Raw genomic sequence first — 115,343 nt, forward strand, 5'->3', positions numbered from 1 at the left:
TATCGTTGTCTATGAATCAACAGTCTACCCTGGAACAACAGAAGAGATTTGCATTCCGATTCTGGAAAAATTATCGGGTCTTGAATATGGTGTCGATTTCAAAGTTGGATACTCTCCTGAGCGCATCAATCCGGGTGACAAAGTAAATACATTAACAAAAATAACAAAAATTGTTTCCGGTTCTGACGAGGAAGCACTTAAAGAAATATCTGAATTATATGCTTCCATTATCGAAGCTGGCGTATATGAGGCAGAATCCATTAAAGTTGCTGAAGCTGCAAAGGTTATCGAGAATTCACAAAGAGATATCAATATTGCGTTCATGAACGAGCTCTCCATGGTTTTTAATAAAATGGAGATTGATACAAGAGCAGTTCTTGAAGCGGCGGGAACAAAATGGAACTTCCTAAATTTCACACCTGGATTGGTGGGCGGACACTGTATCGGAGTTGACCCTTACTATTTCACTTATAAAGCAGAGCAACTTGGCTACCATTCTCAGATCATTCTCTCAGGGAGAAAAATTAATGACGATATGGGCAAATATATTGGCGGCAATATCATTAAGAAAATGATAAAAGCCAAGCAGGAAATTGATGGAGCACGCGTAGCAGTATTGGGCCTTACTTTCAAAGAGAATGTCAGCGACGTACGCAATACAAAAGTAATCGATATCGTAGAAGAATTACAAGAATACGGTGTCGAAGTCATTGTTCATGACCCTCTTGCCGATAAAGAAGAAGTTTCAGACGTGTTCAACATTCAATTAGCTGAGAAAGAAGAGTTAAGGGATCTTGATGCAATCGTCCTAGCTGTTCCACATAAAGTATTCAAAGAGGACTACACGATTGAAATGCTGGATGAAATGTACAAAAATGAAACAAAAGTATTAATCGATATAAAAAGCATTCTCAATAAAAAAGAATATGAATCAAAAGGTTATAAATATTGGAGTTTATAATGTTCCAGCCCCCTTGTTTTGGGGGCTTTTTTTATAGTTTATTACTCTATTTCTGATTCCGATTATCACTAATCATGATATAATTAAAGTAAGGAACCCCAACTAAAAGGAGGTGAAACCAAGCATCCTGCATAGTTATGGTAACGCATTCATAAATTGTTCTGTAAGGAGTGATTTTTAATGAAAAAGAAAATGATCACTTTAGCAATCGTAACATTCCTTGCTGGGGCGACAGTCACGTATGCTGCTGCCAACTATTATGCACAGTTACTTGCAGAACAACAGGAGCAAATGACACAGGAAGTGGAAGAGATTTATGAAGTGCGCCAAGCCGAAATGGGGGAACAGATTCGCCATGATATGGTGATGGTTGTAGAGACAGAAAGACAAAGAATCATGGAAGAGGCTACAAATTATCTTCATGAAAAATTGAACCAGCAACAACAAGATCGTATGAATGAGCATACTGCTGAGATTCGGGCTGAGGCCGATCGCATCCTAAAGGAGTTAAAGATTGAAATTGATCAATTATTTGAAGAATAGCTATACAAGGAAAAACCCTTAATCGTTGTGCAACAAGGAGAAAGTGTCCGTGGAGCTTTTACGGGGATTAAGGGTTATTTCATGTGCGATTTCATACGATCCTCACATACTTCTCTTCACTTCTAAATCTTCCTCTTAAAGCTAACATTGCTAGAGCTGGAAAAAGCATATACATCCATATTGATTTCCTCACCTACATTCCCACCTCCTGCCAATTAGGCACTGTTTCCGGATAAAAAATAGCCTGGTATTTTTCCAATTCGTCCGTTCCTACTAAAATTTTTGGGAACTTTTGCATTTGTTTCATCTGATCAATTGTGTTTACTGGCCACACCGCAATGGGTATACCCTCTTTTTCAAACGTGTTTACGTATTCTTTATTCAATTTACGGTAGTGCTTTACGACATAAAATGATATGTTCAGTGGTTTTAGGAGTTCATATTCATGGGGAAGCAGTTCATTTGCTAATGGGCCAATCTGCAATTTTTTGGAGATAACTCTGAGCCTTGCGAGGGAGTGATGATTAAATGAGACAAGATAAGCCTGATCCAGTACTTCTAACTGGTTTAGGATTTCAAACACCTTTAATTCCAGACCGTGATAAAATCCAGTCTGTTTTAATTCAATAAAGACTTTTATCCGATTCTTGGTCAAGCGCAATACTTCCTCAAGTGTCGGGATTTTTTCGTCATGATTAATGGTATAGTTTTGCAATTCCTTTACTGTATAGTTTTTGATTTCCCCATACCCATCTGTCATACGGTCGATGGTATGATCGTGCATGACTACTGGAACACCATCTTTACTTAAATGAACATCAAGTTTTGTATGTGTGAATCCTAAATCAATTGCTGCCTGAAAAGAAGATAATGTGTTTTCCGGAAATTTAAGTGAATAACCTTGATGGGCTATACCTCGAATTGTCATTAAATCATCCCTTCTCGTTTTTAGGAAGTGTCAATCGATATCTAGTCCGCTATACATACATTATAGTTGAATTTTGTAAATAATACGTTAATTTAGCTTATCGATTGTGTAAATTATTAATAGGTCCAGTCTAATTGACTGGACCTTTATTGGATATGCCATTCTATTTTATCGGCTTGTGCTTACTTTTTCCTTGATTATCATGCTTGTTTTTACTTTGGTTCCAATCTGGAGATCCTTTTATTTTCCCATTGAATTCATAGACGGCAACCGTACCTGAAACTTCATGTGCTGCTGCAAGCAGGGCGTTTCCTGTAGGGCTCTGCTCTGCCGGGATAAACTGCAGACCTTCTGGAGATACATCCCCACTGACATCCTCACTGAAATCACGGCTTGAGATTAGTTTCGTGAATTCCGGGTTTAAAGGGTCAGATAGATCGTAGACCATGATTCCGCTAAAACGTTCGAGGGCAATGAAAGCATACGTTGTTCCATCAATTACTCCGCTTACGACCGTTTCTGGCTCAGGACCTTTCGCATCACTGCGGCCATCGTATTTTAGTTCATCATTATTTGTATTAAAATGTTCTGGCATGGCTTCAGCTATAATACTTTCAAAGTCGCTGCCGCTGTCATAAAGGATTTCCATCGTTTCTGCATCAAAAATGGAGAAGCTGCGGGCTCCATAGGTGTGCAGGGATTCATAGATTCCATCTTCATTTTTGCCTTCTTCAAGGGTAATTTTCGTTTTCCCTAATTCATCAAGCAGCCCAGCAGCAACAGCTTGATCCAGTTCTTCCTGTGTATATCCTTCATAATGATCGGCATTCAGCTGGATTTTATTCTTAATATCTTTGATGCTCGCTTCTTCTGAATAGCCATCGTAATCACGTGCATCTCCTTCGTTCGGTGTCAGGATATATGTTTTTCCTTCATGTGTAAATGTATCAATTGCGTCCGGCATATAGAATCCGAGCAGTGGTTGCTTTTCTATTTTCGTTTCGCCGTTGTCTTTTGCATCTATTTCATTTCCCGGTATGGAATGGTCTTTCATTCCAAGTCCTTTAACGTGGAGAATTTTTTCATTTTCAAGGTCAACGGTTGCGATTGCATTATTTTCCTGTAATGCAACATAGGCTGTTTGACTGTCTTCTGAAACTGCAACATATTCCGGTTCCAGCTGCTGTAAGGTTGTTCCTTTTGAACTGATCCTTACTTTCTCGTCCAGTTCAACCCCTTCAAATGTAAGGTTATTGCCTGTGAACTCAGCTGGATCACCTGTCACATCAATAATCGAAATCGAACCTTCAGGATCAACGGAATAATCTTCACTTGGTTCCCCTTCATTGGCGACGACCGCTTTCGTACCGTCCGGTGTAAAGGTAACCATATCCGGCAATGAGCCAACTTGCACATGATTAAGATACTCCCCAGCTTTTGTAGTGAATACAATGAAGCCTGGATCTGTCTTCGGATCACTTACTGCTGAAATTGCTAGCAGATCTTCCGTTGGATGAGATGCAATACTCGTAATATCATCTATTTCTTCTATTCCAAAATCTTTAAGTAGAATGCGTTTCTCAGATTCGACTTGTGAATAGTTTCCCGATTTCAGTTTATGAAACGAAATAATATCGAACCCAGCTGCAGCACCGTTTGTTACAAATGCACGCTTTAGTTTGGAATCATAAGCCAGTATTTCCGTGCCACCTTCGCCCAGACCGCTATTATATTGTGCTGCTTGTGAAACGGTCAGTTCTTTATCACCATATTCGAATAAAGGCGGTTGTTCTGCAAAAACATTGAAAGGTATTGCACTGGTTAATAGAACGGCGGCTGTAGCACCTGTTACGAATTTATTTTTAAATGTCATTATGTTGTGCCTCCCATTTTCTCTTTCATTTGTCATATTACAGGAGGGATGTTAATTGGTTGTTGGATTTGTGTGGTTTTTTGGTTAAGATTGGGTGGATGTTTTGAGAGCTTAGACATGGAGCGCTCAGTGGTTTGGGTGAGCGCCTAGTTCAGATATTGGAGCACTCAGCGAACCGGGCCAAGCGCTTAATGTCAGTTTCGGAGCATTTACACATCACGGCCAAAAGCCAAGCCATCTCCACCAAGTGAAAGCAACGAGTATTGTAATAATCGTACTTGCAATGGTTGAATATAATCCCGGTAATAAGAAGTCTCGCTGACTAATTTTACCACTACTATAGACAACTACATTTGACATTGTTTCTACGATAAGGATATAACCAAGCAGAATAGTCACTGATGCCGCAAAGCTTATAACTACTGGGTCAAGCCCCGCTTGTTGCGATAGGCTGATTAGTACGGGCATGATAGTCACCACTGCAGTTGAAACATTGGTTACTCCTAAGTGGTAGATTTGGGAAACAATGACGGCAAGTGGAATTGCTAGCCAAGGGTTAGAAAAGACTTCTAACACAAAATCAGGTGTCACAAGAACCTCTAGGAGATCGATTGCACCTGACTCAATCAGTGCAAATCCTAATGATAGGGTAGCACCAATTAGCAGCACCATATCAAAATTCACATCAATCATTTTTTTCCATTGCACAAATCCTATGCCAGGCATTGTCATTAAAATAACTGCTAATAATGCTCCGAATGTAGGATGATATCCATGGAAGGGCTCTGTAACCCATATCAAAATCGTAAATCCGAGAATTCCTAAACATTTTTTATCTTCTATCGTATATGGTCCTATCTTTTGTAGATTTTCATTCATTTCCTCTTGAAGTATATTAAATGAAAACTTCTCTGGAGGGAAAGATTTCCACAAAATAAAAGGAACAACTAGCATGAGCAATAACCATATTGGCAACGCATAGATAAACCACTCTACATAGGAAAGGGTTGTCCCCAAATATAAACGGAGAATCTCTACCGTCAATATATTTCCAATTGCGGCTGTTAAGATAGCAACTCCACTGACATTCCCTGCGAACGCTGTGCCGACGAGCAGCAACTTACTGAAATTGGTTTCTTTTTTTGCGCCGACTGCATCCAGTGTTGAAGAAACAAGTGGCATCATCAGTGATGTTCTTACGGCAGTAGATGGGATAATAAAAGCTTGTAATTGCATCAATGAAAATAACGAGATAAAGATTCCTTTGGCAGACTTTCCCCATTTTGATAGTAAACGGTAGGTGAGGCGATCCATTAAATTAGTCTGATTGACGCCCGTTGCTATCATCATTCCTGCAATTATAAGCAGTACTGCTGGTGATGCAAATCCGCTAAGCGCTACTTCCATTTCCACAGATTGCAATAAGATCAATAATACGAGTACAAGCAGTGAAGTCATGCCAATCGGTATTGGCACGAATGCCCATAAAATAAGACCATACATCATAATTCCAATCGTCGTTCTCGCTCCCCAACTCACTTGTTCCGGTAAAAAATAGATAATGGAAACTAGCAGAATTGTGGCGAAAGTCATTATAACCATTCGATTTGAAATTAACATCTTTAGCTTTTTCGTTTTGTACATTTTTCATAACCTTCTTCAGCAAAATGATATATACGCATACAAATTGAAATACAGCACAATCAAATTATGCTGTATTCCTAAGTTACATCGAACTGACTTCTTGCTGTGTCACATTTTGAGGTGGATCTGATTTTTTTAAAAACTTTTGGATAACCATTGCAATGACAATTACTGTAATTCCAGCAATATCTGATATTAAACCTGATACCATAAAGAATAGGGCTCCTATTAGGAGAATGGTACGCACATAGATTGGTGCTTTTCTCCCAAAAAACCAGCCTTGTACAGATGCCGCCAGCAGATATATACCTACAATAGCTGTAACTACTGCAAGGGCAATAGCGCCTGCGGAATCGCTTAACAAGAGTAATTCCGGGCTATAGAAGAACATAAATGGAACAATAAACGCTGCAATTCCAATTTGGAATGCCGTTACACTGGTTTTCATCGGATTGGTTCCCGTTATGCCCGCCGCTGCAAATGCCGCCAATGCAACTGGTGGCGTTATTGCTGAGATTACGGCATAGTAGAACACAAACATATGTGCCAGTATGGGTTCCATCCCCATGCTAATTAACCCAGGGGCAACAACAGATGCTGCTACAGCATATGCGGCAGTTGTAGGCATTCCCATCCCCAGAATAATAGATAATGCCATAGCAAACAACAATGCTAAAAACATATTATTATCTGCAATGGAAAGCAGCATCGAGCTGAATCGTTGACCGACACCTGTAAGTGCAATGACGCCTACGATAAAGCCAGCACATGCAACAATTGCGATTAGCTGCAATGCATTTTTCATCCCCAGTTCCAATGCTTCCAGGATATTTTTAAAGCTCATACGCGTTTCTTTACTGAATAAGCTGATTACAAAACATGCAATAATACCGATAGTACCAGCATAGATTACACTAAACCCGCTTACCAGTAGTCCGATAAGCAATATAATTGGTATAAACAGGTATAGCTTTTTCAGGATATATTTCAGCTCTGGCAGCTGCTCCCGTTTCAATCCTTTTAATCCATCTTTAATTGCTTTAAAATCAATCATAAAATAGATGGAAATAAAATATAGTAACGCGGGAATTGTTGCAGCTAAAATGATTTCTGAATATGGCATTCCAGTAATTTCAGCCATTAGAAAGGCACCCGCGCCCATGATTGGAGGTAATAACTGACCTCCAGCAGACGCTGTTGCTTCCGTAGCTGCAGCAAAGCGCGGATTATAGCCCGTCTTTTTCATCAGTGGGATAGTTAAAGAACCGGTCGCCACAACATTTCCTGCTGACGTACCATTGATCATTCCCATAAGTCCAGATGAGAAGACCGCTACTTTTGCCGGCCCACCACGCATTCCTCCTGCCACCCGAAAGGCTACATTCATAAAGTATTGACCTACCCCTGACATTTGCAGAAAGGCACCAAAGATAATGAATAGAATAATATATTTAGATGATACATCCGTCGTTACTCCAAACACACCATCCAACCCGTAGATATACGTTACAAATCGTTCAAAAGAATATCCATTATGGTTCATAAACCCTGGCAGCCAAGGCCCTAAAAACACATAAGCAGAGAAGATGAACGCCAAAATCGGGAGAATCCAGCCGCTTGTTCTTCTAGTAATCTCCAATACTAGTAATAAGCCTAGGGTTGCTACAATAACGTCCATTGTTGTCGGTGCTACACCAAAGCGGAAAACCAATTGATTTAGATTTGCATAAATATAATAACCGACAAAAATCGCCGTGAGAATAAAAATCCAATCCAGAATAGACACTTTATTTGATTCTGTTTTCCACCCTTTATAAAGCAATAATGCCAATACCGTTCCAAAGAGTAAGTGGGTACTTCTAAATATCCATGGATCAATCGGATTTAAATTTAAAATATACAAATGATACAATGCCCCGACAACCGCAATGGTCATAAAGGTATAACGCATCCAGCCTGATAGATTTCTTGTGTTGGGTGATGCTTCCAGTGCATCCTCATTCACTGTCGTATCGATTTTCCCATCTCTATTTACTTTTGGTTCTTTAAGTTCTTCTGCCCTATTATTGTCAGCCACTCTTTTGGAGTTACTTGTTTTGTTCGACATGTTTTATCCTCCCGAATGAAATTAAATCTAAAGTTGAATAGATTCCCTTGATGAAGAATCTATTCAACTTTGGAACATCCCCCTTCTATCTAACAGCGTTTACTCGCCTGCTTCCGCTTCGTACTCTTCAGGGTATAATTCTTCAGGAATATCAATTCCTATTTCCTCGTAGTAACGGATTGCCCCTGGGTGTAATGGGAACTGGGTATTTTTCAAAATTGCTTCTGGATCTTTCGCTTCTTCAGCAGATGCATGTGTGTTAATCATTTGATCAATATTTTCGTGGTACATTTTTACAAAGTCATATACAAAATCAATATTTGCTTCTTTTTGGACCACGCCAAAGTTAAATTGCGCAATTGTTTCGATATCACCTTCTTGCTGTTGGTACGTTCCATCAGGGATTACAAATTCCTGAAAATATGGAAGCTCTTCGATTACCTTTTTGCGATTTTCTCCATCAATTCCATATATATTAATATCTTTTTGGGTTTCAACTTCAACTACTGCAGATATTGGGATACCTGCTGAGAATCCGATATGTTCTAATTGGCCATCAAGCATTTGCGAAACCATGTCACTTGCTCCTGCTTGCACCTGGTCTCTTGTTTCAATCCCTAATGTTTTATAGATTAAAGGGTTATATGTTCCAGGAGTTCCACCAGCAGGTCCTACACCAACACGTTCTCCTGCATGTTCTTCGATGCTTGTAACACCTGTCGATGCCAATGACCACCAGTTAAAAGGTGTGTTGTACATCGGGAAAATTACTCGGATGTCTTTATATTCCTTTTCTGCCCAGTCTCCTGATGCGTTATATCCTTCGTAAAGCGGACCTTCCGTCACCATTCCAAGTTGAATATCACCTTGGTCAAGTAATTGGATATTGTGGACAGGTCCTCCTGTTACTTCGACATTTGATGTGATATCCAAATGCTCTTCCAGCATGTTCGCGAAGCCGCCACCCCAAATATAATAGGTTCCACCTTGTGAAGCTGTCCCGATTGTTACTGTGCTTGGATATTCATCTTCTTGGAAATCTCCTGCTTCAGCTTCTGAACTTCCATCTTCTCCGCCACATGCCGCAAGTAAACCTAGTAAAAGTGCTGTCATTATAAGAAACCTGTATTTTTTCATTTCTTTTCCTCCTTCAATTTTATTGAATATTCCCTTATTTAAACGCTTTCATTAATAGGAGCGTGGCATTTTCAGCACATGCTCTCCGATGTAGGATAAGATTAAATTGTTGTTTACAGGGGCAACTTGATACATGCGGGTTTCCCGGAATTTACGTTCAATATCGTACTGATCGACAAATCCGTTTCCACCATACGTATTTATACAAACATTACCCGCTTCCCAACTTGCTTCACTTGAGAGAAGTTTTGCTGTATTGGCTTCTTCCCCACAGTTTTCACCTGTATCAAACTTTTTCGCAGCTTCATAACGGAGGAGATCTGCTGCTTTTACTTTTGTATAGGCTTGTGCAATCGGAAATTGTACCCCTTGATTTTGACCAATTTTCCGATTAAAAACTTCTCGGGTGCTTGCATACTCAACCGCACGATCGATAAAGAAATAACCATCTCCGATGGTTTCAGCTGCAAGAAGAATCCGTTCTGCATTCATTCCATCCAATACATATTTAAAGCCTTTTCCTTCTTCCCCAATAACGCTGTCTTCAGGAATTTCCATATCTTTGTACCAAATCTTGTTTGTGGCATAGTTAAACATCGTACGAACTGGTTCTACAACCAATGAATCCGGTTGATTTTTGCGAATCTCACGTAAATCTACGAGGAATAATGTAATTCCTTGGGATTTTTTCTCGACTTCTTCAAAAGGTGTCGTACGTGCAAGCAACAATAATAAATCGGATTGTTGAATTCGGCTGGTCCAGTTTTTATGACCATTTACAACATAGACACCCTCTGTCTTTTCTGCAAATGTGCTGATTGCTGTTGTATTGGATCCGGCATCAGGCTCTGTTATGGAAAATGCCTGCAATCGAATATCTCCGCTCGCAATGCCAGGTAAGTATTTTTGCTTTTGTTCCTCACTTCCGTGCCGTAGAAGTGACCCCATCGTATACATCTGTGCATGGCATGCTGCTGCGTGTCCTCCAGAACGGTGAATTTCTTCTAAGATGATTGTTGCTTCTGTTAGCCCGTAGCCTTTTCCACCATATTCTTCAGGAATGAGTACAGATAAATAACCAGCTTCGGTTAATGCGTTTACAAATTCATGGGGGTATTCCCGGCCTGGATCGAGTCGTCTCCAATATTCATTACCAAATGAATTACATAACGCTCGAACTTCTTGTCTCAACTCTTCTCTTTCTGCCTCACTTAACGTAATTGGCCCCTTTACAGGTTGCAGTTTATTCATGATACCTCTCCCTATCTTTATATGATTTTTATAACCCCTTTATTAAGTTTGCTTGAACTTTGCTTGTGATTCCTTATACCAATCTCCCCCTTTATGATCATTCACCACAATACAAGGGAAATCTTCTATTTCTATTTTACGTATTGCCTCTGTTCCAAGATCTTCATAAGCAATGAGCTCAGACGATTTTATCTTTTGGGAAAGAAGCGCTCCTGATCCACCAATCGCAGCGAAATATACGGCGTTATTTTGAGCAATCGAGTCAATGACCTCCTGGCTTCGATACCCTTTTCCAATCATTCCTTTTAAGCCTTCTTGCAGGAGTCTTGGTGTATATTTATCCATCCGACTGCTTGTAGTCGGACCCGCAGATCCAATAACCGCGCCTGGCTTTGCTGGCGTTGGACCGACGTAATATATGGTTTGGTTCGTTAAATCAACTGGGAGTGCTTCTCCTTTTTCCAGCTGCTCAACCATCCGCTTATGCGCCGCATCCCTTGCCGTAAAAATCGTTCCGGTTAAAAATACTTGATCGCCTGCATGTAATTCTAGTTCCACCCCTTCTTCAAAAGGGACACGTATATTATGTTGAGCCATGATAGACCTCCTTACAACCTTACATGCTTATGACGGCTTGCATGACAGTTCAAATTAACTGCCACAGGTAGGGCTGCAATATGACATGGGGCTGTTTCAATCTTGATATCCAACGCTGTCGTGCTTCCACCCATTCCTTGTGGCCCGATTCCTAATTTATTAACCTTCGTAATCATTTCTTCTTCCAATGCCGCTATATCAGGCTTTTCATGCCTTTCACCAACTGGACGAAAGAGAGATTTTTTCGCTAAGTATGCACAGGACTCAAAATTTCCTCCAATACCCACCCCAACAACAAGTGGTGGACATGCATTTGGTCCTGCTTCCCTCACCGTATTTAATATGAACTCCTTAACCCCTTCTAAACCATCACTTGGAGTGAGCATTTTTAGTGCACTCATATTCTCCGCGCCACCGCCTTTAGCGGACATTTGTATTTCTAACTCATCACCTTCCACTAATTCGATATGAATCACGGATGGTGTGTTATCGCCTGTATTTTTTCGATGGATTGGGTCATCAACAATTGAATACCTTAAATAACCTTCTTCGTATCCAGATCTGACCCCTTCGTTAATTGCATCATGAAGGGAGCCGCCAGTGATATGACAATCCTGACCGAGTTTGACGATAAATACCGATACACCTGTATCCTGGCACATTGGCACCCGATTTGTGGTAGCGATATTTGCATTCTCAATTAACTGATTCAAAATACTTTTTCCAGCTTCAGATGTTTCTGTTTTCACAGAATTCTCAAATGCCTGGATTACATCTTGACCAAGGTCATAGTTTGCTTCCTGGCAAATCCTAGCCACTTCCCCGACAATCGTTTCGTAGGTTATTTGTTTCATGTCACCATCCTCATTTACCTTGAATTTTCCTTTTCAAGCACTTTTTCAAGTAATGTATTTTTTTCTTTTGGTGCATGATCTTTTTTATAAATCATGAATGTACGTTTAAACGTTATGACTACATCACCTTTTTGGTTATAGCCTGAAGTCTTTACTTTTACAATTCCCACATTTGGTCGTGATTTTGACTCCCGTTTTTCCAATACCTCTGAATAGGAGTAAATGGTGTCACCTTCAAATACTGGATTTGGCAATCGAACTTCATCCCATCCAAGATTTGCCATTGCATTTTGTGATAGATCCGACACAGACTGCCCCGTAACAAGCGCAATTGTAAACGTTGAATCTACTAATGGCTGCCCGAATTCGGTTTGTTCTGAGTAGTAACTGTCAAAATGTATTGGATTGGTATTTTGTGTTAGTAGTGTCATATAAATATTATCTGTCTTTGTAACGGTTCTCCCTAGTGGATGCGAGTATATATCCCCTATCTCAAAATCCTCATAAAAACGGCCTATCCATCCTTCTTTAATATGCATCTTTTTCCTCCTATCTACTTAATGTACTTGTTTCCATGCCTATTTCTTTTAAAATTTCGTTTGTATGCTCTCCAAGTGCTGGCACCGGAGCCATCACATATTCGATCCCTGCCATTGTTACAGGAGGCTTCAGTGCCTGAATTTCACCTGCTGGCGTAGCGATTTTCTCCCATCTGTTTCTTGCTTTTAATTGAGGGTGGTCGAAAAAGTCTTTCATCGTGTTCAAACGTGCATTTGCTATTTTAGAAGATTCTACTCTCTCGATAACTTCATCAGATGTGAGTGAATCGAATTGTGCTTCTATTATCTGTTTTAATTCCTGGCGATTTTCAGAACGCTTGGAATTACTTTCAAAACGAAAATCCACTGCAAGGGATGGATCTTTTAGTACCTTCTCACAAAAGTGTTTCCATTCCCTTTCATTCTGCAGCCCAATGAATACGGTTTTTTCATCTCCACATTTAAATGGTCCATATGGATAAATGGTCGAATGACTTGCCCCTGCACGCTTTGGTTCGTTGCCTCCATATGCCGCGTAATAGGCTGGATAACCCATCCACTCTCCTAAGGCTTCCAGCATGGAAACTTCCATGACAGTTCCTTTACCAGTTTTTGAACGATTCATGATTGCAGTTAATATTCCAGTGTATGTGTACATACCTGCTGCAATATCAGCAATTGAAATTCCAGCTTTTGATGGTGTTTCTTCTGTTCCAGTAATGGATACGAGACCTGCTTCACATTGAACAAGGAGATCATATGCTTTCTTTTGTTCGTATGGTCCGCCTTTTCCATATCCGGAAAGACTACATACAATTAATTTAGGATGTTTTTCAACTAATTCTTCTGGTATAAATCCCATTCTTTCCAATGCTCCTGGTGCCAAGTTTTGTACGAATACATCTGCCTTTTCCAGCAACCGATGCAATGCTGTTTTGCCATCCTCGGATTTCAAATCCAATGCAATCGATTCTTTTGATCTGTTACACCATACAAAGTGACTGGATAACCCGTTGACCGTTGTATCATAATCTCTTGCAAAGTCTCCAGCACCTGGTCGTTCGACTTTAATTACGCGTGCACCTAAGTCCGCAAGCTGCCTTGTTGCAAATGGTACTGCAATGGCTTGCTCTAAAGATACGACTGTTACTCCTTCTAAAGGTAACAAACAATCCCTCCTCCGCTAAATTTAAACGCTTACATTTTCCAGTAATCTCTTGGCTCGTTCTGCCACAGGTACGTCAATCATCTTTCCGTCTACTTGAATGGCCCCAATTCCATTCTGTCGAGATGCCTCATAAGCTTCGACAATTTTTCTTGCTTTGCGCAATTCTGATTCAGTAGGCAAGAATATATTGTTTACAACTTCCAATTGTTTTGGATGAATAATTAATTTCCCTTGAAATCCTAATTCTTTTGCTTCTTTTGTAGCTTGTTGAAGCCCATCCTCATGATGGATATCTGTATACACGGCATCAATTGGCGGTTGAATCCCTGCTGCATTTGAAGTCATTACCAGATTTGAGCGTGCCATCAGAAGTGCATTCCCTTCGTCTTTAGGGATATTCATATCCAACATAAAGTCTTCTGCCCCGAAAGCCAGTGTTTCTATTCGGTCACTTGCCTTCGCAATTTCATATGCATGAAGCAGTCCTTTTCCAGTTTCAATTAGAGGTACTAATGAAATACTTCCTGTCTCCACGTTATTCCTTGCTTCGAACTGTGCTATTAAATATTCCGTAAGTTGAATATTCTCTTTACCGTTCACTTTAGGAATGAATAAACCATCTAACTTTTGCGATACAACCGCTGAGATATCATCTAAGAAGTATGGACTGTTTATTTCGTTTACACGGACAAATTTCCTTGCCTTTGTATCTAATTCATTGATCGCTTTTTTTATTTTAAGACGCGCCCCCTCTTTTTCTTCAGAAGCTACACTGTCTTCTAAATCAAAAATAATGTTATCTGCTGAGAGTGTTGGTGCTTTATCAATATGTTTCGTTTGATTTCCAGGTATGAAAATCCAAGTTCGATTCATTGGGAAACCTCCCTCTTGTGTATGCTTTTAAATATGTCTTGGATATTGTAGATTGGATACAATGATATTTTAATAGATTTCACTTGTTTTGTAAACAAAATATTTAAATTAATTTATTAGTTTTATATTTTCTGAAATGTTTATTTAGATCCAGCCTATGCATGACCCTTATTAATCCTTCTTTTCTTCCTTCATAAACTGGATTAGTTCCTTGCCTGTTCTTTTTATATGATAGGACAGTTCTTCCCTTGCCTTTTTAATATTCTTGTTATTTACTGCTTCAAGAATTTTTTCGTGTTCTATATTTGACTTCTCTATTTGACCTGGAATAATATGGGGCGTATCTTGTGCGAGTCCATGGGAAATCGTCTCCATAAAACCTTTTAATCGAGCACTATCGCAGCCACTATATAACAGGTAATGAAAACGGCGATTCAAATCCACATATGTCTCTTTATCGGTTGTTTCTAACATTTGGTCATGCATTTCCTTTAAGAAGTTTACATCTTCCTCGTTTAAATTGGGAATGCTTTTTTTCAATACGAGTGATTCAATTACAGAACGCAATTCATATATTTCTTCAACGTCCTCAACAGTTATGGACCTTACAACAGCCCCTTTATGAGGTTCTAATGTAACAAGCCCTTCTAATTCAAGTGTTTTTAATGCTTCGCGTACTGGCATTCTGCTGACGCCAATTTGTTCTGCGAGTTCTGTTTGAACAAGTCTTTCACCAGGTTTAAAAACACCTTTAAGAATGGCTTGCCGCAAAATACTGCTCACTGAATTCGGCAGCATTTCCCTATTTCCTAATCGTAAACTCATCTCTTCTGTCATATTAATTACTCCATTCCCGTTTGTCTCTGTCTGTGTTTGTTATGAATGATTACCTGTTGTGATGGCCTCTGTTCTTGCAAATAATTCGTTTAGGTTTGATTGGCTTTCAAGTTCCATAATTTTTCCGGCTAAACTATCGCGATCCATTTCCGACCAAGGTGATGCTAAACGATGAAACTTATCAAGTAAATCTGCTTTTGTTACCGGATTCTCCGGATCGCCTTTTGGAAAATCTGTTTCAACTGCAATGATTTCATCATTTTTTAGACGGATTTCCACTTTCGCTCCCCATTTTTCAGGATATGCCTCTTGAATATCGTCTGCAACTTCCACTTTCACTCGTTTCAATAGATCACGAATTTCCTGACTCCATAAATTATCTTCGTTAAATGCATGAAGTCCACCTTCACCTTTGACAAAAGCAAGTGCTGTACAATATTGCAAACTAAATTTAGCAGCATATTCGGTTTGTGGATTGTCATTGTCAGTTATGTCGATTGCAACTTGGTATGTTTTTACTGCAATCTCTTCAATATCAGAAGTACTTATATCTGCCTTCTTGGAAACTTCAATCATCAAGTCCATCGCATGATGTGTATGTCGACAGGACGCATGTACTTTAAAGGAATTTTCCATAATTTTATACGTAGCACCAAGGCCTTCTGTCACTTTCGATATGTCATATGTTTCACTCATCGCCTCAAAAAAGCCTCTTTTACCTTCCAATATTTTGGTTGCTGCTGTAAAGTCTTTTTCGGCTAATAGAGCACTGATTACACCATTCATTGCTGCTTTACCGGGATGCAATTGTTTTGACATTGCTCCATCTTCAATAAATTCCCATAAACCTGCTGCTTGTGTTCCTGCACTGCCTAATGCATGGACAATTTGTTCTTTATTCAGATTTAATAGTTTGGCTACTGCAGCTGCCGCTCCAAAAGTACCGCAAGTCGCCGTATTATGCCAATAATAGTAGTGTGATGGTGTTACTGCCTCTCCTATTCGGTAGCATACTTCATAACCGACGATGACAGCTGTGATTAACTCTTTTCCGGTTAACTTCTTCCATTCAGATACAGCGAGTGCAGCTGGAATCACAACTGTTGCTGCATGGATAATGGATGCTTTATGAATATCGTCCTGCTCTACCATGTGACTTGAAGCACCATTTAATAAGGCAGCTTGCATAACGGAGGACTTTCCCCCTGTAATTAAAGACGCCTGTGGGGAGCCACCCATCTCATTTACAAGCGCTTCCATTTTTTTAATTGGTTCTTTTGTCGAACCAGCAATTGCTGAACCGAAATAGTCTAGAATGCAAAGCTTTGTGAACTCAACAACTTCTTTGGGTAGATTTTCATACTGGGTCTGATAGATATAATCCGCTAATTTCTCACTAAGGTTCATTGAATCACTCCTTTAATAATATAAATCCAGTATATTGGATTCAATAGCCAATGTCCAGATTTATTAGAAAATTATAAATAACCTTATTTCCTTTTTCTCAATTACGGCTAATTTTCCGTTATTTTAAAATTATTGAATAAGCTATTTTAGAAAACTTGCAAATGACTTCATTGCACTTATCTTGTAAATATAAACAGCCGGCGCTGATATTCAGCACCGGCTGTTTTAGTTTTCATTTGCTTAATTCGTTACTTTTTTCTTTCCTTTTCCTTTCGCTTTCCCCTGAGGTCCCATAACGTTTTCCACAGTCAGATTTCCTGCGTGGTCAATAACTTGTACCGTTACGACCTGACTTGGGTGGATATCTGTCAACTCAAATTCTGTTTCGTTAATCATAGGCTCTTCCGCTACAGGCTCTCCATCAACAGAGACTTGCCATGAAGCAATTCCACTTCCATCTTCTTCCGTTACTCTTAATGAAACCTCTCTTTGTTCACGGTTAATCTCCGCTTCGACTTCCGGTGGGGTTGTATCGACAATTACCGGCAATTCGAATGTTTGAGATTCAGCTCCTTCAAAATCGATTACCGCTTCCACTTGCAAATAATATTGCCCTTCTGGAGCCGGTTGGCCATCGATTGTTCCATCCCATGCCCAGTCGGAGGATAATTTATAATAAGATGCTCTTCCGCCGTCATAATAGTCTTTTCTTAAGAACTGCTCATTTGCAATCGTCTCCACGACATTTCCATTTTCATCAAGAACATTGAAATTAGCTTCCTTCGCATTTCTTAGGAATGACAGAATTAATAGTGCGTCATCCTGGACACCATCCCCATTTGGAGAGATTGCTATTTTTGAAGGGTCATAAGAATCTGTAACTGCGTCATATCCTAAAAATCCATAGCTGCCCCCGCCAAGAGAAGTCCCTACGCCAGTCATGCCATAATACGTATCAGCATCCCACATTGGTGTATCAAAGATTGGTGCCGCGTCCCATGCACCTTTAAAGCCGACATATGGAACAGTTAGTTTTGGATTCGTATCGGTTGGGTCTGTTAATGTTACAAAACCTTCCAGCCAGTATCCATTTGTGAAGTAGCTGTTCAGGTCAGCATTCCAGTCACTGACATCAATCGTAACTTCAAATGATGTCGAGCCATTTGCAGGAACCTCTACTGTACTTACAGATTCACCATTTACTGTTGCAACGTCATCCAGTTCCAACGCTCCAAATAAGTTCGGTGCAGTCACTAGAATACCTGCATTTACCGGAGTATCTGTTTGCGCATTAGCCTGTACGTCATACGTAACTGCTTCGTCCGAGAAGTTCTCAGCAGTTAGCTCAAACGTCACTTGGTTTTCTGTTACCTCTTTTAAGGCAACTTTTGCTTCATTCGTTGCTGATTCTGTAACAACTACTGGCGTAGAAAGTGCTGCATGAATCTGCATCATACCTGCACCTTGTCGGCGAGGGGATACAAGTGCACCATCAAACTCTACTTGATCCGCTGTATTCATTAATAGATTCTTAGTCAGATTTACGCGTTCTGCTCCCTCATAGCCAAATTCTTCATCAACACGTTGCAGGACAAGTGTACCGCCACCGGATGCATGTGGGGCAGCCATTGACGTACCGCTCATCAATCCGTATTTGTTATCATTAAGTGTGGAAAGAATTTGCCCGCCTGGTGCCGTGATTTCTGGTTTGAAATCAAGGTTTGGCGTCAATCCCCAAGATGTGAAGGCACTCATTTTCCCGGCATCTGGGTTGTTAATGGTCGTTTGGTTTCCTGTAAAATTCAGTGTAACTGCTTGTCCATCTTGAACCGCCGCCACAAGCGCGTCCCCATCGCTTTTTAGCATAAATAACTGTGGAATTGTAATGGCAGCACCTGTAGCCATACTTACCATTCCATCGGTGTTGTTGTAGATGATTACTCCTGCTGCGCCAGCATCTTGTGCGTTGAGAGCTTTTTCAGTAAAAGGGATTACGCCACGTTGAATGAGCACGTATTTCCCTTCAACATCTTTTCCATCAAAATCTGCTGGATATCCTAGTCCTGCTTCATCGACCTCAAAAGATTTTTGTTCGACATCATTCGGATGTGTGCTGCTTGCAGAAAGGAATGCAGCCACTTCTGTTTCTCCATCGATGGCATATTCTAATGCGTCCACTTCCATGAATGAATTTTCAAAGGAAGCTACTTGCAGTGATTGATAGGATACCCCTGGTGAACCACTTACCCCGTAATCCGGGTTGGATGCATATGGATAGAAATAACCATCTGCAAACAATGCTGAGTTTCCAGCAGAAATGGACATCAATACGCCGTTATCAACTGCATTGGCTACTGCCACCTGCTCCGGTGATTCAGGATCAACAAAGCCTGATGCCGAACCGAGACTCATATTCAGTACATCTGCACCGAGCTTAATGGCATCATCAATTGCTCGAATGTAAATATCCCCATACGTGTACTGTATTTCCGGGTCATTTCCGAAAACTTTCAAAGCCAAAAGCTGTGCTTCCGGTGCGATACCTAAAATACCGCCATTTGCTTCATCCCCATTTGCTGCAACTGTTCCGCCAACGTGCATGCCATGATAGTTGGCTGCTGCGTGGATTTCACGAATTTCATCATTGTCATCCATGTAGTTGTAGCCGTATGGGACTTTTTCCGTGTAAAACTGTCCTGGCATTTCTTCCTCACTGACGAGTTGATTTACTTCCGCTACAGTCAGTTTGCCAGTTTCATTATCAGTAAGAACCATATCGCGGTGGCTCGGGTCGATACCGGTATCAATGATTCCGACGACCATGCCTTCCCCTTTATAGCCATAATCACGCCAAGCTTGCTGGGCTTGTACCAATTCTTTACTGTAATTCATATTCGGTTCTGCGATTGGGCGATCATATTTATTGACGATATATACGCCTTTAACCTCAGGAATTGATTCGATTTCCTCGATATCACCTTGTTTTACTTCGGCACTAAAAGCGTTCACGACAGCTGTAAATTCTTCTAGGTATTCCGCTTCTATGTGTTTGCCTTTCATCTTATCTTTTACTGCTTTTTGCTGGGCCTTTGCAGCTTTTTCCAACTGCTTCTTCTCTGCTTTATCCAGCTTGTCATATTTAACACCTTTTTGTGTAGCTTTCTTTATTGGTGCTTCTTCATTCATTTCCACGATAATCCGTAATTTCTCATTTGGATCAACGGTTTCCTTAATTTCTTCCGTAACTAGGTTCTCTTTCTTTTGCAATGGTGCGGTTTTGACCATCGCACTCGCAAAAGAGAAATTACTAAAAACTAATAAGACTGCCAATACCAACGTTCCAACTCTTTTCAGCATACTTTTCCCCCTTATTTTTAGTATATTGCTAGATTCCGAATAAAAGTGCTCTACTAGCAGATTCTATGAGACTTAATATTCAGATATATTAATCATATAGAAAAATTATCCAATCAAACAGTGTAATAAGACATAGGAAATAAGTAGGGAATTACGGTGGGAAAGGAGTGCCGGAAAAGCGGTTCTGTCACTCTCCGAATTATGTCGAAAAAAATAAGACTTCCTTGTATTTAGGAAGTCTTATTGGGTAGTTAAGCGGGTAGCAGCTTTTACCGGGGCAGAATGATAGTGGCGGTGACGATTCTAATCCGAATCCAGGTAATAATATGGGAATCTGACGAAAGCACTGTCTGCCGGTCAATTCCCCGCTCGAAGCCAACAATTGTCAGCTCGGATTCAGCAATGGGCATCACAATATCCAAAAATAACGCTTTCCACGCTACCTTGCACCAATTTCCACGTTGAAATCAGGGTTGCTAAGGGCCTCATGATCTATTTTTTTCAGAGAGCCGCATTTTCTTTTTTAGTTTTCTCAGTGTATCGACTACCGGCCGTTTACCGCCCATGACAAGTCCTGCGAGTTCCGTGAAGATGTACAGAAGCAGGAGGACACCGAGCGTAATAATAAGTGAAACGGTCAGATTGGCATTGGAGAATAATATTCCCATCAATCCGAACAGCGCACTGAAAACATAAATGATGATGACTGCTTTCCGGTGGCTATAACCTGCCTTGATCAACTGGTAATGAAGGTGTTTGTTGTCTGCTGCCATGATGCTCTCTTTATTGTATGCCCTGCGGATCATTGCTACGAGTGTGTCAAAAATCGGTACGGCCAATACGATTACCGGTATGATAAAGCTGAAGAATGTAATATTTTTAAACAGCCCGAGCATGGAGATCACTGCAATCATATAGCCAAGGAAATTTGATCCGGTATCGCCCATATAGATTTTTGCAGGGTAAAAATTATGATAGAGAAAACCTAGATTTGACCCTATCAACACTGCACAAAGATATGCAACGAGAATTTGTGTGTCCGAAATTGCCATAATAAAGATACTTGTCATGGCAATTGTTGATACACCTGTCGCCAGGCCATCCAAACCATCAATTAAGTTAATGGCATTGGTAATTCCGACCACCCACAACAACGTGATCAGCGTACTGAAAAATCCCAGCTCGATGACGCCGAATACTGGAATGGTGATTCGTTCAATAATAAGCCCCGAGTAGATGAGCAAGATGGCTGCTATTAATTGTCCCGTTAGTTTGAGATAGGGTTTGATCGTATATCGGTCATCAACCGCACCGGTAATAATGATGACAATCGAACCGATGAGTATGGCAGTTAAATGCTCATGCTGTGGTTGCAGATAGAGCATCCCTAACAGAGCACCAAAAAATATAGCCAATCCACCGAGTCTTGGCGTTTCATTTATATGGATTTTGCGTTTATCTGGTTTATCCATTGCACCAAATTTAACCGCAAACTTTTTCACCGGATAGGTAATCAGCCACGACGAAATTAGCGCAATCAAGAAAGCGATAAATAAATCGACATAGTTAAACATAGAATTCTCCTACTGTTCTTGGATGACAGTCCATGATGTTACTGGAATGAGTACATTTTTTATCGTCCGACTGGAGCACCAGCCTGTAAACGCTCTCGCTTTTTATGCTGTATTTTCCTTAAATTATACCCAAACATCGTTGGTATTAGCAAATTATATTGCGCTTGTGTTTGCGGTTTCTGTCGATAGTTGAAGCATCTCTGAAAAATTTTTGTTCATTTTCCCTCTTGCCAATGACACCCTTTCTGACTTATGCTACGATTAGCTTTGGGATTTTGAATTATCAGACTTGTTGAAAGGAGAATTCGTATGTTTGCCTACTTATTGGCTGTTGCGGCGGTTATTGCAGTTACTGGAATTATTATCGCTTTTAAAATTAACCTAGATAAAATAAAAAGAGACCCCGAACAGATGGGAAAAGCACAAAGTAACTTCTTTATTGGAGCCGCTATAAGCGAAAGTATTCCCATTATTATGATTGTCTTTGCACTAATTAATGCAGAGCCGGTACCGATGGAAGATCTGTATGTTCCGGCAGGGATCGTTATGATAATGATGGTATTTGCGGCTATCTTTATCTTTCTACAAAGGAGTGTCGATGTCGAGGAAGATCAGAAACAGGCTGTAACTAGTTTTTCATTCATTGCTCTTGGGATCGCAAATGCCATTCCGCTAATTGCTCTCGTTTTTATGTTTATAAATGCTGCTTAAAAAATGCTGCCCTTCGAGGGAGCATTTTTTTCTTTCATTCAAGTAATCTAAACCTTATAATAAAGAATAATCGAATTTGAGAGCTGGTGTCATCTTGGAAGAAACAATTACAATTGAAAAAATATGTATGTTGGCAGGTAAAATAATGCTTGTAAGTGGTGCTGAGACAAACCGCGTGGAAGATACGATGAATCGGATTGCCTCTTCTTTAGGTGTTAAAAACCCGCAAAGTTATGCTACGCCTACTGGAATTAATTTTTCCGTTGATGTTGCCGCTACAACAAATTCACTTCGCATCCTGAAGCGCTCAACGGACTTACATAAAATAGCGGAAGTAAATGATGTCTCGAGAAAACTAACGGCTGGATCTATTCCCATTCATGAAGCGTTTAGGCAGCTTAAAGCAATTGAACGTGAAAATTCTGAGTATCCTGCATGGGTTCAAATTATTGCCGCGGCACTAGTCAGTGGCTGTTTTACGATCATGTTCGGAGGAACGTGGGAGGATTTCCTGCCTGCCCTCATTGCTGGTGCGCTTGGTTTTACCGGAATGCTTACATTTGAACGTGTCGTGGAAATCCGCTTCCTTGCTGAGTTTTTTGGAGCGTTCCTTATCGGTGCATCTGCATATTTATTTGTCAGCATGGGATTCGGCAACGCCCTGAATATGGTCATTATCGGGGCGGTTATGCCACTCGTTCCCGGACTTCATATTACAAATGCCATACGGGATCTGATGTCAGGGCATTTAGTTTCCGGTCTCTCCAAAGGTGTGGAGGCAATGTTGACAGCCTTTGCCATTGGAGCCGGGGTTGCCATCATTTATGCATTTGTATAGGGAATCGGTTTAGGAGGGAAAATATGGTCATTACACAACTTATAACAAGTTTTATTGCAGCATCCGGTTTCGGAATCTTATTTAATGCACCAAGAAACTCCCTGATTCAATGTGGCCTGGTCGGAATGTTTGGCTGGATTTTATATTATTTTCTTGTGGAGCGTGGTATGGATGTCGTTCCAGCTACGATTTTTGCCGCCATTCTCGTCGCCTTACTGAGCCATATTTGTTCCAGATACTATAAAATGCCGATCATCATTTTCAATGTATCAGGCATCATTCCACTCGTACCAGGAGGAATTGCCTATAATGCCATGCGTCATTTTGTGGAAAATGACTATTACACCGCCATTCAGCTTTCTACCCAAGTCATCCTGCTGGCAGGTGGAATTGCAATTGGACTGATGTTTTCGGAAGTGGTTAATCAGGTAGTGAGGAAGGTTGGGAGGTTGAGGGGGTAGGGCGAGGGTGCTCTCCCGAGTAGGATGATAGATGGGATTTTTCCTTACAAGATCCCTTTTCCAATCCCATTAGTTGATTAATTCGTTTTTTCCTATAGAATAGAAATATATTTTGATAAGAAGTGAGGATTTCAATGATGAGTAATCAGCTGCAACCAAAAGTAGTTATTGTAATATTCGGAGCAACAGGAGATTTAGCTAAGCGCAAATTATTCCCTTCCATCTACCGCCTATACAAGAGCGGGAAAATCAGTGAGAACTTTGCTGTTGTCGGTTTGGCACGGCGTCCTTGGACAGATGAGGTTTTGCGTGAAAATGTTACGAAATCAATTGATGATGCATTCTCCCCGGAAGAAGATCTCGAGGAATTCACATCTCATTTTTACTACCAGCCGTTTGATGTGACAGACGAGTCTTCCTACAGTGGTTTAAATACACTAATAAGTGATTTGGAAGGTACATATCGCACAGAAGGCAACCGCGTCTTCTATTTGGCAATGGCTCCTGAATTTTTTGGCACGATTGCCAATAAACTGCAGGAAAATGGCTTGAAGGATTCAGAGGGATGGTCACGTCTTGTGATTGAAAAGCCTTTTGGAGTCGATTTAAAATCAGCGAAAAAATTGAATAAGGAATTGCGCGCTGCTTTCGATGAGAAGCAGATTTACAGAATAGATCATTATTTAGGAAAAGAAATGGTTCAAAATATCGAGGTTATCCGTTTTGCAAATGGCATTTTTGAGCATTTATGGAATAACCGGTTCATCTCCAACATTCAAATTACCTCCAGTGAAACACTGGGAGTTGAAGAGCGGGCACGCTATTATGATCATTCCGGTGCTACAAGGGATATGGTTCAGAATCATATGCTGCAAATGGTCGCGTTGCTTGCGATGGAGCCTCCGATTAGTTTGACGACAGAAGAAGTTCGTTCCGAGAAAATTAAAGTTCTACGGGCGATTCGAAATATGGACAAAGATAAAGTGAATGACTTCTTTGTTCGAGGCCAATATGACAGCGGAGAAATGAAAGGTAAGGCCGTTCCAGCTTACCGTGATGAAGCGGATGAGCTAAGTGAATCCAATACGGAAACATTTGTAGCCGGGAAAATATTGATTGATAACTACCGTTGGGCCGGCGTTCCGATTTACATTCGAACTGGAAAGCGCCTGGCAGAAAAATCAACAAAGATTGTAATCGAGTTTAAAGATATTCCAATGAATTTGTATTATAAAAAGGATAAAGACAGACATCCGAACCTATTGATCATTAACATTCAGCCCGACGAAGGTATCACGCTTTGTCTGAATGCCAAGAAATCAGGATCCGGTGCACTTGCCCAGCCGATTCAGCTTGCCTACAACCAAAATGCAGTTTCAGGCATCAATACTCCTGAAGCATATGAGAAACTTTTATATGACTGCATGGTCGGCGATGCAACCAACTTTACCCATTGGGATGAAGTTGCCCTTTCCTGGAAGTTCGTTGATACTATTTTGGATGTTTGGTCAACGAATGGTGCAGGCTTCCCTAACTATAAATCTGGCTCCATGGGTCCCGATGCCGCAGACGAATTGCTCGCTAAAGATGGATTCCACTGGTGGTCAATCTAATCTAGCGCAACCGCTGATGTTATCAGCGCTGCTTAGGTAGAGGTATTCTATCTTAAATCTTAATGGAAAAGGCCAATGCATTTTACTACATGCATTGGCCTTTATTTTTATAATGGGTCACAGCCAGTATCTCAGGCTGCCTCCCATACCTTACACAAACTGCTTCCTCTCTGGTCTTGATGCCGAAAGAATAAGAATAATGGCAGTGATAAGATGCATAACCATACCTACAAGTGGAATCCAAGCGATCAGTGATGTGATGATTCCAAATACATTTCCTACGATTGATCCATTGACTCTTTTTGTAAAAATCAAGGTAATAATATGAAGGATCAGCATGACAAAAAGCGGTGTCCATGCATTCGCAAGGACGTACATACCTCCCAATATCGGGAACCCAAGCAGTGCTTCAAATATTCCTGTGACCCATTTTAAAATTCGTGATATCGACAAAATCACTCGCCTCCTGCAAGTTCCTTATTATATTGTTTACAGCTTTAACTGTAACGAATAAGTTCAGAGTTTACTATTCCCCGTTTCCAGCAAAATGACACATCCATTGAATGAGGATCCACTAAGAAGGAGAGCCTCGTATGTTTTAACGGGTACTTTTTCGGGTTAAAAATGATCTTCATCATGGTTATGATGATCAATTCTCCTTTCTAAACTTGAGCTAATGACCTTCATCACGCTTATGAAGTTCATTTCTCCTTTCTAAACCTGAGCAAATGATCTTCATCACAGGTATGAAGATCATTTCTCCTTTCTAAATCTAAGCAAATGATCTTCATCACGCTTATGAAGTTCATTTCTCCTTTCTAAACCTGAGCTAATGACCTTCATCACAGGTATGAAGATCAATCCTCCTTGCTAAACTTAAGAAAATAACCTTCATCACGCTTATGAAGTTCATTTCTCCTTTCTAAACCCAAGCAAATAACCTTCATCGCAACTATGAATGTCTTAATTCAATCCAACAACGATCAAAACTTGCCCATCATGATGCAGTTTGTATTTCCTACCCACAAAAAAATCGCAAGTGAATCCACTTGCGATTTTGTTTATTGCTATTTTAATACGAAAAATTCTCCTTAGGCTTCTTTCTTCTTCCTGCCGGTGAATTTTGCGCTTAGATCGTCAAAGAATGTGTATATGACAGGTACGAAGAACAGTGTGAATACACTTGAAACGGATAGTCCAAAGATAATTGTGACTGCAAGCGGCTGCTGCATTTCGGCGCCTTCCCCAAATCCGATTGCCAATGGGATCATGGCAAGTACGGTTGTAAGGGTCGTCATCAAAATGGGACGGAGTCTGTTTCGGCCTGCCTCCAAGATGGCATCGGTTCTTTCCATTCCCCTTCTTCTTAGGATATTAATATAGTCAACGAGGACGATGGAGTTATTTACAACGATCCCCGCGAGCATAATTATTCCGATAAATCCGGGAATACTCAATGCAAGATCTGTGAAGAACAATCCGCCAATGACACCAATGATGGTCGTTGGCAATGCAAACATAATAATGAATGGCTGCAGGAAGTTCTCAAACTGTATTGCCATCACGGCATAGACAAGGAAAATGGAGAAAATCAATGCGATGGCTAGGTCAGTAAAGGATTCCGCCATATCCTGTGCTTGCCCGCCCATTGTTATGCTGTAACCTTCTGGGAGATTCATCGTATCTAGTCTCGTCTCGACGTCGTCAGCAACACTGCCTAAATCACGACCGATAATATCGGTTGACACGTTCATTTGTGGTTGCTGATTTTCTCTCATTAAGGAAGCAGGTCCTTGTATTTCCACAAATTCGGCAACTTCCTGAAGTGGGAGACTTGCTCCCGCAGGTGATTGGATTTTCATGTCTTGTAAGTCATTAATGGTGCTGCGCTCATCTTCTGGATAGAGCAATGTGACATCCATTTCCTGGCCATTTTCGCGGAACTGTGTTGCTGTTTGGCCAGTAAACTGCAATTGAATTTGTCCGGTAATCTGTTCCTGGGTCAATCCATAGGCCGCTGCTGCACCTTCATCAATCAAGATCGTCATCTGCGGTACTCCTTCAGATGCTGCAGATGTTGGATTGAATACGCCATCCACAGTGGAAATCTCTGCAACTACCTGTTTGGAGATCTCCTGTAAAACTTCGTGTTCCGGCCCATTGATTTGAATTTGAATTGGGTCGCCCATATTCATTCCACCATCAAGTACACTGGCGGTGATGTCCGCTCCTGCAATATGCTGGAATTGTTCATCCATTGCCTTCACCACTTCCGATGTGGATCGGTCTCTTTCCGCTGTGGGGATTAACTGAATGGTATATGTTGCCTCATTGCCGGCAGCGAATCCTGTTCCCCCGATTGTTACATAGCTTACGTCAATGACATCGGCATACTCGCCGATAACTTCATTTACTCGTTCCACGATGCCTGTTGTGTAATCGTGACTGCTTCCTGGAGCTGTTTCCACGACAATCTGTGCCTGCCCTTGGTCAGAAGATGGAATCAGTTCTGCACCAATGGACGGAATCAATGCCAGGCTGCCAATGATGGCGAGGATGGTAATGAATACAGTCGTTTTACGGAATTTTAACGTACCCTTCAGTCCCCTGCCATATTTATTTCTTACGCTGTCCAGAAAACGGTCAAACCAGTATCTACGCCCACTATCTTCCATTGCTTTGGAAAGCAGTTTGGAAGAAAGCATTGGAACTAATGTGACTGCAACAACAAGGGATGCAATCAACGAAAAGGATACTGCCAATGCGAGTGGTGTGAATAGATCGGATGCAAGTCCCTCCACGTAAATAATGGGCAGAAATACGACCAATGTTGTTGTCGTGGATGCGATAACGGCAGGTGCAAGTTCAGAGGCACCTTTAGTTGCCGAATCAAATAGACTGTATCCTTTTTTCCGATAAGAGTAGATGTTTTCCAAAATAACAATGGAACTGTCCACCATCATCCCAATTCCTAGTGCCAACCCGCCAAGTGTAAGGACATTCAATGTTTGTCCGGTAAAGTACATCAGTGCGAATGTAGATATGAGTGCGATTGGTATGGCCAAACCGATTACGATCGTTGCACGAATGCTCTTCAAAAAGAGAAGCAGGACGAAAACGGCAATGGCTCCACCGATAATAATATTGATGATGACGGAATCAATCGATAATTGAATGAACTCCGATGTATCTATGATGGTTTCCACGTTTACTCCTTCAGGTAAATCTGCGCGGAGTTCCCCGAGGGCATCTTGGATATTTGTTGCAACTTCAACCGTATTGGCGTCGGTTTGTTTCATAATCGATAAAACGACGGACGGTTCGCCATTTACCAATGTAGTTGAAGATGATTTCTTAAAAGCATCCTTTACCTCTGCAATATCCTCTACTAGTACGGTAGCACCAGTTTCGGTTTGGATGATTGTTTCCTCAATATCAGTCAATGTTTCAAACTCACCCGTTACTCTGAGTTGAAGATCCTGATTGCCTTTTTCAATCGTACCTACAGAGGCTGAACTGTTTGTGCTGCTGATTGCCTGGATAATCCCTTGGGTTGTGACACCATATTGCTGCATTTTTGCCTGATTTAGTTCCACCTGGATTTCGCGGACTTTTCCACCTTCCACCGTTACGGAAGCGACACCGCCTTGGCGTTCGAAGTAGGGAACGACTTGTTCATCCGCAATTTCAGTCAATTTCGCAGCATCTTCGCCCGTCAAGCCAAGCCAGACAACAGGGAGGGAATCAGGGCTGAATCTAAGAATGCTCGGTTCGCCAGCTTGATCGGGCAGAAAACCTTTTACCTGATCGATCTTTTCCCGGACATCGAGTAATGCCTGATCAAGATCTGTGCCATTTTTGAACATCATCACCACGAGGGATGACCCTGATTGTGATTGTGATTGAACGGTATCAATTCCTTCCACGGTACTGATTGAGGACTCGATTGGTCTGCTGATTAAGTTCTCTACATCTTCTGGTGCGGCATCCTGATAGCTGGTTGCGACGACAGCAATCGGTAAATCAATTTTTGGAAAAAGGTCCACTGCCAAGCTTCGAACAGATACAATCCCAAGAGCTATAATGGCAAGGACAATCATGATGACCCCTACAGGACGCTTAACGGCTGTATTTACAAGCTTCAAAACTTACTCCCCTTTCGCAGCGTCCACTTGATCACCATCGGATAGTGTCAATTGACCGGTGATGACAATCTGGTCACCGGGCTGAACGTCGCCTTCTATTGCAGATTTATCGGTTTGTGTTTCCGTTATGCTTATTTCCACTTTCTCAGCTCTATCATCATTTATGATATAGACAAAGGGAAGATCATCTTCATAGACAACAGCAGATGTTGGAACGAGAATGGAATCTTCTATTTTCTTCTCGGGTATGTTCAATACGGCAATCAGTCCTGGTAAGATTTCCGATTCTTCATTTTCAACAGTGGCTTCAATTGGATATAAACCGGTCTCATCCGGCATGACATTGACCTCTGTGATGGTTACTTCGTATTCCTGATTTTCTATCACTGTCGTAAATGTGTCGTCAACCGTAATCAGTGCCCGGACACTTGCCGTTACGGAAAATTGCAGTTTCATTTCGTTCATGTCGGCAATGATTGCAAAAGGCTCCTCGCTTGTTGCCATTTCCCCTTCTGCAGCCTGTAGTTGAATAATTTCACCGTCTTTTGATGCACGGATGTTCTGAATTCCTGCAGCAGTTGAAATTTTCGCGATCAGGTCGTCTTCTTCAACGAATGTTCCATTTTCAACTTCCAATGCATCTACTTCACCAGGCGCCTGCAGCATAATTGGGGTAGTGCTGTTTGGCGCTGTGCGGCCATAGATTGTCTTTTCAACTACTAAATCCCCTGTTTCTGCCTCAGCAGTTTCAACTGGAACAATACGTTCCTCGACTTCTTCTGCCGCATCTTCCTCTGTACATGCTGCAAGTATTCCCATCATTAACATTGCAGCTAAACCGAATCGCATTTTCTTCATGAATGGTGCTCCTTCCATAACGGTTCCTTATTTTAATAATGTTATTTTCATCGTTTTTGCCAGCTGCTCACATTCCAAAGTCAATTCAGGTATCTCTTTGAAATGGGCAAGTAAGCCTTGAATGATAATCGGTTGCGTTTCCTCTTTTGACAGCTCTGTTTCAAGTAACTGCATCGCATCCAATAATTGCTTCACTTTTTCTGTACCTGGTTCCATCTTCAAAACCTTTTCTTTCATGGCTGAGACAATTGCCATAGAGGGGTCAATCTCACTCCCATATTTCAGTTCATTACGGAATTTTTCAGTAACGAATGTTAATGGAACCTCCCGATGTTTAAGCATTCCTGAAACAATGTCATCCAGTCGTCTGACGAGAAAGGGGCCAATCTTTTCTCTATCGATTGCAATCTCATCAATAACAATCCATTTGGAATAAGCATTAATCAACCCATCGATTTGAATGACGACATCTACAATCATTTCCCTTATTTGCTCCCCATAAATTTCGAGAAGATTTTCCCTTAAGTTTTGGAAACTAGAAATTTTCATATGTTCCATCATTTTATCTGTTTGCTCACCAATTGAAATATTTTCCCTCACATGCATGATGATGAAATCTTTGTACGTATAAACGTAATCAATGATCGTATTAATTTGCATCTCAAAACTTTCCCTGGGATTCAGGTTTGCTTCTCTGATTTGCTTCATTTTATCCGTCATCTGTATGTAAAAATGCTGGATTGCAGTCGTGATAAATTGTTCTTTTGAGTCAAAATATAGATAAAAAGAACCTTTGGAAACACCTGCTGCAGAAGCAATCTCTTGAATCGAGGTTTGATGGTATCCTTTTGCAGAAAATAACTTCATTCCTGCCTCAATTAGTTTTCTTTTCTTTTCATTCAACATGATCACCTGTTTCTTTATGTACGATTAAAGCTTGTGAATAGTTTCGTTTATGCGAACAAAAGCGCAAGCGCCCGTTTAGGGACGTACGGACTGGACTGAGGCGTAGGAGATAAAGGAAACACGGCGACCGTAAGGAGCCGATGTTGACTTATCGTACGGAGGTGAAGGAAGTCTCGCTAGTCCCTGGGCGCTGGAGCTGGACGTGGCTGTTTATGTGTAAAAGTTAATTGCTGCCAAAATTTATACTTTCTTTTCTCATTAGAAATATCCTGTTTGGACAAACTGACTTACCGGTCAGTCATAAATGGTTAGTAAAAATATTTAGCTGTTTTATTATATATGTCTTTCCATCAAATATGCAAGCTCGGGTAACAGGAACCTACACTCAGTGGGTATCTTATACCCGTAAATCCGGGTAAATGTCACGGATTTATGAACATTTCTTGAATAGATGAAAACCACTGGCAGCGGGGATTGCCAGCAGTTACCATATATTTTTGCCTGATCCAAAGAGCATTCTCCTATTGTAATGCACAATGACTTGGCTTGTTCTTTTGTACTGACTGTCGATGGTCTTTTCGGAAGCATTCACGAGGATCCCGGTACCATCATAAAATTCTATGTATGTTTTACTTCCTTTTTGTACGTAGTTTTTCACATGATGAAATGCTACCCAAACGCAATCTTTATTTTTATCGGATGCTGTTGGAAACATGAATATCCCTCTTTCTGGGGATATGGGGACCGGCAATTTGGAGGTTGAATTCAGGATGTTTTTGACGGTTTCTTTTCTTCCGATGAGGTTGGCACCGTGAATGATACAACTGTTATCAATTATTTGCTCCGCTCTATGAACGGATAGCTTCTCGGTGTTACCTTCTAATACTTTTGTACGAAAATAGGAAGATTGTGCTGGCATTATTGCTTTTGTATCTTTTGATACAAGATAGAGTACATTCATATCATCTCCATAAACCCAACGTATTTCCCCGCTTAAGTTTCTAAGACTATTTTATAATAAATTTCCAATTTTCGCACCAATAAATTAAGTACAATTGTTTTAATTGGTTTACACTTTATAAATTTATTAATAATCGCCTTACTAGCCTTGATAAAAATGAGGATATTTACATAGTTCTACCATAGGTTATTTATAACTTTCCGATGCGTATATGGAGGAATTATCGTAAAAATTCACTAAATTAGTTGAAAATAATCTGAAATGACAATTTGTTTTTCTTCCACTTTTTACGGGTACAGTCATATATAGAAAAGCACATAAATATAAAGGAGGCAATGATATGGCTGATAAAAATAAGGATAGAAATATACAACAGGATGATCGAGATACTGAAAAAGGATCACAGTTACAATCGAATAAGATGGAGAAAGCACAAGGGAACGAGGAGAAAAAAGATAAAGATGATCAATAAAGGTATTATCGTGGTATAAGCATTGGATGAAAATCGATGCTTATACTTTTTTTCGCTCTTCTATGGTATGCTTTGACTAAGAAGTTGATTATTGGAGGGTTAAGCAATGGATATCGCTGCTTTATCTATCGTTATGTCTAATAGCAAAGTCGCTCAGAGCGCAAATATTAAGATTATGGATAATATCATGAACCTTGCTGAACAACAGGGGTCTCAGTTAATGGAAATGATGCAGGAAACTGTCCCCGTCCATCCAACATTGGGCAATCAAATCGATGTAAAATTATAATAATGGTTTTAGAAAAGCAGAACACCTTGGAATCAGGGCTGTTCTGCTTTTTTAGGTAGAAGTATGAGGTTTGATTCGAAAACATCGTTGCAATGCCTCTAATGGAGACTCCAGACCTCACTCTTGTTTTGGTGCATTTTCAAAGCTTATTATTGATTAGGCTGTTGCATGCCGCCATCTTCCTGATTTAACGGTGCTTCTTCCGGTGGTTGTTGCGGTTGCTGTTGCTGGTCACCGGTTCCGCATGCTGCGACTAAGGAAAATGCCAGAATAGGTGCACCTAATTTGATTAGCAATTTTTTATTCATGATAGAATTCCTCCTTTTTGATGTTCGCTATCGCAATTAGCTTAACCAAATTCATAGAAGAAATACTTATTTTTTAATCGGATGCCCATAAAAATTTTTGACTACCTTTTTTATTATTCCGTTATTGGTCGATGAAAGACGATAACCGTAACTTCCATTCTCTATCTATTTGGAATGATAGTTCGATTCCATGACTGCTTCTTTATGTGGTGTTACCTTATTTAATCGCAAATGTAATTTCTGCTTCACATGCAAGTTCGCCATCCACCGTTGCGATGCCTTTTCCTTTGCCGATTGGACCCTTCATGCGTAGAATTTCCACTTCAAGTTTCAGTTGATCTCCAGGCTTGACCTGACGTTTAAAGCGACATTTATCCACGCCTGCCAAGAAGCCGATTTTCCCTTTATTGCCTTCGATATTTAGTACAGCAATTGCACCAACCTGGGCAAGTGCCTCGACGATTAAAACTCCTGGCATTACAGGATAATCCGGAAAATGCCCTTGGAAAAATGGTTCGTTAATGGTAACATTTTTTAAGCCTACAACGCGTTTTCCTTCTTCCATCTCTGTAACCTTGTCCACTAGTAAAAATGGATAGCGATGAGGTATGATCTCTTTAATTTGTTCGATATTCAACATAGGTTTGTTCTCCTTTACTATTTGTACTATTTGTCATTATATCAAAGAAATGTTTCAAGGAAAGCAAAATGAGGTATTAGTTAGACATAGCACGAATCACTTATGTACCATTCGGTTAGAAAACGTGCAACTACGAAGCTTTTTGGGCGAATGCCTTACTTGCCAAGAAATCTTGTATTAAAAGGAGGGATACAATGCTTTGGACAATCCTGATTGTTTTACTTGTAATGTGGGCACTTGGATTCGGATTTGAAATCGGTGGTGGCTTAATTCACTTATTGCTTGTCATTGCATTGATCGTTTTAATTATCAACCTTGTAACCGGCAGAAGGGCACCTTAGCAAGCTAAACGAGTAAAGTAAAAAGAAGGCAAAAAGAAAAGCATTTCACCTTTGATTCTAGGATGAAATGCTTTTTGGGTCTGATAAAACCTCGGGTCTATTCAACTTTTGTAACGATATCTACAATATGCTGCCAGGTTTCTTTTTTTAGGGCATCTGTCGGGACACCGTCACCTATGACACCATAGCCAATCATCAATCCGGCAATCAATGCAGCTGCAGCGATAATTAACACGACAATAATTCGAAGCCAAATTGGAAAAATACGGCGTCTGGGCTTTTTATTTTTCCTTTTTTCTTCTTTTTGTTTAATTTTCTGCTGTTTTCTGGACTGCTTGTCAGTACTTGAATCAGTCTTCTCGGACTTGTTGTGTGGCGACGTTTTTTTCGCAGCACGCTTTTCTTCTTTCAATGTCCTTCTTGACTGTTTTTCTGATTGGTTTGTTGACATAGTTTGTTGCTCCTTATTCCTTCTAAATCGCGACACATTTATCCCGCATTACCGGACAGTTAGATCTCCACTGAGTGAAGTTTCACTTTATAGTTGAAGTTTAACATAACAATTGGTGATTACATAGTATTTCGTATTGTCACAATAATCTATTGGCCCTATTTAGGATCTTAACTGGTTTACGAGACCCATCATTTGGTCTCCCATTGAGATTGTTCGCGAATTGAACTGATAGGAACGCTGTGCCAATATTAAATCTGCCATTTGCTGAGAGATATCGACATTTGACTGCTCCAGTGCACCGCTTTGGATGATCGTGGCATTTGGTTCTGTTAACTGAATGATTTCATCCGCATTAAACCCGAGATTTTCTGTATCAGGCAGTCGGAACATATTTTGCCCTGCTGCTTCAAGCAATCTTGGACGAACTGCCTCAACGACAGCCAGCTGTGCTTCCACCGCAGTCTGTCCGCCACGAGTGACAATAAGTTGTCCATTCTCACGGATATCGATGGCATCAAATCCTTCTGCAAGTATGATAGGACCATTCTGACCAAGTACAGGATTGCCATCCCCAGTTGTTAGCATGAGGTCCTGATTATTATTTATAGGATTGAGAAAGAATGAGCCATCTCTTGTATATAGCGTGTTTTCCTGGCCATTTTCATTCACTTGGATTTGAAAAAGATGATTGTCCTGAAGTAATGCAGCATCAAGCACTCTACCTGTTTCAACAATCGAACCGATGGACAGGTCAAGCGTTGTGGAGCCCAATTTTGCTCCAGAACCGACTCGGATGCCATCTGGTGTCAAGCGGCCTTCTGCGTTCGCCGGATCGGACAGGTTATTCACCTGTTGAAAAAGCAGGGAAGAAAAATCAGCTTGGCGCGTTTTATATCCGGTTGTCTGACTATTTGCCATGTTATTTCCGATTAAATCGAGCTTCTGTTGCAGCTGGTTCATCGTAACAGCTGCCTGTATCATCATTTGAGACATGATTTAGTCCCTCCTTCAGAACGATAAGTTCACGACATCAACCAAGCATTTTTTTACTTAGCCAATACGTCCGATTTCCGAAACAGCTTTCCCCATACTTTCATCATATGCCCGCAGTACCCGCTGATTCGTTTCGAACATACGGTAAGCATTCATCATGTCTGTCATCGTCTGCAATGCATCAACATTTGACTGCTCCAGAACGCCTTGTCCGACAGTAAAAGTTGTTCCTACCGGTATCGCATCTGCTTCACCGGCATACAGGTCATTTCCTTCTTTTGTAAGTGTATTTACATTTGCAGTGTATGAAATTCCAAGAGGTGTTGTCTGCTCTGGTGTTTGTAATGCACCTTCAGGGATCACGGTAAATTCCATTCCATTTGTTTGGATTGCGTTACCTGCCTGATCAAGCACATAATAGCCGTGATTGGTGACGAGAAAACCTTGACCATCAACCGTAAAATTACCGTTTCGTGTATATCTGACTTCACCGGCATCGTTTTGTACAGTAAAAAACAAAAATCCTTCTTCGTCCGCCAATGTTCCATTAATAATAGCGAGATCCGTTGTTATGCCTGTTTCCCTTACATCTCCCTGTTTAAAGTTCGGGGCGATATCCTGCACATATACCCCTGTGTTAATGGAACCGATGGTATTGTGAACAGGAAGATTCAGACCGCCTTGGGATGTTGGGATGTTTTTGGATGAACCCATTTCGCTGAGCAGCATTTCTGGAAAAGCGCGAATTGCCGTTTGATCAGCTTTGTAACCTGGCGTATTCGCATTGGCTATATTATTTGACAATGCTTCCTGCTGGCGCTGCTGGGTGATCATTCCACTGGCTGCTGTATAAAAACCTCTTAACAATACGTTCTCCCCCTTTAACCAGGTAGTTTTCTAAAAACAGGTTTACGTTACGTGTATCCCGGGTAAATAAGCTTTAAATTAAAGATTCAAAAAGCACCTGTTAGTGGCAGGTCGCTTTTTGAATGAATTAGATTAAATGATTTTTTTGCGCTCTATCTTGTCAATATTTTCAAGCATGATTCCAGTTCCTTTTGCAACACAATCCATTGGATCTTCAGCAATAAATACAGGAACCTTCAATTCTTCAGCCAAAAGCTGATCAATGCCATGAAGCAGGGCGCCACCGCCGGTCAGAATAACACCACGATCAATAATGTCCGCAGATAATTCTGGTGGTGTACGTTCAAGTACAGATTTTGCCGCCTGTACAATGGCTGAAACGGATTCGTTCAGTGCACTCTGAATTTCTTCAGAACCGACTGTAATGGTGCGGGGAAGTCCGCTCACCATGTCACGCCCGCGAATATCCATTGTTTCGTTACGGGAATCTTTGAATACTGTTGCAACATTGATTTTAATATCCTCTGCAGTACGCTCCCCAATGAGAAGCTTATATTTTTTCTTTATGTATTGCAGAATTTCAATATCAAAATTGTCACCGGCCATTTTAATGGATTCGGATGTAACAATTCCGCCCATGGAAAGGACAGCAACATCGGTAGTTCCACCACCAATATCAACAACCATGTTACCGCTTGGTTGGAAGATTTCCATTCCAGCTCCAATTGCGGCCACTTTTGGTTCTTCTTCGAGATAAACCTTCTTGCCTCCGGATTTTTCTGCAGCTTCTTTGATTGCCTTTTGCTCCACTTTCGTAATGTTTGTCGGGCAGCAAATAAGCATTCTCGGTTTAGAAAGAATCCCTTTTACATTAATTTTATTTATAAAATGCCTTAACATTGCTTCTGTCACATCGAAGTCAGCGATAACTCCATCCTTTAAGGGACGGATAGCTTCAATATTTCCTGGTGTTCGTCCAACCATGCGGCGTGCTTCTTCTCCGACTTCAAGCACTTTTCCTGTGTTCTTGTCCATTGCGACGACGGATGGTTCGTTTAAAACGATTCCTTTACCTTTTACGTGAATCAGAACATTGGCAGTTCCAAGGTCGATTCCAATATCTCTAGAAAACATGTATCTAGATCCTCCCAGCGTTACTAACTTGCACTGTCATTTAGACATAATGCTACTAGTATAATATTTTACCACAAATTCCTACAATTAACTGCATTTTGATGAACTTTTTAGGTTAAAAAATAACGGATTTTTAATCGAGGTAGCGATTGATGTCGATATTCCTTCTGTTTTGGGGGATATGAAAAACACAGCAGGGCTTAGCCAGGCGATACTGGACTAAGCTGCTGCGTGTGTTTTTGTGGTTGAGGGTTGTTAGTGGCTTTCGCGGATTAGTGGGTATTCCTTTCCTTTTCGTACATGTCATCCGTTTTACAAATTCCCCCAATAATTAGTTGTCCAAACCAAAATTCTTATCTCTGGAATCAGCCAGCAGGTTTTTCCTGGGGTTCTTTTTTGCCGTCTATTTTATATTTTTGTCTTGTTGCTTCTCCTCCCCTTAGGTGTCGTATTGCTTTATGATATTCGAGAATCTCCTTAACCTGGTTAGCTAGTTCAGGATTTATTTCCGGTAAGCGTTCTGTCAGATCTTTATGGACTGTGCTTTTGGAGACACCAAATTCTTTCGCTATCGTTCGGACAGTTTTCCTTGTCTCCACGACATGTCTTCCTATCCTGATTGTTCTCTCTTTGATGTAATCATGCACACCGTTCGCCTCCCTAAGTTGTTTAGTTCCGAGGTGCGGGCCGAGACATGTCGTTCATACGGATATGAGAATTCAATGAACTTCGCTACAAAAAGAATATTGGGTATGTATCACCGATTGGTATGGATCAAAAACGGCTGTGGGGTGAATATTCCATGTGGAGCAAGCAGAAAGGAGAATATTACAACATCACACAAGCTCTCACCTCAGACAATTCGATTGCATGGTTTGTAACATCTTATTAGAATTGTTTACGGTTTATGATTAAATTCGTACAATTCACGGGAAGGACAAGATGTATTTTTTCGGACAATTAGAAAACGTGATTGTAAACCGTTTTTCGGTGACAGCGATCGTTGCACTTATGCAACTTTTCCATCTGAAAAAATAGCCGCTGCCTTGTCATATCGTATGACAAGGCAGCGGCCTGCTTGCAGAAATTATTAATCTAATTCTTTATAGGCGTTCATTGGAAGTTTGCTGAAGAAAAAGTCACTTCTTTTTTCGATAAAGTGATTATAGGATTGGATTAAAATGCTCTTATCTTTTTTCGCCTTTCCTAAATAGTAGAGCTGGAAGGGATTTTTATCCGGTATCTCATTGAGAAGCTGTATCGCTTTTTCATTATTTCCTTTTGCAATTTCGATATGGGCTTGTGCACCTATATAGTTGCTTGTAATGTTATCTACCCTATTGAAATGTGCCGCCATAAATGGAATGTTATAATTTTCAAGGATATCGATTAAATATTTCATGCCCAATTCTTTTGAAATTTCCAGTGCCTTTTGCAGATGGGGCATACCCTTTTCATATGTATCGAAAGTATAGGACACACCTAAATACGTGTGCACAATAGCGTGGGTTAGTGAGCTATCTACCATGTTTAATGTTCGATATGCATATTTTCTTGCCATAATTAATTCGTTTCTTACAATATGATAGTAGATATTGATTTTGTATACTCTTATTTTGAAACTGTTCAGTATAAATCGCTCTTCTATATTGGAAAAATATTGCTGATAGGTCACCATCAGTTTGCCTATTCGGTCAAATTGACACAGGAGATGATACGATTTTTCTTCGATCAGATCAAGTAAAAACAATAATTCCGGCTCGCTAGTTGAATATCTATCCGTGAATTGCTTTATTTTTTGAAGTGTAACATTGGGGTTGTCCTTTCTTATCGTTTGGTCAAACATTATACGGTAAATGGAACCCCATAACCTGTTGGAAGGATTATCCGACTCTAAATTTTTTTGAATGAGCATTTCAAGCTCTTTAAAATATCCATTTATAAATAAATATTCCATGCCTTTTTTCTGTATATCTTTTGAAGGAGACTCCAGGCAGAAACGTATTATCATATTCTTGGACAATTCACTACCATGTTCCTGAGTCAAAGTCATTATCATTTGGGTCAAAGACAGCTCCGATTCTGAAGTCGTAAACTTTACCGGCATCATTCTCACCCCTCCTTTTCCTATTTCCGGAAAATTGCCTCTATTTTATGGAACAATAATATAATAGCATAATTTTCCATTGAAAATAGCCGTTATCGTTCGACATTTTCCGCATGAATGTTCATTCATTTTATTCATTATTTGTCGTCAAATCAGGAAAATACCTGGACACTTTATCAGTGCCCAGGCTTTTTTTATTACTCATCTTCTTCTTCTGTTTCATCATCAATTGGGTCTTCTTCGGTTTCTTCAGAATCATCTTCTGGAGTATCTTCATCATCAATTACTTCCTCTGAATCATCCGGATAATCTGACTCTTCACTTACTGCAGAATTTTCTTCCGCATTTTCAGTAATACTTCCCAAACTGCTTACAGGCTGATTGAAATAACTTTCCGGGTTCATTTCTTTCCCGTCTTTTCTGATTTCAAAATGCACGTGTATGCCGTTGTCTTTTCCAAACAGGCTCTTACCTGCTGTTCCTACTTTGTCGCCTTGCTTTAACTTGGATCCTACAGTAACACTGACTTCATCCAGGCTGGCATAATAGGTTTTCACATCATCATCATGGGTTAGAACGACTACATTTCCTAATAATGGGTCTTCTTTCACTTCTTCCACTGTACCACTTAATGCTGCGATAACCTCAAATGTCTCTGCGCTGGCAGATGCGATATCGACACCGGTACTTTGATAGAATCTATTATTGTAAAGTACCAATGCATTCTCGCGATCTTCTTGTTCTGCGTTGTAGTCAAAAAATTTAGTTACGATTTCAGCTTGATCCATGTTTACCACCGGCATCTGAATTAACTCCTGCTGCTCGATTACTGTTTCTGCATCCTGTTCATTTAGTACTGGGGCATAATCCTCTGAAAGAAGATCTTGATCGTCTGCGGCATCAGGGATTTGATTATCCAGATTTTGATACCACACTACAACCGACAGTAATATTGCTGCAATCGTCAAATAGACAGCTGGGAAAAACCATTTCTTTCTGTAAATGCGACTCCATTTATTTTTTGGACCGCCTTTAAACTCTTCACTCATAATTAATCACCTCAGCAATCATTGTGAGCAGAAAAATCAAAATATATACATTCAGAATAAAAAATTTATAGAATTTGTGCATTTTTTTAATAGAATGGGGGAAGGTAAGTGGTTGATTAGGGTGGGGACTCTACCGTTTGGGCGAGGGGCTCTACCGTTTGGACGGTGCTCTCTCCCGTTTGGGCGGGGGGCTCTCCCGTTTGAGCTGGGTGCTCTCCCGTTTGGACGGGGTCCTCTCCTGTTTGGGCCGGGCGCTCTCCCGTTTGGATGAGGTCCTCTCCCGAATTAGGCTGGTGCTCTCCCGTTTGGACGGTGCTCTCTCCCGTTTGGGCGGGGGGCTCTCCCGTTTGGGCGGTGCTCTCTCCCGTTTGGACGGTGCCCTCTCCCGAATTAAGCTCGGGCTCTCCCGTTTGGCTGCGAATCTCTGTTACAGCTCATGCTAAAAACCCTCGTCTATCTGGAGACGAGGGCTGGTACTGCTTCGTTGATTGTGCTGATATCGATATCCTGATAATAATATTTTACGATTTCTTCATAGGTTTTTCCTTCTTTTGCCATACCATTGGCGCCGTATTGGCTCATGCCGATGCCGTGTCCGTAGCCTTCTGTTGTAAAAATCAGATGGCCATTGTTTTGCTTGATACTAAAGTCACTCGATTGCAGGTCAAGCTTTTCTCGGATTTCCCTGCCCGTAAATGTATATCCTTCAATGCCAAGCTCACTTACACGGCCGCTTCCGGTTCGGTCAAGCTCGATATATAGAGGTGAATCCTTTGGCAGTTTCAGTTCAAGTAACTCTTCAATTTGGGAGATCGTGAATGTTTGCTGTCCGAGATACTTTGGTGATTCAATATCCCATGGACTCTCGACACTTCTTAAATAGGATAATTCATTTTCCCAGTAGTCCTCGGAGTTTTCGGTGTATCCATTACTTGTTGAGAAAAATGCTGCGGTGATTGGTGCGTCATTATAGGTCAGAATCTGCCCTTTTGTCGCATTAACCGCTTCTTTAATTTTGCTCATTTTCTCGGTATAGGCGCTGCCCCATTCCTGTTGCAGCTCGTGATCACTTTTATAGACCTGATGCTGGACGGTATCCGTTAAATCATAATTGGCTGCTTGATTGCCGTGAAGCAGATGGTTGACGGTAAATGTTCTAGCTGCCAGTGCTTGTGCTTTTAAAGCTTCCAACTCGAACTCCGTAGGCATCTCTGAGGCAACCACTCCGGCAACATAGGTTTCCAGAGGAATATCTTCCACAGTGTCAACCGTTGATCGCATGACGGCTACGGAAACAGGTGAAGATTCCATTTCTACCGTTTCTTCTCTCTCCATTTCCACCGATGCACTATCTAATTTTGAATTTTCCCCAAAGAAAGCAACAATCAGGGCAGGGATTGCCAGGATCAACAAAAGCAAAACAGAAAAGCTCAATGCGAGTGGTAATTTCCACGGACGACTTCTCCGATTATTGAAATAGCGTGTTTTTCTATTTTTCAAGGGAATTATTTTTCGAATTGGTGCTGGCTGTTCAGTTGAGTGCTTTTGTTTTAATTTCAACTGCTGGCTTTTCATTAATTGCTTTTTTAATGAGGATTTCTTCTTTTTCCATGCTTTTGGTACTGTATGGTGTTTTTTCACGGCCTTCCCCCTTTGCAGCGAATTAATTAGGGTCATCTATCTTCCCTACTAATCAATTTATACATCCGGGAGCGAAAATAGACCTCTATTTTTTTAAAACACGAATCGGAGGAAGGGCTCCATTTCTTAAACCGTCTCTGGCTGTTTTTTAATCTGTTCCTTATTCTTAATCGATTTATCATACAGATGGCAGGCTACGAAATGATCCTGTTCAACTTCCTGCCAGACTGGTCGGATTTGGGCACAAACTTCCATTGCCATTGGACAACGTGTACGAAAAACACATCCACTTGGCGGGTTGACTGGGCTGGGTAGTTCACCTTCTAAAATAATCCTTTTCCTTTTTTCTTCAATATCAGGGTCAGGAATAGGGATTGCAGATAGCAAAGCCTGTGTGTAGGGGTGTAATGGTTTGTCATACAGGTAAGAGCTTTCCGTCAATTCGACCAAATTCCCTAAATACATCACACCGATGCGATTAGAGAACTGCTTTACCATCGACAAATCATGGGCGATGAATAAAAATGTCAGCCCTTTATCCTCCTGCAACTGTTTCATCAGATTAACTACCTGCGCCTGTACGGACACATCCAATGCCGAGATTGGCTCATCTGCAATGATAAAGTCCGGATCTAATGCCAGTGCCCGGGCGATACCGATGCGCTGGCGTTGTCCACCACTGAATTCATGCGGGTAGCGATTGGCATGGTCCCGATTTAGCCCTACCTCTTCCAGCAATTGATAAACCCGCTCCAGCATTTCTTTTTTATTTTTATACAACTGATGCACTTCCATCGGCTCAGAAATAACTTCTCTTACAGTGGATCTCGGATTCAAGGATGCGTATGGATCCTGGAAAATCATCTGCATTTTCCGATAAAATTTGAATCGCTCTTTTTCGTTGAGGCCGTGGACATTTTCATTATTAAAAATGACATCGCCATCCGTTTTATCGTAAAGTCCGAGGATCGTGCGTCCTATCGTCGATTTCCCACAACCGGATTCACCTACCAATCCGAATGTTTCCCCTCTTTTTACGTAGAAGCTCACATCATTAACTGCCTGCAGAAGACTGCCTTTCCCCATATCAAAATATTTTTTCAGATTTTTGACTTCCAAAATTTTATCTTCCATACGATTTCTCCTTCGCTGACTGCCAGTATCGTCTTGCTGCACAAAGTTCTTTTTCATATTTTGTTCCGGCAAGTGGAGTGATCTCAATGCCTTTTCCAGTTTGAGGAGAGTGCAGCATTTTGCCATCCCCATAATAAATTCCTACATGGTGCAGTTTTCCCTTCCCTTCTTCATATGCGAAAAAGAGGAGGTCACCCGGTTTGAGCTGATCAAAAGCCACTTTCTCACCAGCTGCTGCCTGGTCGCCAGCATCACGGGCAATTTGATAGCCATTTGCTTTATGTGCCGTATAGGCAAGGCCGGAGCAGTCGAAGCCAAAGGAACTCATCCCGCCCCAGAAATAATCGAGACTAATATAGGTTTCTCCCGCTTTTACAATCTCCTCGCCACTACCTTTTTCCATTCCTTCTTTAGATGAAAAAATAGTCACCGCTTCTTCCGGTAAAAATTTATCGCCATGTGGCGTAGAAACGCTCACTCTAGAATCTTCTTTTCCTTTTACCGGCAAAACTGTCATATAGCTAAGCTTCATAAATGGATCGCCAGCTTCTGTTTCCAGCCACACTTTGTCTTTTATGACTGCAGCGGTTTGCGAGGTGAACCATTCATCTTTGGATACCTGGACAAGCTGGTTCAGCGGCATCCAGCCCGGATATCCGCGTTTATCCTTACTTGAAGGCTGGGAAGGAATAATAACATGTGCCCAATCGTCTTTCACTTCGGTGACAAGCACGGGTTCTCCATATAATGTTTGGGATTGAACTCTGTTTTCATTGCATAAAGCCAAACGTGCCTCATAGGACAGACTCTCAACCCAGTTATCGATATTCGTTGGATTCGTCGTTCCATCGTTATCCATTTCCCTTGCTGACTCCGGATTTGTCCAGATAGTTGCCACCTGAACAGCTGTAATCCAAAGCTCTTCCGGGTATTGATCAAACGTTTGATTAGGCATTTTAAAGGCTCCTTTCATGGTGAAAAACTACTTTTTAATGACCATTCTATGTTTCTACGATATACTTTTCGTCAATTGCCGTAATCCCTAATCCTGCCTCATTGCCAAATTCTATTATTCTCCCGTTATACGTGATGCCTCCACCTGCCAGATCTCCTGTTAGCATGAGCGGAGCATCGAAGTCATAGCGGGTTACGTTTGGCTGGCTTGCTGCGAAATGGGCTGCAGCAGTGATGCCTATTTTTGTTTCGATCATACTGCCGACCATACATTCGATTCCGTAAATATGCGCAAGTTTCGCTATATTTAGTGCCTGGTGAATTCCACCAGCTTTCATTAATTTGATATTAATCATATCGGCAGCTCCCATTTCCAGAATTCGCTTGGCATCTTGCGGGGAAAACACACTTTCGTCTGCCATGATTGGCGTTTCCGTGTTTTCGGTAACAAACTTCAAGCCTTCAAAATCATCGGCTTGAACAGGCTGCTCGATTAGTTCAATATGAAGACCGAGATCCTCCATTGTTCGAATGGCACGGACTGCTTCTTTTGCCTTCCACCCCTGATTGGCATCCAGTCGTATAAGGTAATCTGGTCCGATTGCTTCTCTAATTTTCTTTATTCGCTTTACATCGGTTGAAATTTCATCCTTGCCAACTTTAATTTTCAATACAGAGAATCCATCGTTGATATAGTTTCTTGCATCCTGTGCCATTTCTTCCGGGCTGTTCACACTAACCGTATAGTCGGTCTCTATACGTTCGTGAAATCCTCCTAAAAACTGATGAAGCGGCATATTTGCCTGCTGTGCAATACAGTCATAAAGGGCCATATCGATTGCAGCTTTTGCGCTCGTATTACGAATGACACTTTTCTCGATTTTTTCAAAGAGAAGCTCCCTTAAGCTGAGAGTTTCTCCAATAAGGATTGGTTTAAAAATAGTATTAATCGCGTATTGGATACTGGCAAGGCTGTCGCCCGTAATGACATGGGTCGGTGGCGCCTCTCCCCAGCCTGTCGTTCCGTCTTCACACGTAATCTTCACTACAATCGTTTCCGCTACAGTTACCGTTCTCAGTGCGGTTTTAAATGGTGTGTGTAATGGAATGGCCGCCTGAAAGGTTTCAATGGCTGTTATTTTCAAGCTTCTCACCTCCTGAATGGGTAAATAGTTCCTTCTCTGAACCTCTTATGACTACAGTCGCTAGTATTGATAAAAGAGATAATCTAGTAAGATAGCAATTCGAAATTAAGCTACTTCACCCCAGGTGCAATGACAAACGCCTTGTCTTCTGTCGAGACTTTTGCATTCACTCCGAGTGGAACGGAAAAGTGCGGAGAACAGTGACCTATTTTAAATCCGCTCAGGACCGGACCATCAAAATCAGTGAAATAATCTTCAAATACTTCGTGCATTGTAAGCGATGGTTCCACTTTGGGTTCTGCCTCCGCAAAATCTCCAAGGATAAATCCAGCAGCTTGAGAGAGTTTTCCGGAAAGCCTTAACTGGTTCAGCATGCTGTCCACCCTGTATGGCTCTTCTCCAATGTCTTCAAGAAGTACGAGTTTATCTATTGTATCAATTTCATATGGCGTACCAAGTGTACTTACCAATAAAGATAGATTCCCCCCCACCAATTGTCCTTCTGCAGACCCACTCGCATATTCCTTCAATGCAGATAGTTTTTCGGTATAGTACAATTCAGTAGGTTCAAAAAGTTGTTGAAACAAATGACCTGTAAAATCGTCGAAATCATCTTTTGCGATGTCTGAAGCAAGCATTGGCCCGTGAAAGGTGATTAAATTTGTTTTTTGACGTATCGCAGTATGTAAATACGTGATATCACTATATCCCCAGATGATTTTCGGATTCTTCTTGATTTGTTCAAAATCCATTTTGTCTACAATGCGTCCGGTTCCATAACCACCTCTAGCAAAAATGATTGCTTTTATTTTTCTGTCGGCAATCATATCATGAAAATCTTCCAGCCGATCTTCATCAGAGCCAGCTAAGTATCCACGTACTTCTCTTATATTTCTTCCTAACTTGACATGAAGACCCATTTGTTCAAAAAATGGAATGGCTTTCTTCACTTTTTCTATGTTTGGTGGACCTGCTGGAGCAATAACTCCAATCGTATCCCCTTTTTTCAAACGATTTGGAAAGATCATACGCAGCCCTGCTTTCCTTATATGATGTAGAGATCATTTTTAGTATATGTAATGATTGAAAATGGGAGAGGCTCACATACACAATGTAAATGAGCCATCCCTCTTTCTATTCATTTGAAGCTTAAGCCTCTAAAGGGAGACCCCAGCTAAAGCGACCAGGGTTCCACCTTGGATATTAGTTTCTATCCGCAAATTTCAGGTCAAAGTATCCTACTGGATGACGAAGAATGCCTTCAACACCGTCTGCTTCGAGTACGACTGTATTGTAGTAGCGGATTGGTGTTGCGATCATTTCATCTGCCAGCATTCTTTCAGCTTCATACAAATACTCATAACGTTGTTCATCGTCTGTTTCTGCTTTTCCGTTTGCGATTAGTTCATCATATTCCGCACTGGAGAAGCCTGTACGGTTCATATAGGAATCAGTTACAAAGCTTTCCAGGAAGTTAACTGGGTCACTGTAGTCATTGATGAAGGAACTACGTGAGAGTTGAAGCTCAAGATTTTGCTGTGCTTCCGCAAAGACGTTCCATTCCTGATTTTCCAATGACACATCGACACCAAGATTTTCGCTGATCATGCTCTGCATTGTTTCTGCTACTGCTTTGTTCGTGTCACTTGTGCTATAGCTTAGTACAACTTCCGGCAATTCATCATAGCCTTCCTCTTCCATGCCTTCAGCGAGAAGCTGTTGCGCAAGTTCTGGATTCAATTCTACCAAATCGCCATTTTCATCACGGAAATCACGGCCATCTGGAGTTGTAAATCCTGGTGATACGTAGCCATAGGCAGGTTCTACACCATTTTTCACTACATATTCTGCGATATCCGCTCTATTAAGCGCATAAGAGAATGCTTGTCTGATTTTCTTGTTTTGGAATGGTTCCATTGTCGTATTGAAACGGTAGAATTCTAAGCCACCATAATCGCCAATATACACATTGTCACCATCAATCAATTGATCGGAAAGCTCCGGTGGTATGCTTGCAGTGTCAAGATCCCCTGTTTCAAACATTTGGTATTGCGTATTTGTATCATTTACCATCGCAAAGTGAACTTTATCAAGCTTCACCGTGTCTGCATCCCAATATTCCGGATTTTTGACAAAGACCATCTCACTGGAATGATCCCATGATTCAAGCATAAATGGTCCGTTTGCTACAAATGTATCTGCTTCTGCATGCCAATTCGGATTTTCCTCAGCCACCTGATGGTTGATTGGGAAAAATGCCGGGTTTGTTAAGACATCCAGGAAGAATCCTGTTGGAGCTTCCAAGACAACTTCCAGTGTTTTCTCATCCACAGCTGTTACTGCTACATCATCTGCTGAGCCTTCACCAGTATTGAATGCCTCTCCACCTTCAATAAAATAGGCAAGGAATGCTGCAGCAGAGGCTGTATTCGGATCAAGCATGTATTTCCATGCATGAACGAAATCTTCGGCCACTACAGGATCACCATTTGACCAGTTGGCATCTTCACGAAGATAGAATGTGTATGTTAAGCCATCTTCTGAGATATCCCAATCCTCGGCCACCCCTGGTCCTGCAACTGAATCCTGATCCAAACGGGTCAGACCTTCCATCAAGTTGTTAAGCGGGTCCCATGAAACGGCGTCAAAACCGATCGATGGGTCTAGTGAAGTAGGTTCAACGCCATTATTTAAACGAAGTACCTTTTCACCGCTTTCTTCCTCTAATCCCTCTGTGTCCCCTTCACCTTCTGAAGATTCGGTTTCTTCTGCCTCGGCATCATCTGCAGGATCCTCTCCAGCATCATCATTTGCGGTACATGCGGCAAGTACTGCTACGGTTGCTAATGCTAGTAAAAATAATAGTAACTTCCTCATTCCTTTTCCCCCTTTGTTAATTAGTTGGCGCTAGTGCTAAAAGCTGTTTAGCCCGTTTATCCTGAAGCCAGCAACTCACTTTATGTGATTCTGAAAGCTCCGTGTCTGCGGGATAAACTTTATCACACACCTCCATCGCATATGGGCACCTTGCAGCAAAAGCACATGCTTGAGGAGGTGAGAATAAATCTGGTGGCGTTCCATCGATTGGGCTCAGTCGATCTTCTTTTAAATCCAATCGCGGAACGGAATTCAATAAGCCTTTCGTATATGGGTGCTGCGGTTCATAAAATATTTCCCGCTTTGTCCCGGTCTCGATTATTTTACCGGCATACATTACTGCAATCCGGTCGGCTATTTTTGCGACAACGCCAAGATCATGTGTGATCAGGATAATGGAAACTCCTGTCGTATCTTGTATTTTTTCGAAGAGTTCCAGAATCTGTGCCTGGATAGTTACATCAAGGGCGGTTGTCGGCTCATCGGCTATTAACAGATCAGGCTCACAGATTAATGCAATCGCAATGACGATACGCTGACGCATGCCGCCACTGAATTGATGCGGATATTGCTTTAATCTTTCCTCGGGATTTGAAATTCCGACAAGGTCCATCATCTCAATCGCTTTTTTCTTTGCTTGTTCACTCGTTACCTTGCGATGGGTGCGTAATCCCTCCATCAACTGGGTTCCAATCGTTAACGTTGGATTCAATGCCGTCATCGGGTCTTGGAAAATCATCGATATATCCACACCGCGAATCGAGCGCATTTTCTTTTCGGAAAACTTGGCTAGATCCTGTCCTTTGAATAGGATGGAACCGTTTGTGATTTTACCCGGTGGATCAGGGATCAGTCTCATAATGGCATTGGATGTTACACTCTTCCCACAGCCCGACTCTCCAACAATCGCCAGGGTCTCTCCCTTATTTAAGTGAAAGTCAACCCCGCGGACAGCCTGAACTGTTCCACCATATGTCGTAAACGTAACGTGGAGATTTTCCACGTGAAGAATTTTTTCCATGTTGTCACCTACTTCCTTAATTTCGGATCGAGCGCATCTTGAAGTCCATCTCCAAGTACGTTGAAAGCAAACATCGTAAATGAAATGAAGAATGCCGGGAAGAATAGTGTCCACCAGTTACCAGAAAGGATTGCGCCGAGTGAATCATTGGCCATAACACCCCAACTGGCATATGGTGCCTGGATTCCCAAGCCGATAAAACTCAAGAATGCTTCTGCAAATATTGCTGATGGAACGGTTAACGTCATCTGCACAATAATCGGTCCCATCGAATTTGGAAGTAAATTTTTCCTGATGATTCTCGCTGACTTTGTACCGAATGACTTGGAAGCGAGGACAAATTCGTAATTCTTAATTTGCAATACTTGTCCCCGCACAATTCGAGCCATCCCGACCCAGCCAGTGACCGTTAATGCAATGATGATTGTCGAAAGGCTTGGCCCCAATACGACGAGCAGTAGGATAACGACTAGTAAATACGGGAGCCCATATAAAATTTCAATAATTCTCATCATAATATTATCCGTACGCCCGCCTTTATAGCCGGATATACCACCCCAGATAATTCCGATTGTCACATCAATGAGCGCAGCCATCACACCTACAAATAGTGATATCCTTGCCCCGTACCATGTTCTCGTAAAAACATCTCTTCCAGCACTGTCTGTTCCAAACCAGTGTTCAGCTGAAGGCGGCTGATATTGGTTTGGCAGGTTCTGGGTATTTACTTGGTAAGGGGATAAGATAGGACCGAAAATAGCCATAATGGCCAAAAGTACTAAAAAGACCAGTCCAAGCATTGCCAGTTTGTTTTTCGCAAGTCTCCTCCATGCATCCTGCCAGTACGATAGGGAGGGTCTTGCAACCGTTTCGGCTTCATCTTTATCTTTTTCCTTCCAGTTAAACCAATCATCCGGTATATGGGAAGGAGAATGTGCTGTTTTCAGTTCATTACCAGGCTTCAATCTATTCCCCTCCTTTTTTGTGGAACTTGATTCGAGGGTCAAGGATTCCATATGCGATATCAACAAGGAACAGCATCAGAATAAGGAATGCACTGTAAAATACTGTCGTTCCCATGATTACCGGATAATCCCGCTGATTAATACTTTCAACGAAATATTTACCCATTCCTGGAATCGCGAAAATCTGTTCAATAACAAATGTGCCTGTCAATATACCAGCAAGCAGTGTACCCATAATCGTTACAACAGGCATGAGTGCATTTCTCAATGCATGTTTAAATACAATTTTCCACGGAGATAGCCCCTTGGCGCGGGCCATTTTTATGTAATCCTGTGTTAGGACCTCAAGCATGGTGGAACGGGTCAGCCTCGCTATAATTGCCATTGGGCCTGTAGCAAGTGCGAGCACGGGCATTACCATATGTGCCGGACTAGACCATGTGGCAGGTGGCAATAGATTCAAATTTACAGCCAGTTGCTGAATGAGCAGTGTAGCCAAAATGAAGTTCGGTATCGAGATACCCAAAACAGCAAATCCCATTGCCATGTAGTCAATAAAGCCATTGTGTCGCAATGCAGCAATGATTCCGAGAATAATCCCGGATATGACTGCAACCGCAATCGTTACGAGACCGAGCTCCAATGAAATTGGAAATCCTCTTCCCAGCAAATCATTGACTGTCTGATTAGGCTGCTTGATCGATGGCCCAAAATCAAATGTGGCCACCGATTTTAAATAATTCAAGTATTGAATGTGATAGGGTGCATCCAAATTATAGTGCGCTTCCAAATTGGCCTTGATCGTTTCGTTTGAAGACTGGTCACTATTAAATGGGGAGCCAGGTACATTGACCATCAAGATGAATGTCAATGTAATGATTATCCATAGCGTTACAAGCATGATCATAAAACGTTTTAATATGTACTTCAGCATGACTCTCCACCCCCGATGTTTCGTAAGCTTCTTTTGTGTTTATTTTGTTTTTATGAGAAAGCTGTATGCATTGCAAGCTCCGTCATAACAAGCATTGCTTTGTATGCCTCGAGAATATTCTCTGCCTGATAGCGGACAATGGTCGTCCCTTGTTCAATCTCTGTACCCGGCATCAAATTTGCCCATTCGGCCTGTCCATAATTATTGAACTCCATTTTCAGAACCGGTTTTTCCGGTGGGGTCAGCGCCACTACCCGTTGTCTATTCTCTAGGGCATCAGCTACTTTTTTAGTCAAAAGCTCCCCAGCCTTTTTAGGTGTCAGGCTTTTAACTGCAGACCTGGAGATTGCTTCTTTTACTGTTACTGTGGTGACATTCGGTATGAGCTCCTCTGCTTCTTTCGCTGCCTGATCGTCTCCTGCGACCAACAGTACCGGAACTCCGAAATGACCAGCAACATAGGCATTCAAACCCATCTCCCCGATAGCATGATCATTTATATAAATATTCCGTATTGCATGAATCATAGAGTGGGAAAGGACACCAGGTTGGCCTGCTCTTGCATGATACCCAATAAACATGGCACCACTATATGTATCGTCCAATCCCTGCATCATAGAAAACGGTTTCACATCACCTGTAATCAATGAAGCATCCGGATGTAGCTCATCAATCAGGATATTGTTCATTTTCGAATGACTGTCATTCACCAAAACTTCCACGCAACCATACTTAAAAGCTGCTTCCACTGCATAATTCGTTTCTTCCGTCATGATTCTTCTTGCACGTTCATAATTATGTTTACTGGAATCGATATATGTATAATCAGGAATACCAGTAATCCCCTCCATATCTACGGATAGGTACAACTTCATGTAAATCACCTTCGATATCTTTTTAGTTTTAATTTTCTATTATATTAACACAAATTTTAAAATAATAGAAGTCTAATAGTTACTATTAATCTGAATTTTAAATATCTTATAAAGGCAATCATATTAATAGGTTTTAAGATTCTATTAGTTATCCAGATGTGGATAACTAATGTCCATAGCCTGATCATAGAAAGAAAACAAAAAAACAGGTGAGCCAATATGGCTTCACCTGTTTTTATATCCAATATAACGATACGATAAAATACGATTATAACTCTGCTGCTATTCTTGTATCCTTAAAATCTACTTTTACTAATGGTCCGACAACATTTCCATTTTCATCAACACGTTCAATATCTGCACCTAATGCTGCTAGTTTACCAACAATATCTACATAGCCTCTGTCAAGATGCTTCAGCTCTGTCACTCGTGTTGCGCCCTCGCCAACCAAACCTGCGAGAATAAGCGCTGCTGCTGCGCGAAGATCTGTTGCTGCAACTTCTGCCCCTTGAAGATCAGATAATCCTTCAATGATCACACTACGGCCTTCAATCTTGATATTAGCGTTCATACGTCGGAACTCTTCCACATGCATAAAGCGATTTTCAAAAACGGTTTCTGTAATGACACCCGTACCTTTCGCACGCAACATTAATGCCATCATTTGAGATTGCATATCTGTTGGGAATCCAGGATGTGGGAGAGTTTTAATGTCTGTCGATTTAAGTTCACTCGGTCCGATGATACGAATACCATTTCCCTCATCGATAACTGTTACATTCATTTCTTCCAATTTAGAAATTACAGATCGCAAATGCTCACTTACTGCATTTTCAATGAGGACATTGCCCCCCGTAATAGCAGCTGCCACCATAAACGTACCTGCTTCAATACGATCCGGTATAATGGCATGTTCTGTACCATACAGCTTTTCCACACCTTGAATGCGGATTGTTTCTGTTCCGGCACCAACGATTTTAGCGCCCATTTTATTAAGGTAGTTAGCTAAGTCTACAATCTCTGGTTCTTTTGCTGCATTTTCGATAATCGATTTACCGTCAGCAAGTGCAGCAGCCATCATAATATTTTCAGTAGCACCAACACTTGGCATATCCAGGTAAATCTTTGCCCCTTTCAGTCGGCCATCTACTTTTGCTTCAACAAAGCCGTTGCCTACATGAATGTCAGCACCCATTGCTTCAAAACCTTTTAAATGCAGATCGATTGGGCGGGAACCTATTGCACATCCACCCGGCATTGCAACCTTTGCGTGTCCATAGCGGGCCAATAATGGTCCCAAAACCAAAACAGAGGCACGCATTTTCCGAACATATTCAAATGGAGCTTCTGTTTCAAGCTGCTTTGAAGCATCCACATATACTGTATTGCTTTCTGCATGAAACTCAACATCAGCATTTAAATTTCTTATTACTTCATTGATTGTATATACATCAGCTAAAACCGGTACCTCTTTGATAACACTTGTTCCTTCGCTGGCTAAAAGACTCGCAGCAAGTACAGGTAGTACTGCATTTTTGGCACCCTCAAGCCGAACGGTGCCATTCAATTGGTGTCCGCCTCTTACGATGATTTTTTCCATGTTTTTAAATCTCCTTCAGATCCAATTTCACTATATTAATATTCATGTATTAGGATAGGTGTTCCTATCGTGTATGTCGTGTTCATTTCTTCGTCTGCTACAATAGCGATTTGCAGATTCATTTGGGTACCCTGTATCATGAAATTCTGCTTCCATAAGTCTGTATACCCGTAAATGATTTTTTTATGCATTGAATTTTCTATTGTATCAATTTGTGTTGTGCTATGTTTTACATTAAAATATTTTGTGATGTCATCCATAAATACATCACTACTCATTATACCACCCTGCTGCACAGTGAGACAAGCAAATAATTTTAACGATTTTGTAAAGAATCTATCTTTGATCATTTCTTTCCTTAATACATACGCTTCTTCTATGTTTTCGTTCCATTTTGTTCCTTCTATTACAACAATTAGTTCAGGCTTGAATGCCTCATTTTGTGGTATAACGACATTATAGGTTACGTCTATTCCTTCTACTTTGTGAACGTCCCCAAAAATATATTTTATTACATTTTCGTTTTCAATCCTAGAGTCTAAACTACTATATTTAAAATCTGCTACAATATCTTCTGCCTTTTGTTTCGTGATGTTTTCTTTCATGGTGACCTGCCAGCTGTTAATAGGTGCTTGATGTTCCAATGCGAAATGGGCCAGATCGATTATTTCCTCTCTTTCCATTCCATATACCATTGGTTTGGCTGTTACAAATAAGAGCAGTATAAGTATAATTGCTGTTTTTCTCATATTAAAAATCCCCCTGTCTGAAACTATTAATTATAGCTTTGACAAGAGGATTACGTTTCATACGATACAAATTACGACAAATGATAGTTTGTTAGAATTGTTTCTAGAAGAAAAATACTAGATCACTTGACCATCTGAGTATTTCTAAGAAAAATCTGCTTACACCTGTTCCAATCACAATTGTGATAAACAAGAGAAAGATTCTTCCTTCTGTCGTGCGCCCTTTTTTTATAATACCTTCGTAGTTCATGGAAAGAACGAGACGCCACGTTATATAGATGAAGATTAAATGTGAAATCATACTTATTAAAGCCATTTGCCCAATCGAAAACATAAGTACCACCTTTGTTTATTTTCTACATGTAACTGTGACATTTTTCATGATAAATGTCAACGAATTTCGCTGAAGTGGCCTATAAAGTCGGTTTGTGATATATATATGGAAATTCGCTATCACATTCTCTCATTTCCCGGGAAATATCGACATAAAGGTAGAAATAGTTGATGATTGGCATCGTTTCACTTAGTTACGATGGTATTTTTTTACAATTTTGACTTGAAGCAAAACACTGGAGACTATATAAGTTGTGACATAGGGTAGTCAGCTTCGGCTACCGCTCTGGGGAATAAACTACGCTTTTCGCGGGCGGCTGGTGAGCCAACTTGCGCTAATGCGCTGCGCTGTCTCACCGATGCCTCTGCTCCCGCAGAAGTCTCCGTTTATTCCCCAGAGCTATTTTACGGTTCATGAGGAATTACCTATATTCTCAAAAGCAATAAAAACTCCACTCAGCTTTACCATTCCAGTCAAGCGGTGGCTGTGAATACTCCTGGATTAGAATGTAGCCAGAGCCTTCGGAAAAACATTCCCACAGTGTTATCGAGCTAAGTAAATCATGTTTATGGAAGAATTCTTTGTCTATTGTTTTAAAAATGTTTGAGTACTAAAACTCGATTAAAAAGCCATCTATAATTGGTACAAATCTATACTAGCAGCCCGTACACACGGAGACTCCAACGGGTGGTAAAGCATCGGAGAGACACTGAAATGCGTTCTTGAAGGGGCTCACCAGCCGCTCGTGAACCGTAAGTGTATACGGGCTGCGGTTGCCTGGGAAAAATTTAAATCAACAGGTTTAAATCTAACATAGATATGAAGTTACGTCGCATTTTATATCTATGTTAGATTTAATCAAAAGTCATCTTAAGCAATGTATCTCCAAACCTCCTAATTCCAAGGCTTATTTGTTAATTCCACAATGCGAAAGTTGAGTAATTGTTGTATAAAATAAAAACCTCTTACAACAAAGATGTTATAAGAGGTTTTTCTATCGTTTATTCATTACCTACGTTCAGGCGATTCATTGCGCGTTTGAGTGCTAATTCAGCCCGGGTTTTGTCAATATTGTCTTGTTTTGCCTGGAGAAGACGTTCTGCGCGTTCTTTTGCTTCTTTCGCACGTTTTACGTCTATTTCTGTTGCCTTTTCTGCAGACTGGGCAAGAATCGTCACTTTATCTGGTTGTACTTCTACAAAGCCACCACTTATGGTCAGTTTTTTCGTCTCATTCCCATTTTTCAAACGAACAGCACTGATTTGTAATGGAGCAACAAGAGGAGTATGACCTGGTAAAATACCGAGTTCACCAGTCTCAGCTTTACAGACAACAAATTCAAAACTACCTTCCAAAACCGGACCACTAGGAGTAACAACACTCACATCCAGTGTTTTCAATGTAACCCCTCCTAAGACTGGCAAGAAGAATGCCTTGATGTATCAGAGCGTAACAGGGACATGTATCCCTGCTTCTTCTTCCACTTGTCTATTATTCCATACTTTTTGCTTTTTCAACGACTTCTTCGATACGTCCTACCAAACGGAATGCATCCTCTGGCAGGTCATCATATTTCCCTTCCAGAATCTCTTTAAATCCGGCTACTGTTTCTGCTACAGGAACATAGGAACCTTTTTGGCCTGTGAACTGCTCAGCAACGTGGAAGTTTTGAGAAAGGAAGAATTGAACGCGACGTGCACGAGAAACGATTTGCTTATCTTCGTCTCCAAGTTCGTCCATACCGAGAATCGCGATAATATCCTGTAACTCTTTATAACGTTGAAGCGTTTGTTGTACTTCCGTAGCAACTTTGTAATGCTCTTCGCCAACAATTTCGGGATCTAGTGCACGTGAAGTGGAAGCTAATGGATCCACCGCAGGATAGATACCTTGCTCAGATAGTTTACGATCCAGGTTTGTGGTCGCATCAAGGTGAGCAAATGTTGTTGCTGGAGCCGGATCCGTATAATCATCGGCAGGTACATAGATAGCCTGAATTGATGTTACAGAACCTTTATCTGTTGACGTAATACGTTCTTGTAATTGTCCCATTTCCGTAGCAAGTGTCGGCTGGTAACCTACAGCAGATGGCATACGGCCAAGTAGTGCAGATACCTCAGAACCTGCTTGCGTGAAACGGAAAATGTTATCGATGAAGAGCAATACGTCCTGTCCTTGCTCGTCACGGAAGTATTCAGCCATTGTAAGACCTGTTAATGCAACACGCATACGTGCACCAGGTGGCTCGTTCATCTGTCCGAACACCATCGCAGTTTTAGCGATAACACCAGAATCCTTCATTTCATAGTAAAGATCGTTTCCTTCACGTGTACGCTCACCAACACCTGCGAATACGGAAATCCCGCCGTGCTCCTGAGCAATATTGTTGATCAGTTCCTGGATCAATACGGTTTTACCTACACCCGCACCACCAAAGAGACCGATTTTACCACCTTTAATGTAAGGCGCTAGTAAATCTACTACTTTGATACCTGTCTCCAAAATTTCTGTTTCTGTAGACAGATTTTCGAATTTCGGTGACTGGCGGTGAATGGGTTCCAATCGGACATCAGCTGCTAATGGCTCATCCAAGTCGATTTTTTCACCCAGTACGTTAAATACACGCCCTAATGTAACATCCCCTACTGGTACAGAGATAGGTTTCCCAAGGTTTTCTACTGTTGCTCCACGTTTCACGCCGTCTGTTGAAGACATTGCAATCGTACGAACACTATGATCACCAAGGTGTAGCGCTACTTCCAATGTAAGGTTTGCATTTTCATTGTTTTCATTATGGACAACTAAAGCGTTATATATCGCTGGAAGCTCGCCGTCTTCGAATTTTACGTCAACGACCGGCCCCATTACTTGTGTAACGTGTCCTTTGCTCATCGATTTCCCTCCTAACTAACTTTAAAGCATGGTATGTGAGCTATTCAAGCGCTGCTACCCCACCAACAATCTCCGTGATTTCCTGTGTAATAGCTGCTTGACGTGCGCGGTTATATGTTAATGTCAAGTCACCGATAAGATCTGATGCATTATCTGTCGCACTTCGCATTGCTGTCATACTCGCCGCATGTTCACTCGCTTTTCCATCTAATAATGCACCGAAAATTAAGCTTTCGGCATACTGTGGTAATAGAACTTCCAATATTTCCTGTTGGTTTGGATCATATTCATAATCACTATCTGCTGCACCATGCTCATCCAGATTTTCAATAGGAAGTAGCTTTTTAGCTGTTACTTCTTGAGAAATTGCACTTACATAGTGGTTATAGATGATGTTTAATTCATCAATTTCACCATCACTGTACATTTGGACTGTTTCCGAAGCAAGATCCTTGATATCAGCAAATTTGGGATGGTCTGCAACGCCGATGATGCTTTTGGATACTGGTAAATTGCGTTTGTTGCAAAAATCATAACCCTTACGACCAACTGCGATAATTGTGTACTCATCTGCACTTTGGTGACGCTCGCTGATCTTGTTCAGCAGGTTTTTCAGTATATTACTGTTATACCCTCCGACCAATCCACGATCAGATGTGACTACGATATAAGCAGTCTTTTTCACTTCGCGTTTCATCAGCATCGGATGTTCAATATCCGGATTGCTGTTAGCGATACTTGCTACAACTTCTTGAATTTTATCCGCATATGGAACAAATCCTTTGGCATTTTGCTCTGCTTTGTTCATTTTTGAAGCAGATACCATTTCCATTGCAGCAGTAATTTGCTTTGTCTTTTTTGTCGAATCGATTCGACCTTTTATATCTCTAAGTGATGCCAAGCTTTTTCACCACACTTTCCTGACAGAGGTTTGGAACAGAGTTAAAAATGAAACGTCATTTTTAACTCTAGACCATCATTCTCTTTTCGAAATCTATTTGGAAAACCAACCCTTAACGTATGGTCATCCTTTCATTAGTTGTTTGTCGGCAAAAATGTTTTCTTGAATGCTTCAATAGCAGCTCTCATTTCACCATCATCCGGCAGGTTACCTGTTTCGCGGATAGTCGTAAATAATTCACTGCGATTGCTTTCAACCCATACATTCAATTCACTTTCGAAACGAAGTACATCTTCCACTGGAATATCGTCAAGGTATCCTTTTGTCAGTGCAAAAAGAATCATAACCTGTTTTTCGACAACCATTGGCTTATGTAAGCCCTGTTTCAGAACTTCAACTGTACGTTGACCACGGTTTAGTTTGGCTTGTGTTGATTTATCAAGATCTGAACCAAATTGTGAGAATGCTTCCAGCTCACGGTATGAAGCCAAGTCCAGACGCAATGTTCCTGCTACTTTTTTCATCGCTTTAATTTGTGCGGATCCACCTACACGGGATACAGATAGACCTGCGTTAATCGCTGGACGTACACCCGAGAAGAATAAATCAGACTGCAGGAAGATTTGCCCGTCCGTGATGGAAATTACGTTTGTCGGAATATATGCCGCGATATCGCCTGCTTGTGTCTCAACGAATGGAAGTGCAGTTAATGAACCGCCACCCAATGCATCACTTAGCTTAGCAGCACGTTCCAATAGGCGTGAATGCAAATAGAATACATCCCCTGGGAATGCTTCACGACCTGGAGGACGACGAAGCAATAAGGAAAGCTCACGATATGCGACCGCTTGTTTAGATAAATCATCATAAACAACCAATACGTGTTTTCCGTTATACATAAACTCTTCACCCATTGCTACACCTGTATAAGGTGCAAGGTATAATAATGGAGCTGGATCAGATGCCCCAGCTGTAACGACGATGGTGTAATCCAATGCGCCATATCTGCGGAAAGTTTCAACTGTATTACGAACTGTTGATTCTTTTTGACCGATTGCTACATAGATACAGATCATATCCTGATCTTTTTGATTTATAATGGTATCTACAGCTACAGTCGTTTTACCAGTTTGACGGTCACCAATGATAAGCTCACGCTGACCACGACCAATTGGTACCAATGCATCAATCGCTTTGATTCCTGTTTGCAATGGCTCGTCAACTGATTTACGGTCCATTACTCCAGGAGCTGCCGCTTCGATTGGACGAGACTTAGATGATTCGATTGAACCTTTCCCATCGATTGGTTGTCCGAGCGGGTTAACGACACGACCCAATAATTCTTCTCCAACCGGCACTTGCATGATACGTCCTGTACGGCGAACTTCATCGCCCTCTTTAATACCAGTGTAAGGTCCGAGGATAACGATACCAACGTTGCTTTCTTCTAGGTTTTGTGCTAATCCCATAACACCGTTCGGGAATTCAAGCAATTCTCCAGCCATTGCGTTTTCAAGTCCGTGCGCACGCGCGATACCGTCCCCGATTTCAATAACTGTCCCAACATCACTAACTTCGATATCTGTATCAAAGTTTTCAATTTGCTTCTTTATAATGGAACTGATTTCTTCAGCATTAATGCTCATACCATGTCACCCCTATCATCATTTATTCGCAGACACAATACGTCTTGAAATTCGATTTAGTTTTCCGCTTACGGTTCCATCATAGATGGTGTTACCTACACGGATTTTTATCCCGCCGATAATGGAAGGATCGACTATATTTTCGAGATTGATTGCAGCTTTACCCATTCGTTTTGCGAAAGTGGTCTGCAACTGCTGTTTTTCAGCAACTGTTAATTCACGAACTGAGTATACGGTTGCATCTGCAATTCCTTTTGCATCATTCACCTGTTGGATAAAATGTTCGACAATGAATGGAATGGCTGAAGTACGATGTCGCTCAACAAGCAATTTGAGTGTATTCACAACATCTGACTGCGATCCTTGAAACACTTCTGCAATAAATTGTTTCTTTTTCTCATTATCAACTTTAGGATGCGCGAGGAATGGACTAAGTTCTTTATTGTTTTTAAAAACTTCACGAACAACACGGAATTCTCTAGCAAGTTCATCCAGTGTGTTCTTTTCTTTACCTAGTTGGAAAAGAGCGTCTGCGTATCGTTTGGCAACTTTCTGCTCTCTCATCGCTCTTCTCCTACCTCTTTGATATAGTCATTGATCAGTTTTTCCTGATCTTGTGCACTGATTTCTTTTTCAATTACTTTACTTGCAATAAGTACAGACAATGAAGCTACTTTATCCTGAAGTGCCTGGATTGCTTTTTCTTTTTCGTTTTGGATGTCCGCTTGAGCCGCTTGGATAATCTGATCTGCTTCTTTTCGAGCTGATTCTACAATATCCTGCTCCTGCTTCATACCTGCAGACTTAGCATCTTCAATCAATTTCTGTGCTTCCAGCTTAACATTATTCAATTGGGCAGCTGCCTCAATGGATGCTTTCTCTGCTTCCAGACGGCTTTTTTCTGCTGACTCGATTTCTCCAGCCACATATTCCTCACGTTCCTGCATCTTGTTCATGAGGGGACCCCAAGCGAATTTCTTTACAAAGTATAGCAGCAATAGGAAGAAAAATAATTGTACGAGCATATCTCCTACTCTTAGTCCACCTACAGTTGCTCCAATTGTCAAATATCCCAAATATGAATGCACTGATTTTCACTCCTTTCGCGATAACTACACATCTATGTCGCTTTTAAGCTTTTAAACATAACATAAAGCAATGGCGAAGATTCTCTAATAATGAATCTCGCCATCTTCATTTCCTTCATAGAATCGTTATTACAAGATAACCATAAATGCAATAACTGCTGCGATAATCGGAATCGCCTCAACCAATGCTACACCGATAAACATAATTGTTTGTAGGGAACTTTTTAGTTCTGGTTGACGAGCAATACCTTCCAAAGTCTTACTTACGATCATTGCGTTACCAAAACCTGCTGCTAGTGCTGCTAAACCAATTGCAATTGCTGCTGCTAATGCTTCCATTTAATATTTCCTCCTCTTATTTAAAAACCTTAAATTTATAATTTTATTAATGGTCATTTGTCACTTTATGAGACATATAAACCATTGTTAACATCGTAAAGACGAACGCCTGGATACCACCAATAAACAAGCTAAATCCTTGCCATGCCATCATCGGCAGTGCCGCACCAATGAAGCCTAGTACACCAGTAGTTGCCAAACCTACAAGCAGGGAAAGCAATACTTCTCCGGCAAAAATATTACCGAATAGACGCAAACCCAATGTTAATGTGTTTGTAAACTCTTCAATAATCTTGAAGGGCAACATTAACGGAACCGGACTGACATACTCTTTGAAATACGCCTTTGGTCCTCGCATTTTAATACCGTAAAAATTCGTCAGGACTATTACCATAGCGGATAGGGTCAGTGTTAATGTTGCATCGGCGGTTGGTGATTTCCACCAAAGGTCATGACCGACAACACCCATTGTCATAACACCTAGCAGATTACTTACCAATATGTAAGTAATTAAGGTGAGCCCAAGCGGAAGAAATACCTTACCTGTTTTCCAATCCATCGTGTCATTGATAATTCCTTTAACAAATCCAACTATCCACTCCATAAAGTTCTGCATCCCGGTTGGTTTCATTTGAAGGTTCCGACTTCCCCATACTGAAAACAGAAAGACAATTAATGAGGCTACTGCAATCATGAGGACGTTGGAAAGGTTAAAATCAAGCCAGGAAATCCCAAACACATTTTCAACTATTGGAGCTGTATGATCCAAATTTATCACCCCTTTATAATCCTGATTTACTTAAGAACCCGATCAGAGCATGCTCAAATGATCGGTTAATCTCCTTTATATTTCCTTTGTCGAATCATCCGGAATAGAATATCCAGAGCCATTACAAAGTAAGAAGATACAATTCCTATAACCACTGCAATGATATGAAAATACGCTTCATAACGATGTGCAATTAACACAGCCAATATTGCCGTGGCCATTCTCGTGAAGGTTCCTAAACCTCTACGTTTTTTACCAGATCCTGCAAATGAATCTGCCAGAACTTCTGTTTTGTGCTGCAATAACCACAAATTATAGAAACTCACTGAACCACCCAGAATTAAACCAAGGAAAACACGATGATATGGCAGAAATCCAGCTCCAATTACCATTAGTGCAAGGAAATAAAGCATCCACTTGCGTTGTCGGGTTACCATACTTTCAAATTCATACATACTTAACTCTACTCTCCTAAACCCTTCACTCAGATACATGCCTTCCCGCGCCAAAACCTGTTTGCATCCGTTTTCATGTTCGCTACAATGCAACTGATGCCATGAAAATTGCCCGGTATTCATTGTAGAAAATTCGTATCAGTCAAGCACCTATGTAACAGAAGTAATTTGAAGTGAGAAATAGTATAAATCTGAAATGCCGAATTATGTAATTTTACAGCTCAGCAATTCAACAAAATAACTAAAATAAATACCTATTTCATCTCACCTCACATTAAGCAAGTTTACATTAGTGTGACTAGCATTGTCAATTGGTATACGAGATATATTACATAGAATTAAAAATGATAGTGTCCGCTTCTTACAGGAGGTTTCCAGAAAAGTTTATCCACTTTAAGATGGTTATATAAGCAAGGGGTTTGATAAATAAAAAAAAGACCCAAATATTATTATAAATGATATTTGGGTCTTATAATGTGACACTTTTGTGAACTGACATTTCCTAGGAGTTTTCTATCTTCTTTTACTCCATATATATCATCGATTGACTGCTCTCATATCTTCCGTCTTCCAGGTACACCGTTACGATTGCCAGATAAAACCCACCCGGTCCTGCTTCTTTTTTACTGATTTCTTTCTGTAAAAGCCCTTCCTGCAGGTCCTGTACCGCCAGCAGTTTACGATTATGAAAAAGGGTCTCCGGGTTATAAAGGTCCACCTCCACACGACGGGCAGGTTCCGTCAAATATAGGCGAAATTCATAAGCATCTTCCGAAAAGTTTTTCAATGAAAATTCGAATCCTGCTGTCTTTGGCTGGTCCGCATTTTTATTTACTACGATATATGGCAGATAATAATCTTCCTCATTCTCTTTTGTCAGTGTCAGCCAGCCTTGATGGACTCCCTCTTCAAGACGGGAAGTTGTAACGCTAAGTTCGATGGGAAGCGTCTTTATTTCATTCGGTTCCAGTGTAAATGCGCGCGGGATATTCCAGTACATCCCATTTTTCTTTTTAGAATATTCAAACGTGTAATGCTGTGGATCCTCAGAAACGTTTTCAACGGTTATTTCCAGACTTAATTCCTCTCTATAGCTGTCAACTTTCCCAAAATTTAATTGTGGATCATGAATAATTGTAGTTGTTTCAATCGCTTTATCCGGTCTAATTGCACCCATCCCCTGTATCGTTGGTTCCGAGGTATCTTGCTCTTGCAGCCGCTCCGCCGTCGTTTTTAACGCTCCGATAATCTGCTCTCTCGTCCAGTCAGGATGGGCTTCTTTTATTAACGCAACTGCTCCTGTAACATGGGGGGCTGCCATACTCGTTCCATCCATCTGTTCATGCCCACCTGGGACCGTGCTCCAAATTCCCGTACCAGGGGCAAGCACATCTGGTTTAATATTCCAATTCATGGTGACAGGCCCTCTTGAACTGAATGTGGCGATCGTAACTTCCTGATTCCAATATGCACTTTCCATATACAGCGATTTTTTTTCGGAATGATTCTTTAGCCATTTCCCATCTTCCATGCTGATTGATGCTACAGGAATGTTAATTGGATTCTGTTCGTTTTGAAGCGATCCCTGGAAAATTCCTGGCTCATTATTATAGATTACGGCAGCGATTGCACCGTTTTTTTCTGCTGATTGAGCCAATTCATAAAAAGGGATTTCTCCACGTTGCAATAGGGCGATTTTACCTTTTACAGATTGATTTTGCTCACTAACTTCCACTACTTCATTGGATCTTGAAATCTCCCACGAAGGTGATCCATCCATTTCATAAAGCTGGACCACCTTATTTTCAAAGGATTCATATAAATAAGGAATTATCCTAGGTGAAGTTGCCGCACCAACGGATAATGCTTTATCAGCTGTTGCAGGCGAGCCGACCGTCCAATCGTCTGGCCCACTGTTTCCGTTTGCAATCACAACAGGGATGCCCAATTCAGAAGCACGATTGACCGCCACACTGGTCGGATAATCTGGGATATTTACATTATTCCCTAAAGAAAGATTGATGACATCCACTTCATCTTCCATCGCCCTTTCCATAGCCGCTAACACTTGGACGGATGTTCCGGCACCACCCGGTCCGAGCGCCCGATATGCGTAAATCTCCGCATCCGGTGCGACACCTTTTATCTCACCATCCGCCGCAATGATACCTGCAACATGTGTACCGTGAGCTGTGGGGATGCCTTGCTCCGGCACCGTTTCCATCGGATCATCATCCAGATCGACGAGGTCAAAACCAGATATATAGTTCAATTTCAAGTCCGGATGGTCATAGTCAATTCCAGTATCAATCACACCCACTTTTACCCCTTTGCCGGTATATGCAGTCGTGTTGAGATCGAATGGCTGAATCATTGTTTCTGAGTGATTGGTTGATTTTCGCCATTCAATAGCCTCATATCGTTGGACGGAATGAATGTTTTTAATGAATTCAAGGGCTTCCATTCGCTGTAAATTTTTGGGGCTGCCCAGCAATGCAAGTCCATTAAATAATTTCTCATATACTGCAACTACTTCGATGAATGGGTGATATGTTTCAATATACTCCCTATGCACATTGGGATCGCCTTCTACTTCGATGATGATGGGCTGAAGTTCTACCTCTGCTAGTGGCATATATGTAGTGGGTAAAATAAAAAAGAGGATAAAGATAATTAGAAATAAAATAGTGCTTTTTTTATACATGGGTCAAGCCCTCCTTATTCTAGTATGTTTTGATAAGATGGAGAAATTATGCATGGGAGAGAGCTTGCGCTAAACGGGAGAGAGCTCTCGCTAAACGGGAGAGAGCTCACGCTACTCCGAACAGAAAAGAAAAAGCCGCTTCCTCCCCTAAAGGAAGGATAACAGCTCTTACACTAATATAATTCGACAAAACTCGGGGAGTGACCACAGGCACCATCACCGCACCATCACCACTTATTTCGTGCCAAAGAGGCGGTCGCCGGCGTCTCCTAGTCCTGGGACAATGTAGCCATGGTCATCTAATTTTTCATCCATTGCGGCGAGGTAGATATCCACATCCGGATGAGCTTCTTTTATAACTTCTACGCCTTCAGGTGCTGCAATCAGGCACATAAGGCGAATGTTTTTCGCGCCGCGTTTTTTCAGCGAGGCAATGGCATCATTTGCTGATCCACCTGTTGCAAGCATAGGATCAATTACAATTAGTTCGCGTTCCTGGATATCAGAAGGTAACTTGATATAATATTCAACTGGTTTTAATGTCTCCGGATCACGATAAAGTCCAACGTGCCCTACTTTCGCAGCAGGAATCAGTTTGCGCACTCCGTCTACCATTCCTAGTCCGGCACGTAAAATTGGAACGAGGCCAATTTTCTTCCCTGCAAGCTGTTTTGATTTGGATACCATTACAGGTGTTTCTACTTCGACTTCTTTCAGTGGCAGGTCTCTTGTAATTTCAAAAGCCATCAGCATTGCCACTTCGTCAACAAGCTCGCGAAATTCTTTTGTTCCTGTATTTTTATCTCTTATGTACGTTAATTTATGTTGAATTAACGGATGATCAAATACGAATACATTTCCCATTGTCAGATCACTCCTTCAAATTAGTTATATCCTACAAATTGTACTGAAAAAAGAGTGAGCTTTCAAGTTTAGGCTGAACTTGTCAGCAAAACGTAATAAGGATGCCCCTATATACGGGGCATCCTTAGCTATTTATGCATATAATGGAAATTTTTCAGTTAAAGCAATAACGCGTTTTGCTGCTTCTTCCAGTTTAGCTTCGTCTTCATGGTTATGAAGTGTAAGGGAAATGATTGCCGCAATTTCCTTCATTTCTTCTTCACCAAAGCCGCGAGTGGTGACAGCCGCTGTACCGATGCGGATACCACTTGTAACGAATGGGCTTTCTGTATCAAATGGAATGGTGTTCTTATTCGTTGTAATACCGATATCATCCAACGATTTTTCAGCAACTTTACCAGTAAGGTTCAGTGGTGTTACATCCAATAACAACAAATGATTATCCGTACCGCCAGAGACGATGCGAATGCCTTCTTCGGTAAGTGCCTCACCAAGAACTTTTGCATTTTGGATAATGTTTTTGGCATAGGATTTGAAATCATCTGATAATGCTTCTTTGAAAGAAACTGCTTTAGCCGCAATCACATGCATGAGCGGGCCTCCCTGAATTCCAGGGAATATAGATTTGTCGATTTTTTTCGCGTATTCCTCTTTGCAAAGAATCATGCCTCCACGGGGACCACGCAATGTTTTATGTGTTGTCGTCGTAACAAAATCAGCATATGGTACAGGGTTTGGATGATCTCCGGTAGCAACAAGTCCGGCAATATGTGCCATGTCAACCATCAAATATGCATCGACTGCATCAGCGATATCGCGGAATTTGGCAAAATCGATGGTGCGGGAATAAGCACTTGCACCTGCAACAATCAGCTTTGGCTTTACTTCTTTTGCTCTCTCGAGTACTACATCATAATCAATCTGTTCTGTTTCCTTATCCACACCATAGTCCACAAAGTTATAAAGCTTTCCACTGAAGTTGACTGGGCTGCCATGTGTTAAATGACCACCATGGTTCAAATTCATTCCAAGTACTGTATCTCCTGGCTCTAGCACGGAGAAATAAACTGCCATATTTGCCTGTGCACCTGAATGCGGCTGGACGTTGACATGCTCTGCACCAAACAGTTCTTTCGCGCGATCACGAGCCAGATTTTCCACTACATCGACGTGTTCACAACCGCCATAATATCTTTTCGCAGGATATCCTTCTGCATATTTATTGGTTAAAATGGATCCCATTGCCTGCATGACTGCTTCAGAAACAAAATTTTCGGATGCAATCAGTTCAATTTTTTCCTGTTGGCGCTTTTTTTCCGCCTGCATTGCTTTGAATACTTCTACATCTGCTTGTTGTACATGTTCCATTCGTAAATCCCCCTATGTATGAATTGTTTTCATAATATATTTCACGGGACGGGTTGAGTCGCCCCATAATTCATTTAGTTACATGTATCATTTAACCGCGTATCCTCATAATTTGCGCGACTGCCACCTATCAGTTTCGGACGGGTACGCGCTGCAGCGAGCCTCGCATTCCCAATATTCTTTTGCTCAAACCGAAGCGGTACTGCAACATGCTTCAAATGCATGCCAATCATTGTTTCCCCGATATCCATACCAGCGTGTGCGCGGGCTCTAATATTCTCAACGACTACAGGGTCTGTCATCTTTTTAAATGCATACGAAGCCATCGATCCACCAGCCTTTGGCACAGGAATGACAGAAACTTCATCAAGCATATATGTAGCAGCGGTTTCCCGTTCAATCACGAGTGCACGATTCAGATGCTCACAGCATTGAAAGGCAAGGTGAACCCCCGATTTTTCCTGTAATTCCTGCAATCCATTAAAAATCACTTCAGCAATTTGCTCATTACCGGATGTTCCGATTGGATGACCTGCAACCTCACTTGTCGAACAGCCAATGACAAACAGCTCTCCTTCGCGTAAATAATCAGTTGTGACCCATTGCCCCACAATTGCCTTCATGTCCTGTTGTATATTTTCATATGCCATTATTTTTTCACCTGTCCTTGTAAGATGTCAAGCTTCTTTAGACCTACATGCTTTTAGACGTGAGAATTTTCGGTATGTGACTTGATTTTATTTTCTTAAACTTTAAATTTATTAATTTGTTTATTCAAGTTTTGTGCCTGTTCTTCCATTTTATGCGCCAGTTTGTCCACCTGTTCCATGGTTGATACCTGTTCTTGGATCGCAGCGTTTACTTCTTCCGTTCCAGCAGATGTTTCTTCCGCTATTGCAGCAACTTCCTGTGATTGTCTCACTGTATCCTGAATCGATTCCAACTGCTGATCAACGAGATCTGTAATCATTGCAATTTCAGATGCAACTATATTAACAGAACCCGACATTTGCTCGATCGTCCGGTTCGTACCTTCCCCATTTTCAGCCTCTTTTTTGGCGTAGACGACATTGTCATTTATCTTTTCAACGACAAGATTGACATCTTCTTGAATCGCTTCAATCAGATTAGAAATACGTTGAACAGCCTGTGCACTCTGATCAGCCAATTTCCGGATTTCCTCGGCGACTACGGCAAAACCTCTGCCATGACCCCCGGCACGAGCCGCTTCGATTGACGCATTTAACGCCAGTAAGTTCGTTTGCTCGGCAATCTCACCAACCATCGTAATGATCGTTTCCACCTGTATCGCATTTTGTTTCAAGTGATCGACATCTTTCAGCGAAAGTTCCTGATCATTGGCTAGTTTCTGAATACCTTGGACGAGCCGGTTGACAACGATTTTACTTTCATTCAAAGTCTCCAGCATCTCCGTTGACTTTTCTTTGGACTGTTCTGCTTTTTCCTGTACTTTTTTAGCAAGCTCTGTTGCAACTTCCACAGCTTCGGCGGTATGTTGAATAGCTTCTGATGAACTTTCCGCTCCTTTGGAAATTTCATGAATGGAACTACCGATTACGGCAGAATGCTGTGCTGCAGCATGGGATGCTTCCTTCATTTGGATGACTGTTTCATTTGTTGTTTCAAAATGCTTATCAATATTATGTACCATTTTATTCAGGTTTTGCAGCATCGTATCTACGGCTATGGAAAGTGCCCGTATTTCATCATCGGATTTAGGTATATGTACCTCCTGGTTTAAGTCTCCACTTGCTGCATCTGTTGCTGCCTTTTCCAATTTATCCATTGGCTTTGTAATAAAACCCGCTGCAAAAAAGGCCAGTACACCAGACCAGAATATACCAAGCAACAAGATTGCAATGGCATAGCCCTCTAATGAAATCTGCCAAAATTCCTGTACATAATCATACAGTACATAAATAAACAGCGCACTGAACGAATACGTAATGATGGCCAAAACGGTTGTAAAGACCACTAATTTCAACCGCAAACCAAAACGATATTTCTTCTCCATCTCTGCTTCCCCCTGCTACTTCTTTAGTCTTTTTATTAACAGGTTTATGTTGTCATCCAGTTCTCGGAGGGATTTCTGATAGGTTTCGAGATTCCCGCCAAATGGATCGGAAATATCATAATTAATCAGGTTGGACTCCAGTTTTTGGATTGTTGAGATATCTTCGCTCAAATATATCTCCAATTGCTTATGCAGATCAACACCGTCCATTTTCGACTGATTCTCCCGAATAAAAGTCGAGCGTTTCATTTCGTATTCCGCATAGGCTTTCCTTAATTCCTGCCATACTTTTTTATCGGATTCCGAGACATATTCTTTAAGTGTATAATACTTTTCTTGATAATCCGGAAATTCGACGATCAATGATTGCTTATGCTGGGTCGTCATCGTAAGCACAATATCAGACCAGTGCAGCAGACTGGCGGTCACTGGCTGGGACTGATGATCAAGTGCTATTCCACGTTCACGAAGTACCTGAATCGCTTTTTCATTTGCACGCAGATTATTACCGGCAAAAATCCCGGCCGATTGGACATTGGCCCCAGGCATCTTTTCCTTCAATAGAGCCTCTGCCATGGGACTTCTGCACGTATTCCCTGTACAAACAAATAAAATATTCATGATGGTACCTCCAATTGTAATGATGAGACAAATATACCATAGTTGACGTAAAAAAAGAAGAAGATTCCCAGTTGAACCGGTAATCTTCTTTACCCAAATAGGACGTATAATCCAAATCCGCATAGAATGCTCCCACCTAGCAATTCACTGTATGTTCCCAGATAGCGATGTACCTTCCTCCCGAGCAGTAGGCCTGCACAAGTGAGAAAACAACTCATGGCACCAAACAACATCAATGTCAGGAAAACTTTTACCCCGGAGATTCCTAGACTTAATCCAACGGTAAAGCTATCTATACTCACACTGAATGCAACTAGGAACAAACCGGCGCCTATTGGAAGCATCCGATTTTTCAGATCATCACTAAAGGCTGAAAAAAACATATGTGCACCAATTAGAAACAGCAATACACCCCCCGCCAGAGTGGTAAAATCACCTATCTGACTCGATATTGCTTTTCCAAGCAGAATTCCGGCAAGCGGCATGATAATATGAAAAATCCCTACCGTTATTCCAATAAGTGCAACCCTCTTTAACCGAATCTCGCGCATTCCCATACCAAGACATACGGAGAACGCATCCATACCAAGCGCAGTTGACAGGAACAGTAATGATATAAGTTCACCTGAAAAAGACATCCATTATCCCCCTTGGACATGCTTATTAACTATATGCAAGTCTGGTGTGGGATATGAATGTCTTTCCTGTGCAGGCTTCCCTTCTCTTAGCTAACTCTATATTCAAGTTCCAACCTTTCGTTATGTACTCAACTTTTCTTGATAGAATTAGGAGGGTTGGAGATACACTGCCTGTTTCGCTTCATCGCAGTTGAATATAAATAAAGTTCGACTTAAGTTACATCTATGCTAGATCTGTAGGGATTGCTTATGGAAACAAGTTACTTCGGCAACCGCAGTGTATTTCCCAGAGCGGTAGCCGAAGTAACTAGCTTCCATTATCAGTTAAGGCGTAGATAGCAGTTATGCCGCAGTCTACATAAACTGCGAGCCTTAATAAGCAACAAATAGCAAGTAATTTTTTGGTAAGAGACTTGGGTTATCTATATATCCGATGCTTTTCTCAATCTGTTCATTACTGCCTGGCCTATTCCATCTTCCGGAAATGCTTCACAAATGATAAGATCAACATCACCTTGTTTAAATTTTCTCAAAGCCTCATATAAATTTGCCGCGATCTCATCGATGTTTTCACCAAGGGAAATGATTTCATCTGCCTGGATTTGTTCTGCACAAGCTCTACTTGCTAGTACACCGATCCGGTTGCCGTTTTGTTTTTCCCGATCAATGACGGACTGGAGTTTTTCCGGTGCTCCTTCGATAAGCCATAAAGGGACTTCCGGAGAATAGTGTTTATATTTCATTCCAGGTGACATGGGTCTTTCTTTCGTATTAGCAAGTCCAGGATCAATCATCACAGGACCGACCACATCTTCCAACTGCTCCTTCGTAATTCCACCTGGCCTGAGGATAATGGGGATATCCTGTGTGCAGTCAATTACCGTCGATTCCAAACCAACACCAGTTGGACCACCATCCAGTAATCCGGCAATTCTTCCGTTGAGATCATCCCAAACATGGTTGGCAGTTGTCGGGCTGGGCTTTCCGGAAAGATTAGCACTTGGCGCAGCAACCGGAACATCTGCTAGTTTCAATAACTCCTGGGCAATCGGGTGATCGGGAATACGGACACCGATTGTGGATAATCCGGCCGTTACATTGTCAGCACACATCCCATTACTCGGTAAAACATATGTCAGCGGGCCGGGTGAAAATTCTTTCATTAATTTCTCTGCATAAGCTGGTAGGTTATCCACAAGTCTCTTTAACTGTTCTACCGTTGCAACATGAGCAATCAGCGGGTTATCCTGTGGCCTTCCTTTCGCCTTAAATATTTTCGCTACAGCTGATTCATTCGTTGCGTCCGCACCAAGCCCATAGACTGTCTCGGTTGGAAAGGCAACCGTTTCCCCTTGGGTGATCAGCTCTGCCGCTTCATGGATGGACTGATTATGAAATGTTTCATTATTTTTTATGTTCCAGCGCTTTGTATCTATCATCATTGCTACCTCATTTCTACCTTATATTTTAGTTGATAGAAACGATTTACGCAAAATGTGGATAACATTCATCTTCCTGCAATGGTTTTTCATTAGAAAACTTGGCATACGCCAAGCTTTTGGGCGAATGCCTTAGTTGCACTTATGCAAGTAAGAAAGTTTATACTTTCTTACTTGCTTAGAAAACTTGGTTGTCACCAAGCCATTCGATGACAGCCTTAGTTGCACTTATGAAAATAAGAAAGATAATCCTTCCTTGCCAAGAAAATGAATGTTATCCACATATTTTTAATTTAATTAACAATTTACTACCAGTTATGCACAACGTTCTGTGTATAATGTGAATAACTTTTACGAAACATTGTATGCCCACCAGCTCCCTTTAGTTACCGGATACTTGTCCTCAAACATGCTTTCCTTTTGTGGATGGAATTGTAAAGCTTCAAGCAAGATATCCACAACCGGTTGGTGACTGTGTACATAAACAGATTTTGCATGACGCTGTTTTGCCAAAGTGAGGATGGCCTCTAACAGAATTGGTAGTCTTCCCGCTTCGGATTGTGTAATATACAATTGTTTCAGCCAAAAAATATCAGCTTTCACGTCATCGAGAATAAAGCACCCTTCGATTTTATTGTTAATTTCCACGACATAACCATGATGATACACACTTTGTTTGTCAACATTGGCATTTTTACCGAAAAATTCCTCCAGCTGTACATAGGATGCTTCTTTAGCAAGAATAATTTTCATTGGTTTCACCTCTATGGATAAATTTGATAGAAATAGGATGTACCTTTTCTTTCATTCTATGCAGTTAGTAGAGGGACTATGACCAACCAAACCATTCAAAAAGGAAAAACTTGATTTCTGTTTCTTCCCCATCTTCTGCAGCCACCGTGTCATCATTTGTTTCTGTTTCCGCTACGGATGTTCCGTTGAAAAAATCGAGAAAACATAATGGAGGGAATAGCACACACCACCAATTAGCACCTTTTCCTTCTCCTAGCGTAATTAAGATTGCTTCATATTCACCTGCCGGATATAAAAACGACCCATAGAGCTTCGTCGGAAATGTCACGTTCTTTCCATATTCCACATGGAAATCATTTGAATCGCCTGCTTCTTCAATTGTGCTTGCTACAATTGCTTCGAGTTCTGGTATACGGGACTCTATTAATGTTCGGGCTTCTTCAATATCGGTTATATACTGTACCCATTCCGTAACCTGTTCATTGACACGATCACGGACGAGATGTTTCAGTTCCTGATCGTCGTCATTGTCACTGTTTGCTAGAATTCTCAATCGGATTGCCTCATCGGGAATAACCTGGTAATCCGCCTCATTTGAAAGTTGCTTGCCCACTCCATTTGCCGGTATTGCTAAGAAAAAGATAAAAAAGATAAGTATGATAAATAGTAGTTTTCTCATTTAAAATTCCCCTCTCTAACTGTTTAATAGACAGTATGGACAGGAGAATTTATTTTTAAACTAGTATTCTATTAATTTATGATTATGGAGTAAAAGCCAAGAATCAGGTTAGGACCGGACGGACTATGCCTGCTGTGTAAAGCGTGTTTTTGGTTAGAAAACTGTTTGTCAGCAAGCCATTTGCCGAGCAGGCTTGGGGCATGCCAATTTTTCTCACACTTTCTTCTTTGCGTTTGAGAACGCTTGAACGACCCCTGGGCCTCAGCAGAATTCCGGTTTAAATTCTTGCTGAAACAATGCGGTCTTTTTTATTAATATCCTGGATAGTTGTAACAGTGCTTTCCGGAAAGGTGTTATGGATCATTGCATGCAGTGCACCGCTTTGCGTATGGCCGATTTCAAAGATGAGCTGTGCATTTTCCTTTACAGCTAATCGTGCCTCGGAAATAATCTTCTGATAGGCTGCCAAACCGTGATTATCGGCAAAAAGTGCGAGTTCTGGATCAAAGTTTTTCACGGTGTCTGACATGGATGGTGCCTCTGCTTTTGCAATATATGGTGGATTAGAAACGATGATATCCGCAACAATTCCCTTATCTATTACCGGCTGCAAAAAATCTCCCTGCAGAAATTTCACATTGGCTTGCAATTGCGCTGCATTTCGTTTCGCAACGTGGAGTGCTTCCTCTGAAATATCTGTTGCATATACCGTTGCTTGCGGCAATTCCAGTGCAAGCGTAATGGCAATAATTCCACTGCCTGTGCCGATATCGACTATCGTTAATTGCTCTAAGTCAACATCTTTTACAGACTCAATAACATGCTGGACAAGCTCCTCCGTTTCAGGCCTGGGAATGAGTACATGATGATTCACAGAAAAATCTCTTCCGTAAAACGTTTCATAGCCTGTAAGATGCTGGACCGGGATACCTGTTTGCGCGTGTTTTTCAATGTCTGCCTTGAATAGGTCGACAACAGCTTGCGGTACCGGATCCTGCATGCGCATGAAAAACTGTGCTCTCGAAGCGCCAAGATGATGTTGTAACAGTATCTCAGCAACCCTTGATTCGCGATGATGCTTTTCTAAAAAAAGAGAAGCCCAGCGTAGGACTTCGAATTGTTTTTGTTCGGTTTTCATATTATTCACCAATCTGTTCAAGTTTTTTGGCCTGTTCTTCCATAATCAGGGCATCGACAAACTCATCCAGTTTCCCTTGCACAATTTGGTCGAGCTTTTGAATGGTCAAGCCAATGCGGTGATCGGTTACCCGGTTTTGCGGATAATTGTACGTACGAATCCGTTCGGAACGGTCCCCGGTACCTACTGCTGACTTTCTGTTTTCATCATATTCTGCCTGTGCTTCCCGCTGAAATTTGTCATACACGCGGGCTCGTAATACTTTCATCGCTTTTTCTTTATTTTTAATCTGAGACTTTTCATCCTGAATCGAAACAACCGTCCCTGTAGGTTCATGTGTCAAACGGACAGCAGACATCGTCGTATTGACACTTTGCCCACCAGGTCCACTGGAAGCGAATGTATCCACGCGAATATCTTTTTCATGAATGTCAACTTCCACTTCTTCTGCTTCAGGCAAAACAGCAACGGTTGCAGTAGATGTATGAATTCGGCCGCCTGATTCAGTTTCAGGTACACGCTGGACGCGGTGTGCTCCATTTTCATATTTCAGTTTGGAATAAACATCACTTCCATTGATCATGAAAATAATTTCCTTATATCCACCAACACCTGTTGAGCTTGCTTCCATCACTTCCGTTTTCCAGCCCTGTTGTTCCGCATAGCGGGAATACATTCTATAAAGATCACCAGCAAACAATGCTGCCTCATCCCCACCCGCAGCACCGCGGATTTCCACAATTACGTTTTTATCATCGTTCGGATCTTTTGGGAGAAGGAGAATACGCATTTTTTCTTCCAGTTCCGTTTTCGAATCAGCAAGCTCATCAATCTCAAGCTTTACCATCTCGCGCATTTCATCATCCAATTTATCTTGCAGCATTTCCTTTGCATCACTTAACTGACTTGTTACATCTTTATATTCACGATAAGCTTGAACAACATCCTCAAGGCCTGATTGTTCCTTCGAATACTCACGTAATTTATTTGTATCACTAATAATATCCGGATCACTTAGCATTTCGTTCAATTTATTATAACGATCTTCCAATGTTTGTAGACGATCTAACATACCGACACCTCTTTCTGATTAACAGTCTAATTATAGTATATAGGGGGTGTAGTGGTCAATTGGTGATGGTGCTGATTAGCAGTAACAGGATGTGCGCGGCAAAATGAAGCGCGGAGCAAGGACTCGGCCCTTCTGCACAGGGGGAAGCTGTGTTTCCTTAACCACTTTTGGAGGCAGAATGTAACGGTTTTTATTTGAGGAATTGGATTTGCGAAGCCTTCTTTCTCGCCAACTAATTCGGATTTCTTCCTTTTGAGATCACCACGTACTACCATTTCTTTTTTGATTGGTGGATTGAAACTCTACTTTCTAATGCATTGAGACGCATTACCTCTATTCGCTTATCGTATAACTTAAAAAACAGCTTATAAAATCACTCCTTTTGTTTCATGATTATTTCTACCACGCATGCTAATTTCCCTTCTTTTTTGCCAAAAAGAAGCACCCCTTTGGATGCTTCTTTTTATTTCACAGCATTAATCAGACTGTTAATTACATTGCTTGTTGGTTTATTCGGTACTTCATGGTGATGGCGGCATCTTGGTTCGTAGGATTCAGATGCTCCGACAAGGATGATTGGATCATCGTAGGAAGCTGGTTTACCGTTGATTAGACGTTGGGTACGACTTGCAGGTGAGCCGCATACTGGGCAGATTGCATTCAATTTTGTTACGGATTCGCTGAGTGACATTAGCTTTGGAACAGGTCCGAATGGTTCGCCTCGGAAATCAGTATCCAACCCTGCTGCGATTACACGGATACCTCTGTTTGCGAGTTCTTCAGCAATTTCAACGACGTTTTCATCAAAAAACTGCACTTCGTCGATTCCAACGATATCGACATGATTATCAATATGATCGAGAATTTCTACGGATTTATTTATTGGTCGAGCAATGGTGGATGTTCCGTTGTGAGAGACGACGGCTGTGTCATCATAGCGGTCATCGATGGCAGGTTTGAAAACGCGCACTGACAGATTTGCATAGGTTGCCCTACGTACACGGCGGATCAATTCTTCCGATTTCCCCGAAAACATACTGCCACATATTACTTCCACCCAGCCGCTTTGCTTCATTACATACATGTTGTGAACCCCTCTCATCACGGTTAAATTAATTTTATGTATAGCGGATAGTTTACCACTATTATCGACAAATTTAACATATTCTTATCATTTTATTAGAAAACTTGGCATTCCTAATGCTTGGCAAATGCCATAGTTGTACGTATACATTTTTTCAAAAAAACCTTACTCCAAAGTAAAAGAACAGGCAAAATATAGACATTTTGCCTGTCCTTTTAAAGTTGATCAAACGTTTGATTAAGAAAGCGGAGTCGCCGAAACCTTCTTACAGTCCAGTTCCGTCTCCCAGGAGCTGCTGTCATAAGCAATTGGCACTCCAAGCGCCAATTGCTTATGCCTCCGCTTCTGGTCAGTCGCTTCAACCTTTTATTTCATATTATATTTTTTCTTGAATCGGTCTACACGGCCGCCGACTGTATCTGCTTTTTGTTTACCTGTGTAGAATGGGTGTGAATCAGAGCTGATCTCAACTTTGATCAATGGGTATGTGTTACCATCTTCCCATTCGATTGTTTCGTTGGATCCTCTAGTTGATCCGCTCAAGAATTTGTAATCTGAACTAGTATCAAGAAAAACTACTTTCCTGTACTCTGGATGAATTTCCTTTTTCATGTTCTTTCCACTCCTTTTTGCCCTGAGTCCTGAGAAACAGAGTTATTGTAAGAGCCGTCATAGGTGGTATTGCACCTTATCTAAACTCACATAGAAAGATTATACCAGTCTGATGCTGTGAATGCAATAGGGATAACTTAAATATTCCTTGATCCCATGGCATAAGCTACGGGCTCTTTTTACTGTTTTGTCATACCTTTGCGCTTCATTTCCTCTCCCATTGCCTGTAGGAATTCTTCGTTGTTTTTTGATGATTTCAGGCGTTTCAAGAAGCGTTCGAGGAAATCATGTGAATCCTGCATCGTCTTGCGGATTGCCCACATTTTGTCAAGATGGCCTTTGTCAACAAGCAATTCCTCTTTACGTGTTCCGGAACGTAATATGTCAATCGCAGGGAAAATTCTGCGTTCAGCCAAATGACGATCCAGATGCAGTTCCATATTCCCTGTACCCTTAAATTCCTCATAAATAACATCATCCATGCGTGAACCTGTTTCTACCAATGCAGTAGCTAAAATCGTGAAACTTCCGCCTTCTTCAATATTTCTCGCAGCACCGAAGAATCGTTTTGGACGGTGGAATGCAGCCGGATCAATCCCACCGGAAAGTGTACGGCCACTTGGTGGGATCACGAGGTTATATGCACGCGCCAAACGGGTAATGCTATCCATCAGTACGATAACATCGCGCTTATGCTCAACAAGACGCATTGCCCTCTCCAGAACGAGCTCCGATACTTTAATATGGCTCTCTGGCACTTCATCAAAGGTAGAGCTCACGACATCAACATTCGGAGCAACAGAACGTTCAATATCGGTTACTTCTTCCGGACGCTCGTCCACCAGAAGGATGATCAACTTTGCTTCCGGATGGTTTATTGATATGCTGTTTGCAATTTCTTTAATCAGCATCGTTTTCCCTGCTTTTGGCGGTGCCACAATAAGACCGCGCTGGCCGAAACCAACCGGTGTCATCAAGTCCATGATTCTTGTGGAAATTGTCCGTGTCTCTGTTTCAAGTTTAATTGCGCGATTTGGATAAAGGGCTGTCAGGGCAGGAAAATGCACGCGTTCCTTGGATGAATCCGGATCCTCGTCATTGACTGCATCGACATGCAATAGACCATAATAACGCTCATTTTCTTTCGGTGGACGCACTTTTCCGGATACTTTATCACCATTTCTTAAATCAAAACGACGAATTTGGGATGCTGAAATATAGATGTCTTCTGCACTCGGGGAATAGTTGATCGGTCTCAGGAAACCAAATCCCTCAGATGGGATGATTTCCAACACACCATTCATAAACAGAAAACCGTCCTTCTCTGCCTGTGCTTTTAATATTGCAAAGATTAGTTCTTTTTTGGTCAGTTTGGAATAATACGATACTTTGTATTCCTTTGCCCAAGCATAGATTTCTTTTAATGTCATTGTCTCTAAATTAGAGATTGTTAATGTTTCCACTCAATCACCACGCCTATTCCTTAATCTTTTTTTAGGGAGTGTTTCATCGTACTGCGGGAAAAAATTGTTGTGTGACTATTCATTTACCGCGTAAGTAACCATATTTCATTAAGTTTAATATTGTTTTGATATTGCCACTTCTTATGGAAGGGAGTCCTTGAAGAAATGCAGAGTTTAGCAGAAGCTTTGATAGAAGTCTCCAGATTCTTTTTTTGCTAATCGTGTCAGGATTTCTGGGTGTACAAACAGATTAGCCAAGATATGCCTGTGTTAAACATATATTATATTACTCTTTTAGAAAGTATTATTCAATATTATTTTTACAAATTTGTAATATATTATTGCTGCTTCAAGTTATAGATGATTATTCATAGCGTAATATAATTATAGAAAAGGAAGCCAATTCTTACTTGGCTTCCTTTATTCATTTAGCAATTTTCTTAAGACTTGATAACAAGATTCGGTTTTTTCTGCAGGCTGTGCTCGCCATCAACAAATCTGACAGTGCCACTTTTTGCACGCATGACTAGTGACTGTGTCGTTGCTTTCGACCCTTTAAATTGAACACCTTTTAGAAGCTCACCATCCGTAACCCCTGTAGCAGCAAAGATTGCATCATCACCACTACAGAAATCATCCATATAAAATACTTTATTAAAATCAGTTATGCCCATTTTTTTACAACGGGCGATTTCCTCATCATTGGATGGCAGTAATTTCCCTTGAAGTTCACCACCGAGACATTTAAGCGCGGCAGCTGCGATAACCCCTTCAGGAGCACCACCCGAACCGAGTAAAATATCTACGCCAGTATCTTCAAATGCTGTATTGATGGCTGCAGCAACGTCACCAGCTGGAATAAGTTTGATTCTGGCTCCGGATTCCCGGATATCCTGAATCAATTTTGCATGACGGGGACGATCCAAAACAGTTGCAACAACATCTTCTATATTTTTGTTTTTTGCTTTTGCAACGGCACGTAAATTATCAATGACAGGGGCATTGATATCAATCATCCCGACTGCTTCCGGTCCGACAGCAATTTTTTCCATGTACATATCAGGAGCATGCAGGAGTGTCCCTTTATCCGCGATAGCGATTACAGTTAACGCATTCCACGTTCCCTGGGCGACAATTTCCGTACCCTCCAGTGGATCAACTGCAACATCTACGCCAGGTCCTTCTCCTGTTCCAAGTTCTTCACCGATATACAACATGGGAGCTTCATCCATTTCGCCTTCACCAATTACAACTGTACCTCGCATTGGAATGGTATCAAATACGGATCGCATGGCAGTTGTTGCTGCATCATCTGCTTCCTCTTTGACACCTCTCCCCATCCAGCGTGCTGATTCCAATGCTGCTGCTTCTGTTACTCGCACCAATTCCATTGATAAACTTCTTTCCATATTCTCCATCTCCCTTATTTTTACAATATACTCATCCCAAAGAATATAGTTATAAGAGTGGGTATGGTTTTCTAAACTTTATCAGGAATTCTGAGTTTGGATAATTTCCTGTTCGGTCATCTCTTCACGCCAGATTTTTGCTCCGAGATTTGACAGTTTCTCTGTAATCTTTTCATAACCCCGGTCAATATGCTCAAGGCCCGTCACTTCTGTAACACCATTCGCCATCAGGCCTGCAATGACAAGTGCTGCTCCGGCACGGAGATCCGATGCTTTAACTTTTGCACCTTCCAATTGTACTGGACCAGATGCAATTACTGATCCACCTTCCACCTTAATCACAGCATTCATTCTTCTTAATTCATCGATATGCTTTAGGCGGGCGGAATAAATGGTATCAATGATGATGCCAGTACCGCTAGCTTGGGTTAAAAGGGACGTGAATGGCTGTTGGAGGTCTGTCGGAAACCCTGGATAAACAAGTGTCTTTACATCAACGCTCTTTAAAGGGCTTTTTCTTGCAATGTAAAGCTGTTCATCACTTTCCTCTACCGTGACATTCATTTCACGTAATTTCGCAATGAGTGATTCCAGATGCTGGGAAATAACGTTATCAATAATAACTTCTCTTCCCATTGCAGCTGCTGCAATGGCGTATGTCCCTGCTTCGATACGGTCGGGAATGATCGTGTGTCTGCACCCGTGCAATGTTTCAACACCTTCAATACGAATGACATCTGTACCTACACCTTTGATTTTGGCACCCATATTGGTGAGCAATGTTGCAACATCAATAATTTCCGGCTCTTTAGCTGCATTTTCAATTACGGTTTTACCTTTTGCTTTAACAGCTGCAAGCATGATATTAATCGTTGCGCCGACACTGACAACATCCAAATAAATTCTGGCACCTCTCAGCTCTTTTGCACGCAGGTATATGGCTCCTTGTTCGTTCGTTACTTCAGCCCCAAGTGCCTCAAAGCCTTTAATATGCTGATCGATAGGACGTGGGCCAAGATAGCAGCCCCCCGGGAGTCCAATAACAGCTTTGTTGAACTTACCAAGCATTGCTCCCATAAAATAATAGGAAGCACGCAGCTTTTTTACCTTTCCATTCGGCAATGGCATTGCTACCATTTTTTCCGGGTTGATGGTCATATCCTGACCTTCCAACGATACACTGCCACCAATTTCCTCGAGCAAATCACCAAGTGTATGGACATCGGAAATCTCCGGAAGCCCTTCGATGGTAACCGCTGAATCTGCCAATATGGATGCTGGCAGCAAAGCTACTGCACTGTTCTTTGCTCCGCTGATTCGAACTTCGCCATTTAGTTCATGGCCACCTTCAATTAACAATTTCTGCATTTGAATACCTCGTTCCTGAGAGGTTGCCCAAAAAATATTCGAACACACGTCATGGCATGTACTATTTTTTACCTTTTAAAAAAGGGTCAATACCTCTACTCATAATCACGTAAACTAAAAGCTCGTTATGTTATTATCCTTTTCATTTTTTCCAATTTCATACAATTATTTTTGGTTGTTCCAGTCTGCTAGGAACTTTTCAATACCTTGATCTGTTAATGGATGTTTTACAAGTGAAGACAACACGTTATAAGGAATGGTTGCAATATGCGCTCCATTCACTGCTGCATCCGTTACATGTAATGGGTGACGGATAGATGCTGCAATGATTTCCGTGCCAATATTGTGGCGGTCGAAAATTTCTGCGATTGTCGCGACTAATGTCATGCCATCCTGACCAATGTCATCTAAACGTCCAAGGAATGGGGAAACATAGGTTGCTCCAGCACGTGCAGCAAGTAATGCCTGATTAGCATTGAAAATTAACGTAACATTTGTTTTGATGTTAAGATCACTGAACGCTTTGACTGCTTTCAGACCTTCCAATGTCATTGGAACTTTAACCGTAATGTTTGGTGCAATTGCAGCCAATTCTTTTCCTTCTTCAATCATACCTGCTGCATCTTCTGCGATAACTTCCGCACTTACGGATCCTTCTGTTACTTCTGCAGTAATTTCACGTAGACGGTCATGAAAAGAAACGCCTTCTTTTGCTACAAGACTTGGATTTGTTGTAACCCCCGCTAATATACCCAGTTCATTTGCCTGACGGATTTCCTCTATGTTTGCTGTATCAATAAAAAATTTCATATGTTATGCACCTTCACTTTCTCTGACTGTTTTTTATGGACGGAAAAGCTGAACCAGGTGGAACAGCTTTTTTGTCATGTTACATAATCGCTTTGATTACGCTTGTTGAGCGGAACCGAATTCGCGCATTTTACCTTTTACAGTTTCTTTGATTGCCTCTGTACCAGGTCCTAAGTATTTACGTGGATCATAAAGTTTTGGTTTTGCGTTCAGTGTTTCGCGAACGGCTTTTGTTTGTGCAAGTTGGTTTTCTGTATTTACATTAATTTTAGCAGTTCCAAGTGAGATTGCTTTTTGAATGTCTTTTGTTGGAATTCCTGTACCACCATGAAGCACTAAAGGAACTTGTACAAGATTTAGAATTTCTTCCATTTCTGCAAATCCAAGGTTTGGTTCCCCATCATATTCGCCATGTACAGACCCTAGAGCTGGTGCAAGACAGTCAATGCCAGCCTGTTCAACGAGCTGTTTACATTCATCTTTATCCGCGTACATAACACCACCGATTACGCCGTCTTCTTCTCCGCCTACTGTACCAACTTCAGCTTCAACAGATACGCCATGAATGTGAGCAAGTTCTACAACTTTCTTCGTTAAAGCGATATTTTCCTCTATTGGTGAATGTGAAGCATCAATCATTACGGAAGTGAATCCTGCATGAATAGCTTGTGCACATTTTTCAAAGCTTGAACCATGATCTAAATGAATTGCAACTGGCACTGTTGTACCATAGGATTCCATTAATGATTTTACCATTGCAACGACAACGTTAAAACCACCCATATATTTGCCCGCACCTTCAGAAACACCTAGAATAACTGGTGACTTTTCTTCTTCGGCAGCTTGCAGGATTGCCTGAATATATTCTAGGTTGTTGATATTGAACTGTCCTACTGCATAACCATTTTCTTTACCTTTTTCAAGCATTTCTTTCATGGATACTAATGGCATTGAAAATCCTCCTTATGACTTTTCTTTAACAAGTATTTATACTGATCTTCCTACAGTATAAGAATACCAACTACGGAGGATTGGCGCAACAAGTAAGGAATGCGGAATCAACTCCCTACAGAAGAATTTCTTCCACGTGAGCACAAAAATCCTTTATATTAAAAGGCTTTGCGACGATTCTCCTTACCATTTTAATTTTTTCGACTTCCTGTTTAATCGTTTCAGCCATTCCGCTCATTAAAATGACAGAGATCTCCTTTTTATCTCTCTCGAGTATCTCCAACACTTCTTTCCCATCAATGATCGGCAGTTTATAATCCAGAATGATTAAATCGTATGTATGCTTATTAATTTTATCTATCGCTTCCTTACCAGTACTTGCTAAGGAAACCTGATAACCTTCACTGGTCAAAATATCGGTTAAAAGTAAACGGATTCCAGGCTGGTCATCAACAACTAATATCTCCTTTGGCATAAATTCTATTTCCCCCCAGTAACTAATTTCCCCACTTAATCAATTCTATAAATCTTTACATAATCCTGCCTCATTTCAAATTTTTCCCAAGTAGAGGTCTGTCACTCCCCGAATATTGTCGATAGATGGATTTCCTTTAGCACCTTAGGAATGCTGCAAATTCAAGGCCTCCAACACAAAAAAACCACTCTGCATTTTTGCTCAGAGTGGTTCTAATTTTAATTAATTCTTTTTGCTTTTTTGTTCTACAGATGCACCGATAAAGCCTTTAAATAAGCTTTGTGCTCTTGTAGGTCGTGATGTGAATTCTGGATGGAATTGGCAGGCTACAAACCAAGGATGATTCTCAATCTCGATTGTTTCAACCAATCTTCCATCAGGGCTTGTACCAGAGAAGATAAACCCTTGCTCAGCCATTTGTTCACGGTAATCATTGTTAAATTCATAACGGTGGCGATGACGTTCTTCAATCGTATCTGCCCCGTTGTATGCTGCTTTTGTTTTCGTTCCATCTTTTAGCTTACAAGGATATGCGCCGAGTCTCAATGTACCACCGAGATCTTGAATATCTTTTTGTTCAGGCAGTAAATCAATAATTGGATGTGGTGTTTTCGGATCGATTTCTGCTGAATGTGCACCTTCAAGTCCAACCACGTTACGCGCAAATTCCACGGATGCAAGCTGCATGCCAAGACAAATCCCGAAGAAAGGAATATTATTTTCACGTGCATAACGAATTGCTTCAATTTTGCCTTCAATTCCGCGATCACCAAATCCGCCAGGCACGATGATTCCGTCCACCTGTGAAAGTTCTGAATCAATGCTTTCTTTATCTGACGATTCGGAGTTGATCCAATGGATATTGATATCTGCATCGAAATCATATCCAGCATGCTTCAATGACTCGACAACAGATAAATAAGCATCCGGCAATTCCACGTATTTGCCTACTAACCCGATATCAACTTTTTTGGAAAGATTTCTCACTTTAGAGACAAGTTTTTTCCACTCTTTCATATCCGCTTCTCCACAATCCAACCCAAAATGATCACAGGCCAATTGGTCAAGGTTCTGCTCCTGGAGAGCGATTGGCACTTGATACAATGTGTCTGCATCACGCATTTCGATAACTGCTTTTTCGTTAATATCACAGAACAATGCGATTTTTTCTTTTGATTCCTTGCTGATTGGGAGTTCTGTACGCAACACGATGACATCCGGCTGTATACCCAATGAGCGCAGTTCTTTTACACTATGCTGGGTAGGTTTTGTTTTCATTTCCCCTGCAACTTTAATGTATGGCACAAGCGTACAATGCAGGTACATGACACTATTGCGACCTACATCGCTCTTGATTTGACGAATGGCTTCCAGGAATGGCAATGATTCAATATCACCAACTGTACCACCAATCTCCGTTATGACGACATCTGCTCCTGTCGCTTCTCCAGCACGATATACTTGATCCTTAATTTCATTTGTGATATGCGGAATCACCTGCACTGTACCACCAAGATAGTCTCCGCGTCGTTCTTTTCGGATCACACTGGAATATACTTTTCCTGTTGTGATATTACTGAACTTGTTTAAATTAATATCGATAAACCGTTCATAATGTCCTAAGTCCAGATCTGTTTCAGCTCCATCATTGGTAACAAAAACTTCTCCATGCTGATATGGACTCATTGTTCCTGGATCCACGTTGATATATGGGTCAAATTTCTGGATTGTAACCTTTAAGCCTCGGTTTTTCAATAAACGACCGAGTGAAGCGGCTGTTATTCCTTTCCCTAAGGAAGATACCACTCCACCGGTGACAAAGATATATTTAGTCACGATTCATCCTTCTTTCTATCCAAGATCTTATATAGTAGTATTGCTTAACTTGAAAATAAAATAAGAAAAGCGTTTCCCCATATTGCCTGGGGAAACGCTTTGTGTTTTAAATTCAAAGAGCCCAATAAGAATTGTACTCATACTCGATTAAAAAGTCAAGCAACCCTTTTATTTCTTTTCCTCATCCAATTCTTCATCTTCATCCACATCATCGTCCAATTCTTCATCTAACTCGTCTTCGAATTCATCATCGAAATCGTCATCGTCCAGATCTTCGTCCAGCTCATCAAAGTCATTGACTACGTCCGCAATATCCTCATCAACGATGTCAAGTGCAGCGACATCGTCAACGACTGCTTTTTTCTTCTTTTTAACTTTTTTCTTTTTCGGTACTTCAGTAAGCTCTTCTTCAGCTTGTTCTACAGGATACCAACGTTTGAGACCCCACATACCGGAACCAAGCGCAAGAAAACGTCCGTCCACATTCATGTCGGTATAAAACTGGGAAATATTGACTTCCTTCTGTTTTTTGTTAAACCCTTTAATCTCTGCAATTTTATCAAAAAGTTCTCTGTAATTAACAGCTTTCTTTTCTTGTAATAAAATTTTACTCGCCATTTCGATCATCGACATATCCTTTAATTCTTCGTGGCTGAAATTTTCTAAGCTCACGGTCATGCACTCCCTTTACTAAAATATTGAAGGCTTTTTTACGGCCAGTATATCATCATTCATTTTCACGTACATAAAACACACCATTAACTATACCATTTTTCATTTAGAATAAACATATCTTACATTATAATCCGTTATATATGCAAGACGCCAGAACAAAAGCATGAAAATGTTGAGAATGGATTGGATTCATTCATCAATTTTCCATGCTTTTAAAATTGCTTCGTGATTACTTTCGTTTAGCAACCCGAAATTCCAGTAGCCTGAAGTAGGTAGCTTCTCGAATTACATATTTCTTCGATACTGACCTCCAACTTCGTAAAGGGCTGTTGTTATTTGACCAAGACTTGCCACTTTAACCGTTTCCAGAAGCTCTGCGAAAATGTTTCCACCGGATGCTGCAACATGCTTTAAGCGCCTCAAAGCTTCATCGGTTTTATCTTTATGCGTATTCTGGAACTTACGTAATTCTGTAATCTGATGTTCTTTTTCCTCTTTCGATGCACGTGCCAGTTCCATGGAATCGATATCTTCATCAGTTTGTGGATTCGGATTTAAGTACGTATTGACACCGACAATCGGCAGTTCTCCTGAATGCTTTTTCCCTTCATAATAGAGCGATTCTTCTTGGATTTTCCCCCGTTGGTATTGGCGCTCCATTGCACCAAGTACGCCCCCACGGTCATTCATTTTCTCAAACTCCTGTAAAACCGCTTCCTCCACCAGATCTGTAAGTTCATCGACAATGAATGATCCTTGCAACGAATTTTCGTTCTTCGTGAGTCCAAATTCTTTGTTAATGATCATCTGGATGGCCATTGCACGGCGGACCGATTCCTCCGTTGGGGTCGTAATTGCTTCATCATATGCATTCGTATGCAAGGAATTCGTGTTATCCTGGATGGCCAATAATGCCTGCAGTGTTGTACGGATATCATTAAAATCGATTTCCTGTGCATGCAGGGAGCGTCCGGATGTTTGTATATGGTATTTCAGCTTCTGGCTGCGTTCGTTCGCACCGTACTTATCCCGCATCGTAATTGCCCAAATCCGACGAGCCACCCGGCCAATTACCGTATATTCCGGATCGAGACCATTGGAAAAGAAGAAGGAAAGATTCTGTGCAAATTTATTCACGTCCATGCCCCTGCTCAAATAGTACTCGACATACGTAAATCCGTTCGCCAATGTGAATGCAAGCTGAGTGATTGGATTCGCTCCCGCTTCGGCAATATGATAGCCCGAGATGGAAACGGAATAATAATTACGGACATTTTTTTCAATAAAATATTCCTGAATATCGCCCATCATCCGCAATGCGAATTCCGTTGAGAAGATACATGTGTTTTGCCCCTGGTCTTCTTTTAAAATGTCTGCCTGTACGGTTCCGCGAATAACAGATATTGTTTTATACTTCAAATCGTTATATTCTTCTTCATTTGGTTCACGGTTGTTTTCGGTCTTGAATTTCTCGACCTGCTGATCAATTGCCGTGTTGAAATACATCGCCAAAATAATCGGTGCTGGCCCATTTATGGTCATGGAAACCGATGTAAGCGGGTCGGTTAGATCAAATCCTGCATACAGTTTTTTCATATCTTCCAATGTACAGATGTTGACACCACTTTCGCCGACTTTCCCATAGATATCCGGACGTTCAGCAGGATCTTCACCGTATAGTGTTACCGAGTCAAATGCGGTCGAGAGCCTTTTTGCCTCATCATTTTTTGAAAGATAATGAAACCGGCGATTCGTTCGCTCCGGTGTTCCCTCTCCAGCAAATTGTCTCGTTGGATCTTCGCCCTGCCTTTTAAATGGAAAAACACCTGCAGTAAATGGAAATGCCCCTGGCAAATTTTCCTTCATCAGCCATGTCAACTGCTCGCCCCAATCCCGATATCTTGGGAAGGCGACTTTCGGAATTTTAAGGCCAGACAATGATTTTGTCGTAATATCCATTTCAATTTCCTTATCCCTGACAGAAAACGTAATCGTATCTCCACTATAGCTTTCTTTTAGTGAATCCCAGGATTGAAGAAGCTTTCTGGCTTCCGGTTCGAGCTGATCCCGGTATTGATCAATCGTTTGATCAAGAACTTGAAAAACTTCTGCATCGCCCAATACATCCTTTGTTCCTTCCAGCTGATAGAGCTTTGTTGCAATGTTGCTTTGTTTCTCGACACGTTGGTGATAATTGCGAATATGTCCGGCTATTTCCTGGAGGTAATGTCTACGTTCATTTGTAATGATGCTGTTCTGTTTTTCGGAAATAATATTGCGGTCAAACGTTATTTCTTCATTCCAGTTGTATTTCTCATTCAATGTATCGACCAAGGATGCAAATAATGCATTTGTCCCTGCATCATTGAATTGACTGGCAATCGTGCCGAACACAGGAAATTTATTTTTGTCCTGATGAAAAAGCATATGGCTTCTTTCATATTGTTTCCGCACTTGGTTCAAAGCATCTTCTGAACCTTTTTGTTCAAATTTATTAATGACAATAAAATCGGCGTAATCAATCATATCGATTTTCTCCAATTGTGTTGGTGCACCGAATTCTGCTGTCATAATATACATCGAAAGGTCCGTAATTTCAGTGATGGCCGCATCCCCCTGACCAATCCCACTTGTTTCCACAATTACAAGGTCATATCCGGAGGCACGTAAGACATCGATTACTTCCTGAATGGCCTTTGATAACTCTGATCGTGAATCCCTTGTTGCGAGCGACCGCATGTAAACCCGGTCGGAGAAAATGGCATTCATGCGAATACGGTCACCAAGCAGGGCGCCACCTGTTTTCTTTTTCGTCGGATCAATCGAAATAATAGCTATTTTACGATCTGCAACTTCATTCATAAACCTTCGAATCAGCTCATCGGTCAGTGAACTTTTCCCGGCTCCACCTGTCCCTGTTATACCGAGAACAGGAATATCTTTATTACCGCTGTCCTGAAGTGCTTTTAACACCTTTTGTTTTTCATCCGGATCGGTTTGATCGCTCTCGACAAACGTAATCAATTTGGCGATTGCTGTCCGGTTACCTTGGCTGAGTTTTTCCAGGTCTTTTTCCAAATCGATTGGAGGGATATAATCACATTGCTCAAGCATTCGATTAATCATTCCTTGAAGACCGTATTTCCGCCCGTCCTCCGGTGAAAAAATCCATGCTACCCCATAGTCGTGAAGTTCCTTGATTTCCCGTGGGATAATGGTGCCACCCCCGCCACCAAAAACGTGGATATGGCTAGCACCTAATTCCTTCAGTAAATCAACCATGTATTTAAAATATTCCACATGTCCGCCTTGATAGGATGACATCGCGATACCTTGGACATCTTCTTGAATTGCCGCATGGACAACTTCCTCGACAGATCTGTTGTGGCCTAAATGAATGACCTCTGCACCACTTGCCTGCAGGATTCTTCTCATAATGTTGATGGATGCATCATGCCCATCAAACAAGCTGGAAGCAGTCACAAACCGGACGGGGTTCTTCGGTGAATAGATTTCAACCTGTTCCATCCTTCCTCATCCTCCTTCTGGGAATTAAACGATTTTATTCTTTTACCGCATGATCAATAAGGTTCATCTGCATGTCGACATATTCTTCCAACGAAAACTGCTTTTGCAAAATCCATCTGCGAAAGCCCCACATATGGCCACCGACAACAATGTTATTGGCCAGCAGTGCAACTTCTTTAGCGGATAGTCTATCTTTTATGCAGGCCGTCATAACTTTTTCAACGAGCCCGACCATCTCTCGCTCTTTTTGCATCACATAATCCCTTGTTTCCTTTTTCAATGATTTTATTTCCTGATAAAGAATGACGATTTCATCCTGCATATCATCCATCAGGTAAAAATAGGAGCGGATTGCTTTTTGCATATTCGGAATAGATGGATACTCCAGATCAACAGCATGTGCAATGCGCTCGCGTACCTGTTCGTGGATGGAATCGCAGACAAGAAATAAGACATCTTCTTTCGTCCGGATATATTCATAGAGTGTTCCGATGCTGAATCCGGACTCCTTAGCGATTTCTCTTGTTGTTGTGCGATGGAATCCCTTTTCCTGGAAAAGCTTAATTGCACCTTTTATGATTTGATTTCTCCGCTTTTTAACCAATTCCTGGTCTTTAACGGAGGAGAGAATTTTCTCCTCGCTCATTCGGCAATCCCACCTTCCTTTTTCCATTTTGCAAACACGTCTTTTGCCAGTTGATATGGGTCTGTATCTGCTTCAATTGCTGGAAGGGTATCTTGTTGTTTTTCCATAAAGGATTTCACATCTCGCCAGATTTCTTCGCGAATTAACTCGTATACTTCAAGCTCCAGCTGCTCTTCCCGCTGTTTTTTCCCGGATTGGGTTGTATACAAATAGTCATGGTGTTCGTTAATCTTTTCCCAGAGCTCATCTGTTCCTTTGTTTTCGGTCGTAATCGTCTTGATAATTGGTGTTATATGGTCTTCTGTTGCCGACATCATAACAAGCTCACGTAAAAGTGCCTTCAGCTTCCCAACACCGTGGAGATCTGCTTTATTGATAACAAACAGATCTGCGATTTCCATAATCCCTGCTTTGAAAATTTGTAGAACATCTCCACTGTTCGGTGTCAGTACAACCGCTGTCGTGTCAACCACCTTCATAATGTCGAGCTCAGACTGGCCGACGCCTACTGTTTCAACAATGACGACGTCAAAACCGTATGCATCGCAAATCCGAATCGAATCCTTTGTAGCACGGGAGAGCCCACCAAGACTTCCTCTTGTTGCCATGCTTCGAATATAGACGCCATCATCCGTGAAATGCTGGTTCATCCGTACACGGTCACCAAGCAATGCTCCACCGCTGAATGGACTGGTAGGATCAACAGCAAGGACCGCAACGGTTTTACCCTCATCACGTATATGTGTTATTAGCCGGTTAACGAGCGAACTTTTCCCGGCACCGGGCGATCCGGTCAAACCAACATAAATCGCATGTTTATCCAGGGAAAATACATCACTCAGCATTTCAAGCTTCTCTGGGTGGTCGTTCTCCACCATCGTAATTGCCCTTGCTAGCGCACGTACATCCTTCCGTTTCATCCGTTCAACGATTTCATGCATTTGGTACTTCCTTTCCGTGGGTTGTTACTATTACTTGTATCGATTATTTTATCTGCGATGCTAGTTAGTTGTTTACTCTTCTTTATCGGCGATTTCTCAGATTTTAACGGCGATATGTTGAATTTAGCTGCGATTTTTTCGATTTATCAGCGATATTCTGGATTTATCGGTTCTTTCACCGAATTTAGCTGCGAATCTTTATTTCGTCAGCATTCTGCCTATAACAAGGCGCTGTATTTCATTGGTTCCTTCGTAAATTTGCGTAATTTTTGCATCGCGCATGTAGCGTTCTACCGGGTAGTCTTTCGTATAGCCATAGCCGCCAAACACTTGGACTGCTTCCACCGTGATGCGCATCGCTGCGTCACCTGCGTACAGTTTGGACATGGCCGATGCCTTACCATATGGAAGGCCTTCTGATTCAAGCCATGCAGCCTGATAGGTTAATAGGCGGGCCGCTTCAATTTCCGTTGCCATGTCTGCCAGTTTGAACGAGATTCCTTGATTATTTGCGATTGGCTTGCCGAATTGCTCACGTCCTTTCGCATACTCCACCGCAGCATCCATTGCGCCCTGTGCAATACCAAGCGCTTGGGCAGCTATTCCGTTTCTTCCACCATCCAATGTTGACATGGCAATTTTGAAACCTTCCCCTTCTTTCCCTAGCATGTTTTCTTTCGGTATGCGGCAGTTTTCAAAGATTAATTCAGTTGTTGGTGAGGAGCGAATTCCGAGTTTCTTTTCTTTTTTTCCGAAAGCAAATCCTTCTGTACCTTTTTCAACAATGAATGCACTGATTCCCTTATGTTTTGCGTCAGCATCTGTTTTAGCGAATACAATGTAAATATCCGCAACACCGCCGTTTGTGATCCATACTTTGTTTCCGTTAAGGATATAATGTTCGCCATCATCCTTGGCCGTTGTTTTCATAGATACGACATCACTTCCCGCACCTGGTTCTGATAATGCATAGGCACCCAAAGATTCACCGGTTGCGAGACGAGTGAGGAAGTTTTTCTTCTGTGCTTCATTCCCGTATTTATAGATGGGCCAGCTTGCGAGCGATAGGTGGGCCGAAAGTGTTACACCGGTAGATGCGCAAACTCTGGATAATTCCTCTACTGCTATACAATAGCTCACATAATCGGCACCAATTCCACCGTACTCCTCTGGCCAAGGAATTCCTGTCAACCCGAGTTCAGCCATTTTATCGAAAATTTCCCGATCAAATCGCTCCTCTTCGTCCCGCTCCGCTGCTGTTGGCTGCACTTCCTTTTCCGCAAAGTCACGGACCATTTTTCGAAGCATCTCTTGTTCTTCGGTTAATTTAAAATTCATCCTAATCTCCCCTTACGTATTTAATAGATGTTTGGCAATAACGATATGTTGAATTTCATTGGTTCCTTCATAAATTTCCGTTACTTTCGCATCACGGAACAGCCGCTCGACCGGATATTCCTCGGTATAACCATAGCCACCGTAAATTTGCACCGCTTCAATCGCATTGGCCATCGCTGTTTTCGTTGCGACCATTTTCGCCATCGATGTTTCTTTGCCGCATGGAATGCCTTTTTCGATAAGGTCTGCTGCATGGTAAGTTAGTAGTTTTGCAGATTCCACAGCTGTTGCCATCTCCGCAAGCTTGAAGGATATACCTTGATTCGCTGCAATCGGTTTGCCGAATTGTTCCCGTTCCTTCGCATAGGCAACCGCATAATCAAGTGCTGCTTCGGCGATTCCAAGGCCCTGTGCTGCAATGCCGATTCTCCCGATATTCAAATTGGCCATGGCAATTTGAAAACCTTTGCCTTCTTCGCCTAGCAGGTTTTCTTTCGGAACAACACAATGATCGAAAGTCAGCTGGACGGTGTTCGATCCATGTAGTCCCATCTTCTTTTCTTTTTTACCAATGACGAGTCCTGGAGCGCTTTTCTCAACAATAAAGGCACTGATATCCTTGGCATTTTTACCTGTTCTGGCAAACGTGATGTATGTATCTGCCACACCTCCATTGGTAATAAAAACCTTGGAGCCATTTAATATATAGTTGTCACCATCTTTTTTGGCACTCGTCTTCAGACTGCTGGCATCCGAGCCTGCACTTGGTTCTGTCAATGCGAAGGCACCTAAGTATTCTCCTGTCGCGAGTTTTGGTAGGAATCGCTTTTTTTGTTCTTCATTTCCGAAATATAAAATCGGATTTGTCCCGACAGACGTGTGAACGGATAAAATAACACCAACCGTTGCACTTACTTTTGAAAGCTCATGGATCGTGCTGATGTAAGAAGTGAAGTCCATCCCTCCGCCGTCATACTCCACAGGAATCGGTATACCCATCAAACCAAGCTCTCCCATTTTCTTGACGATTTCAATCGGAAAACGGTCCTCTGTCTCCATCCGTTCGATTTCGCCGGCGACTTCCTTTTGGGCAAAATCACGGACCATTTTCCGGACTATTTCTTGTTCTTCGGTAAAATTCATAACCATCTTCTAGCACCTCTCTTCGGTGTGTCATTTCCTAGCTATATTGATAGAAACCTCTGCCAGACTTTTTACCGAGCCAGCCTGCTTTTACATATTGCCGGAGCAATGGACATGGACGATATTTGCTGTCTCCGAACCCATCATGAAGAACTTCCATTATGGATAGGCATGTATCCAGTCCAATAAAATCTGCCAGCGCAAGCGGTCCCATTGGATGGTTCATGCCAAGTTTCATGACGTGATCGACATCTTCCGGTGTGGCGACCCCTTCATAAACGGTATAAATCGCTTCGTTGATCATCGGCATTAGAATACGGTTCGATACAAAGCCAGGGAAATCTTTTACTTCCACTGGAGTCTTTCTCAATTCGTCAGTCATTTTTTGAATCGCTTCATAGGTTTCGTCACTTGTCTGCAAACCACGGATAATCTCAACTAGCTTCATCACTGGAACCGGATTCATAAAATGCATGCCGATTACCTGTTCCGGACGTTGTGTCACTGCTGCAATTTCCGTGATTGGCAATGAAGAGGTGTTGGAGGCAAGGATAGCATGTGACGGTGCAACTTGATCCAGTTCACGGAAAACCGCTTCCTTTACATCCATATTTTCTACCACTGCTTCGATAACCAAATCGCATGTTGCAGCATCTTTTAATTCGCTTGATGGAGATAAACGGCTCATTGTCACTGATTTATCTTCTTCGGCGATTTTTCCCTTTTCCACATTTCGTGCAAGTCGTTTTTCAATGTCGTTTAGACCCTTTTTCAGTGCTTCTTCATTCATGTCGTGGAGCAGTACTTCATAGCCTGCTTGTGCACAGACTTGAGCTATCCCTGAACCCATTTGCCCTGCTCCGATGACCATTACCTTTTTGATTGTCATTAGCTTCACTCCTCCTTTATTCTTGTTACGCTTTGGGAACTTCAATTAAAACGGCATCGCCTTGGCCACCGCCACTGCAGATAGCTGCGATTCCCAGTCCGCCACCACGGCGTTTCAGTTCATGAATCAATGTTAAAATAATACGCGCTCCACTTGCACCAATCGGATGTCCTAAAGCTACCGCTCCACCATTTACATTCACTTTCTCATTGTCAATACCGGCGATTTTCCCGCTTGCAAGGGAGACGGCTGCAAAAGCCTCGTTAATTTCAAATAAATCGATTTCCTCTTTTTTATGTCCCGTTTTTTCAAGCAATTTATTGATGACGAGTCCTGGTGTCTGCGGAAAATCCTTTGCTTCCACAGCAACTTCTGCGTGGCCTAGAACCGTTGCCATTGGTGTCTTTCCAAGCTCTTCCGCTTTCTGATCCGACATTACGACAAATGCACATGCCCCGTCATTAATGCCAGGTGCATTACCAGCAGTAATCGTGCCGTTCTTATCAAAAGCCGGACGCAGACTTGCTAGTTTTTCAACGGTTGTTTCTTTTCGTGGTGCTTCATCGGTATCCACTACAATTGGGTCACCTTTACGTACCGGTACCTCTATCGGAACAATTTCTTCAGCAAACTTTCCATCCTCAATTGCCTTGATTGCCCGTTGATGGCTGCGGTAGGACCATTCATCCTGGGATTCCCTTGACAGCTCAAGTTCTTCTGCTGTGGAGTTTCCGTAATTGCCCATATGGACACCTGTAAAGGTACATGTCAGCCCATCGTGAACCATCATATCGACAACGCTTTTGTCGCCCATGCGGTTACCCCAGCGCGCATCAGGAAGAAAATAGGGGGCATTGCTCATGCTTTCCATGCCGCCAGCAACGATAATATCTTCATCGCCAAGACGAATCAGCTGATCTGCGAGTGTTACGCTCCGCAAGCCGGATGCACATACTTTATTGATTGTCTCCGTTTTCACTTCCCAAGGTATCCCAGCTTCACGTGCAGCCTGACGCGAAGGAATCTGCCCCTGGCCACCCTGTAGCACGGTACCCATAATCACTTCATCCACTTCGGAACCATCCATGCCAGCCCGATGCAATGCTTCCTTGATCACCTTTCCTCCAAGCTGTGATGCGGTTAACGGCTTTAATCCTCCACCAAATTTTCCAAATGGCGTACGTGCCCCTGAAACGATAACTGTTTTTCTCATCGCGATTCATCCCTTCTTAATTTGGTTTTATAGGCTTACATTTACCTCTATAACATTGAACGATGGCATTTTTATTGTGAACGATGGCTATTCTCCTGTGAACGATGGCATTTCTCTCTAATCATTGGCACTTTCTAGCAAATCAATGGCATTTTCCAATTCATCAGCTGCGATTGAACGCTCGCTCACCTTCTCCTCTCGAAAAAGATAGAGGGGTATTCTAATCGAGCCCCTCTATCCGTTTTCCGTCTTATGCCGTTTTCGTCTGTTCTTCCTGGAATACGGATAATGCAAGGATCTCTGCAACATCCATTGTGCTAATGTCTTCATCTACCTCTTTTGCCTTTGTTCCATCGCTTAGCATGGTCAAACAATATGGACATGCACTCGAAATCATGGTCGGCTGAACAGCCAATGCCTGTTCGGTACGCGCAACATTAATCCGGTTGCCAGTTGTTTCCTCTGTCCACATCAGCCCACCACCTGCACCACAGCACATTCCATTTTCACGGCTTCTGTCCATCTCGACTAACTCTAGTCCAGGAATTGCTGTCAGGATTTCCCTTGGTGGATCATAAACGCCATTATATCTGCCCAAATAGCAGGAATCATGGTAGGTCAAGCGTTCGTTTATGGCACGCTGCGGTTTCAGCTTACCTGTTTTCACAAGGTCATAAAGCAACTGTGTATGGTGGTATACTTCCGCTTCAAATCCGAAATCCGGATACTCATTTTTGAAAATATTATAGGCATGCGGGTCAATGGTTACGATTTTCGTTACACCATTTTTCTCAAATTGTTTGATGTTTTTCTCGGCGATTTCCTGGAATAAAAATTCATTCCCGATTCGTCTTGCGGTATCTCCTGAGTTTGCTTCCATATTACCTAAGATTGCAAAACTCACACCAGCTTGGTTCATTAACTTAGCGAAAGCAAGCGCAATTTTTTGGCTGCGGCTATCAAATGCCCCCATGGAACTTACCCAGAAGAGATATTCAAATTCTTTGTCCTCTTTTTTCAACTCTTTAACCGTTGGGATGTGAATGGATTGATCTTCATCACGCCATTTGATGCGATCCTTTTTGGAGAGTCCCCACGGATTACCTTGGCGTTCAATGTTTGTAACTGCGCGCTGTATATCCGAATCCATCTTCCCTTCTGTCATAACAAGGTACCTGCGCATATCGATAATTGTTCCGACATGTTCATTGTTTACGGGACAAGCATCTTCACAGTTACGGCATGTCGTACATCCGGAAAGCTCTTCGGCTGTAATGACATCCCCGATAAGGCTTGCGCTTTGGATAGTCGCTGCTGCTTCATTACTCGCACTCGCGACATTTCCTGTTGCACCTGAAAATGCATAGGATGGAACCCATGCCGATTTCCCTGTAACTGCAGCACCTTTTTCTGTCAAATGATCACGAACTTTGATCATAATATCCATTGGAGAAAGCATTTTTCCTGTGCCTGATGCAGGGCAGACATCTGTACAGCGTCCACATTCCACACATGCATAGAAATCGAGCATCTGATGTTGCTCAAAGTCCTCTACTTTTCCAACCCCGAAAGCAATTTCCTCTTCACTCTCTTCATCAATCTCGAAGTCTATCTTTTTCAGTTTTCCAGGAACATTTTTACTTAAGAAAACATTGATCGGTGCAGCAATCAAGTGAGCATGTTTTGATTGCGGTATATACACAAGGAATGTCAGAATGGTGATCGTATGGATCCACCAGGCCACATAGAATAGCACCATTGCGCCACTTGCAGACAGCCAGCCAAAAGCCATCGCTATCAAACTAGCAACTGGTTCCGTCCATGTGAGTTCGTGGCCATGCCAGATCATCGCCATCCCATTGCCAAATAGAACGGAGAACATTAAGGTGGCGATAAAAATAAGGACGAGCCCCGCTTTAAATCCCCGTTTCAATCGGACGAGCTTTTCCATGTAACGACGATAGAAAGCCCAGGCAACAGCAACGAGAATCATAAGGGTAACCAATTCCTGGAAAAATACGAAGCCAGGATAGAAGATTCCAAATGGCAAGTGATTGCCTGGAGAAAGTCCTTTAACAAACATATCAATCGCACCAAATTGAACAAGAATGAAACCATAAAACATCATTACATGCATGATTCCGGATTTCTTATCCTTTAATAATTTAGATTGACCGAATACAATTTTCCAGACTCTTTGCATACGCAGCTTCATTTCGCCATCGAACTCGGATTTCTTCCCCAATTTTATGTAGGCAACCCGTGTTGAGACGACTTTTGCAAATAGATAGAGTGCATAAAGTGTAATAGCTAAAAATGCGATCCAGTTAATAATCATAAACGTTTCCACTTACTTGCGTCCCCCTCTTATATTGTGATTAAAATGATAACGATTTCATTTTTCGGAATTTACAGTTCTCTAAAATCCTTACTACTACTTTAAACGTGACTGAGCATTCAGTCAACTAATTCCTGTAAAAAATTTAGAATATTTGTATAGAAAAAATCCACTATTCTTCCATAAGGAAAAACAGTGGATTTTAAAAAATTTTAGGGTAGCTGGCGATTCGCCGATATATATGGGAAAGTCGCTCATAAAAGTGACGTTTCGCCGTTAAAATCGGAAAACTCCCTTTAAAACAGGAGTATTTCCGTTATATCGGTAAAAACCGCCGATATCTTATCCTGGTACTTCTCGCGGCGAGTGCGCTCCGCTTCAAAATAGCTATGTTGCTACATTTTCTCCGGTGCGGATACACCCATTAGGCCCATCGCGTTTGCCAATGTCAGTCGAACAGCTTTCATAAGAGCAATCCGTGCGTTGGTTCTTTCCGGGTTATCCGAATCGAGTACTTTTTCTGCATTATAGAAGCTGTGCAGTAAAGTTGCCAAATCGAAAACATACTGGGTTACTTTATGTGGGGTATGTTTTTCAGCAGCATCTGCCACTGTCTGTGGGAATTCTCCCAGTTTTTTCAGCAGATCCAGTTCTTTTTCGGCCGCAAGCAAGGTTGTGTCAACTTCGCCATCGATTGCAAATCCTTTATTTTTCGCCTGTTCGAGCATCGTGCAGATTCGTGCATGTGCATATTGAACATAGAAAACTGGGTTATCGTTGGACTGTGAACGTGCAAGATCCATATCGAAATCAAGCTGGGAGTCATTGGAGCGTGTAACAAAATAGTAGCGAACCGCATCAACGCCAACCTCTTCCATTAACTCTCTTAACGATACAGCTTTCCCTGTACGTTTACTCATTTTTACTTTTTCTCCGCCTTCAAACAGGTTTACCATTTGAATGATTTTCACATCAAATCTTTCGACAGGGTATCCAAGTGCCTGGATTGCTGCACGCATTCTCGGAATATAACCATGGTGGTCGGCTCCCCACACATTAATAATGTGATCAAATCCACGATCCAATTTATTTTTATGGTATGCAATGTCAGGAGTCAAGTAAGTGTAGCTGCCATCCTGTTTGATGAGCACGCGGTCTTTGTCATCCCCAAGATCGGTTGTCTTGAACCACATTGCCCCATCTTTTTCGTACGTGTAATTTCCTTCTTCCAGTGTGTTTAATGCATCTGTAATTTTATCGTCTTTATAAAGGGAACGTTCTGAGAACCAGCTGTCGAACGCCACGCGAAAATCGTTTAAGTCTTTTTCAATATTTTCAAGGGAGCTTTTCAGACCGAAATCTTTAAAAAATGCCAACCGCTCTGACTTTTCTTTGGACGTCCATTCATTTCCATGTTCTGCCACAAGTTTCTTCGCAATATCGATGATTGCCTGTCCGTGATAGCCGTCCTCAGGCATTTGTACATCTTCACCGAGCTCCTGGAAATAGCGAGCCTCAACAGATAGACCGAGGTTGTCTATTTGATTACCGGCGTCATTAATGTAATATTCACGTTCCACTTCATAGCCAGCAGCCGTAAGAACATTGCAAAGCACATCACCGAAAGCTGCATTACGAGCATGTCCTAAGTGAAGGTCGCCTGTCGGATTTACGGAAACAAATTCTACCTGTACACGTTCGCCATTGCCGGTATTTGTTTTCCCATAGTTTTCCCCTGCTTCTAAAATCGTCGAAATAATTTCTCCGAGAAAATCATTTTTCATAAAGAAGTTGATGAAGCCTGGTCCTGCAATTTCCACTTTTTCGATGGAAGCTTTCGTCTGATCCAGATTTGCTACGATATCATCGGCAATCTGACGTGGTGCTTTTTTAGCGATCCGGGCAAGTTGCATCGCAATATTGGAAGCAAAATCGCCATGTGCTTTATCTTTCGGTTTTTCCAAAATGATTGCTGGCAGTTCTTCCTCGGCTGCAAGGTTTGCCTGGATGACCGCTGCTGCAATTTCTTGTTTCAATGTAATTTCCGTTTGTTCCAAAACGTTCATTGAACATCCTCCTCTATATATATCAGCTTTAATGTATGTTGTCGTTTGTCCTGACCATTCAATTTGACGGTATAGTTTATGGTCATGTGACCTTCTATCGAATCAATTGATTTACTGTAGCCAATATTTTCAGTAAAAGTCTCCATATGTATTTTCCCATGGGCATGATGATAGACATTTTCCGTAATTTGGCCAGCAAGGAATTTTTGATTCATCGACACGGCACCAGATCTATTGATACTAACCTTATGTTTTTGAATGGTAATTAAATTTTTAACAATGGAACCATCGTCCATTTTCTCATCAAAGATCAGTACATCCAAATCTTTTTTCCGAAAATAATTACCTGACTGCATCTGGTTATTGTACTCTTTTTGACTGCCATCATCAATCATGGTCTTGAGTTTAATCTTCACTTTTTTCTGGAATGAATCCATGTTATCGCCTCTAACTAATGAAAATCTATAATGTACCTATTATAGCTATAAACAGCAAGGATAATCAATATTTATATGTTTTTTGGTATGTATGGGTCAATCCTGACGTTTTACTTAAGAAAATGAGAGAAACTTCTACATGCCTCGTTTATATCCACCATCATCTTCCCATAATGATAGATACTAACTTTTTTATATTGGAGATTGGAATTATGCGACTTTGGCCAAAAATGCTTATTCATAAAATTATGCTTTGCTTGTTTGTCTCCGGGTTTCTTACTGTTGGGTTTATTTATTTGCTGGCATTTTTAATGGGGCCTCCCAAACTTGCAGGCGACCAGTCCACGATCATTTATGACAATGCGGGGGCAGTTATTGGCGAGGAACGTGGAACCCATACATCAACGTGGCTTGAGCTGGATGATATCTCACCTATTGTCATTGATGCGACGATAGCAATTGAAGATCAGCATTTTTTTGAGCACAGTGGGTTTGATTACCGGCGCATTGTAGCTGCGGTCTTAAAAAATGCAACGTCCCTCTCTTTGAAGGAGGGTGCCAGTACACTGTCACAGCAATATGCGAGAAATTTGTTTTTATCCCCTGAAAAAACGTGGTCCCGTAAATTTAAAGAAGCCTTTTATACGGTTCGCCTGGAAATGTTCTATTCAAAAGAAGAGATTCTCGAAGGATATTTAAACACGATTTACTATGGCCATGGTGCCTATGGAATTGAATCCGCGAGTTTTTATTTTTTTAATAAATCGGTAATGGACCTGACAGTTGCAGAAGCTTCCATGCTCGTCGGAATACCAAAAGGACCAACCTATTATTCTCCGTTAAATAATGAGGAGAATGCAACCGAGCGGCAGCGCCTTATACTAAGAACTCTACTTGAAAAAGAAATCCTATCCGAAGCGGAGCACACAGCGGCTTTAGAAGAAAAGCTCGTTTATTCGATTACGCCGGAAGATCCTGGTCCTGCTCCATACTTCAGGGATCATGTTTTACAGGAAGCTTCAATTCTGCTTGACCTTGATCCTAGTACTGTCCGTGTAGGTGGATATCACATCCATACAACATTAAACAGTGACTTTCAGCAGCAGCTTGAAGCAGATATTCGGAACACGATTCAAGATGGCAGTGATATCGAAACCTCTGCCGTTTCCATGGATCCATACTCCGGAGCAGTGGTCGCAATGGTCGGTGGCAGAGATTATAGGAAGAGCACGTATAACCGTGCTGTTCATGCCAAACGGATGTCCGGATCGACGTTTAAACCGTTTTTGTATTACGCAGCACTCCATTATGGATACACGGCAAGTACACAGTTAATGAGCAAACCGACAGCCTTTGCAATGGAAGACGGGAAAGTATATCAGCCTAGCAATTTCAATGGTTACTATGCCAATGAACCGATAACCCTGGCACAGGCACTTGCACTATCAGATAATGTGTACGCTGTAAAAACAAATATGTATCTCGGTCCCGAAAAATTGATAGAAACCGCAGAACAATTTGGGTTAAAGGGCAATTTCCCCGCGGTTCCTGCCCTAGCCCTAGGTACTGCATCCGTTTCAGTGGAAGATATGACAGTTGCATATGGCATGCTTGCAAATAACGGGAGAAGTATTTCCGTATACACGGTTGAGAAAATTTCTGACCGGAATGGAAAAACGGTTTACGAAAAAAAGCAGGATAAAGCGGTGCAGGTGCTCGACCCTAAAAAGGCGTTTATCCTGACACATTTGATGACCGGCATGTTCGATGTGGAGATGAATGACTATACAGCTGTAACAGGTTCCAGTATTGCCAATAATTTGACAAGGGTTTACGCCGGCAAGTCCGGTACTACAAGCTCAGACAGCTGGATGATTGGATACAGTCCATCAATCGTCACCGCCATTTGGACCGGCTATGATGATAACCGCCCGATGCAGATTGTTGCCGAGAATTCCTATGCGAAAGAAATTTGGGCACGTTTTATGGAAGCTGCGCATGAGGGACAAGCCCAGGATGTGTTCGCAATGCCATCCGGTGTTGTCGGACTTCCCATCGATCCTACGTCAGGTAAACGTGCTACACCAGATTGCACGCAAAGCAGAATTATGTATTTTGAAAAGGGTACAGAGCCTCGTGACTATTGTACAGAACATGAGTATGAAGAAAGTGAAGATGATAGAGGTTTGTTTGAGAAATGGTTTGATGTGTTTTTTTGATTAAAGGTTGTGGGGCTGTTGCGGGAGTGGCTCTCTCCCGAATGGGCGGGTGGTTCTCCCGTTTGGACGGGGGGCTCTCCCGTTTGGACGGGGGGCTCTCCCGAATGGGAGGAGCTCTCTCCCGGATGGGCGGGGCTCTCTCCCGAATGGGCGGGGCTCTCTCCCGAATGGGCGGGGCTCTCTCCCGAATGGGCGGGGCTCTCTCCCGAATGGGCAGGGCTCTCTCCCGAATGGGCGGGGCTCTCTCCCGAATGGGCAGGGCTCTCTCCCGTTTAGACGGAGCTCTCTCCCGAATGGGCGGTGTTCAGCTTTCCCTTGTTGCAAAAAAACAGCCAACTATCAGTGTAAGTCCGTCTTACCTGAATGTTGGCTGCTTTTTTGTCCTAGTAAACATGAGTTAGCCCATGTATCCATAGTTTACAAATCTTTTTGACAAAGTACAAGAATTTTGGCAATTGTTCACCGTTCAGTCACAAAATTGACATATTTAAACCTATTCCGGGAGCTGTCCCTTCAGTTCTTCCGTTGCGTTTTCCCACATTTCTTTATTGAATTCGACGAGAAAGTCTTTCAGAAGTTGTTTGGAATGGTCATCCATATGTTCAACAATAATTTTTCCTTTGAGCGATTTTTCCATATGTTTCACATGCTGGGCCATCGATTTATATGCACGCTTGGCTTCACGGTCGACCCGAATTTCACTGCCTGTGACCCCTGCATAGTATGGGCCCTTCTCTCCACGTTCTACGTTTACCCAAACGATCCAGTATAATTTGCCATTTGGAACTTCACTGCGATCTGGAAGCCATTTGACACGGCGCTCCACGTCACTGCGGGCATGCATCGCACCCATATCAACATATGCTTTATTTTCATTTGGATCTACGATAACCGACGACATATTCTCCAGGCTGATCGTGCCGGCACCATAGCCACCATGACCGTCCGTAGAATCATCTTTAATGATTGTAAAGGAATTTTTCTTTTTATCTGAACTCATATTTACATTCCTCCTATTCTTACTATTGGTTATTGTAGCACAGCTCATACGTGCTTTTTAGTTATTTGCCTTCATGCTTTAGTTTTTGTATAAACGTTACAGCATCCTCTATTTCTTCATCACTGTACTTCTGCTTCGGCTTCACCGTACGCACTTTTTCAACATTTTCCTCAAGCGGCAAATCATCGAAATAAAACATCGTGGAAACAAGCTCCAGAAAACGGGAACTCTTCTCTTTAAGCATATCCACTTTTGCTGTCATATCAGGCATATCGAACGGAAATTGTTCCAAAAAATCATCGCCTGCAGCCGTTAATTGATAATTATATTGATAATAATTGCTTTTATCCTCTTTTTCTTCCTGCAAAAAACCAAGATTGCAGAGCTCTTCCACCCGAAGTGTCAGTTCTTCCGAGTATGGTCCGTAGAAATGAAACTGGTATTTTTCTTCAAATGGTATATTGCATTTCTGCAATATGTATATCATTTTCTGCAGCTTCTTCCGCCCTGTTACCCCATCTGCAACGGAAAAAAACTGCATTAATTTTGCGTGATTATTCAACATCTTCTTTCGCTCCTTGCCCATACAAAATATCCTTAATGCGTGTTTTGACTGCTTCATCCTTCAATTCGTTCAGTTTATCTTTCGGAAAATACAATTTATGGTCTGTTCTCTTTTTACCCGAAATCGATTCAACAATATCTGAATGTCTGGAAAGCTCTTTCAAATTTCCATCAGGCATTAATAAATGAATCGGCAAACGCTCCTCTTCCTCACCAGGACGGTAGAAATCATATGGGAGATCTGAAGAAGAATCAACGACAAGGTAGTATTTCGGATCGATGCCAGCCTGCTGGAACAGCTGATAAAGCTCCATCCAATCATTCATTTGCAGATTCGGATTGAATTCGACATATTTAAAAAGTCTGCGGTTCATGAATCGTTCGCATAAATCTCGCAGTATTTCATCATCTTCATCCTGCCATAGCTGGAAATAATAATGAACAATCATCTCATCCAGCTTCAAATAATCTTTCAAGTCAACATCACCTTCAAAAAAGGAAAGGAAATGTGTTGGCTTCAGCTTAAATTTGAATTTCTTTGTTTCATATAAATACTTGGCACGGTGGAGTATTTTTGAAAGAATTACTTCTGCACTTCTTGTTACCGGGTGGAAATACACTTGCCAATACATTTGATAGCGGCTCATAATATAATCTTCAACGGCATGCATCCCCGTCGATTTAATGACGACCTGATCATCGATTGGCCGCATCACCCTCAAAATCCGCTCCATATCAAAATGGCCATAGCTTACACCGGTAAAATAAGCATCACGCTGCAAGTAATCCATCCGGTCTGCATCAATTTGGCTTGAAATTAAGCTGACTACCAGTTTGTCCTCATACGTTTTGGCAATGACATCTGCTACCTTTTGGGCAAAACCTGGGCTTACACGTTCAAGTATTTCATTTATTTTAGTGTCTCCAATGATAATTTGCTGGGTAAAATATTCATGATCGAGTTTAAACACCTTTTCAAAGGAATGCGAAAATGGTCCATGTCCGAGATCATGCAGCAAAGCGGCACAGAGACAAAGCAATCGTTCATCCTTATTCCAGTGTGGGCGATCCTGGAAATTGTTAATGATTCGTCTGACAATCTCATAGACCCCAAGTGAATGGTTGAAGCGGCTATGCTCTGCACCATGAAAGGTCAGATTCGTCGTGCCAAGCTGTTTAATTCTACGCAGACGTTGAAATTCCGGTGCCGCAATCAAATCCCATATCGCCCGGTCTTTTACATGTACATAGCGGTGGACAGGATCTTTAAATACCTTTTCTTCCGATAATTGTTCATCTCTATATGCCATTTTCGTTTCCCCATCCGATCTTTTTCAACGATTTTAGTTTATTATATAATAGATAATCAGAGGATTAAAGAGTAAGGAGGCAATTATGAAAAACTGGAAAGAAATAATCAGTCATTCGACGTTTCGATATATCGATCATTCCAATGAAACAAGTTTCCATGAAAAATCGTATACTGCCCTGGCTTCGTTTGCGGTGGATGATACCCTCGCAATGTCTGTCAGCAACGGTGAATCCCCACCAGCAATCAGACTTTGGGTACATCCACCGACCATCGTACTCGGGATTCCCGATGCCAGGCTTCCCTATTTAGAGGAAGGCGTGCGATTTTTAAAAGATAAAAATTACCATGTTGTCGTGAGAAACTCCGGTGGGCTTGCGGTCGCTCTAGATGAGGGCGTGTTGAATATTTCACTCGTGATCCCCGGGGTTAAGCATTTGTCCATCCAGGACTGCTACGAAGCAATGGTACGTTTTGTCCAATACATGCTGCGAGATTTGACCGATGCCATTGAAGCATATGAGATTGTCGGTTCCTACTGCCCTGGTGATTACGATTTGAGTATTGGCGGCAGAAAATTTGCAGGCATTTCCCAACGACGGGTAAAGGATGGTGTGGCCGTGCAAATCTATCTTGATGTTGAAGGAAACAGTAACGAAAGAGCTTCCCTCATTCGACGTTTTTATGATGTCAGTAAAAAGAATGAAGCGACAAAATTTGACTACCCGACAGTTGAGCCGGAAGTGATGGCTTCACTTTCAGAATTGCTCGGTGTGGAATTGACAGTGGATAAGATGAAGAAACGGGTCCATGCTGCATTGGACGATATTAGCGAGGAAATCGTTGAAACGGATTTTTCGGATGAGGAGCTTGCTGTTTTTGATAAAAGATATGTGCAGATGGTGAAACGGAATGAGACGGTGGCATTAATGCAGGTTTAAGTGGGTAAGCTGCGGGTGGCGATTTATCGGATATTTGGTGGAATTTGCAGCATTCGGACAGCAGTTTGTGGGATTTAGCTTAATAGTTGCCGAATTTCCCCCTGTTATTGCCATCGTATTTCTCAGATTGTTATCCCGATCATTCTCGCTCAGGCAACTAGAATAAAAAAATCCCTGCATCATATCCGATGCAGGATTTTTACTATTTATTCAGCTGCTGCTTGTGCTGCAGTGATGATTGCTAAGTTATAGACATCTTCTGAGCTACAGCCACGGGATAGGTCATTAACTGGTTTATTCAACCCTTGTAAAACCGGTCCTACTGCTTCAAATCCACCGAGGCGCTGGGCAATTTTGTATCCGATGTTACCTGCTTCTAGGCTAGGGAAGATAAATACATTTGCATCTCCTTTTATTTCAGAATCCGGAGCTTTTTTCTCGGCAACACTTGGTACGAACGCAGCATCAAATTGGAATTCCCCATCGATTACTAGATCAGAATCTTTTTCTTTGGCAATGTTCAGTGCTTCAACAACTCTTTCGGTTTCCTCTGATTTAGCGGAACCTTTTGTAGAGAAGCTAAGCATTGCAACACGTGGATCTACGCCGAACAAGCGGGCCGTTACCGCACTCTCTACTGCGATTTCCGCAAGATCCTGACTATCTGGTGCGATGTTGATTGCGCAATCTGCAAAGACGTATTTTTCATCGTTGCGTACCATAATGAAGACACCGGATGTTTTTTTGATGCCTTCTTTTGTTTTGATGATCTGTAATGCAGGACGTACTGTGTCAGCAGTCGAATGTGCAGCTCCACTTACAAGTCCATCTGCTTTATTCATATATACTAGCATGGTTCCAAAATAGTTTTCATCAAGCAAAATTTTTCTTGCGTCTTCTTCCGTTGCTTTACCTTTACGACGTTCGACAAATGCCTGAACCATTTCTTCCGTTTCTGCATAATCACTTGGATCAAGAATCGTGCAGGATGATACATCAACAGAAATCTCTTCTGCTTTTTTGCTAATGCTATCTTTATTTCCGATCAGTATCGGCGTCAAGACACCGGCAGAAGCTAACTGGCTTGCTGCGGTCAGAATGCGTTCGTCTAACCCTTCCGGAAAAACGATTTTTTTATCAGCTGATGATACTTTGTCTGTTAATTGATCAAATAGTGTACTCATTAAAAACCCTCCATCATGTAAATTGCACTTTGTGTATCCTTTAACAATGGTATACGATTTGCCTATTTATTTAAAGAAGAAAACATCCACTTGGTAAAACTTTTGACAAAGAATCGACAATAATGGATAGCGAGCGACATTGATATCCCTTTCCTAATGATTAGAATACCCTTAATGTGCTATAGTAAAGACATAATACGTTAATTTTGCAGCAAAGTAAGTATAAACTTACCAACCTGCGTAAATGCTTGGTGACAACCAAGTTTTCTAAAAAGGAGTGAAGGAAAATGGCTGAAGCAGTAGTAACAGTGGACGGTTGGTCCGCATTGCATGATACCCGTACATTTGACTGGGCATCATGGAAAATGACTTCTCCGGAAGAGCGGGCAGCAGCTGTAAAGGAATTTGAAGAATTAATGACAAAATGGGATTCTGTTGAAGAAGCTAAAGAGGGCAGCCACGTTGTCTATAAAGTGATCGGCAATAAAGCTGATTTAATGTTTGTTTTCCTGCGTGAAACGATGGATGAATTAGAAGCAATCAAAACCGAAATCAATAAATCCAGAATTGGAGACTATCTGATTCCGGGGTATTCTTATGTGTCCATTATCGAAATGACAATGCACAACCCAATGGATGAAGGAAAAGATCGTGAGCTTTCTCCATATGTAAAAGATCGTTTAAGACCAATTATGCCTAAATGGGAGCATATATGCTTCTATCCGATGGCACGCCGCCGTATTGAAGAAGCTAACTGGTTTACGATTGATAAAGAAGAAAGAACCAGATTGCTTTATGAGCATGGCATGACAGGCAGAAAATATGCAGGAAAAGTGAAAGAAATCATTACTGGTTCCATTGGATTGGACGAGTGGGAATGGGGCGTAACACTTTTTGCTCATGACCCATTACAGTTCAAGAAAATCGTCTATGAAATGCGCTTTGATGAAGTAACTACTAAATATGCTGAATTTGGTGATTTTATTGTAGGTAATTACCTTCCAAAAGATCAAGTAGACGCTTATTTCGCATTATAAATAAATTCAAAACAAAGACTTTCCATCCTCTCATGATGGGAAGTCTTTTTTAGTTGTCATTATATTAAAATTTTGGGCATACAAATATTTAGTGAGCCTGAGCATTGCGATCAGACAGAAATGAGGAATGATTTTTATGTCTCTTGTTGCCCATACAGAAGCTGACGTTGATCTTCTGGCCAGACTGCTGCGCGCCGAAGCTGAGGGGAAGGTGACCTGGGGATGCTGATGGTTGGAAATACCGGGATAAACCGTGTTATTGCTGATTGTCTTGATTTTATAGATATTCGAAATATTAGTAATATGGTTTTTCAAAGCCCTGGTGGATTCGAAGCTACTCAGAAAGAATATTTTTATTAGCGTGCACGTGAATCAGAAAAACGATTGGCGCGGCGTGTTATTCAGGCAGAACAACAACACCCTGCAACAAATACGTTGTGGTTCTTTATGCCGGTAGGGGATTGCCCTGCCCAATGGTATGACCAATGGAATGTCGGCAGATACAAAGCACACTGCTTCTACGCCCCCACAGCTCAAGACTGCCCACAAGTATATAGGTAAGGATTGAGTTGAAGCTTAAGCGAATCGAAAGTGCAGGCGACTGGTTGGAGGTGACAGTTAGCCAATTCGAATCCATTTATTTTCATGGGAAGGTTCTTTTTCCCTCCCATAAAAACAAACAAGAGAAAATTTCAGGAGGTTTTGTTTATGAGTGAAAATCAAGAAAATCAAGAGAATCAAGAAAGCCTAGAAAATCAGGAAAACTCAAATCAGCAGTATCAATCGTACAGTCAGGCCCAATCCGGCCCACAATACTATTATCCTACGAGTTCTCCAGCATATTATCCAATGTATAACACAAGACAGTTCCCACAGCAGCAGTTCCAGCAGCCACCAATGCAACAGCAATTCCAACAACCACAGCAGTTCCAGCAGCCACCTCAAATGCAGCAGCATATCCCGCAACCACAGCAATTCCATCAGCCACCAATGCAACAATTTCCTGATGTGCCTGGTATGCTGCCTATTCAGCAATCCTACATCGAAAACATTTTACGTCTGAATCGTGGTAAACGCGCATCCTTTTACATGACCTTTGAAAATAATGTCCGATGGAATGCGATGATTTTTACAGGGATTATCGAGGCAGCAGGAAGAGATCACATTATAATAAGTGAGCCTGAAACAGGAAGACGCGTTCTTTTACTCATGATCTATTTGGATTATGTAACCTTTGATGAAGAAATCGAGTACGCATATCCATTTAACGCCACTACACCAATGGTAACCTTTTCACCTAGATAAAAAGTGTTTGGAGTTTTAAGGGACGAACAGGACTTCCTTAAGCCAACATCACTGGACCTGGCTACTTAGGCGTAAGAAATCATTGTTGCCAAAAATTTATACTATCTTTACTTATATGAAAAAGGGTGACACCGGTTTACCGGGTCATCCCTTATTCCATTTGCTTCACCTTAAGAGAGGTGATTATCCAGATGAGACATCCCTACAGAAAAATAGTTCAAATGGAATTTATCTCCTTGTTATTCGCTTTTTTGATTGGGTTTTCCGCTCTAATTGCCGGATATATGATTCTCCTGTTTCTATCAATCTACTTAATTGTGCTAAGTTTAGTTTGCGATGCGATGATTTTAATGTACACGCGCCATCCTGTTGAGGCCGGAAAACAAGCCGTTCGGAGTGCCATGCTTTTTATCTTTACCACTTATTTCATCTTTAGATTATAGATTTTTCATGACTGCGATTCCGACCAGTACCCACCCTATCAGAAAGGCCACCCCACCAAGTGGAGTAATCATTGCAAATGTTTTAATGGATGTTAGAGCGTATATATACAGGCTGCCTGAGAATAAAATAATCCCGGCAAGGAACATCCAGCCTCCGGTTGTCAGTAGACCGTTGCCTTGCAATTTCGCCAATAACAAGCCTGTCACAAGCAGGGCCATTGTGTGGAACATCTGATATGTAACAGCCTTTTCCCACGTGGCAATGGCCTTTTCTGATATTCTTCCTTCCAATCCATGTGCACCAAATGCTCCAAGTGCCACTGCCAAAAATCCGTTAATTGCTCCTAAAACCAAAAATAATTTCATTTAGATACCTCTCTCTTCATTTAAAAATCAAAAATAGATTTGCCATTTGCTTCATCGTCAGTAACCGGATCCGCTGTTTGTCCTTGTAAAGATCCTTTATTACCGGACTGTTCACCTATCATCGCCTTGATTTCCTCTTTACTGAATTCTGTTTCTTCTTCGACTTGATGATCGTCCTCAAGAAATAAGTCACATAATAGACGCACGTTAGCTATATGGGAGGCCATTTTTTTGTCGGAATGCTGATTCTCTTTTGCCTCATATAATTCATGAATCATTTTCTTCATGAGTTTATCATTCGTTATCGCCATCTTATCGCCCCTAACATTTCGAATGCCATTATTATAGCACGGCTGCATGTCGATTTATAGAAAGGTACATCTTCAGGTCCAAATAGAAAAAGCCCTGGAAAATCCAAGACTTCAAATTATGAGTTCATGCTACATAGATTATAATCTTTTTTCTGTAGATCAGTTTCCAGTTGCTCCATGGTGTAGCGTTTGTACATCCATTGCAGGAACCTCAGTTCATCTTCCCGCAACTTTCTCCCAAGCTTATCAGTTGTGCCAATACATAAATGATAAAAGCTTTCCATCCCGCCAACACTCCCTTTTACTGTACACTGAAATTTAAATTCATTATAACGGTTCTAATCTAAGTAATCAATAGTAAAGTTTAAATTTGCGGAATTTACTGATTAATACGCCCCTTAAACAAATGGCAAACGTGTCAACTCCCTGATTACACAAGACAAAAAGGAAGCTCGACTAAAAACACCACAGCCTGTGCCACCACTAAATAATTGTGGTCAAAATTTTATACTTAGAAAACTTAGTTGTCACCAAGTCTTTCGGTGACACCCTTTGTTGCTCTTATGCATGTTGGAAAGTTTAAAGCTTTCCATATGCAAAAAAAATGAACCCGCAATTGCAGGTTCATTCTCCTATTGATGAGGCTGATTTAATTTATCTTCAAGTTCAGTGAGACGAGCTCTCAGTTCATTGATATCTTCTTTTGTAGCTATTCCATAATCGCTAGCCAATTTCTGCATTTGCACTTGATTTTTGGCAGTCCACTCATCTTTTTTCATATCGCCTTTATCAACAAAATTCTGCATAACGGTTTTAGCCTGTTCTTGTGTCAGTTCATTTTTGTCAACGAGTTCTTTCAGCTTTTGACTCAATTTTTCCTTACCGCTTACTGCAGCACCCAAGCCAAGTAAAAATCCCTTTTTTAAATAGTCACTCATTCTAATGCACCCCCTTACCTCCTGGATCGGATCATCCTGTAATGGTTTACGAAAATCAGGTTCAGTGTAAATAGAAACAGCCCAATGAGGACAAGTCCAATGATTACCATCGTGTTAAACTGCATATTGAAACCTAATATAGAAATGGCAATCCCTGTTACTACCATCATAAAGGAAATAACTTCAAGTAGTAAATAAAATTGATGCCTCATTTGAAAATAATGCTTTTCTTTATCCCATTTCCTATTCTTTTCCCCACTTTCAAGGAAATTTAACAATGCCCTCGGGTAGGAAAGTGCGGGTTCGGTCAAATTCTTTGCATATTGCTTTGTTACTGATTCCACAATACTTCTTCTTCCAAACCATTTTTTAATTCTTGGAATCGCCCATTTTTTAATATCCATATCCGGATTTATCGCGAATAGAATCCCTATCACAATCGAAACAGCTCTCAATAGATAGGCATAATCTGCCGGCATTTGAATCGGCTGCTCTTTAATGATGCTACTGATATCATCGCTTAATTGATTCATAATTTTTGAGTCTATATTCTTCAGAGAGCCGTCCGAATAAATATCAACGGTTTCTTTAATGACTTTTTTCAATTTCTTCTTGTCGGCATTTGGCAAAATAAAGTTCATTTTATCAAGCGCCGCTATTACCATATCGTAATTATCTATGATAAATCCTTGAACAAGTAATTTAAATTGCTCTGTATCTTCTTTTTTGATTTCACCAACCATGCCGAAATCGATAATTACTATTGTTCCATCTTTTTGAATCAGAATATTTCCAGAATGTGGATCGGCGTGAAATTTTCCCGGATGCAAGAACTGGGTAATATAGTGATCAAAGAGACTTTTTGTTATCTTCTCTATATCTATATTATGTTGCTGGATAAAGGAGATGTCTGTTATTTTTGCTCCCGTCACCCACTCCATTACGAGAACCTTTTCCGTACAGAGATAATTATAATATTTCGGAATGTGAATTGTAGTATCTTCTTTAAATCGCTCTCTGAAATACTCACCATATTGGAGTTCCTGCTCATAGTCGAGTTCACGGTTCATGACAAGTACAAGTTCTCTATATAAAGCGTTCAAATCAGCTTTTTTACCAAAGGATGTGAACACTTTTAATATCCAGAAAACAATTCTTAGTGCTGCGAAATCTTTATGGAACACTTCTTCAATCCGATGCCGTCTTATCTTTATGGCAACCTCGGTTCCATCTTTTAGCGTCCCCTGGTAAACGTCCCCAATGGATGCTGAAGCGATTGCATGATCTTCGATGTGTGAAAGATGTTGAAAAATATCTGTTCCCCACTCTTTTTCTATAATGGAAAGAGCCGTTTCATGTGGCATTGGTGGGACCTTGTCAACTAGTTCATTGAGCTCTCTTATAAATACGTCCGGCATGAAATCGGTCCGCGTACTCAAAAACTGTCCGATTTTTATAAGAACACCGCCAAGATTTTCTGCTTTTTTGCGATACTCCAATGCCATTTTATATAGCATGTTGTCCCACTTTTTAACTGTTTTTTTATCCCATATTTTATTTTTGAAATGGAAGTAATAAATTTTTATGATGAATTTTACAGCAATCCAAACAATAATAGTACCGCGATACATGCTATTATATTTAAATAGTTTTCCCACATACAACACCTCATCATTGTTTACCCTAAATTGAAGAATTCTAATACATTGGCTGTTTTCTTTAGTCATCACACTATTATTGACGTGATATATGTATACTGCGAAGTAAGACGCTTGACGACCGCTCTGGGAAATGATACTGCGGTTGCCTAGAAATCTATTTTCCATTATTAGCGCTGTAGATTTCTTATAAAAAGAAGTTACGTCGCACTTTATATCTAATATGAAGATTAAAAAGCACCAAAACTTACGAAGAGAGCCTTTATATTTAACGATATAGGAGATTGATAGGTTTGTACAGGTTGAACGATGGCGCTAGTTTCGAACGGTTTTTACTGGTAAAAGTTCGACAAAATCTTACAATATTCACCTATTGAATATATTTTCATTAAGTTGTATAATCATACAGTTAGATGCTA

105 protein-coding genes and 1 pseudogene (1 of these 106 only partly in view) are annotated in these 115,343 nt (G+C 41.4%); 15 read left to right on the forward strand and 91 right to left on the reverse strand.

Annotated elements, in window-relative coordinates; genetic code table 11:
* On the forward strand, positions 1-961 hold the 3' portion of the coding sequence (locus tag MN204_RS01360; RefSeq protein WP_249869270.1) for a nucleotide sugar dehydrogenase. It extends 353 nt beyond the left edge of the window; 961 of the gene's 1,314 nt are visible here — the last part of the coding sequence; its start codon lies off the left edge, out of view; it ends in the stop codon at positions 959-961.
* A 180-nt stretch (positions 962-1,141) separates the two neighbouring features.
* Entirely contained in the window at positions 1,142-1,504 is a 363-nt protein-coding gene (locus MN204_RS01365; RefSeq protein WP_249869271.1) for a hypothetical protein, read from the forward strand.
* 193 nt (positions 1,505-1,697) lie between these two features.
* On the opposite strand, the gene MN204_RS01370 is transcribed toward MN204_RS01365, so the two are convergent.
* The 15 genes from MN204_RS01370 to MN204_RS01445 all read right to left on the reverse strand — a co-directional run bounded on the left by MN204_RS01370 (position 1,698) and on the right by MN204_RS01445 (position 21,650).
* Entirely contained in the window at positions 1,698-2,432 is a 735-nt protein-coding gene (locus MN204_RS01370) for a glycerophosphodiester phosphodiesterase (RefSeq protein ID WP_249869272.1), read from the reverse strand.
* Between the two features lie 163 nt (positions 2,433-2,595).
* Positions 2,596-4,305 (reverse strand): choice-of-anchor I family protein, encoded by a 1,710-nt coding sequence (locus MN204_RS01375; RefSeq protein ID WP_249869273.1) that lies wholly within the window; start codon positions 4,303-4,305, stop codon positions 2,596-2,598.
* Positions 4,306-4,521: 216 nt separating this feature from the next.
* Positions 4,522-5,949, reverse strand: coding sequence for an SLC13 family permease (locus tag MN204_RS01380; protein WP_249869274.1), 1,428 nt, complete (start codon positions 5,947-5,949; stop codon positions 4,522-4,524).
* Positions 5,950-6,031: 82 nt separating this feature from the next.
* On the reverse strand, positions 6,032-8,056 hold the full coding sequence (locus MN204_RS01385) for a TRAP transporter permease (protein WP_249869275.1): 2,025 nt from the start codon (positions 8,054-8,056) through the stop codon (positions 6,032-6,034).
* A gap of 99 nt (positions 8,057-8,155) precedes the next feature.
* Positions 8,156-9,193 (reverse strand): TAXI family TRAP transporter solute-binding subunit, encoded by a 1,038-nt coding sequence (locus MN204_RS01390; RefSeq protein WP_249869276.1) that lies wholly within the window; start codon positions 9,191-9,193, stop codon positions 8,156-8,158.
* 51 nt (positions 9,194-9,244) lie between these two features.
* Positions 9,245-10,444: an acyl-CoA dehydrogenase family protein gene (locus MN204_RS01395; protein WP_249869277.1), complete on the reverse strand. Its 1,200-nt coding sequence runs from the start codon at positions 10,442-10,444 to the stop codon at positions 9,245-9,247.
* 42 nt (positions 10,445-10,486) lie between these two features.
* The gene (locus MN204_RS01400) at positions 10,487-11,041 is read right to left on the reverse strand and encodes a Fe-S-containing hydro-lyase (RefSeq protein ID WP_249869278.1); all 555 of its coding nucleotides are present in this window, start codon (positions 11,039-11,041) and stop codon (positions 10,487-10,489) included.
* Between the two features lie 11 nt (positions 11,042-11,052).
* A complete protein-coding gene (locus MN204_RS01405) occupies positions 11,053-11,895 on the reverse strand; it encodes a fumarate hydratase (RefSeq protein WP_249869279.1) in 843 nt (280 codons plus the stop codon).
* 14 nt (positions 11,896-11,909) lie between these two features.
* Positions 11,910-12,434, reverse strand: a complete 525-nt coding sequence (locus MN204_RS01410; RefSeq protein WP_249869280.1) for a MaoC family dehydratase — start codon at positions 12,432-12,434, stop codon at positions 11,910-11,912.
* A 10-nt stretch (positions 12,435-12,444) separates the two neighbouring features.
* Positions 12,445-13,602, reverse strand: coding sequence for a CaiB/BaiF CoA transferase family protein (locus tag MN204_RS01415; RefSeq protein ID WP_249869281.1), 1,158 nt, complete (start codon positions 13,600-13,602; stop codon positions 12,445-12,447).
* A 21-nt stretch (positions 13,603-13,623) separates the two neighbouring features.
* The gene (locus MN204_RS01420) at positions 13,624-14,475 is read right to left on the reverse strand and encodes an HpcH/HpaI aldolase/citrate lyase family protein (RefSeq protein WP_249869282.1); all 852 of its coding nucleotides are present in this window, start codon (positions 14,473-14,475) and stop codon (positions 13,624-13,626) included.
* 171 nt (positions 14,476-14,646) lie between these two features.
* Positions 14,647-15,312, reverse strand: coding sequence for a GntR family transcriptional regulator (locus MN204_RS01425; protein WP_249869283.1), 666 nt, complete (start codon positions 15,310-15,312; stop codon positions 14,647-14,649).
* A 39-nt stretch (positions 15,313-15,351) separates the two neighbouring features.
* Positions 15,352-16,719 carry an MmgE/PrpD family protein gene (locus MN204_RS01430; protein WP_249869284.1) on the reverse strand — a complete coding sequence of 456 codons (1,368 nt, stop codon included), beginning with the start codon at positions 16,717-16,719 and terminating at the stop codon, positions 15,352-15,354.
* A gap of 240 nt (positions 16,720-16,959) precedes the next feature.
* Positions 16,960-20,076, reverse strand: coding sequence for a S8 family serine peptidase (locus tag MN204_RS21215; RefSeq protein ID WP_306798545.1), 3,117 nt, complete (start codon positions 20,074-20,076; stop codon positions 16,960-16,962).
* A 485-nt stretch (positions 20,077-20,561) separates the two neighbouring features.
* The gene (locus tag MN204_RS01445; RefSeq protein WP_249869285.1) at positions 20,562-21,650 is read right to left on the reverse strand and encodes a glycosyltransferase family 4 protein; all 1,089 of its coding nucleotides are present in this window, start codon (positions 21,648-21,650) and stop codon (positions 20,562-20,564) included.
* 46 nt (positions 21,651-21,696) lie between these two features.
* On the opposite strand from MN204_RS01445, the gene MN204_RS01450 reads away from it, so the two are divergent.
* The 5 genes from MN204_RS01450 (at position 21,697) to zwf (ending at position 25,273) form a co-directional block, all read left to right on the forward strand.
* A complete protein-coding gene (locus tag MN204_RS01450; RefSeq protein ID WP_249869286.1) occupies positions 21,697-21,843 on the forward strand; it encodes a hypothetical protein in 147 nt (48 codons plus the stop codon).
* A gap of 116 nt (positions 21,844-21,959) precedes the next feature.
* Positions 21,960-22,361: a hypothetical protein gene (locus MN204_RS01455; RefSeq protein ID WP_249869287.1), complete on the forward strand. Its 402-nt coding sequence runs from the start codon at positions 21,960-21,962 to the stop codon at positions 22,359-22,361.
* 91 nt (positions 22,362-22,452) lie between these two features.
* Positions 22,453-23,199 carry a threonine/serine exporter family protein gene (locus MN204_RS01460; RefSeq protein ID WP_438804681.1) on the forward strand — a complete coding sequence of 249 codons (747 nt, stop codon included), beginning with the start codon at positions 22,453-22,455 and terminating at the stop codon, positions 23,197-23,199.
* A gap of 23 nt (positions 23,200-23,222) precedes the next feature.
* Positions 23,223-23,660, forward strand: a complete 438-nt coding sequence (locus tag MN204_RS01465) for a threonine/serine exporter family protein (RefSeq protein ID WP_249869289.1) — start codon at positions 23,223-23,225, stop codon at positions 23,658-23,660.
* Between the two features lie 137 nt (positions 23,661-23,797).
* A complete protein-coding gene (zwf, locus tag MN204_RS01470) occupies positions 23,798-25,273 on the forward strand; it encodes a glucose-6-phosphate dehydrogenase (protein WP_438804682.1) in 1,476 nt (491 codons plus the stop codon).
* Positions 25,274-25,423: 150 nt separating this feature from the next.
* Here the strand turns inward: zwf and MN204_RS01475 are convergent, their stop codons facing one another.
* The 5 genes from MN204_RS01475 to MN204_RS01495 all read right to left on the reverse strand — a co-directional run bounded on the left by MN204_RS01475 (position 25,424) and on the right by MN204_RS01495 (position 32,143).
* Positions 25,424-25,726 (reverse strand): hypothetical protein, encoded by a 303-nt coding sequence (locus tag MN204_RS01475; RefSeq protein WP_249869291.1) that lies wholly within the window; start codon positions 25,724-25,726, stop codon positions 25,424-25,426.
* 638 nt (positions 25,727-26,364) lie between these two features.
* Positions 26,365-29,418 carry an efflux RND transporter permease subunit gene (locus MN204_RS01480; RefSeq protein WP_249869292.1) on the reverse strand — a complete coding sequence of 1,018 codons (3,054 nt, stop codon included), beginning with the start codon at positions 29,416-29,418 and terminating at the stop codon, positions 26,365-26,367.
* Between the two features lie 3 nt (positions 29,419-29,421).
* Positions 29,422-30,276: an efflux RND transporter periplasmic adaptor subunit gene (locus MN204_RS01485; RefSeq protein WP_249869293.1), complete on the reverse strand. Its 855-nt coding sequence runs from the start codon at positions 30,274-30,276 to the stop codon at positions 29,422-29,424.
* A gap of 27 nt (positions 30,277-30,303) precedes the next feature.
* A complete protein-coding gene (locus MN204_RS01490) occupies positions 30,304-31,179 on the reverse strand; it encodes a TetR/AcrR family transcriptional regulator (protein WP_249869294.1) in 876 nt (291 codons plus the stop codon).
* A 487-nt stretch (positions 31,180-31,666) separates the two neighbouring features.
* Positions 31,667-32,143 (reverse strand): competence protein ComK, encoded by a 477-nt coding sequence (locus MN204_RS01495; RefSeq protein WP_249869295.1) that lies wholly within the window; start codon positions 32,141-32,143, stop codon positions 31,667-31,669.
* A 340-nt stretch (positions 32,144-32,483) separates the two neighbouring features.
* On the opposite strand from MN204_RS01495, the gene MN204_RS21220 reads away from it, so the two are divergent.
* Both MN204_RS21220 and MN204_RS01500 read left to right on the forward strand, forming a co-directional pair.
* On the forward strand, positions 32,484-32,615 hold the full coding sequence (locus tag MN204_RS21220) for a hypothetical protein (protein WP_306798546.1): 132 nt from the start codon (positions 32,484-32,486) through the stop codon (positions 32,613-32,615).
* 106 nt (positions 32,616-32,721) lie between these two features.
* Positions 32,722-32,904, forward strand: coding sequence for a YjfB family protein (locus tag MN204_RS01500; RefSeq protein WP_249869296.1), 183 nt, complete (start codon positions 32,722-32,724; stop codon positions 32,902-32,904).
* Between the two features lie 149 nt (positions 32,905-33,053).
* Here the strand turns inward: MN204_RS01500 and MN204_RS01505 are convergent, their stop codons facing one another.
* Positions 33,054-33,212 carry a hypothetical protein gene (locus tag MN204_RS01505; protein WP_249869297.1) on the reverse strand — a complete coding sequence of 53 codons (159 nt, stop codon included), beginning with the start codon at positions 33,210-33,212 and terminating at the stop codon, positions 33,054-33,056.
* A 217-nt stretch (positions 33,213-33,429) separates the two neighbouring features.
* Positions 33,430-33,852, reverse strand: a complete 423-nt coding sequence (fabZ, locus tag MN204_RS01510) for a 3-hydroxyacyl-ACP dehydratase FabZ (protein ID WP_249869298.1) — start codon at positions 33,850-33,852, stop codon at positions 33,430-33,432.
* Between the two features lie 194 nt (positions 33,853-34,046).
* On the opposite strand from fabZ, the gene MN204_RS01515 reads away from it, so the two are divergent.
* Complete coding sequence (locus tag MN204_RS01515) at positions 34,047-34,193, forward strand: lmo0937 family membrane protein (RefSeq protein ID WP_249869299.1); 147 nt, start codon at positions 34,047-34,049, stop codon at positions 34,191-34,193.
* 97 nt (positions 34,194-34,290) lie between these two features.
* On the opposite strand, the gene MN204_RS01520 is transcribed toward MN204_RS01515, so the two are convergent.
* The 61 genes from MN204_RS01520 to MN204_RS01820 all read right to left on the reverse strand — a co-directional run bounded on the left by MN204_RS01520 (position 34,291) and on the right by MN204_RS01820 (position 101,649).
* Positions 34,291-34,644 (reverse strand): DNA-directed RNA polymerase subunit beta, encoded by a 354-nt coding sequence (locus tag MN204_RS01520; RefSeq protein WP_249869300.1) that lies wholly within the window; start codon positions 34,642-34,644, stop codon positions 34,291-34,293.
* 162 nt (positions 34,645-34,806) lie between these two features.
* Entirely contained in the window at positions 34,807-35,640 is an 834-nt protein-coding gene (locus tag MN204_RS01525; RefSeq protein WP_249869301.1) for a flagellar hook-basal body protein, read from the reverse strand.
* 57 nt (positions 35,641-35,697) lie between these two features.
* Complete coding sequence (locus MN204_RS01530) at positions 35,698-36,507, reverse strand: flagellar hook-basal body protein (protein WP_249869302.1); 810 nt, start codon at positions 36,505-36,507, stop codon at positions 35,698-35,700.
* Positions 36,508-36,639: 132 nt separating this feature from the next.
* The gene (locus MN204_RS01535; RefSeq protein ID WP_249869303.1) at positions 36,640-37,641 is read right to left on the reverse strand and encodes a rod shape-determining protein; all 1,002 of its coding nucleotides are present in this window, start codon (positions 37,639-37,641) and stop codon (positions 36,640-36,642) included.
* 365 nt (positions 37,642-38,006) lie between these two features.
* The gene (gene spoIIID / locus MN204_RS01540) at positions 38,007-38,288 is read right to left on the reverse strand and encodes a sporulation transcriptional regulator SpoIIID (RefSeq protein ID WP_249869304.1); all 282 of its coding nucleotides are present in this window, start codon (positions 38,286-38,288) and stop codon (positions 38,007-38,009) included.
* 443 nt (positions 38,289-38,731) lie between these two features.
* Positions 38,732-39,751, reverse strand: coding sequence for an AimR family lysis-lysogeny pheromone receptor (locus MN204_RS01545; RefSeq protein WP_249869305.1), 1,020 nt, complete (start codon positions 39,749-39,751; stop codon positions 38,732-38,734).
* A 194-nt stretch (positions 39,752-39,945) separates the two neighbouring features.
* A complete protein-coding gene (spoIIQ, locus tag MN204_RS01550; RefSeq protein ID WP_249869306.1) occupies positions 39,946-40,797 on the reverse strand; it encodes a stage II sporulation protein SpoIIQ in 852 nt (283 codons plus the stop codon).
* Between the two features lie 453 nt (positions 40,798-41,250).
* Positions 41,251-42,438 carry a stage II sporulation protein D gene (gene spoIID, locus MN204_RS01555; RefSeq protein WP_249869307.1) on the reverse strand — a complete coding sequence of 396 codons (1,188 nt, stop codon included), beginning with the start codon at positions 42,436-42,438 and terminating at the stop codon, positions 41,251-41,253.
* Positions 42,439-42,564: 126 nt separating this feature from the next.
* On the reverse strand, positions 42,565-43,572 hold the full coding sequence (locus MN204_RS01560; protein WP_249869308.1) for an ABC transporter ATP-binding protein: 1,008 nt from the start codon (positions 43,570-43,572) through the stop codon (positions 42,565-42,567).
* Positions 43,562-44,527, reverse strand: coding sequence for a C40 family peptidase (locus MN204_RS01565; protein ID WP_249869309.1), 966 nt, complete (start codon positions 44,525-44,527; stop codon positions 43,562-43,564). The genes MN204_RS01560 and MN204_RS01565 overlap by 11 nt, the downstream gene beginning before the upstream one ends.
* 46 nt (positions 44,528-44,573) lie before the next feature.
* Positions 44,574-45,671 carry a mandelate racemase/muconate lactonizing enzyme family protein gene (locus MN204_RS01570; RefSeq protein ID WP_249869310.1) on the reverse strand — a complete coding sequence of 366 codons (1,098 nt, stop codon included), beginning with the start codon at positions 45,669-45,671 and terminating at the stop codon, positions 44,574-44,576.
* Positions 45,672-45,781: 110 nt separating this feature from the next.
* The gene (locus tag MN204_RS01575) at positions 45,782-46,699 is read right to left on the reverse strand and encodes a S66 peptidase family protein (RefSeq protein WP_249869311.1); all 918 of its coding nucleotides are present in this window, start codon (positions 46,697-46,699) and stop codon (positions 45,782-45,784) included.
* Between the two features lie 175 nt (positions 46,700-46,874).
* On the reverse strand, positions 46,875-48,548 hold the full coding sequence (locus MN204_RS01580; protein ID WP_249869312.1) for a peptide ABC transporter substrate-binding protein: 1,674 nt from the start codon (positions 48,546-48,548) through the stop codon (positions 46,875-46,877).
* Positions 48,549-48,564: 16 nt separating this feature from the next.
* A complete protein-coding gene (locus tag MN204_RS01585; protein ID WP_249869313.1) occupies positions 48,565-49,569 on the reverse strand; it encodes an ABC transporter ATP-binding protein in 1,005 nt (334 codons plus the stop codon).
* An 8-nt stretch (positions 49,570-49,577) separates the two neighbouring features.
* The gene (locus MN204_RS01590; RefSeq protein WP_306798547.1) at positions 49,578-50,534 is read right to left on the reverse strand and encodes an ABC transporter permease; all 957 of its coding nucleotides are present in this window, start codon (positions 50,532-50,534) and stop codon (positions 49,578-49,580) included.
* 1 nt (position 50,535) lies between these two features.
* A complete protein-coding gene (locus tag MN204_RS01595) occupies positions 50,536-51,468 on the reverse strand; it encodes an ABC transporter permease (RefSeq protein ID WP_249869314.1) in 933 nt (310 codons plus the stop codon).
* A 50-nt stretch (positions 51,469-51,518) separates the two neighbouring features.
* Entirely contained in the window at positions 51,519-52,343 is an 825-nt protein-coding gene (gene dppA / locus MN204_RS01600) for a D-aminopeptidase DppA (protein ID WP_249869315.1), read from the reverse strand.
* Positions 52,344-52,611: 268 nt separating this feature from the next.
* The gene (murA, locus tag MN204_RS01605; RefSeq protein ID WP_249869316.1) at positions 52,612-53,943 is read right to left on the reverse strand and encodes a UDP-N-acetylglucosamine 1-carboxyvinyltransferase; all 1,332 of its coding nucleotides are present in this window, start codon (positions 53,941-53,943) and stop codon (positions 52,612-52,614) included.
* Between the two features lie 35 nt (positions 53,944-53,978).
* The gene (locus MN204_RS01610) at positions 53,979-54,692 is read right to left on the reverse strand and encodes a YwmB family TATA-box binding protein (protein WP_249869317.1); all 714 of its coding nucleotides are present in this window, start codon (positions 54,690-54,692) and stop codon (positions 53,979-53,981) included.
* A 103-nt stretch (positions 54,693-54,795) separates the two neighbouring features.
* The gene (locus MN204_RS01615) at positions 54,796-55,026 is read right to left on the reverse strand and encodes a DUF1146 family protein (RefSeq protein ID WP_249869318.1); all 231 of its coding nucleotides are present in this window, start codon (positions 55,024-55,026) and stop codon (positions 54,796-54,798) included.
* A 1,001-nt stretch (positions 55,027-56,027) separates the two neighbouring features.
* Positions 56,028-56,426 carry a F0F1 ATP synthase subunit epsilon gene (locus tag MN204_RS01620; protein ID WP_249869319.1) on the reverse strand — a complete coding sequence of 133 codons (399 nt, stop codon included), beginning with the start codon at positions 56,424-56,426 and terminating at the stop codon, positions 56,028-56,030.
* Positions 56,427-56,517: 91 nt separating this feature from the next.
* Positions 56,518-57,918: a F0F1 ATP synthase subunit beta gene (gene atpD, locus MN204_RS01625; RefSeq protein WP_249869320.1), complete on the reverse strand. Its 1,401-nt coding sequence runs from the start codon at positions 57,916-57,918 to the stop codon at positions 56,518-56,520.
* Positions 57,919-57,958: 40 nt separating this feature from the next.
* Positions 57,959-58,819 (reverse strand): ATP synthase F1 subunit gamma, encoded by an 861-nt coding sequence (gene atpG, locus MN204_RS01630; protein WP_249869321.1) that lies wholly within the window; start codon positions 58,817-58,819, stop codon positions 57,959-57,961.
* Between the two features lie 134 nt (positions 58,820-58,953).
* Complete coding sequence (gene atpA, locus MN204_RS01635; protein WP_249869322.1) at positions 58,954-60,465, reverse strand: F0F1 ATP synthase subunit alpha; 1,512 nt, start codon at positions 60,463-60,465, stop codon at positions 58,954-58,956.
* An 18-nt stretch (positions 60,466-60,483) separates the two neighbouring features.
* Entirely contained in the window at positions 60,484-61,029 is a 546-nt protein-coding gene (locus MN204_RS01640; RefSeq protein WP_249869323.1) for a F0F1 ATP synthase subunit delta, read from the reverse strand.
* Positions 61,026-61,553, reverse strand: coding sequence for a F0F1 ATP synthase subunit B (gene atpF, locus MN204_RS01645; RefSeq protein WP_249869324.1), 528 nt, complete (start codon positions 61,551-61,553; stop codon positions 61,026-61,028). The genes MN204_RS01640 and atpF overlap by 4 nt, the downstream gene beginning before the upstream one ends.
* Before the next feature lie 129 nt (positions 61,554-61,682).
* Positions 61,683-61,892, reverse strand: coding sequence for a F0F1 ATP synthase subunit C (gene atpE, locus MN204_RS01650; protein ID WP_249869325.1), 210 nt, complete (start codon positions 61,890-61,892; stop codon positions 61,683-61,685).
* 46 nt (positions 61,893-61,938) lie between these two features.
* Positions 61,939-62,661 carry a F0F1 ATP synthase subunit A gene (gene atpB / locus MN204_RS01655; protein WP_249869326.1) on the reverse strand — a complete coding sequence of 241 codons (723 nt, stop codon included), beginning with the start codon at positions 62,659-62,661 and terminating at the stop codon, positions 61,939-61,941.
* A 65-nt stretch (positions 62,662-62,726) separates the two neighbouring features.
* Entirely contained in the window at positions 62,727-63,116 is a 390-nt protein-coding gene (locus tag MN204_RS01660) for an ATP synthase subunit I (RefSeq protein ID WP_249869327.1), read from the reverse strand.
* Between the two features lie 523 nt (positions 63,117-63,639).
* Complete coding sequence (locus MN204_RS01665) at positions 63,640-65,820, reverse strand: S8 family serine peptidase (protein WP_306798548.1); 2,181 nt, start codon at positions 65,818-65,820, stop codon at positions 63,640-63,642.
* A gap of 234 nt (positions 65,821-66,054) precedes the next feature.
* Entirely contained in the window at positions 66,055-66,684 is a 630-nt protein-coding gene (gene upp / locus MN204_RS01670) for a uracil phosphoribosyltransferase (RefSeq protein WP_249869328.1), read from the reverse strand.
* A gap of 132 nt (positions 66,685-66,816) precedes the next feature.
* A complete protein-coding gene (gene glyA / locus MN204_RS01675; RefSeq protein WP_249869329.1) occupies positions 66,817-68,052 on the reverse strand; it encodes a serine hydroxymethyltransferase in 1,236 nt (411 codons plus the stop codon).
* 74 nt (positions 68,053-68,126) lie between these two features.
* Positions 68,127-68,702, reverse strand: a complete 576-nt coding sequence (locus tag MN204_RS01680; protein ID WP_438804676.1) for a TIGR01440 family protein — start codon at positions 68,700-68,702, stop codon at positions 68,127-68,129.
* Between the two features lie 95 nt (positions 68,703-68,797).
* Positions 68,798-70,087 (reverse strand): methyl-accepting chemotaxis protein, encoded by a 1,290-nt coding sequence (locus MN204_RS01685; RefSeq protein ID WP_249869330.1) that lies wholly within the window; start codon positions 70,085-70,087, stop codon positions 68,798-68,800.
* Between the two features lie 15 nt (positions 70,088-70,102).
* The gene (locus MN204_RS01690; protein ID WP_249869331.1) at positions 70,103-70,708 is read right to left on the reverse strand and encodes a low molecular weight protein arginine phosphatase; all 606 of its coding nucleotides are present in this window, start codon (positions 70,706-70,708) and stop codon (positions 70,103-70,105) included.
* 89 nt (positions 70,709-70,797) lie between these two features.
* Positions 70,798-71,346 (reverse strand): manganese efflux pump MntP, encoded by a 549-nt coding sequence (locus tag MN204_RS01695; RefSeq protein ID WP_249869332.1) that lies wholly within the window; start codon positions 71,344-71,346, stop codon positions 70,798-70,800.
* A gap of 422 nt (positions 71,347-71,768) precedes the next feature.
* On the reverse strand, positions 71,769-72,782 hold the full coding sequence (locus tag MN204_RS01700; RefSeq protein ID WP_249869619.1) for an L-threonylcarbamoyladenylate synthase: 1,014 nt from the start codon (positions 72,780-72,782) through the stop codon (positions 71,769-71,771).
* Positions 72,783-73,136: 354 nt separating this feature from the next.
* Complete coding sequence (locus tag MN204_RS01705; RefSeq protein WP_249869333.1) at positions 73,137-73,538, reverse strand: GNAT family N-acetyltransferase; 402 nt, start codon at positions 73,536-73,538, stop codon at positions 73,137-73,139.
* 76 nt (positions 73,539-73,614) lie between these two features.
* Positions 73,615-74,217: a stage II sporulation protein R gene (gene spoIIR, locus MN204_RS01710; RefSeq protein ID WP_249869334.1), complete on the reverse strand. Its 603-nt coding sequence runs from the start codon at positions 74,215-74,217 to the stop codon at positions 73,615-73,617.
* Between the two features lie 277 nt (positions 74,218-74,494).
* Positions 74,495-75,355 carry a peptide chain release factor N(5)-glutamine methyltransferase gene (gene prmC / locus MN204_RS01715; protein WP_249869335.1) on the reverse strand — a complete coding sequence of 287 codons (861 nt, stop codon included), beginning with the start codon at positions 75,353-75,355 and terminating at the stop codon, positions 74,495-74,497.
* 1 nt (position 75,356) lies between these two features.
* Positions 75,357-76,427: a peptide chain release factor 1 gene (prfA, locus tag MN204_RS01720; RefSeq protein WP_249869336.1), complete on the reverse strand. Its 1,071-nt coding sequence runs from the start codon at positions 76,425-76,427 to the stop codon at positions 75,357-75,359.
* Positions 76,428-76,890: 463 nt separating this feature from the next.
* The gene (locus MN204_RS01725) at positions 76,891-77,511 is read right to left on the reverse strand and encodes a thymidine kinase (protein ID WP_249869337.1); all 621 of its coding nucleotides are present in this window, start codon (positions 77,509-77,511) and stop codon (positions 76,891-76,893) included.
* 366 nt (positions 77,512-77,877) lie between these two features.
* A complete protein-coding gene (locus MN204_RS01730; RefSeq protein WP_249869338.1) occupies positions 77,878-78,123 on the reverse strand; it encodes a type B 50S ribosomal protein L31 in 246 nt (81 codons plus the stop codon).
* Between the two features lie 179 nt (positions 78,124-78,302).
* Positions 78,303-79,586, reverse strand: coding sequence for a transcription termination factor Rho (gene rho / locus MN204_RS01735; protein WP_249869339.1), 1,284 nt, complete (start codon positions 79,584-79,586; stop codon positions 78,303-78,305).
* Between the two features lie 440 nt (positions 79,587-80,026).
* Complete coding sequence (glpX, locus tag MN204_RS01740) at positions 80,027-80,995, reverse strand: class II fructose-bisphosphatase (protein ID WP_249869340.1); 969 nt, start codon at positions 80,993-80,995, stop codon at positions 80,027-80,029.
* An 81-nt stretch (positions 80,996-81,076) separates the two neighbouring features.
* The gene (gene murA, locus MN204_RS01745) at positions 81,077-82,363 is read right to left on the reverse strand and encodes a UDP-N-acetylglucosamine 1-carboxyvinyltransferase (protein WP_249869341.1); all 1,287 of its coding nucleotides are present in this window, start codon (positions 82,361-82,363) and stop codon (positions 81,077-81,079) included.
* A gap of 165 nt (positions 82,364-82,528) precedes the next feature.
* The gene (gene fsa, locus MN204_RS01750; RefSeq protein WP_249869342.1) at positions 82,529-83,173 is read right to left on the reverse strand and encodes a fructose-6-phosphate aldolase; all 645 of its coding nucleotides are present in this window, start codon (positions 83,171-83,173) and stop codon (positions 82,529-82,531) included.
* 96 nt (positions 83,174-83,269) lie between these two features.
* Positions 83,270-84,124, reverse strand: coding sequence for a class II fructose-1,6-bisphosphate aldolase (fba, locus tag MN204_RS01755; RefSeq protein WP_249869343.1), 855 nt, complete (start codon positions 84,122-84,124; stop codon positions 83,270-83,272).
* Positions 84,125-84,239: 115 nt separating this feature from the next.
* Positions 84,240-84,599 (reverse strand): response regulator, encoded by a 360-nt coding sequence (locus tag MN204_RS01760; protein ID WP_249869344.1) that lies wholly within the window; start codon positions 84,597-84,599, stop codon positions 84,240-84,242.
* Between the two features lie 222 nt (positions 84,600-84,821).
* A complete protein-coding gene (gene pyrG / locus MN204_RS01765; protein ID WP_249869345.1) occupies positions 84,822-86,435 on the reverse strand; it encodes a CTP synthase in 1,614 nt (537 codons plus the stop codon).
* A gap of 168 nt (positions 86,436-86,603) precedes the next feature.
* The gene (gene rpoE / locus MN204_RS01770) at positions 86,604-87,113 is read right to left on the reverse strand and encodes a DNA-directed RNA polymerase subunit delta (RefSeq protein WP_306798549.1); all 510 of its coding nucleotides are present in this window, start codon (positions 87,111-87,113) and stop codon (positions 86,604-86,606) included.
* 282 nt (positions 87,114-87,395) lie between these two features.
* Positions 87,396-90,638, reverse strand: a complete 3,243-nt coding sequence (icmF, locus tag MN204_RS01775) for a fused isobutyryl-CoA mutase/GTPase IcmF (protein WP_249869347.1) — start codon at positions 90,636-90,638, stop codon at positions 87,396-87,398.
* Between the two features lie 34 nt (positions 90,639-90,672).
* Complete coding sequence (locus MN204_RS01780) at positions 90,673-91,284, reverse strand: TetR/AcrR family transcriptional regulator (protein WP_249869348.1); 612 nt, start codon at positions 91,282-91,284, stop codon at positions 90,673-90,675.
* Entirely contained in the window at positions 91,281-92,225 is a 945-nt protein-coding gene (meaB, locus tag MN204_RS01785) for a methylmalonyl Co-A mutase-associated GTPase MeaB (protein WP_249869349.1), read from the reverse strand. Before meaB ends, MN204_RS01780 begins: the two co-directional genes overlap by 4 nt.
* A gap of 198 nt (positions 92,226-92,423) precedes the next feature.
* The gene (locus tag MN204_RS01790; RefSeq protein WP_249869350.1) at positions 92,424-93,563 is read right to left on the reverse strand and encodes an acyl-CoA dehydrogenase; all 1,140 of its coding nucleotides are present in this window, start codon (positions 93,561-93,563) and stop codon (positions 92,424-92,426) included.
* A gap of 12 nt (positions 93,564-93,575) precedes the next feature.
* Positions 93,576-94,712 carry an acyl-CoA dehydrogenase gene (locus MN204_RS01795; protein ID WP_249869351.1) on the reverse strand — a complete coding sequence of 379 codons (1,137 nt, stop codon included), beginning with the start codon at positions 94,710-94,712 and terminating at the stop codon, positions 93,576-93,578.
* 31 nt (positions 94,713-94,743) lie between these two features.
* Complete coding sequence (locus MN204_RS01800) at positions 94,744-95,595, reverse strand: 3-hydroxybutyryl-CoA dehydrogenase (RefSeq protein ID WP_249869352.1); 852 nt, start codon at positions 95,593-95,595, stop codon at positions 94,744-94,746.
* A 25-nt stretch (positions 95,596-95,620) separates the two neighbouring features.
* Positions 95,621-96,808 (reverse strand): acetyl-CoA C-acetyltransferase, encoded by a 1,188-nt coding sequence (locus MN204_RS01805; RefSeq protein WP_249869353.1) that lies wholly within the window; start codon positions 96,806-96,808, stop codon positions 95,621-95,623.
* Positions 96,809-97,058: 250 nt separating this feature from the next.
* Complete coding sequence (locus MN204_RS01810; RefSeq protein WP_249869354.1) at positions 97,059-99,158, reverse strand: (Fe-S)-binding protein; 2,100 nt, start codon at positions 99,156-99,158, stop codon at positions 97,059-97,061.
* 383 nt (positions 99,159-99,541) lie between these two features.
* Positions 99,542-101,212, reverse strand: coding sequence for an arginine--tRNA ligase (gene argS, locus MN204_RS01815; protein WP_249869355.1), 1,671 nt, complete (start codon positions 101,210-101,212; stop codon positions 99,542-99,544).
* Positions 101,209-101,649: a YwiB family protein gene (locus MN204_RS01820; RefSeq protein ID WP_249869356.1), complete on the reverse strand. Its 441-nt coding sequence runs from the start codon at positions 101,647-101,649 to the stop codon at positions 101,209-101,211. The genes argS and MN204_RS01820 overlap by 4 nt, the downstream gene beginning before the upstream one ends.
* A 212-nt stretch (positions 101,650-101,861) precedes the next feature.
* Here MN204_RS01820 and MN204_RS01825 point away from each other — a divergent pair, with 212 nt between their 5' ends.
* Positions 101,862-103,868 carry a transglycosylase domain-containing protein gene (locus tag MN204_RS01825; RefSeq protein WP_249869357.1) on the forward strand — a complete coding sequence of 669 codons (2,007 nt, stop codon included), beginning with the start codon at positions 101,862-101,864 and terminating at the stop codon, positions 103,866-103,868.
* A 493-nt stretch (positions 103,869-104,361) separates the two neighbouring features.
* On the opposite strand, the gene MN204_RS01830 is transcribed toward MN204_RS01825, so the two are convergent.
* From MN204_RS01830 to MN204_RS01840, 3 genes are all read right to left on the reverse strand, one after another.
* A complete protein-coding gene (locus tag MN204_RS01830; RefSeq protein ID WP_249869358.1) occupies positions 104,362-104,868 on the reverse strand; it encodes a YwhD family protein in 507 nt (168 codons plus the stop codon).
* A 61-nt stretch (positions 104,869-104,929) separates the two neighbouring features.
* Positions 104,930-105,433, reverse strand: coding sequence for a YwgA family protein (locus tag MN204_RS01835; RefSeq protein WP_249869359.1), 504 nt, complete (start codon positions 105,431-105,433; stop codon positions 104,930-104,932).
* Positions 105,423-106,742: an HD domain-containing protein gene (locus MN204_RS01840; RefSeq protein WP_249869360.1), complete on the reverse strand. Its 1,320-nt coding sequence runs from the start codon at positions 106,740-106,742 to the stop codon at positions 105,423-105,425. Before MN204_RS01840 ends, MN204_RS01835 begins: the two co-directional genes overlap by 11 nt.
* An 85-nt stretch (positions 106,743-106,827) precedes the next feature.
* On the opposite strand from MN204_RS01840, the gene MN204_RS01845 reads away from it, so the two are divergent.
* The gene (locus tag MN204_RS01845) at positions 106,828-107,682 is read left to right on the forward strand and encodes a lipoate--protein ligase family protein (RefSeq protein WP_249869361.1); all 855 of its coding nucleotides are present in this window, start codon (positions 106,828-106,830) and stop codon (positions 107,680-107,682) included.
* 206 nt (positions 107,683-107,888) lie between these two features.
* Here the strand turns inward: MN204_RS01845 and pta are convergent, their stop codons facing one another.
* Positions 107,889-108,866 (reverse strand): phosphate acetyltransferase, encoded by a 978-nt coding sequence (gene pta, locus MN204_RS01850; RefSeq protein ID WP_249869362.1) that lies wholly within the window; start codon positions 108,864-108,866, stop codon positions 107,889-107,891.
* 287 nt (positions 108,867-109,153) lie between these two features.
* On the opposite strand from pta, the gene hemQ reads away from it, so the two are divergent.
* From hemQ to gerQ, 3 genes and pseudogenes are all read left to right on the forward strand, one after another.
* On the forward strand, positions 109,154-109,903 hold the full coding sequence (gene hemQ, locus MN204_RS01855; protein ID WP_249869363.1) for a hydrogen peroxide-dependent heme synthase: 750 nt from the start codon (positions 109,154-109,156) through the stop codon (positions 109,901-109,903).
* A gap of 136 nt (positions 109,904-110,039) precedes the next feature.
* Positions 110,040-110,464 (forward strand): annotated as a pseudogene (locus tag MN204_RS01860) (cell wall hydrolase).
* Positions 110,465-110,611: 147 nt separating this feature from the next.
* Positions 110,612-111,208, forward strand: coding sequence for a spore coat protein GerQ (gerQ, locus tag MN204_RS01865; protein ID WP_249869364.1), 597 nt, complete (start codon positions 110,612-110,614; stop codon positions 111,206-111,208).
* A gap of 437 nt (positions 111,209-111,645) precedes the next feature.
* Here gerQ and MN204_RS01870 read toward each other — a convergent pair whose 3' ends face one another.
* The 4 genes from MN204_RS01870 to MN204_RS01885 all read right to left on the reverse strand — a co-directional run bounded on the left by MN204_RS01870 (position 111,646) and on the right by MN204_RS01885 (position 114,924).
* On the reverse strand, positions 111,646-112,017 hold the full coding sequence (locus MN204_RS01870) for a DUF423 domain-containing protein (RefSeq protein ID WP_249869365.1): 372 nt from the start codon (positions 112,015-112,017) through the stop codon (positions 111,646-111,648).
* 20 nt (positions 112,018-112,037) lie between these two features.
* Positions 112,038-112,328 carry a YwdI family protein gene (locus MN204_RS01875; protein ID WP_249869366.1) on the reverse strand — a complete coding sequence of 97 codons (291 nt, stop codon included), beginning with the start codon at positions 112,326-112,328 and terminating at the stop codon, positions 112,038-112,040.
* A 632-nt stretch (positions 112,329-112,960) separates the two neighbouring features.
* Entirely contained in the window at positions 112,961-113,266 is a 306-nt protein-coding gene (locus tag MN204_RS01880) for a phasin family protein (RefSeq protein ID WP_249869367.1), read from the reverse strand.
* Between the two features lie 14 nt (positions 113,267-113,280).
* A complete protein-coding gene (locus MN204_RS01885) occupies positions 113,281-114,924 on the reverse strand; it encodes an ABC1 kinase family protein (RefSeq protein ID WP_249869368.1) in 1,644 nt (547 codons plus the stop codon).
* Positions 114,925-115,343 lie beyond the last annotated feature (419 nt).

This window comes from Oceanobacillus saliphilus (assembly GCF_023522835.1).
GTDB classification, from domain to species: domain Bacteria; phylum Bacillota; class Bacilli; order Bacillales; family Amphibacillaceae; genus Oceanobacillus; species Oceanobacillus saliphilus.

Coding starts and splice junctions, on each gene's coding strand:
- MN204_RS01870 (WP_249869365.1), bottom strand. CDS start 112,017: ATGAAATTATTTTTGGTTTTAGGAGCAATTAACGGATTTTTGGCAGTG.
- MN204_RS01520 (WP_249869300.1), bottom strand. CDS start 34,644: ATGTCAACAAACCAATCAGAAAAACAGTCAAGAAGGACATTGAAAGAA.
- MN204_RS01445 (WP_249869285.1), bottom strand. CDS start 21,650: ATGTTTAACTATGTCGATTTATTTATCGCTTTCTTGATTGCGCTAATT.
- meaB (WP_249869349.1), bottom strand. CDS start 92,225: ATGCATGAAATCGTTGAACGGATGAAACGGAAGGATGTACGTGCGCTA.
- MN204_RS01505 (WP_249869297.1), bottom strand. CDS start 33,212: ATGAATAAAAAATTGCTAATCAAATTAGGTGCACCTATTCTGGCATTT.
- MN204_RS01425 (WP_249869283.1), bottom strand. CDS start 15,312: ATGACAGAAGAGATGAGTTTACGATTAGGAAATAGGGAAATGCTGCCG.
- MN204_RS01390 (WP_249869276.1), bottom strand. CDS start 9,193: ATGAAAAAATACAGGTTTCTTATAATGACAGCACTTTTACTAGGTTTA.
- atpE (WP_249869325.1), bottom strand. CDS start 61,892: ATGGAAGCATTAGCAGCAGCAATTGCAATTGGTTTAGCAGCACTAGCA.
- MN204_RS01845 (WP_249869361.1), top strand. CDS start 106,828: ATGAAAAACTGGAAAGAAATAATCAGTCATTCGACGTTTCGATATATC.
- MN204_RS01880 (WP_249869367.1), bottom strand. CDS start 113,266: ATGAGTGACTATTTAAAAAAGGGATTTTTACTTGGCTTGGGTGCTGCA.
- MN204_RS01680 (WP_438804676.1), bottom strand. CDS start 68,702: ATGGCATATGAAAATATACAACAGGACATGAAGGCAATTGTGGGGCAA.
- MN204_RS01795 (WP_249869351.1), bottom strand. CDS start 94,712: ATGGTTATGAATTTTACCGAAGAACAAGAAATAGTCCGGAAAATGGTC.
- hemQ (WP_249869363.1), top strand. CDS start 109,154: ATGGCTGAAGCAGTAGTAACAGTGGACGGTTGGTCCGCATTGCATGAT.
- MN204_RS21215 (WP_306798545.1), bottom strand. CDS start 20,076: ATGCTGAAAAGAGTTGGAACGTTGGTATTGGCAGTCTTATTAGTTTTT.
- atpD (WP_249869320.1), bottom strand. CDS start 57,918: ATGAGCAAAGGACACGTTACACAAGTAATGGGGCCGGTCGTTGACGTA.
- fsa (WP_249869342.1), bottom strand. CDS start 83,173: ATGAAATTTTTTATTGATACAGCAAACATAGAGGAAATCCGTCAGGCA.
- MN204_RS01485 (WP_249869293.1), bottom strand. CDS start 30,276: ATGAAGAAAATGCGATTCGGTTTAGCTGCAATGTTAATGATGGGAATA.
- MN204_RS01595 (WP_249869314.1), bottom strand. CDS start 51,468: ATGCTGAAGTACATATTAAAACGTTTTATGATCATGCTTGTAACGCTA.
- MN204_RS01835 (WP_249869359.1), bottom strand. CDS start 105,433: ATGTTGAATAATCACGCAAAATTAATGCAGTTTTTTTCCGTTGCAGAT.
- MN204_RS01660 (WP_249869327.1), bottom strand. CDS start 63,116: ATGTATGAATTTGAAAGTATGGTAACCCGACAACGCAAGTGGATGCTT.
- MN204_RS01400 (WP_249869278.1), bottom strand. CDS start 11,041: ATGGCTCAACATAATATACGTGTCCCTTTTGAAGAAGGGGTGGAACTA.
- icmF (WP_249869347.1), bottom strand. CDS start 90,638: ATGGAACAGGTTGAAATCTATTCACCGAAGAACCCCGTCCGGTTTGTG.
- MN204_RS01545 (WP_249869305.1), bottom strand. CDS start 39,751: ATGATGCCGGTAAAGTTTACGACTTCAGAATCGGAGCTGTCTTTGACC.
- MN204_RS01375 (WP_249869273.1), bottom strand. CDS start 4,305: ATGACATTTAAAAATAAATTCGTAACAGGTGCTACAGCCGCCGTTCTA.
- MN204_RS01420 (WP_249869282.1), bottom strand. CDS start 14,475: ATGAATCGAACTTGGATTTTCATACCTGGAAATCAAACGAAACATATT.
- MN204_RS01395 (WP_249869277.1), bottom strand. CDS start 10,444: ATGAATAAACTGCAACCTGTAAAGGGGCCAATTACGTTAAGTGAGGCA.
- gerQ (WP_249869364.1), top strand. CDS start 110,612: ATGAGTGAAAATCAAGAAAATCAAGAGAATCAAGAAAGCCTAGAAAAT.
- MN204_RS01580 (WP_249869312.1), bottom strand. CDS start 48,548: ATGAGGAAGTTACTATTATTTTTACTAGCATTAGCAACCGTAGCAGTA.
- MN204_RS01690 (WP_249869331.1), bottom strand. CDS start 70,708: ATGAATATTTTATTTGTTTGTACAGGGAATACGTGCAGAAGTCCCATG.
- MN204_RS01730 (WP_249869338.1), bottom strand. CDS start 78,123: ATGAAAAAGGAAATTCATCCAGAGTACAGGAAAGTAGTTTTTCTTGAT.
- MN204_RS01780 (WP_249869348.1), bottom strand. CDS start 91,284: ATGAGCGAGGAGAAAATTCTCTCCTCCGTTAAAGACCAGGAATTGGTT.
- MN204_RS01565 (WP_249869309.1), bottom strand. CDS start 44,527: ATGCCTAATCAAACGTTTGATCAATACCCGGAAGAGCTTTGGATTACA.
- MN204_RS01695 (WP_249869332.1), bottom strand. CDS start 71,346: ATGTCTTTTTCAGGTGAACTTATATCATTACTGTTCCTGTCAACTGCG.
- rpoE (WP_306798549.1), bottom strand. CDS start 87,113: ATGACCGTGAGCTTAGAAAATTTCAGCCACGAAGAATTAAAGGATATG.
- MN204_RS01800 (WP_249869352.1), bottom strand. CDS start 95,595: ATGACAATCAAAAAGGTAATGGTCATCGGAGCAGGGCAAATGGGTTCA.
- MN204_RS01825 (WP_249869357.1), top strand. CDS start 101,862: ATGCGACTTTGGCCAAAAATGCTTATTCATAAAATTATGCTTTGCTTG.
- MN204_RS01705 (WP_249869333.1), bottom strand. CDS start 73,538: ATGAAAATTATTCTTGCTAAAGAAGCATCCTATGTACAGCTGGAGGAA.
- upp (WP_249869328.1), bottom strand. CDS start 66,684: ATGGGAAATGTATTCGTATTTGATCATCCGTTAATTCAACATAAATTA.
- fabZ (WP_249869298.1), bottom strand. CDS start 33,852: ATGTTGAATATCGAACAAATTAAAGAGATCATACCTCATCGCTATCCA.
- MN204_RS01465 (WP_249869289.1), top strand. CDS start 23,223: ATGGTCATTACACAACTTATAACAAGTTTTATTGCAGCATCCGGTTTC.
- MN204_RS01575 (WP_249869311.1), bottom strand. CDS start 46,699: ATGATCTTTCCAAATCGTTTGAAAAAAGGGGATACGATTGGAGTTATT.
- MN204_RS01585 (WP_249869313.1), bottom strand. CDS start 49,569: ATGGAAAAAATTCTTCACGTGGAAAATCTCCACGTTACGTTTACGACA.
- MN204_RS01385 (WP_249869275.1), bottom strand. CDS start 8,056: ATGTCGAACAAAACAAGTAACTCCAAAAGAGTGGCTGACAATAATAGG.
- murA (WP_249869316.1), bottom strand. CDS start 53,943: ATGGAAAAAATCATCGTAAGAGGCGGACACCAATTGAATGGCACCGTT.
- MN204_RS01725 (WP_249869337.1), bottom strand. CDS start 77,511: ATGTATGTAATGAAGCAAAGCGGCTGGGTGGAAGTAATATGTGGCAGT.
- MN204_RS01370 (WP_249869272.1), bottom strand. CDS start 2,432: ATGACAATTCGAGGTATAGCCCATCAAGGTTATTCACTTAAATTTCCG.
- MN204_RS01495 (WP_249869295.1), bottom strand. CDS start 32,143: ATGAATGTACTCTATCTTGTATCAAAAGATACAAAAGCAATAATGCCA.
- MN204_RS01805 (WP_249869353.1), bottom strand. CDS start 96,808: ATGAGAAAAACAGTTATCGTTTCAGGGGCACGTACGCCATTTGGAAAA.
- MN204_RS01500 (WP_249869296.1), top strand. CDS start 32,722: ATGGATATCGCTGCTTTATCTATCGTTATGTCTAATAGCAAAGTCGCT.
- MN204_RS01610 (WP_249869317.1), bottom strand. CDS start 54,692: ATGAGAAAAACAGCAATTATACTTATACTGCTCTTATTTGTAACAGCC.
- MN204_RS01380 (WP_249869274.1), bottom strand. CDS start 5,949: ATGTACAAAACGAAAAAGCTAAAGATGTTAATTTCAAATCGAATGGTT.
- MN204_RS01820 (WP_249869356.1), bottom strand. CDS start 101,649: ATGGATTCATTCCAGAAAAAAGTGAAGATTAAACTCAAGACCATGATT.
- MN204_RS01830 (WP_249869358.1), bottom strand. CDS start 104,868: ATGAGTTCAGATAAAAAGAAAAATTCCTTTACAATCATTAAAGATGAT.
- pta (WP_249869362.1), bottom strand. CDS start 108,866: ATGAGTACACTATTTGATCAATTAACAGACAAAGTATCATCAGCTGAT.
- MN204_RS01840 (WP_249869360.1), bottom strand. CDS start 106,742: ATGGCATATAGAGATGAACAATTATCGGAAGAAAAGGTATTTAAAGAT.
- MN204_RS01790 (WP_249869350.1), bottom strand. CDS start 93,563: ATGAATTTTAAATTAACCGAAGAACAAGAGATGCTTCGAAAAATGGTC.
- prfA (WP_249869336.1), bottom strand. CDS start 76,427: ATGTTAGATCGTCTACAAACATTGGAAGATCGTTATAATAAATTGAAC.
- MN204_RS01365 (WP_249869271.1), top strand. CDS start 1,142: ATGAAAAAGAAAATGATCACTTTAGCAATCGTAACATTCCTTGCTGGG.
- spoIIR (WP_249869334.1), bottom strand. CDS start 74,217: ATGAGAAAACTACTATTTATCATACTTATCTTTTTTATCTTTTTCTTA.
- dppA (WP_249869315.1), bottom strand. CDS start 52,343: ATGAAGTTGTACCTATCCGTAGATATGGAGGGGATTACTGGTATTCCT.
- MN204_RS01450 (WP_249869286.1), top strand. CDS start 21,697: ATGAGTACATTTTTTATCGTCCGACTGGAGCACCAGCCTGTAAACGCT.
- argS (WP_249869355.1), bottom strand. CDS start 101,212: ATGAACGTTTTGGAACAAACGGAAATTACATTGAAACAAGAAATTGCA.
- MN204_RS01525 (WP_249869301.1), bottom strand. CDS start 35,640: ATGTCTCAAATGATGATACAGGCAGCTGTTACGATGAACCAGCTGCAA.
- MN204_RS01515 (WP_249869299.1), top strand. CDS start 34,047: ATGCTTTGGACAATCCTGATTGTTTTACTTGTAATGTGGGCACTTGGA.
- MN204_RS01615 (WP_249869318.1), bottom strand. CDS start 55,026: ATGTTTTCGATTGGGCAAATGGCTTTAATAAGTATGATTTCACATTTA.
- glyA (WP_249869329.1), bottom strand. CDS start 68,052: ATGGAACATGTACAACAAGCAGATGTAGAAGTATTCAAAGCAATGCAG.
- MN204_RS01760 (WP_249869344.1), bottom strand. CDS start 84,599: ATGCCAAAGGAGATATTAGTTGTTGATGACCAGCCTGGAATCCGTTTA.
- MN204_RS01875 (WP_249869366.1), bottom strand. CDS start 112,328: ATGGCGATAACGAATGATAAACTCATGAAGAAAATGATTCATGAATTA.
- zwf (WP_438804682.1), top strand. CDS start 23,798: ATGAGTAATCAGCTGCAACCAAAAGTAGTTATTGTAATATTCGGAGCA.
- MN204_RS01640 (WP_249869323.1), bottom strand. CDS start 61,029: ATGAGAGAGCAGAAAGTTGCCAAACGATACGCAGACGCTCTTTTCCAA.
- MN204_RS01535 (WP_249869303.1), bottom strand. CDS start 37,641: ATGTTTTCTAGAGATATTGGAATCGACCTTGGAACTGCCAATGTTCTG.
- MN204_RS01430 (WP_249869284.1), bottom strand. CDS start 16,719: ATGAACCTTAGTGAGAAATTAGCGGATTATATCTATCAGACCCAGTAT.
- glpX (WP_249869340.1), bottom strand. CDS start 80,995: ATGGAAAGAAGTTTATCAATGGAATTGGTGCGAGTAACAGAAGCAGCA.
- spoIIQ (WP_249869306.1), bottom strand. CDS start 40,797: ATGAGTGAAGAGTTTAAAGGCGGTCCAAAAAATAAATGGAGTCGCATT.
- MN204_RS21220 (WP_306798546.1), top strand. CDS start 32,484: ATGGCTGATAAAAATAAGGATAGAAATATACAACAGGATGATCGAGAT.
- MN204_RS01560 (WP_249869308.1), bottom strand. CDS start 43,572: ATGGAAGATAAAATTTTGGAAGTCAAAAATCTGAAAAAATATTTTGAT.
- MN204_RS01455 (WP_249869287.1), top strand. CDS start 21,960: ATGTTTGCCTACTTATTGGCTGTTGCGGCGGTTATTGCAGTTACTGGA.
- MN204_RS01410 (WP_249869280.1), bottom strand. CDS start 12,434: ATGCATATTAAAGAAGGATGGATAGGCCGTTTTTATGAGGATTTTGAG.
- MN204_RS01405 (WP_249869279.1), bottom strand. CDS start 11,895: ATGAAACAAATAACCTACGAAACGATTGTCGGGGAAGTGGCTAGGATT.
- MN204_RS01665 (WP_306798548.1), bottom strand. CDS start 65,820: ATGTATAAAAAAAGCACTATTTTATTTCTAATTATCTTTATCCTCTTT.
- murA (WP_249869341.1), bottom strand. CDS start 82,363: ATGCAGAAATTGTTAATTGAAGGTGGCCATGAACTAAATGGCGAAGTT.
- prmC (WP_249869335.1), bottom strand. CDS start 75,355: ATGAAAACCGAACAAAAACAATTCGAAGTCCTACGCTGGGCTTCTCTT.
- MN204_RS01685 (WP_249869330.1), bottom strand. CDS start 70,087: ATGGAGAAGAAATATCGTTTTGGTTTGCGGTTGAAATTAGTGGTCTTT.
- fba (WP_249869343.1), bottom strand. CDS start 84,124: ATGCCATTAGTATCCATGAAAGAAATGCTTGAAAAAGGTAAAGAAAAT.
- atpA (WP_249869322.1), bottom strand. CDS start 60,465: ATGAGCATTAATGCTGAAGAAATCAGTTCCATTATAAAGAAGCAAATT.